Origin of the sequence: Vibrio sp. 10N.247.310.23 (genome assembly GCF_041467155.1) — a bacterium.
Taxonomy (GTDB): domain Bacteria; phylum Pseudomonadota; class Gammaproteobacteria; order Enterobacterales; family Vibrionaceae; genus Vibrio; species Vibrio crassostreae_C.
On sequence record NZ_JBFSTZ010000007.1, the window covers coordinates 115,343 to 211,544 of the forward strand.

Below are 96,202 nucleotides of genomic sequence, written 5' to 3' on the forward strand. Positions count from 1 at the left end.
TTATCTTTAAAAATTGGCAGCTGTTCATGTAAGGAAGATTGTGCATGACGTGCTAACCACTCGGTACACATCATCGGGCGATTGTGCGCTTGCACAACTTTCAGCGCTTCATGGAACAAATCCAACGGAAGATAAGCATGGAAAGTGATAATGTCCGATAGCTCCATCGCTCGGCGATCGGTTGGATGCTCAAAAATAGGCAAACTACGGTCGAGAATACTAGGGCAATGCCATGCACCCACCGTTAGGGGCTGAGTCGGGTTCACATCGCGCGCCCACTCAAACGCTTTTTCCATCAACTCGTGGCTAAACGTCTCCATTTCTTCATCGTAAGCTAGTTCACCATTGGTGGTAAAAATCATACGGTTGGTAGGCTCGTTGTACAGATCCCAAATCGCAATACGCGGGTCGTTTTTATAAGTCGAGATAATGTCACGGATGTAAGTTTCAACGTCACCCCACTGTGACTTATCCATAACAACATTACGACCTGGGCTGGCCGCAGCTTGGCTATTATGCAGGTCAGGGACGGGGGCTTTTTGTTGACCTAGATACGGATGGTCACCGGAGAATCCACAATCATCCATTGGGGTCATCATTACCTTAATCTGGTTTCGTTCACAAATATCTAAGAAATGATCAATGCGCTCATGCAGTCCTTGGCGGTCGACTTGCCACACAATGAAAGGCAAATTGGTACGCAGCGTGTTGTAGCCAACCTCTCTCGCCCAAGCCAACTCTTGTTCCATTATTTCTGGTGAAAATGAGTCTGCTTGCCACATTTCGTTCCAGTTTACAGCCGTCCTTGGTAAGTAATTAAATCCACGTAACCATCCATGTTGTTGTTGCCATTGCCACGCTTTGTCTTCAGACCATCTTTTCATCTTACTCACCTTGAAACTAAATTATTAACTAATAATATTAGCTAATATAATGAGCTGCATTTTTATCGCTACTATCTAAGATTAAAAACGAGTGAGCAATCACAACTATCAGACTGCTCGGACAACTTTTTGTGATCCCCATCTTTAACAGGTGATCGAAAGCTGATAATTAGCTAATATCTTTAGCTAACTAAGTTGAGTTGAAATTTACGATGGCTAAAAAAATCACTATGAGTGACATTGCTGCAGCGGCAGGTGTGTCTCAATCAACGGTATCACTGGTACTTAATGGTTCAACGTCTGTAAAAATTGCAGACACCACAAAAAGTAAAGTGCTCGATACCGCCGAATCACTTGGCTACAAAAATAAGAAAGTCGCTCATGCGCTGGGTCGACCTAATAAAATAGCACTGGTTGTCAACGGGTTATCGAGTTATGACCCTTTTATTGATGCTATAAACTCAGCGCGTGAAGAGGCTTGGGCGAACGACTTTATTTTAGTGATCTTCAATTACAGCCACGATGAAGTGCTAGCGAGCAAAATTGAAGTGGAAATCAACAGCGGAGATTATGCAGGCTTGGTGTACGCATCGAGCATGACTCGTGAACTTGAACAACAACGGGTCAATACGCCTCTGCCAACCGTGCTCCTAAACTGCACAAACGAAAGCAATAGCGATGCACCAAGCATTTTACCTGCCGATATGATCGGTGCTTACAAAGCGGTCTCTCACCTTATCCAACAAGGCTATTGTCGTATTGCTATGCTCACAGGCGAAAACTGGATGCTTGCGAGCCAACAACGCAGTGAAGGCTACCGTCAGGCACTAATTGATGCCGATATTGTCCCGAACAGCAATTACTTAGCAGAGGCCAACTGGTCATTAAAAGAAGCACATCAGCAGACATTAGCTTTGTTTAAGTTAGCTCAACCACCAGAAGCTATCTTTTGTGGCAGTGATTACATGGCGATGGGGTGCTATCAAGCACTGGCTGAACTAGGGCTTAAGATCCCTCAAGATGTCGCGATCGTTGGCTACGATAACCAACAAATCGCATCGGAAAGTTTTCCTGCGTTAACATCCGTTGAATTACCTTACTCAGATATGGGCAAGCTAGCGATTGAGTCCTTAATGGCGCAAATTGAGGCTCAGCCTTTGTTATCCAGTAGACGAAAAGTGGAAGGAGAACTGATTATTCGTACATCCTCAACACCATCGGATAAGGTGGGCACATAGCCCACCAATAGTTAGGGCCTAAAACTTAAACTGATAAACCGTCTGATGTTGATAAAGCTCTCCAGACTTCAGGAGCCCGCGGTTAGGTCCCCATTCTGGCTTATTAGGACCATCTGGAAAATATTGGGTTTCTAAGCAAAGACCATCGTACAACTCATAATTTTTACTCTTACCAGGCGTCCCTGCTAGAAAGTTACCCGAATAAAACTGAATAGCAGGCTTCGTCGTTTTTACCTTCATCACGACTTCTTTTGCAGGTGCAACCAGAACCGCTGCAACCGACTCTCCATCGGTCACTTCAGGCTGAAACACAAAAGCATGATCATAACCACCAGCCATTTTCTGGTCCGACTCAGTCAGAAAATCCCGCCCAATGAGCTTTGCGTTTGAAAAATCAAAACTCGTATCCTCAACCGCCTTTATTTCTCCCGTTGGTATTAAGCCTTGATCTGTTGGTAAATAATGGCCTGAACTCAACTGCAATACATGATCCAAGCTTTTCGAACCAGAAGCCTCACCAGCCAAATTAAAGTAAGCATGATTGGTTAAGTTAACGGGGCAAGTCTTATCAGTATTGGCTTCATAAGAAATAGATACTTGGTTGTCATCCGTTAGAGAATAGGTAACTTTGACACCAAGATTACCCGGATACCCTTGATCACCATCTTTGATATGAAGAGTAAACACTACCTTTTGTGCACTTTGTTCAACAATGCTCCAACGCTTTTTATCAAAGCCCTCTACTCCACCATGTAATGAGTTTTCACCATTATTAACCCCGAGTTGGTAGCGCTTCCCTTCAAGTTCGAATTGGCCTTTAGCGATACGGTTTGCAAAACGTCCAACAATCGCACCAAAATAAGAGCTCTGCTCCATATGCTCAGCCATATTGGGTGAGCGAAGTAACACCTCTCGAGCTACTTCATTCACTGGCATAGAACAACTCAGCCAAGTAGCTCCAATATCCATGAAGGATACACTCATTCCATTGCTGTTCTTGAGGTGGACCAGTTTAGCTAACTGACCATCAAACGATGGAGTGGATGCCATATCTTGCTCTAATTGCTCAAAGTTAGTAATCATTAGTGCCTCTTCGTCTCACAAAAATAGCGTTATATCACCACTACCCCACTTACAACTAATAATATTAGCTAATATTTTAATCTAAATTGCCTTTTACTTAATTCACATACCTTTTCAAGCGTCAGAAACAAAAACAGCGCCTCAATAGGCGCTGTTTCTCGTTTCTTATCTCGCTAGTCGATTAAGCGACAATTAAGCGATAAAAATCTGTGCCAGTGCGTAGCCTAAGCAACATGCGCCTACTACACCGATTAAACCCACCGACATGAATGAATGGTTGAAGTACCACTTACCAATCTTGGTGGTGCCAGAGACATCGAAGTTCACCGTTGCGATATCTGATGGGTAGTTCGGGATGAAGAAGTAGCCGTAAACCGCAGGCATCAAGCCGATAAGCAGTGCTGGGTCTAACCCTAAGCCAAGGCCAACCGGTAGCATCATACGTGCTGTTGCTGCTTGTGAGTTCACCACAACCGATACGATGAATAGCGCTAGTGCGAACGTCCATGGGTAGTTAGTCACCATTTCCACGATGCCAGACTTGAACTGAGGCATTGCGTATTGGAAGTAGGTATCCGACATCCAAGCGATACCGAAGATAGCAATCGCCGCCACCATACCCGATTTGAATACCACGCCGTTTGGCACATCACGTGGGTCAGTTTTGGTCGCCAGCAAGATGATACCGCCGAAGCAGAGCATCATCATTTGGATGATCACCGACATCTTGATTGGCTTGTCTCCGTCAACGATGGTTCTGATTTCAGGCACCATCGCCACGATAACAATCACGACAATTGAAAGTAGGAAAATCAATACCGCATTACGAGCCGAAGTTGGAAGCACTTCATCCAAAGACGTCGCCGTGGTGCTTTCGATACGCTTTTTCCACTCAGGATCTTTTAGGCGCGCTTGATATTCAGGATCGTCATTCAGTTCTTTGCCGCGTTTCAAGCTGTACAAAGAAAGCAAAAACGTACCAAATAAGGTTGCAGGTACCGTCACCATCAAAATGGAAAGCAGAGTAATAGAATGTTGAATATCAGAAAGCTGCGCGAGGTAGTACACCACAGCGGCTGAAATTGGAGATGCGGTAATAGCTAGTTGAGACGCGACAGACGCAGCTGCCATTGGACGCTCAGGACGAATACCGTTCTTCAGTGCAACATCGCCAATGATCGGCATGATGGAGTAAACCGCGTGGCCAGTACCCAATAAGAAAGTCATCGAGTAAGTCACGAACGGAGCTATCAGGGTAACGCGTTTCGGGTTCTTTCTAAGCACCCTTTCCGCCACTTGCAGCATGTATTTCAAACCACCTGCCGCTTCGAGAATCGAAGCACAAGTAACAACGGCGAGGATGATCAGCATCACGGTGACAGGTGGAGACGTTGGTGGCATCTTGAAGACAAACACCTCGATAACCAAACCAATACCAGAAACAACACCTAAGCCAATACCGCCATACCGAGATCCGATATAAAGGACGACTAATAAAAATAGAAACTCAAAATACAACATAAGCAACCCTGCTAAAAATGTGGACTAATGTTATTTTCTCCCTAAACTCAGCCATTTACTTATTGCTTGGTCACACTATGATTGCAGGCTCCCGGTAATTGTTTTTTATAAGATTATGGTCACGTAAACCGACCTGTAAGTTTATGAAATGTAATAAGAAGCCAGACGCACAAGCTAGATTTGTTATGTGGAATAATCATAATTGTTTCTGTTAGATCTGGATGGCCTATAAAACACAAGGCTCATAACTGAACGATATTATTTCAACCACAACCAATCACATTTAAAGTCATGCAGAAGCATATTGCCGAGCCGATTGGATATATTCTTACTGAACGTTGACTCGCCTATCACTAGACACTATGTCAAAATACCCGCCCTCACGATGACAACACATTAAGAACCACGGATATGAATTTTCAAGCTGCTATTTTTGATATGGATGGGCTGCTGCTCGACACCGAGCGACTTTGTATGCAGGTTTTTGAAGAAGCATGTCACGCGCAAGGTGTTCCGTTTTTGCAAGATGTCTACCTAGGCATCATTGGTTGTAACGCAAAAACCATCGAACAGATTTTTCGAAATGGTTACGGTGAAGGGTTAGATTACCCAGCGCTGAATAATGAATGGCGCACGCGCTACAGTGCAATTGTTAAAAACCAAGCAATCCCAGTAAAAGATGGCGTGATTGAGCTGCTTGAATGGCTAAAATCGAATGACATTCCAATCGCGGTGGCGACCTCCACTCAGCTTGATATCGCAAAGAAGAAGCTCGAGCTGGCTGGCCTAGATTCGTACTTCACCTCACTAAGCACAGGCTGCGAAGTGACTCACGGCAAGCCTCACCCAGAGATCTACTTACTCGCGGCAGAACGCTTAGGTGTTGCACCTGAAACCTGCCTAGCGTTTGAAGACTCAAACAACGGTATTCGTGCATCAATGGCAGCGAACATGATCAGCTTCCAAATTCCAGATTTGGTTGAGCCTTGCGAAGAAGTTAAAGCGCTTGGTCACACGATCAGCCCGTCACTGCATCATGTATTGGCACAGCTTCAACAAGCTGCAGCTTAAGCTCTGACTGCCGTTGATAATGCTTTTATCAACGTAGACAAGCCCCTCTATTAAGCCGACTCACAGAGTCGGTTTTTTTGTTGGTATTCCTTTTATAAAAGATAAAAACTCGCGCTTGAAACTGTTAAAGTCGATGTGAAATAAATGCTAGGTGATCAACAAGATTGCTAACGTCTACATAGGGAGAAAGAGACGCGTGAAGGAAAAGTTTGAAGACCAACTGCTTGATTTTGCACAACGAGAAATGACACAAGATGCAGCACACGACATTAGCCACATTAAGCGCGTAGTCAAAACCGCTAAGGCTTTGTGTGCTCAAGAACAGGCTAAGCTTGAAGTCGTTTTACCCGCCGCTTACCTTCATGATTGTTTCACCTTTCCTAAGAACCATCCAGACAGAGCCAAAAGCTCGCAAATGGCAGCAGATAAGGCGATCTCTTTCCTCAAATCTATCGACTACCCCGCGTCCTATCTTGATGAGATCCATCATGCCATTGTCACGCACAGCTACAGTGCCAACATCACACCTGAAACCTTAGAAGCTCAGATCGTCCAAGATGCCGATCGCCTTGATTCTCTCGGTGCAATTGGTATCGCTCGCTGTTTGTATGTGGCTCAGAGCTTTAACGCTGAACTGTATAACCACGAAGACCCGTTCGCGGAACATCGTGACTTAGATGACAAGCATTACAGCGTCGACCACTTCTACGTGAAGCTGTTTAAGCTCGCTGAAACCATGAATACAGAGTCCGCCAAGTTAGAAGCCAACAAGCGAACCGACTACATGCGTGGCTTTCTTGAGCAGTTGGGCGCGGAAGTTTAGCGGTTTAGAGTTAGCAGCTTAGAAAAAGAGACTCGCGATAAGGAAGAGACAAGGATATGGAAATAAACCGCTTTAAAGCCTCCGATGCCAATGAGATCGTCACTTGGTTCACATCACTCGAAGACTATGTACTGTGGGGCGGACGAACCTTTGGTTGGCCGTTAGAAGCCGCCTCCATCATCGAACGCTTCAAGAGCCTCAAGTTGAGCTATATACCTTCTCTGAGTCTAGTGCTCTCTCTGAACTGAATTCGAACGGCAATAACTCAGAACTGATCGGGTTTATGGAGTTTCAACGTATGTCAGACAGTGAACTTCGTTTTTGCCGAGTTGCTATTCACCCAAACCAACGAGGCAAAGGGTTAGGACAATCGATGCTTGAAACGGCCTTAAAGGCGGCGAAAGAAATACCGAATGTCACCACCATCACCTTGGCCGTATTCAAGCAAAACCACGGCGCAAAACGCTGCTACGACAAAGCGGGTTTTGAGGTGGTCGACAAAGAGCCAAGCGTTAAAGAATTTAATGGTAAAACCTGGCCTCTATATCAAATGGAATTAAAGCTTAGCTAGTTCGTTTTAATTACTAGATTTGACCCCATATCATTAAGCATTGGCTACATACTCAAGATACACAGATGTAATTTGGAACCTTCATGACCCAAGAAAAATTCGATACTATTTACCAACGTGCAGCTCACCGCAAAGGCGGAGCGGCCGAACTCGAAAAAATTGTTCGTGCGCCCCTTTCACAAGCCGAGCTATCACAAATCACAGACGATCGTTGGCTAGCCGCCTTTACTGAAAAAGTATTCCAGTGTGGTATTTCATGGAATGTAGTGAGGAAGAAATGGCCGCAATTTGAAGAAGTGTTCTTTGAATTCAATATCGAAAAAATGCTGATGCTGCCGAATGAAATGTGGGAACAAAAAGCGCAAGACCCGCGCATTATTCGCCACCTCACTAAGGTGATGACCATCCCTGCCAATGCCACCATGATCCACAATGCTAAGCGTGAGGCGGATTCCTTCTCACAAATGGTTGCCGACTGGCCATCAGAACGTATCACTGAACTTTGGGATTATCTGAAGAAACACGGCAAGCGATTAGGCGGTAACACTGGTGCCTACACTCTGCGCCAAATGGGTAAAGATACCTTCATCTTGTCATCAGATGTTGAAGCACACCTACGCAGCACCGATGTGGTTGATAGCGGTCGTAACACCAAGCGAGCACAACTGGCAGCGGGTAAAGCCTTCAACGAATGGCAGCAACAGTCAGGTCGTAGCCTGAGCGAAATCAGCCAGATCGTGGCGTACAGCTGCGGCGATAATCGCGTCTAGTTTTAGGGCGAATGACTTAAAGCTCAAGATTGCACACAGTTCCCTGCAAACTAAATGTTATAAGTCATTAACAAATAAGCGTGCATCGCACTTTCATCCGGTGGCATTGTATAGATAAATGTATACAATATAGAGTAACACTCATGAATTATTCTCGACCAACCCAACTCGACTAAACAAGGGCCCTTATCTCTATGACAGCTCTCAAAAATTCTGTCTCCAAAGGTGTAAAAACAAAAGTAACAGGCCAGACTCAAGACGATGTTGTTTACTGCCATATCTTCGACGCGATACTAGAACAAAGGCTGCCACCAGCCACCAAATTAAGCGAAGAAGCGTTAGCAGAAATCTTTAGCGTTAGCCGCACCATTATCCGCCGTGCCTTACTGCGTCTTTCTTTAGAACAAGTTGTGGTGATCCGTCCTAACCGAGGAGCCGTGATTGCTGCGCCAACGGTTGACGAAGCCAAACAAATCTTTAAAGCACGTGAAGTGATGGAAATTGCTATCACTGAGCTGGCGGTGAAAAACGCAACCAAAGCTCAAATAGAAGAATGCAGAAAATTAGTCGCGAAAGAGAACTGTGCTTTCGACCAAGGCGATTACGGCTCTGGCCTACGTTTGTCTGGTGAATTCCACATCAAACTGGCCGAAATGGCCGAAAACGCGCCACTGCTGGCTTTCCAACGCAGCTTGGTGTCGCAAACCTCATTGCTGATCGCTCAATACGAAACGGGCAATCACTCGAACTGCTCTCTAGACGAACACTCTGGCTTGCTGGATGCGATAGAGTCAGGCAACGAACAACAAGCTGTAGAATTGATGCAAGAACATCTAAGCCATATTCGTTCGAAGCTCAACCTAGACAGCAGCACGGCTTCTAGCGACCTGCATGTCGTGTTCTCTGATCTGCTTAAGAGCAAGTCATAGAAGATTCAACAAGCGATTAATAACCATCTGTTAACAACTTTTTGTTAACAGCTTTTCGTTAACAGCTTTTCGTTAACAGCTTTTTATTAACAATACAGAAGAGAAGTAAGCCTCTGCGTTTACTTCTCTTTTTTATGCCCTCTCCCCTAAAAATAAAGACGACGATCGGCTCACATCCATCTAAAACACTGCCTATTCTAGCCTCAACAACGATCTTAGCCACTATAGAATCACTTCCCACAGTGCCATAAATCTTGCCTTTATCTTGTATACATAGCTATCAATTCATTCACATCATAAAACTGTTCGCTTTTAATTCAACCCCTTATAAAACAAGCAACTAAAGTTAAAATAAAATTGTACACAATCCCTACAAAAGACTATTTGTTGCATTTTTGTAAATAAATAGTTGACCACAGGGTCAGGATGGATAATTATTGACCTAGAAGTCAAAAAGAATACACATGGAAATATGTCGATTTACAAGGAGGTCTCTTGATTACTTTTTTGCTCAATCAGGAAATAAGACGTGAAGATAATCTGTCGCCAAATATGACTGTGCTCAACTACCTTCGTACCAAGGTTAATAAAACGGGTACAAAAGAAGGTTGTGGGTCGGGTGACTGTGGTGCATGTACGGTAGTTCTGGGTGAAGTGGTTGATGGGCAGCTGCAATACCGCTCGGTGAACTCTTGCCTAACTTTCGTTTCAGCGCTGCATGGCAAGCAACTGATCACCGTAGAAGATCTACAAAACCGAGATCGCTCTTTGCACCCAGTGCAGAAAGCGGTGGTGGATTTTCACGGTTCACAGTGTGGTTACTGCACACCAGGCTTCATCATGTCGATGTTTGCGCTAGGCAAAAACAAACCCGATGCGAGCAAAGAAGACGTCATGGAATCACTGGCGGGTAACCTATGTCGTTGTACAGGCTACCGACCAATTGTTGATGCTGCGATGTCACTTTCAACAGACCAACCTTTGATCGACCAATTTGCTGAACTTGAACGCAACACCATCAAGAAGCTAGAAAGTATTCAAGACACCGAGGCCAACTTACGCCTTGGTCACCTCACCGCTTTTTCCCCGAAAAGCACTGATGAGCTGGCCAAGCTGTTTCAAGCACACCCGAACGCTAAGCTGGTTGCTGGCGGTACGGATTTAGCGTTGGAAGTCACACAATTCCATCGCGAGATTGAAACACTGATCAGCGTAAACCTTGTTGAAGACATGAAGGTATGCGAAGAGACCGACACCGATTTAATCATTGGTGCCAATCTGCCTATCAGTGACTCTTACGCACTACTGAAAAAGCACTATCCAGATTTTGGTGAGCTACTGCACCGCTTTGCTTCACTGCAAGTGCGTAACCAAGGCACCATTGGCGGTAATGTGGCGAATGCTTCACCTATCGGTGATACCCCTCCTCTGCTGATTGCTTTGGACGCGAAAATCAAACTTCGCTGCGGAGACGAGTCACGCACTATGCCGATAGAAGATTACTTCATCAGCTACAAAGTGACGGCGCAAAAAGAGAGTGAATTCATCGAACAGATCATCATTCCTAAGCCAACCAACGACAGCTTCCGAGCTTACAAAGTGTCGAAACGTTTAGACGACGACATCTCTGCGGTGTGTGGCGCGTTTGATATTCAAATTGAAGATGGCAAGGTTTCTTACGCTCGTATCGCTTTCGGCGGTATGGCAGCAACGCCTAAGCGTGCAACTCGTTGTGAAAATACGTTATTAGGCAAACCGTGGACAGACGCTAATATTAAGTTAGCGATGCAGGAACTGTATAACGACTTTGAGCCGCTATCCGATTTCCGTGCAAGCCAAGAATATCGTTCATTGTCGGCAGCAAATATGTTGCGTCGTTACTTCATTGAACAACAGAACAAAAACAACCAAATCGAAACAAGGGTAACGTCTTATGTCTAAATCAAATTCCTCTGGTCACAAGAGCAATGCGATGACCCACGAAGAGATGGTTACCATTGCAAAACAAGACCTTAAAACTGGCGTAGGTAAAAGCGTTAAACACGACAGTGCAGCCAAGCAAGTAACGGGCGAAGCGGTATACATTGACGACCGCCTTGAGTTCCCAAATCAACTGCACGTTTACGCACGCCTGAGCACTCAAGCACACGCCAACATCACCAAGATAGATTTATCACCGTGTTACGAATTTGAAGGCGTGGCGATTGCCATTCAAGCCAAAGACGTACCGGGTGAACTGGATATCGGTGCAATTCTTCCGGGTGACCCACTGCTTGCCGATGGCAAAGTAGAATACTACGGCCAACCTGTGATTGCCGTGGCAGCCAACGATTTAGAAACGGCACGCAAAGCCGCACATGCAGCCATTATTGAATACGAAGAGCTACCAGCCATTCTTGATGTAAAAGAAGCGCTAGAGAAAGAGCACTTCGTCACAGAAAGCCACACTCAACAACGTGGTGATTCAAAAGCGGCGCTGGCAAAAGCAAAACACGTGATCTCTGGTGACCTAGAGATCGGTGGACAAGAACACTTCTACCTAGAAACTCAAATCAGTAGCGTAATGCCAACCGAAGATGGCGGCATGATCGTGTACACCTCGACTCAAAACCCGACCGAAGTTCAAAAACTGGTTGCGGAAGTGATTGGCGTACCAATGCACAAAGTCGTGATTGATATGCGTCGTATGGGTGGTGGTTTCGGTGGTAAAGAGACTCAAGCGGCCTCTCCAGCGTGTATGGCTGCGGTTATTGCTCACCTCACCGGTCGTCCAACCAAAATGCGTTTGCTGCGCAATGAAGACATGCAGCAAACCGGTAAACGCCACCCGTTCTACAATCAATACACGGTCGGTTTTGACGACAATGGTGTGATTCAAGGTGCCGATATTACCGTTGCAGGTAACTGTGGTTACTCGCCAGACTTATCAAGCTCTATTGTCGACCGCGCAATGTTCCACTCAGACAACGCCTATTACCTAGGTGATGCAACTGTGGTTGGTCATCGATGCAAAACCAATACCGCATCGAACACCGCTTACCGTGGCTTTGGTGGCCCGCAAGGCATGATGACCATTGAACACATCATGGACGAGATTGCGCGTTACCTGAAAAAAGATCCTTTGGAAGTACGTAAGGCGAACTACTACGGTGAAGAAGGCCGTAACGTGACCCATTACTACCAAACCGTTGAAGACAACTTTTTACCTGAGATAACCGAACAGCTTGAACGCAGCAGTGACTATCACGCACGTCGTAAAGACATTGCAGAGTTCAACAAGCAAAGCCCTATCTTGAAGAAAGGCCTTGCTATCACGCCAGTGAAATTCGGAATCTCGTTTACTGCGACTTTCTTGAACCAAGCAGGTGCGCTCATCCATATCTACACCGATGGCAGTATTCATTTGAATCACGGTGGTACGGAAATGGGGCAAGGCTTGAACATCAAAGTGGCACAAATCGTTGCACAGGAGTTCCAAGTCGATGTCGAACGTATCCAGATCACCGCTACAAACACAGACAAAGTTCCGAACACATCACCAACCGCAGCCTCATCGGGCACCGACCTCAACGGTAAGGCCGCGCAAAACGCCGCAATGACCATTAAGCAGCGCCTGATTGACTTCGCTTCTTCGCACTTCAAAGTGTGGCCTGAAGAGGTGATATTTAAGAACGGCATGGTGCAGATCCGCGACGAGATCATGACCTTCAACTCGTTTGTTGAACTGGCTTGGTTTAACCAAATATCGCTATCGAGCACTGGTTTCTACCGCACTCCGAAGATCTATTACGATCACGAGAAAGCACGCGGTCGCCCGTTCTACTACTACGCGTATGGTGCCTCTTGCTCAGAGGTTATCGTCGATACGTTAACCGGTGAAAACAAGATCCTGCGCGTCGATATTTTGCATGACGTGGGCGCTTCACTGAACCCAGCAATTGATATCGGCCAAGTCGAAGGTGGCTTTGTGCAAGGTGTCGGTTGGTTAACCACGGAAGAGTTGGTTTGGAACCAGCAAGGCCGCTTGATGACCAATGGTCCTGCGAGTTACAAGATCCCAGCGATTGCTGATATGCCAATTGATTTCAGAACGCATCTTTTAGAAAACCGTAACAACCCAGAAGACACCGTCTTCAACTCGAAAGCCGTGGGTGAACCGCCTTTCATGTTGGGTATGTCGGTATGGAGCGCACTGAAAGACGCAATCAGCTATGTCGCCGTCGATGGCGCGATTCCTAAGCTCAACACACCTGCAACGCCAGAACGTATTCTGATGGCGATTCAGAAAGTCACTGAAACGGCTCCGACTTCGGTCGATGCTCAATCAGAAACGGCTTAGGGCTCATATCGATCGTTTAGCTTGGGAAGCATAAAAAAGGATTTAGGAGGACATATGTTTAAGGATAATTGGATTCACGAACTGGCAAAACTGGAAGAGAACTACGAACCATGTGTGATGGTGACGGTTCTTGAAGACAGAGGTTCCGTTCCACGCGATGCGGGTACCAAAATGCTTGTCACTCGTGACCGAATCATCGCTACGATTGGTGGTGGTCACCTTGAACATGTGGCCACTAAAATGGCGCGTGAGATGCTGATTGCCAGCGAGAAATCACTCAAAGTAGAACGCTTCAACCTAGGCGCTCGCTTAGGCCAATGTTGTGGTGGAATGGCAACGTTAAGCTTTGAACCGATTGGCACTCAGCAGAACCATCTTGTGCTGTTTGGCGCAGGTCATGTTGCCAAAGCGCTGCTGCACATTGTGGCGACCCTACCCTTCCGCGTGACCTGGATTGATGAACGCGAAGAAGTATTCCCTGAAGCGCTACCACACGGTGTGAAGAAGCTTGTCTCAGACGATCCGGTTGGCGAAGTGAAACACATGCCACCGAACAGCTATTACCTAGTGATGACGCACAACCACCAGCTCGATTTTGACCTAACCAAAGCCATTATCGACCGTGAAGACAGCCGTTACTTTGGCATGATTGGATCGCTCACTAAGCGCAAGAAGTTCGATTTCCGCTTAGAGCAACGCGGCTATAGCCAAGAACAAATTGAAACCATGCTTTGCCCGATTGGTATTAGTGCGGTGAATGGCAAACATCCTGCGGAAATCGCAGTATCGGTTGCCGGTGAACTGATCGCACACTATCAAGGCCAAGCACTTGAACAAAAGCGCCCAACCAAACAATATCGAAATCAGGATTTGACCGATCAACACAGTCAACCAAGCGACGTAGGCGAACCACCATTGGAAGAGAAGATCGCCTAATAAAAGTCGCAAAGCTTCAGTGGCCATAACGTCGCTGAAGTCATTAAAAGGAAGTAAACATGACAACGCAACGCAAAGCTTATCGCGCCAGCATTTTACACAGCGTCGCCGACCCAAAAGATGTCGGTATCGATGAGTCTTACGACTATTTTGAAGACGGTGTTTTAGTGGTTGAGAACGGCCATGTCGTCGACCTAGGGCATGCCGACGAGGTATTAGCTCGCCAACCTAAAACACTCGAAGTAAAAGAATACAAAGACAAGCTGATCACCTCTGGCTTTATTGATACGCACATCCACTACCCTCAAACAGGGATGATCGCGTCTTACGGTGAGCAGCTTCTTGATTGGTTAGAAAACTACACCTTCCCAGAAGAAAAACGCTTCAAAAACCCAGTTTATGCACACAAAGTGGCGAAGCTATTCCTAGACGAATTAGCAAGCAACGGCACCACCACGGCACTGGTGTTTGGTACCGTACACAAAGAGTCGGTTAACGTATTCTTTGAAGAAGCTGAGAAGCGTAACCTACGCATGATTGCAGGTAAGGTATTGATGGATCGCAACGCGCCTGATTACCTCACCGACACACCGGAATCTGGCTATGCAGACTCCAAGGAACTGATTGAAAAATGGCATAACCGCAGCCGTTTGCTTTACGCGGTGACACCTCGTTTTGCGCCAACCAGCACACCAGAGCAACTTGCTACTGTCGGTAAACTGCTAGAAGAATATCCAGACGTGTACATGCACACTCACCTTTCTGAAAACGAGAAAGAGATCGAGTGGGTGAAATCGCTGTTCCCAGAGCGCGACAGTTACCTAGATGTGTATGACCATTACGGACTACTTCACAAACGTTCGGTATTTGCTCATGGTATTCACCTTTCTGATTGTGAATGTAAACGCCTTGCCGATACTGAATCTGCCATCGCCTTTTGCCCAACTTCTAACCTTTTCTTAGGTTCGGGTTTGTTCCGATTACCAGAGATGGAAGAACACGGTATTCGTGTCGGCGTGGGTACTGATGTAGGCGCAGGCACCAGCTTCTCAATCCTGCAAACAATGAGTGAAGCGTACAAGATCATGCAGTTACAGCATAAGAAACTGCACCCAGCTAAGTCGCTGTTCTTGGCAACGCTAGGCGGTGCACGTTCGCTGCATTTAGAAGACAAGATTGGTAACTTGGAAGTCGGCAAAGAAGCGGATTTCGTAGTGTTGGATCTACACGCAACTCAGCTGATGCGCTTTAGAATGGAACAAACCACCAAGCTTGAAGAGAAGTTGTTTGTGCTAATGAGTTTGGGTGACGACAGAACCGTTAGCGAGACTTACATCTACGGCGAAAAGGCCTACGATGTGAACTTCAAAGATTACAAAAAGCTCGTTAGTTAGGCTTAAAACCGAGTAACAATCGCTAGACAGCGGCAGCCGTCGTTAATTAAAAATCCGTCCAGATTTATCTAGCCTTTAAAGACCAGTTGCTGATGCCACTGGTCTTTTTTGTGCTTCATTCAAAGAAATATAAATTAACCGCTCACAGACAACGATCTTCGGTGACGCCAAGTCATTATATTGATAGGTTAATGTTTATACATTTCGACTTCATACTTCACTTTAGCGTCTCTCCAAAACATTCGTTTATCAGCTAAATGGAAGCACTACATCTAGAAAGGAATTCTATGTTCGAACAGGTCGTCAGCATTCTGTTTCCCGTTTTTGCTTTAGCCAGTGCTGGCTTTGCGGTAGGTCGTTGGCTCAAGCCCGATTTCAAACCGATCAATCGCATCAACATGGATGTATGTATTCCTGCTTTGGTGTTTGCATCGCTGACCACCATGCCTCTCGACACCGAACAACTACCACTCATCACCGCTTCTTTGGTTGCGGTGTTGGTGCCAGCACTATTGATGATTCCAATCTGTAAAATCTTTAAGCTCAACTTCAAAGCTTGGGCTCCGCCACACATGTTTCGCAACAGTGGCAACCTCGCGATCCCTCTGTTCACGTATACCTTTGGCGAGAGCGCATTAGCCCCTGCAGTACTGCTGTTTGTGGTATCGGCGTGTGTCCATATTAGTGTGGGGTTAGCGTTACTAAGTGAAGGCAATCCGATCAAGCAGATCCTCAAGATGCCGATATTCTTAGCCGCAGCATTAGCGATGACGCTCAACCTGTCTGGCATTGCAGTATGGAATCCAATCTACGAAGCAACATCGCTACTCGGCCAAGCAGCCGTGCCCATCATGCTGTTGTCGTTGGGTTCGCAAATGGTGAACTTGAAGCTAAGCGGACTCAAAGTTGGCTTGCTGTGTACGGCTCAATCGCTGTTTACTGGTGCCATCGCCTTTGCCATCATCTACTTCTTTATTCCGCTGCCTACGTTGCACCTACAGATGATGGTGCTGTTCACCATGCTGCCACCCGCCGTGATGAACTACCTGTTCGCAGAAAGGTTCAATGTCGAGCCGCCTAAAGTCGCATCTATGGTGTTGTTCGGTAACTTCCTAAGTGTGGTCACCTTGCCTATCTTGTTGTCATTCGCGCTGTCTATGTCATCTTAAAGAACCGCGAACCTTCAGGTTTACGACCTTTAAAACTTAGCCAATCAATAAAAAGGGAGCGCAACTTAGCAAAGTTGACGCTCCCTTTTCAGACTATATTTTCTATTTATCTCAAGCTGTGCCTCTCTCCGCAAGCACCTCTTTAAATGCGAACATGCCATTTAACGCAGCTGGGAACCCCGCATACACCGACATCTGCAGTATCACTTCTTTAATCTCTTCCTCGCTACATCCAACATTGAGTGCCGCATTCAAATGCACCTTAAGCTGAGAGGCACAATTGCCGAGTGCAGTAAGGGCAGCGACGGTCGCGATCTCTCGTGATTTCAAATCCAAACCGGGGCGTGAATAGATATCACCAAAAGGATACTCGATAGTATATTTTGCAAGATCAGGGCAGATGTCTTGCAGGCTCTCGATAACCTGTTGCCCTGCTTCTCCGTCGATATGATTAAGTCTTTCTAAGCCAATGTCGAAACGTGATTGATTCATGAGTTTGTTCCTGTATTTATAGTTCACAGGAACACCTTACAAGTTAGAGTCGACTCTAAGTCAACGGACTTTTCCATCTCGATACAAACTAATTTTTTGCTCTAGCGCAGCCAGATGCTTTTGCTGCTCTTCGATATGGGACCTCAAATTCTGTTGATGTTGTTCGAGCAACACTTGGCGCTGCGAAGTCGATTCCGGCCCTAACTCCCTTAGCTTTGCGTATTCTAGAATCTCATCCAGTGGCATTGCGGTGTCTTTTAAGCGCTTCACGAACTCAATCCAGGTAACGTCCTTCGATGTATAGACTCGATGACCGCTACTGTTCCGCTGAACATTTTTCAACAAGCCGATTTTTTCATAGTAGCGAAGCGTGTGAGCCGACAAACCCACCAACTGAGAAAACTCACTCACATTCATTACTTCACCTTTTCTATCTGGGTATAGGAACTCAAACTATGCGCACTTATCTAATTTGAGCTCTGCGGTGACTTTCGTCAAACGTAACGCAATCGCAAAACACACTAAGTAAGGACTCACATACCAAAAGATACTTTCTAGTGGCTGCTTCACCTGCGCTTCTCTGGTTTTTATGTATTGGTTTTTCTGCATCTCATACTGACTCAGCATACCATCCACCCACACGGCATCACTTTCCACCAGCGATACGCTAGGCGCAGGAACCGTAAAATCCGATGCGTTGGGTAACAAGGTGAAATCGACATCTTTGAACGTGATAGCTGTATCCAAATACCACAAACACGCTTCGTGGTGCTGAGCGTGATTATCTAAAGATGGTTGACCGGTGCAGGTATCACTTCGCAGCTTATCCAAAGAAAACTGCTGAACCGATTCTAAAATCGCCACCGCTCTGGTTTGTTCGGTTTCAACCCAATCACCCGCTACTTTCGCACGAATCTCAGACACTGCACCCAGCATCCCGATACCCGCCAAGAACGGCCATAAATAATCCATAAGCTTCCACTTTCGTCGGCTCAAGTTGAACCCACACCAAATCGGAAGATGAAAAAGGAGCGTTAGCCCAAGCGATAGCAAAACGAAATTCAAGGAGCTAGAGAGCATGAGTTCGCTATCAAAGAAGTTCTTCATAATGAGAGACTTGCCTGTGTAACAAAGAGAAATTTGATACTAGGTTCGATATTTGAAAAGAGTGTAAGAGGAAAGTAAAAACAGCACCAACAATTGGCGTTGGCGCTGTTTATTTAAGCAACTAACGGCTTTTCCATCGGGATGCAGTCGAGGCTAATACCTCTAGGCGAGTGATAAGTGGAAAGTTCATCACCGATAAAACCACACGAACGATAAAATTCCGCAGCATTCAGGGTCGATTCTAGCTTCATTAACGGCAAGTTGTGTTGAATCGCGAGTTCCTCTAAGAACTGCAACATCTGCTTCGCTGCGCCTTTTCCGGAAAAATCTGGGTCCACAAAAATAGCATCAATCATACCGGTTTCGATGTTGATTTTACCGCTGCCAATCACTCGGTCATCGACTTGTGAAACGTGAAAAGTTTGGACTACATCGCTTATGAATCCATCAGACATTCCACCCTGCGTCCATATTGACAGCTGTTCTTCTGAGTAATAAGCCGAGCACTTGTCGACAATGGCACGGCTTCGAATATCGAAAATATCCTGAGCATCAGACTCAACCGCTTTTCTAATTGTGATCATAAGCCTACCTCTGGTGACTAAAAGATACTACTTGCTAGTAAATCGAATAACTACTCGGTGACTAACGTTGGAGATTGCTTCCCCTTAGCTGACATAAGATAAAAACCAACGGCACCAACAACTGAAATTAATATCACACTAAACCAAGTGAAAGTGTACCCATAATCATCGATAAAGTAGCCAATCACGATAAAACTAGGCATAACGAAAACCGTTCGCAAGGTAATGAGCACGCCTTGAATGCGTCCACGATGACTCGAAGGGGAGTTGTTTGCTAGATATATGCCCTCTTTTGTCAAAAGAAGAACCTCGCCCGCAGATAGAAATAGCCAAGCAAAAAAATGAACAGGAATGTTGGGAAACAACATGACGAGCATATAACCAAAGGCAAACATAAAGCCTGCATAAGCAAGGCTTACGGTTTCAGCCTTACCTGACGTGAACTTCATTAAGATTGGCGTAATCAGCACCACTACAACACAAGCGTAAGTCATGAGTTGCCCGAAAATAATTGGGCCTTGCTCTCCAAACACATGGCTCAAATACAATGGACTCGCCATAGTCATTTGATTTAGCGAATACCACAGCAATCCACATAGAAAAGTGAACAACAAAAGCCGTGGCCTTGATTTTAAAACTGACCAAACCGAACCAGAAACGGGCTGTTCCAGTTCACTCTCGCTGGTCGATTCCGTTCCAGGTTGCAACTTCACAAATGCAGCCACAATAAAAACACAAAAAAGAGCCGCAAAACCGTTGCCGAAAAATATCCAGTCAGTGTGATTCCAGAACAAGTACCCAGCCATAACAGGACCAAGAGCTGAACCAAAGTTATAGGCTAGATAACTCAGTGACATGACTGCATCACGATTCTGAGGGGTAGAAAGGTCCGCAACTAAAGCATTACTCGCGGGCAACGCTAAACCGCCAAAGAAATAGGCACAAAACAAAAACACAGGTACAACTACCGGAGCATCGGCAAAGAAACCACAAATAATCAATAATACAGCACACATAAACTCGCCAAACACCATGACCCGCTTATGTCCCAACCTATCCGCTAATCTCCCACCTAAAAAGCTCCCTAAAAGGTAAGAGCCCGTCACACCCATGGCAAGGGAACCTGCGACTGTTGCGGAATAACCCAACTTATCGGTTAACAGTAAGACTAAAAATGGAACGATAAAGTTACCCATTCCCAGAATCATTCTAGCCAGTGCTAAATAATAGATATTATTCGGTAAATATCTATAAATAGAAATGGCTGAGAAAAGCTTATGAATCATGAAGTTCCTAAAGTATGTAAGTGCTTGATTATGAATTTCTATTCGATAGTACTGAAATCGAGATTTCTAGGAACAGCAACACTAACAACCTGACTTCCCGCGATTAAGTCATGCAAGCAGCGTCTGTTTTTACGGAAAACAAACAGGTAATTAAGAATCGATATATATTGACCAATAACAGGAATATAAACAAAGATGTTCATAGGTAAAATTCGTTTGATCATTATGTTGAATAGCCCTAGTTGCTTGCCATCCATATCAACAATCGCAATTTCCATTACATTTTTACCGATCGTTTGTCCCTTCTTTTGCAGTAAGTAGCCATTACACAAGAGGAATATCACCCAGCCATAAACAAACATCATGATTTGTTCATGTAACTCTATGACTCCATTAGAAACGGCTCGATCGAACAAATCGGTATATAGGACCACTGGAATCATAGCAGCTGCATAAATGAGGCCGTCGATAACAAACGCCCAAAACCGAGACCATCGAGACGCGAGTACAATTGCAGGGGTATTTTCTATTACTTCAGACATGTCCTTTCCTAAGGTGGTATTGATTATTGGCGTAGAGCAATCGATTTTTGATAGCGCCAAGTTGATGTACTAATAGACAAATCTTGAAATTAGTCCGAAAGAAAACACTTTGCTTTCAATGGATAAGTCACTATTTATAAAATCATGCGAAACATAACACAAACCAATACCTCCACTAATACCCTATGCAATATGTGTGAGCGTAGTTGCGTAAATTTAAGCGATTAAACCGTGGTAAGATAGTTTGAAGGAAATTTAAGAGGGTCAATCTTCAGAGGTAATGTTTTTTGACTTAACACACTGTATTAATAAAACTTTTGTTAATTGGACAATTAGAGGTGAGGGGCACTGTTGCTATTTCAGATCCAGCACATGCTCGATAAAAGTCGACTTCTTTCCACGGTACTTTTCTTGAGACCAACCTTCACAAGACATTTTGAGGGTGTTGTATTGCTGAACTAATACCGGATTCGCACGTAGCTTGTCGCGAAACCTTAGAAAGCATTCGAACTCAGAACCATTGGCCACCACTTGCAAGGCCACATCATCCCCTGATGTAGGCTCCAACATACACAGTTCCGGCGTTCTTAAGGTATCGAGTTTCTCATTGAAGCCGAGTGTTGTGAGTCTCTCTATAGCATCCTCAAGTTCGACAAGCTCAACACCTACGAAGATATCCAAATCGCCCTTAGACACGGCTGATGGAATAGAAGATGCGCCTACGTGCTCAACTCTCGCGTTAGGGATTAGCTTTTTGATGTCACGTTCGTATCGGATAAACAGCTCGTTGCAAGCTGCTTGGTATTGTTCCGCGGGGTAAAATTTCATATATCCTTACTCCGAATCACAAACTATTGAACACACCAATTGCTAACAGAAACAACACGATGCTAATAGCTCCGATATAAGAGATTCTGGTTCGCTCTTTTTCAGTTGGAATCAGTGGGGGAAAGCGCCCTAGTGTGAATACTTTACAGACTATCCAGCCAGCTCCATAACCAATGAACTCAATCAATATCGACTGAAACATATACCTAAAGAATGAGCTCAATGCCCTAAAATACGCGACTATCAAGTCTTCCATTTTTTGTCCTAACCAAAGTCAATTTGGGCTAAAAATGCCACGTGTAGATATTCATATCAAGAACCTTATACAGGACTACATACGGAATTGGCCACTTGGTACTTGGTTAGATATCCAGAATTGTACAATGAGGAAAGAGATAAATAGCGCCAATAAATAAAACTGACGCTTAACGTTCAGTTAGAAGTTTGGGGAAATTTCGATAGCACATTGAGGGTTTCAATTTCATTTTGTCTAAGTAACAAACTACCGACGACCAAAATTTACTTTCAAGACATTATGATGTTCAGTCTGCTCAACCAGATTTTGACGTTTCCAAACCGGGTTTTGCTTCCAGTACAAACCTGTTTTTTGAATTAATATGCCGCCACCACAATGTGAAGATAAGCTCCCTGTCATTTGTATACCACCAATCTGTGAACTGTCAGGAGTAAGTTCGATTCTTGTCCCCGCGATCGTCATATTGACTTCTACAGCAGTTATTGGAAAGGTCAAGTCATCGAACACATTATAACCATACTTCTTAATTGCTTGTTCTTTACTTTTAAGCTCTATAAAACGCAAGTATAGATAGTCTCCATTAGGGTAACTAACCTCTAGCTCTTTCCCTTGAGGAGGACTTCTTAAATCAATTGGTGAGCCGATGTTTTCCCAAGAATTATCTTCAATTATAATTCGCTCTTCTGGCTCTAAACTCAGCATATTTACATTCAGCCGCAAATAACCATGTTCGTCTCGTACTAATGAAACTAGGTCTACATTATCGATAGTAATTATCTTTGGCGTTTCATAATAAAAGTTGCCACCTACAACTGCTAACAAGTCCTTACGTAGCCAGTCCAGACTTCCCTTAACCAAATCTGCATTTACCTTATCTCTTTTTAAAGCATGGAGCTGATCCACCGTATAAGCTCCACCATCTGCTTTCTTATGATGTTGTGCACACAAAGCGATCATACCTTCAGGCTCATTATGAGCTCTCACGCTTACTGGAGGATCAAAGTGATGGTATTCAAGGTAAGGGTTTCCACACCCTTTTACTGGACAGCCAAAACCAACTTCTGTGCGAAGCACCTTTTTTATCGCCTTAGGGATAGGCTTTCGTCCCGACATATATCGTAACTCCAACTTTGAATAGTATTTAAGGTAAATCGAACATATAGTTCTGCCCGCATTTAAGCGAATATCACTAATAGCATTTCATTCCGATCACTTTAATCCACATATGCACCTAGAGTCACCAACTGAATGATAAATCTGCATTACCTTTGTCCAAAAACAAAAAGCCCCGGTTATAGGAACCGGGGAAACAGGGTGGGATGAGTTTGGTGCGTGCCCGAAACCAAACTCTCCCCAAGCCTCACCTAAGACTCATGCTCTTAGGTAAAGGATTCACATCATTATTGAAGCGTAGCGCCTTGCTCTACCCATGTGCCGATGAGTGCGCGTTCTTCGTCGGTCATTTGAGTCATGTTGCCGAGCGGCATCACCTTGGTTGTTACCGTTTGAGCAACAATCCTTGGTACGTTGGCTTTAATCTCTTCTGGGGTATCAAACATCACACCGGCTGGCGCAGCAGCAAAAGCAGCGTGGCTCGGGGTTGATGAGTGACACACAGAACAGCGCTCTTGAATGACTTTGTTGATGGTTTCAAAGCTTACGCCTGCGCTAGCAGTTTGCATTGCGTGGTCTGCTGGTACAGCTTGAGAACTAACCGTAGTTGAAGCTGTGCCGTTCGAAACAACCTCTTCTGTCGCCGATTCAGTCGCGCTTACTTGCACTTCTTGAACCACTGGTGCTTGTACAACCGGAGTCATCTGTTTTTTCGCATAAGGTGAGGTAACAAACGCGAGCGTGATCATACCCAATGCCGCTACAGGTACTGTCCAGGCAAACTTCTGGCTACCATGACGGGTGTTGAAGTAGTGGCGCACCAAGATGCTGAAGATCGCTAGCCCAGCAAGAATCAGCCAGTTGTATTCCGAGCCATAAGTACTTGGGAAGTGGTTACTTATCATGATGAACAGCACTGGCAGTGTCATGTAGTTGTTGTGACGAGAACGCAGTAAGCCTTTCGCTGGCAGTGCCGGATCCGGTTCGCGCTTCTCTTCAATCGCTTTCACCAAGTTACGCTGCGCAGGCATGATAACGCGGAATACGTTACCCACCATGATGGTACCAATGATCGCACCAACATGGATGTAAGCGCCACGACCACTGAACACTTGAGTTAGGCCGTACGTCGCAGCGACGAGCAGCACAAACAGCACAACGCCAAGCAACACGGGGGTTTTACCTAATGGTGAGTCACACAGTAAGTCGTAGATAAACCAGCCGGCAACGAATGAACCAATACCAATCGCGATTGCGGTTGTTGAATCAAGGCCAGAGCCCGGTGCAATCAGGTAAATCTCAGCGTTGAGGTAGTAAACCACACCCAGTAGACACACACCGGTGATCCACGTGAAGTAGGCTTCCCATTTGAACCAGTGCAGGTGCTCTGGCATCTCGGGTGGCGCAAGTTTGTATTTTTCTAGGTGATAAATACCACCACCGTGAATTGCCCATAAGTCGCCTGAAAGGCCCGTTTTTGGGTTTACTCGGTTAAGGTTGTTCTCTAACCAAACAAAGTAAAATGATGCGCCTATCCACGCAACACCAACAATCATGTGAGCCCAGCGTATTGCTAGATTCAACCACTCTGTAATATGCGGATCCATAATAAACTCCTGTATCACAACGCTTTAGCTAAGCGTTGCTCTTCCTTATTGTCGTCCGTTGGCAAGTCGTCCAAATGCAATGCCACTCGGTCGCTGTCGAAATAAACTTCGTCACAGTTATGCCCTTCGCCGCCTCTATCGACGATCAAGAACTGGTCTTGATCGGTGAGGGCGAGAACTGGGTGATGCCACACCCCTTTGTGATAGTTCACTCCTTGACGACCGTTGCTCAAGAAAGCTCGGCTATTGGCTAATGTAGGATCGTCGCCTTTTGGCGCAACAACAATTAAATAGGGTTGACCAAGTAATGGAATGAATGCCTGAGAGCCAAGTGGATGACGCTCTAACATTTTGATGGTCAGTGGGTAGCTCAACGGTGTGGCTTGGAAGATGCTGATGATGGCTTCTCCGTCTTGGTCTTGCACATCCGTTGTCGCTAGCTTGTGGTAGCGACGTGTTGATCCACTGTTGATCATGAAGAAATCACTATTATCGGACTCGATAACATCGCCAAACTCTGCAAAAGCCTGCTTGGTTAACGGTTCGATGGATAAACGACGTATTCCATTACTCATACTCATTTCCTTACCTATTTCGCTTTCGTACCAAACAGACGCAAACGGCTGATACCACCATCTGGGAATATGTTTGCACGTACGTGGGTAATCGCACCAAGGTCGTTTACCTCAGAAATGAATTCGTGAATCTCGTGCGCTTGCAGCTTTTGTGCAGGCAACAGTTCACGCCAGAATAGGCTTTGTGTTTCGACTTGGTCGTCGGTACCGCCTTTCACGTAAGCCGCTTGAATCGAGCAGCTGTCAGGGTAGTTACCTTTGAAATGAGCCGTATCAACAACGATGCGTTCGATGTTACCTGGGTGACCTAGTGCCACGATAACCCAGTCGTTACCCGGTGTACGACGACGTGCTGTTTCCCAGCCATCACCCATGTTTTCACCGCGGCCAGGGCCTAAAATGTTGGCTTTGTTGCCGTAGTGCTCATCGCTACATGCTAGCGCTCGGCCACCGTGTTCAACCGATGCTAGGTCAACTTGTTGCTGAGAATCAATTGCTTCCCAATCCACACTTGGTCGGCCATAAACACGTAGGCGCGCGACACCGCCGTCTGGATAGATGTTCAAACGTAGGTGCGTAAATACTTGGTCGCTTTCAATCGCTTCAAGATGATGATGATCACCTTGTAGTGCCATTGAAGGCAAAATTTCTTGCCACTCTGTTGAGTCAGTTGGCTCACCTTGTGGTGAATAACACGCGTCAATTGATGCCGAAGGTGGGAAGTTACCAGTGAAGAATGAGGTATCAATATCAACGCCAGCAATAGTGCCAGCTAGGCCAAGGCGAACGACACAGTAGTCATAACCTTCACCGCGTTTGCGTCTGCTTTCCCAACCGTCCATCCACTTGCCGTTATCGTCGTATAAGTCGTCTTTCCACTCTGGCGCTGCGTGGCTGAGAAGACGGCTTTTATCCGCGAAAAAATCGTCTGTTGCGAAGATAGCTTCTGCGCCGAGTTTTTCGTCTGCAAGGTTTATGTATTGTTCAAATGTTTGGGTCATGTCCGTGTAATCCTATCCAATTAATCAAGTAATAATAAAATGAGAACTCAGTGGCTTATTCGCTTATAAAGCGGGCTCTTAGCGCACTAAGACTGGGCTGAGATAGCTGTTAACTCCGTTAACTTACATATCCCAGAGACGAAACATCGCGATCTTGTTGATCTCTTGAATCGCCGTAGCAAACTCAGTTTCACTATCATTTCCTAATCGCATCTCGAACGACTCAAGAATTTGGTAACGATTGGCTCCCTTCACCGCCATGATAAAAGGGAAATTGAAGCGACTTTTGTAGCTGTCGTTGTAAGAAGTGAATTTTTCAAATTCTTCGGCGTTGCACTGGTCGATGCCCGCCCCCGCTTGTTCTTTGGTCGACGACTCGGTGAGTTCGCCGTTTACTGCTGCTCGACCGGCTAAATCCGGGTGAGCGTTGATCAAAGCCAACTGTTTGCCTTGGTCTGCACTTAACAAGGTCGATGCCATTTTCAGATGAAGATTCTCGATATGGTCATCTTCGGCATTCAAACCTTGGTCATACACCACTTCTGCAACCCACGGGCTGTGCTCGTAAACATCAGCAAAGTGCGCGACAAAGGTATCGCGGTCCATGGTTGTTGGTTGGCATGATCGAAATTCAGTCACGTTAAGCCTCCTTGCTTCACTGCTACTTTTGATGTTGATGATTAGCGTTATTTGGTTGATATGGATGATGTTGGTGCCAGTGGTTGGCGATATCGATTCGACGACATAACCACACGCTGTCGTGCTGTTTTACGTAATCTAAGAAACGTCTTAATGCAGCAATACGACCGGGGCGACCAATCAGACGACAATGCAACCCAACCGACATCATTTTCGGTGCGGTTTCGCCTTCCATATAAAGGGTGTCAAACGTGTCTTTCAGATATTGGAAGAACTGTTCACCAGAGTTAAAGCCTTGCGCCGTTGAAAAACGCATGTCGTTCACATCAAGTGTGTAAGGGATCACCAATTGCGGATGACCAGTCTCGGTGTGCCAATAAGGCAGGTCATCATCATAGGCATCTGAGTCGTAAAGAAAGCCGCCTTCTTCTGCGACTAAGCGACGCGTATTTGGACCAGTTCGACCGGTGTACCAACCTTGTGGGCGTTGACCCGTCACTTGTTGGATGATCTCAATCGCTTTGGTCATGTGGTCGCGCTCTTCAGATTCATCAATGTATTGATAGTCTATCCAGCGGTAGCCGTGGCTACAGATTTCGTGACCCGCTTCGACCATGGCTTTGGCTACTTCTGGGTGACGCTCAATCGCCATTGCGACAGCAAATACGGTCAGTGGGATTTCATATTCATCGAACAAGCGAAGAACACGCCACACACCCGCACGGCTACCATATTCATAGATGGATTCCATGCTCATGTGACGTTCGCCTTTAATCGGCTGTGCTGACGGGATCTCTGAAAGAAAAGCTTCAGACTCGTCGTCTCCATGTAACAAACAACGCTCACCGCCCTCTTCATAGTTCAATACAAAAGAAACCGCGACGCGCGCATTACCTGGCCATTGAGGGTTTGGAGGGTTAGCTCCGTAACCGATCAAATTTCTTGAATAATCCTTATTCATCCAAGTACTCCTAACATAAGTGGTTGGCTTAGCCGCTCTTTAAGTGAGTCGCCAAATGATTCAACCAAATGGATTCTCGATAAACAGAGCAACCTTACCCCTGTACATTTATTGTATACAATTATTTATCTCAATGTAAAGATTTTGTTATTCAAGTTAAATTTACGCACTATTGCCATTTAAAAACAACAGCTTAATAAAGTCAAAGCTCACCAAAAAACGATAATCAAGATCTATAAAGTCAGAAAAAACGACACAATAGTTAACATTTTTCCAACAATTCGCTTTACTAATTGTGTACAGTTCGTACATAGTTAGTGATAACAAAGTGACCAGTTGCATTCTTTGCAAGGTCGAAACAGACAGATAAACCACGGAACAGAGGAGCGCCAAAAGCGCTATTAAAGGACTATGGGAAGATTAACAACACACGTATTAGACACGACTCACGGCTTACCGGGTGCAGAGATCAAGGTAGAGCTTTATAAGGTCAATGAAGACTCAACAGAAAAGCTGGCGACGGTAATCACTAACTCCGATGGCCGAACCGATGCGCCGATTCTGGCAGGGAATGATTTCCGACCGGGGAAATATCAATTGGTGTTTTACGTAGCCGATTACTACAAAAGCAAAGGTGTGGAATTGGATGGTGTGCCTTTCCTAGACGATGTGGTTATTCGTTTCGGCTTAGATGATCCAGAAGCGCATTATCACGTTCCTCTTCTCGTCTCGCCTTACAGTTTCTCAACCTATCGGGGCAGTTAGTCCCGTGTCCTAGAACTTCGAACTAGGCCCAACCATCGAATAATAAACAAATTCACGTGTACATCCCAAAAGGTGTGCACTCACTAAACACGTTCATATAAAAATACTAACAACGTTATTAGTTAGAAGTTGATGACTAATCAACTGATAGCTAAAGAAATAGCGGCTAGGAAAAAACCTTAAAACTTAATATTGAAATCTCGCTGTATTCAATAAATGGATCACAACATAAAAGGACTTGCTGACATGAGTGAGAGTAAAACAGAAATACTCAACCAAGATGCGAATAACGGAATTTTAGAGAAACTCTTTAAAATTAAGGCACACGGAAGCAGTGTGAAAAATGAGTTGGTCGGCGGTGTCACCACCTTCGCAACCATGGCTTACATCATCTTCGTTAACCCACAAATCATGGCCGCATCGGGTATGGATGCAGGAGCGGTATTCGTCGCAACCTGTATTGGTGCAGCTATCGGTTGTTTGTTAATGGGGTTATTTGCGAACTGGCCTGTCGGACTTGCGCCGGGCATGGGCTTGAATGCCTTCTTCTCGTTCACGGTAGTAAGCGAAATGGGCTACAGCTGGGAAGTGGCACTGGGTGCGGTGTTTATCTCAGGTATCTTGTTTGTCGGGATGAGTTTCTACAAAGTCCGCCAATGGATCATTGAAAGTATCCCTGTGAGTTTACGTTACTCCATGACTGCGGGCGTTGGTTTGTTCTTAGGTCTAATTGGTCTTAAAACAGCAGGTATCGTCGTCGAAAACCCAGCAACACTGGTATCACTAGGTGACTTCACTAAACCTGAAGCGCTACTGGCCGCTATCGCTTTCCTTATCATCGCTGTTCTGAGTGAGCGTAAAGTATTTGGTGCGGTGTTAATCGGTATTTTGAGTGTAACGCTCGTCGGTATGATGCTTGGCTTAGTGCATTACAACGGCTTCTTCGCGGCGCCACCAAGCTTAGCGCCTACGTTCCTAAAAATGGACATTATGGGCGCTCTCGATGTTTCAATGATCAGCGTTATCTTGGCTTTCCTTTTTGTAAACATGTTCGATACCGCGGGTACTTTGATGGGCGTGGCCGAGCGTGCAAACCTAACTAACCCTGAAACAGGAAAAATTGAAGGCCTAAGCAAAGCGCTGAAAGCCGACAGTATCTCAAGTGTGGCAGGTGCGTGTGTGGGTTGTCCGCCAGTAACCAGTTACGTAGAAAGTGCAGCGGGCGTTGCAGCAGGCGCACGAACAGGCCTATCTGCGATTGTGGTTGGGGTGTTGTTCTTAGCGGCGATTTTCCTATCTCCACTTGCAGGCATGATCCCAGCTTACGCAACCTCTGGCGCGTTAATTTACGTAGCGTTCGTGATGATGAGCAGCATGCAGCACGTTGATTGGAAAGACTTCACCAACGGTGCTCCCGCAGCCATTACAGCGTTAATGATGCCTCTGACCTTCTCTATCGCGAATGGTATCGCACTGGGTTTCATTACCTACACAGTGCTGAAACTGGCGACAGGTAAAACAAAAGACGTCTCGATTTCGATGTACTTCTTAGCGGCTATTTTTGTCGCGAAGCTCGTGTTCATCGGTTAATCACCCAACGTAACTATCGCTTGGCTTGTTCGCAGGCCGAGCTATCAAGACACATGCTAAAACAACATTTTTAAGAAAAAGCTAATTGTGCTAATCAGCGGAACACACAAATATCCGCTCGGTTAGTGCACCTTTTTTATGACCCTACGCAGTTTGTAGAAGTCATTATTTGACCGCCAATCGCCTGTAAACGGAAACACAGGCAGAGGAATATCAAATGAAACTTCTGTACACCCTAAATGAAAGACCGCCTCACGGCTTAACCTTCCTACTCGCATTACAGCACATGCTCGCCTCGATTGGTGGCATCGTCGCTGTTCCCCTTATTGTCGGCGCGTCAATTGGCTTGCCTAACACCGAGATCGTTTCGCTGATCAATGCTGCGCTGCTGGCGTCAGGTATTGTAACCGTCGCTCAATGTCTCGGTTTTGGCCCTGTTGGCATTCGACTACCCGTGGTGATGGGTTCGAGCTTTGCCTTTTTGGGCGTCGCCATTTCAATCGGCAACGAAGGCGGTGTCGCCGCGATAATGGGCTCAGCGCTTATCGGCTCGTTCGTGGTGATTGGTGCCAGCTTCTATATGGACAAGGTTCGGAAGCTGTTCCCAACCGTAGTAAGTGGTGTAGTGGTTACCTTAATCGGCTTAACCATTTTACCGGTTGCCATGAACTGGGTCGGAGACTCCCCTGCCAACACAGAACAATTCGCCACGCTGCCAAAGCTATTTCTAGCACTGATCTCTTTGGGGATTGTGGTTGGCGTATCGGTTTACTGTAAAGGCGCGGTTGCCGCTTCGGCCATCGTGATTGGTTTAGCGGGCGGTTACATTGTGGCGCTATCACTCGGCATGGTCGACCTTGAGCAAATCAGCTCTGCCGCTTGGGTTGGCGGACCTGAGCCCTTCAAATATGGCTTTACCTTTTCTGCGAGTGCCATCATCAGTATGAGCTTGGTGTACATAGTGGTTATCGCCGAAGCTACGGGTGATTTCATGGCATTAGGCAACAACTGCCAAACCCAAGTCAGCGGTAAAGACTTAAAACGTGGTCTTCTAGGCGATGGCCTTGGCAGTACCTTATCTTCAATTTTAACGGCAATGCCACTGGCATCATTCAGTCAAAACGTCGGCATTGTGGGTATCACAGGTGTAGCAAGTCGTTATGTAGTGGCTGCAACCGGTGGTTTGCTAATTTTAGGCGGTTTATTCCCGAAATTAGCCGCTATTGCCGTCACGATTCCGAAACCTGTTCTAGGTGGTGTGGGTTTTGTGATGTTCGGTATGATTGCCTACGCGGGTATCCGCATGTTGATCAAGGCCGCAGACACCAAGCGAAATGCCTTGGTAATCTGTGTAGGTTTGGCGTCTGGCTTAGCCGTCACTTTCGAACCAAGATTACTGCAACACTTGCCGCATGACCTTGCGAACTTTCTTCACTCAGGCATCACTACCGGTACTATCATGACGGTGCTATTGAACCTTGTTTTACCAAAGTCTTCACGAGCAGAAGAGCAAGAGGCACTAGCCGAAAGCCAAGCGCAAGTTGAGCTAGAAATGAAAGAGCAAGCTGAAGAAGAGTTACAGTCAAACGACCAATTAGAGATTCAGCAAGCAAGTACAGAAGCAGACGTTCAAGCAGCATCAGAAAACCCTGAGCCCAAAGCGAACTAACTGGTTCACTGACTGACGTAAAACCGATTTTCACAGAATCAGGGCTGATTAGAGCATTGAACGTTTTAACGCCCTGATTCGAATTTATCTTTCAACAGCAAATACCAATAAAGACCCTCTTCCCTGAAAAGGCTGAGATGGCTAAGGACTACTATGAATGGAAACCATCTGGATTAAGAATCCTCTCGCAATCTACACTGGCTCACTGGCTGATGCAGAAGGCGGTATTGTCATTAAAGGTAATACAATCATTGAGCTGGTTGGCAAACACAAAGAACCGACCTTACCCGTAGATTACAGCGTCGACGCCTCTCGTCATGTTGTGACTCCTGGGCTTATCAATGCGCACCACCACTTCTATCAAACCCTAACGCGTGCCTACCCCGGAGCACTGAATAAAGAACTCTTCCATTGGCTACAAAGCCTCTATCCAGTTTGGGCCAACCTCGATTCGGAGATGATGAGCCTTGCCACAGAGTTAGCTCTGGTTGAGTTGATGATGTCGGGCTGTACCACAGCGTCAGACCATCATTACTTGCTGCCAAACGGGCTAGAGCACGCCATCGATTTACAAGTCGAGGCCGCAGAGAAACTAGGTGTAAGAGCGATATTCACGCGCGGTTCCATGAGCCTTGGGGAAGATGAAGGTGGGCTACCTCCACGACACACCATTCAAGCCGAACAAACCATCATTGATGACAGCCAACGCTTGATTCGCGATTACCACCAGCGCGATGAAGGGGCGATGATTCAAATCGCACTCGCGCCTTGTTCGCCGTTCTCGGTCACCACCGATCTGATGAAAGAGACCGCCAAGATCAGTGAGCGTGAGAACGTGATGATGCACACTCACCTATGCGAAACGCTCGATGAAGAGGACTTCTGTATCGAGAAGTTCGGTCTACGCCCTGTCGATTACCTAGAAGATGTGGGCTGGCTGAATGAACGCACTTGGCTTGCACACGGCATTCACTTCAATCCAGAAGAGATCAAGCGCTTGGGTAAAGCAGGCATTGGCATCAGCCACTGCCCTACTTCCAACATGATGCTGGCTTCTGGTATTTGTAAGAACAACGACCTTGAAGCCGCTGGCGTAAAAGTCGGGCTAGGTGTAGATGGTTCCGCCTCAAACGATGGCTCAAATATGATTGCTGAAGTGCGCATGGCGATGTACTTACAGCGCCTGCAGTATGGCTCTGCCAACGTTTCACACTTCGACGCACTGCGCTGGGCAACGTCAGGCTCAGCACGCGCAATGGGTAGAACGGATATCGGTACACTAGAAGTCGGAAAACAAGCCGACATCGCGATGTTCAAACTTGATGACATTCGTTTCTCTGGCAGCCACGATCCACTTGCAGCACTACTACTCTGCGGCGCTCAACAAGCAGATAAAGTGATGGTTGCAGGTAAGTGGCGAGTGAACGATGGCGCTGTGATTGGCGTAGACATGGAACAACTAATGCACCGCCACCATGCAGCTGCAATGAAGCTAGGTAAACTGGCGATGAATAATTAAATACTCTCTAACTAGAAAAGCGAAAAAAGGCCGACGTGATGTCGGCCTTGTTCATTCAGTTCGATTTTTAGAAACCGATTTACATCTTAATCCATCAAGCTCTTCGACTTAATCGCCTTCTTAGAAAGCTCTTTGGCAAAGGCTTTGATATCTGTTTCAAACTCATCGACGCTTTGGCGGATTTCATCCAGTTGAACGGTTTGCATTACACGGTTTTCCATTACGATTTGGCCGTTCACAATCGTCGTGTCGATGTTGCTTGGGTTCGCTTGGTAAACCAAGGTCGCGTAAGGGTCGTAATTTGGCATCATGTTCGCTGATGTTGTCTCTACAATCACGATGTCTGCCTTCTTACCCGCTTCAAGAGAACCGATTTGATCTTCCATGTGTAGGGCTTTCGCGCCACCTAATGTCGCCATCTCGATAACTTGCTCAGGAATCATGATAGTGCGGTCAGAATGCTTTAAACGTTGCATGTTCGCTGCGTAACTTAGGGTACGCATGATATCAACTTGGTTTGAGCTCATGGGGCCATCGGTTCCCAAACCAATACGCATATCAGCACGGTACATATCCCATGCTGGTGCGATGCCAGTTGCACCTTTAGCGTTCGCCATTGGGTTGTATGAGATCCCTGCGTCAGCTTGCTTTAGAAGCTTTTGATCGTTCTCCGAAAGATGGATACCGTGAGCAATGACTACGCGCTCGTCCAGCACACCAATTTCATCCATGTATTCGACTGGCGATGTTGCCTTAGTTTCATCTTTGATGCGTTTCTCTTCATTTGGGAATTCAGCAACGTGAATCAGCACCGGCACATCGTATTGAGCAGACAGCTTGTTGATTTCTTGCAGCTTATCTTTGCTCACGGTGTACACCGCATGTGGCGCATAAGCAGGCGTGATTAGCTCATCGTTTTTGTATTGTTCGATAAAGCCTTTGGCGTATTCAATGCCGCCGTAAGGTTCTTTGGCATCGACCACTGGGAACTTAATCACGGTTTCGCCGAGCACAGCGCGTAAGCCGACTTCTTTGGTCGCCTTGGCCATTTCATCCATGTGGTAATACATATCGGCATAAGTGGTTACACCGCTTTGTGCTAGTTCGATAGAGCCAAGCTTGGTTGCGTTGTAAATCAGTTCACGGCTTAGCTTTTCGGCTTCTAGAGGGAAGAAGTAAGCGAACAGACGATTCGAAATACCCTCTTCCCCTAAGCCACGAAACGCGATCATCGGTAAATGGTTGTGCGCGTTCACCATACCCGGCATGACGATTCCATCTTGAGCATCAATCACTTTTTCTGCGCGATATTGAGTCATTAAATCCTCGGTACCGACTGCGATGATCTGGTCGTTTTTCACTACAACAACACCATCTTCAATCACATCCATTTCTGAATTGATGGTGAGAACCTGTCCGTTGGTGATGATCAGATCAGCGTTGTATGTTTGCGTCGCGACCGTTGAACCGCAACCTGCAAGCAGAACTGCGCTGATGGTGCATGCCAAGCTTTTAAGCGTCATTGCTAAACCTTAATGTTGTGCGTGTAATATTGTTAGCGGCTTCATCTATAAGTTTCCAGCTTTTCGCTTTTCAGAAGAGTAAGTGCCGCCAATTTTCGCGATACTATAACCTGTCATTTAAATAAAATGGCATACCTAATCGAACCGAATTCAAGATAAATGAGTTATTGCACAACAGGTCACAAAAGAGGTTCTGTGCTTATAGTCACTCACACACCTAGATAAACGTTCAAACAACATTAGCTTTTCACACCACAGCCTTTAATCACTAACTGTGTGATGAACTGAGCGGCATCGGCATAGTCTTTATCATCGAGTTGGTCCTTCTGCATCACGCTGCAAATCTGCCAGCCAAAATCGGCGTAGGTTTGAGTTGCCGCCCAGATGGTAAACATCAGGTGATGAGCGGGAACATCGTCCATTAGGCCCTGCGCCGACCATGTCGAGAACTTATCAAGAATCATCTGGGATTGCTTATACAGCTCGTCACCAATCTCTTTCGGCAATACTTTAGCGCCAGACATCACTTCATTGGCAAATACCTTAGAGGCATGTGGATGATCGCGAGAAATGATCAGCTTGGTTTGAATATATTGAGACAAGGCTTCAACAGGATCGCTGAGCTCTTCAATCGGACGAGACGCTTCTAGTAAAGGCTGAGTGACGGTTTCAAGCACAGCGTTGTAGAGCTTATCTTTTGAGCTGAAATAGTAGAAGACGTTGGGTTTGGGAATGTCGGCCGCTTTTGCGATATCAGCCATTTTTGTTGCGGCATAACCATGAGTGGCGAATTGTTCACACGCGACTTCGATGATTAAATCTTGATTCTTTTGTCTGATCCTAGACATATTGCATCCTTTACAGCTCGTTACTAAAATCATAGTAATCAACGTGCTTCATTAGTCCAGAAGATAATCTCAGAACTCAAGGTCACCGCATTGATAACAATAAAATGGCCGCTCTATTTGTTAAGAAGCGACCATTCCATACCGTGTTTTTGAACTGTTCAAGTTAAAGAATCAATATCGCGCGGAAGTCATTCACATTGGTCAGCGTTGGCCCCGTGGTTAGAAGCACATCGACTTGCTTGAAAAAATCGTAGCTGTTGTTCGCATCGAGATAGTCTTGCGCTTTAAGCGACAGGCTCGAACCTAGTTGCCATGTTTGAGGCGCGATCCATGCTCCCGCATTGTCTTCAACACCATCAATCCCGTCGGTATCAGCAGCCAATGCAAATATGTTGTCTTGGCCTTTAAGCTCGTTATACAAGCTCAACAAGAACTCACAGTTACGCCCACCGCGACCATTCCCTTTAACGGTTACCGTGGTTTCCCCGCCGGAAAGTATCACGCAAGGCGTCTCAAATGGGTGCTTGTTATTAGCCACTTGTTTGACTAGCGCAGCATGCACCTTCGCGACATCTCGCGCTTCTCCCTCTATGCAATCACTCAACACATAAGCGGGAATACCCAAGCCTTCAGCTTCTGCAGCAGCGGATTCCAATGCCGACATTGGTGTCGCGATAATATGGTGCTCCGCGTTCTTCCAACATACGTCATCTGGTTTAACCGTCTCTGACTCTGGATTATTTAGCCATTCAAATGCCGAGCGTGGTGTTTCTATTTGATAACGTTCTAAAATGGCCATCGCATCAAAACGCGTGGTGGTGTCTGGTACGGTTGGGCCAGAGGCAATCACACTAATGTCATCACCCGGTACATCAGAAATCGCCAGTGACACTACCCTTGCAGGATACGCCGCTTTGGCGAGTCGACCGCCTTTTATCGAAGATAGATGTTTACGAACACAATTCATCTCATCAATGGCGGCGCCTGATTTGAGCAGCGCCTTATTGATTTGTTGCTTCTCTGCCAAGCTGATGTCGCCACCGGGCAGACTTAACAAAGCGGAACCGCCCCCCGACAGTAGGCAAATAACCGTGTCGTCGGCACTCAAGCCACTCACCAATTGCAGCATACGTTGGCTCACTTCTAAGCCCATCGCATCTGGCACGGGGTGCGCCGCTTCAATCACTTCGATATGTTCGCAAGGGGCGGTGTGTTCATAACGAGTCACCACTAAGCCTTCAAGATCACGCAGTGCGAGATCTTGCTGTTTCTTTGCCTGCCAAACCGCTTCAAGCTCTGCGGCCATCGACGCGGCTGCTTTTCCTGCTCCTATCACCACAGTACGCCCGGCTTGATTAGCAGAGCGATAAAAAATGTCTTGAGGAAGAAAAGGTTCGATGTGATTTTTAGGTAGCGCCTGATTAACAGCACTTGAGAAAAGGGTTTGTAGAAACTGCTTAGCATCAATGTCCATCAGCCACTCCTTAGTTGACGGAGAAAAAAAGAACCCCAATACAAGGCCAAAGGGTGCCTGCTAAGATCAAGTTGGAAAGGAACAACTTCAACCTCTGCCTCGTATCAGGAACGCGTATAAAAGGAGACGAAACTACGCGATTTATAAACAAACTGTTGGGCTACGAATCGATAGCAGCCCTAATTAATTAACGGATAATCGGTTGATTGAATAACCACTAAACGGACAAACCGTTAACTAGATTAACGAATCGAGTGGTCAGAGCGTTTCTCTATCGCTTGGATAAGCGCAGAGTGGTCCCAACCTTCACCGCCCATTTCGGCACACTCGCCAAACAACTCCTGAGCATTAGCCGTATTCGGCAGTGCAACACCTAACTCTTGTGCGCCCGTTAGTGCTAAGTTCAGATCTTTTTGGTGAAGCGAGATTCTAAAGCCAGGGTCGAATGTGCCTTCAACCATACGCTCACCGTGCACTTCCAATATCTTAGAGTTAGCAAAGCCACCTAATAGCGCTTGACGAACTCGTGCTGGATCAGCACCGGCTTTTGAAGCAAATACCAAGGCTTCAGACACGGCTTCGATATTCAGAGCAACAATGATCTGGTTAGCCACTTTACACGTTTGGCCTGCTCCGTTATCACCCACCAGCGTAATATTCTTACCCATGATTTCGAACAAAGGTCGTGCTTTATCAAAGGCGTCTTGCTCACCGCCCACCATGATAGTCAGCGCCGCATTAATCGCGCCCACTTCACCACCTGATACCGGTGCATCAAGGTATGAAGCACCACCTTCGTTGATTCGAGCTGCAATCGCTTTGGTTGCGATTGGTGAGATTGAACTCATATCGATAACCAGTTTTCCAGCAGCGCCACCGGCGGTAAGGCCTTGCTCGACGCCATTGTCACCAAACAGGACGTCTTCTACTTGAGGGGTATTCGGCACCATTAAGATAATGATATCTGCTGCTTCAGCCGCTTCCGCGGGTGAATGACAGACCGTTGCACCCGCTGCCACAAGATTGGCAGGTGCTGCATTAAAGTGATCCGACAGAATCAAATCGTGACCTGCTTTTTGAAGGTTACTCGCCATAGGTTTACCCATGATGCCAGTTCCGATAAATGCAATTTTAGACATGTTGTTCTCCTTAACGTTTGAGGGTTACCAGACGCAATTAACGGTACTGGTGCAGCCAACCAAGGCCTTCTGTCGTCGTTGTTTTTGGTTTGTATTCGCAGCCAACCCAGCCTTGATAGCCAAGCTCATCAAGATAGTTGAGCACGAACGGGTAATTGATTTCGCCGGTACCCGGTTCGTGTCGGCCTGGATTATCCGCCAGTTGCACGTGTGCGATGTGGCCAATGTTCTGTTGCATGGTCGGCGTAAGATCGCCTTCCATAATTTGCATGTGATAAATATCGTATTGGATAGAAAGGTTATCGTTCCCTACCTCTTTAATGATCGCTTTGGCTTGCTCAGTGGTGTTTAAGAAGAAGCCCGGAATATCGCGGGTATTGATCGCTTCTATCACTAAGCTGATGCCCTCTGCTGCTAGCGCGTTCGCCGCATAATGCAGGTTAATCACAAACGCCGATTGCGCGTCTTGTTGAGTGACACCTTGCGGAACAATCCCGGCCAAGCAATTCACTTGTGTACAACCGAGTGCTTTAGCGTAAGCGATGGCTTTAGGTACACCCGCTTGAAACTCTTCAACTCGTGTTGGGTCTACCGCGATACCACGATCACCAGCATCCCAATCACCCGCTGGCAAGTTAAATAGCACTTGCTCTAGGTTATTAGCGTCGAGTTTTTCTTTGATTGCCTGAGCATCAAAGGCGTAAGGGAAAAGATATTCGACACCTTGAAAGCCCGCTTCTGCGGCAGCTTCAAAGCGGTCCATAAAATCAACTTCCGTGAATAACATTGACAAGTTTGCTGCAAATTTTGCCATGACTCTGTCCTTATTCTTTATTTGGTGAAACTATGACTGTTTAGTGAAGCAACGGTTATTTGGTGGAGCTACGGTTGCTTAGTAAGCCTCGCTCTATTGGAGACTTTCCGTAGAGCTAAACCTCAGCTCTACGGATACACATTACTTAATGATTACTTGTACGCCAGCGCCGTTGGAGCGTCGCCGCGGCTTTCGGCAAGTGGCTCAAATTCGTTGATGGCGTTGATCTCTACGCCCATCGCAATATTGGTCACTCGCTCAAGAATCAGCTCAACAACAACCGGTACTTTATGCTTATTCATCAACTCTTTGGCTTGTTCAAACGCAGCGGCAATTTGCTCAGGTTCACGAACTCGAATCGCCTTACAACCTAAACCTTCAACTACTGCAACATGGTCAACACCGTAGCCTTCAAGCTCTGGTGCATTCTGGTTATCGAACGCCAGTTGTACACAATAGTCGATATCAAATTGGCGCTGTGCTTGGCGAATCAAACCTAGATACGAGTTGTTCACCAACACATGGATGTATGGCAGATTGAATTGCGCGCCGACGGCCAGTTCTTCAATCATGAATTGGAAATCATAGTCACCAGAGATAGCGACAATATCGCGATCTGGATCGGCCGCTCGTACGCCTAATGCAGCGGGTGTAGTCCAACCTAGTGGACCTGCTTGACCACAGTTGATCCAGTTACGAGGCTTATAAACATGCAGGAACTGAGCGGCAGCGATTTGCGACAAACCAATGGTGCTCACATAGCAAGTGTCACGGCCAAATGCCTTGTTCATCTCTTCATAAACACGCATCGGTTTCATTGGTGCTTCATCGAAATTGGTTTTACGCAGCATGGTCGACTTGCGTTCCTGACACTCACTTGCCCAAGCATTTCGATTCGGCAGTTTGCCAGCGTCACGCCACTCTTGCGCCACTTCAACCATTAACTCCAGCGCTGCCTTGGCATCAGAGACAATGCCTAAATCTGGGCAGAACACGCGGCCGATTTGGGTTGGTTCAATATCAACGTGAACAAACTTTCGGCCTTCAGTGTAAACATCGACAGAGCCGGTATGACGGTTTGCCCATCGGTTACCGACACCAAACACAAAGTCAGAGTTGAGCATGGTTTCGTTGCCGTAACGGTGAGACGTTTGTAGCCCTACCATGCCTGCCATTAATTCATGATCATCTGGGATCGAGCCCCAACCCATCAAGGTTGGAATCACAGGAACTCCAGTGATCTCGGCAAACTGTTGCAACAATTCAGACGCGCCAGCGTTAATCACGCCACCACCAGATACAATCAGCGGTTTTTCAGATTGAGACATCATGGTTAATGCTTTCTCAACCTGCGCGCGTGTCGCTTGTGGCTTATAAGGTTCTAGCGGTTCATAGGTATCGATATCAAATTCAATCTCAGCCAGCTGAACATCAATCGGTAGATCAATCAGGATTGGACCCGGGCGACCCGAACGCATTAAATGAAAGGCTTTTTGGAATGCGCGTGGCACTTGTGCAGGTTCCAGCACCGTAGTCGCCCACTTAGTCACTGGTTTAGCGATAGATTCAATATCGACCGCTTGAAAATCTTCTTTGTGAAGACGAGCACGTGGCGCTTGGCCGGTGATGCATAGAATTGGAATCGAATCTGCAGTCGCAGAATAAAGACCCGTGATCATGTCCGTTCCCGCAGGACCAGAAGTACCAATACACACACCTATATTGCCTTGATTAGTACGCGTGTACCCTTCAGCCATATGGGATGCACCCTCTACGTGACGAGCTAAGACGTGGTCGATTCCTCCGAGTTTTTTCATAGCCGCATACATAGGGTTTATTGCTGCGCCGGGAACACCAAATACGATATCTACACCTTCACGTTTAAGCACTTCTACCGCTGCTTCAATCGCTTTCATAATTGCCATTCGAACCTCCAGTTCAGATTGTATACAATTAACCTAACTTTTGTATACTATGACCATCCTCGCTATTTATCAACCCCAGAATGAAACAATCTTGTTACATCAACCCATCACATTAAGTACGCACTCACCCTGAAAAGCTTACAATTCATTGCTTTACATAAAATATCTTTACGTGAAAATAAATTACAAAAAGATCAAATGATAAATAAATGTTAAATACCGTTTGCTTGTTTACAATTTCTACCATATAAATATCCTTAAAAAGAGAATTTTGTATACAAAATGACATCGTATTGTGTAAAGGAGACAAGCAATTATGAATGACGTGAAAGAGAGAAAAGATGTGCTGTGTATGCAGGTACTTGGGAAGATGGACAACTCCGAGTACAAAGAGATCTTGTCTAAAGATGCATTAAAGTTCTTAGAAGCTCTCGTCAATAAGTTTGGAGATCGCCGTCATACCCTGCTAAGTGACCGCGACGTAAAACAAGCTCAATATGACGAGGGTGAGTTACCCAATTTCAGAAAGGACACCATTTCCATTCGCCAGAATAAAGAATGGAAAGTGGCAACACCGCCGCCAGAGCTGCTTGATCGCCGCGTAGAGATCACCGGGCCTATCGAACGAAAAATGGTGATCAACGCGCTAAACTCAGGCGCGAAAGTCTTCATGTGCTGCTTTGAAGATGCGTCTTCTCCTACTTGGGCCAATATGGTCGAAGGGCAAATCAACCTAAGAGACGCCAACCTTGGCACCATTAGCTACTTCGATGAGAAGAAGCAGAAGAGTTACCAATTAAACGACGATCCTGCACTGCTGATCGCACGCCCACGAGGGATCCACCTTCCTGAGCAATCCATCCAATTCAACAATCAGCCTATCGGCGGTTGCTTGATGGACTTCGCCTTGTACTTTTTCCATAACTATCAATCACGAGCACAACAAGGTTTAGGGGTTTACTACTACATTCCCAAGCTAGAAAGCATGGAAGAAGCACAGTGGTGGGACGATATTTTCAGCTTCACCGAAAACTATTTCCACGTACCCAAAGGCACCATTCGTGCGACGGTTTTGATTGAGACGCTTCCAGCCGTATTCCAAATGGAAGAGATCTTGTACGCAATGCGTGATCATATCGTGGCAATGAACTGTGGCCGTTGGGATTACATCTTCAGCTACATCAAAACGCTGAAAAACCATAAAGACCGCATCCTGCCTGACCGCCACGGGATCGGCATGGATCAAGAGTTTCTAAATGCCTATAGCCAACTGTTGGTGCGTACTTGTCATGCTCGCGGCGCACTGGCGATGGGTGGTATGTCGGCCTTTATTCCAGCGAAAGATCCGCAAGAAATGGCGCGTGTAACCGCCAAGGTTATCGAAGATAAGCAAAGAGAATCTCAGAACGGACACGACGGCACATGGGTCGCGCACCCTGCACTGGTTGATTTGGCAATGTCGATCTTTGATAAGCACTTAGATGGCAAAGTAAACCAAATGGATTTTCAAAGCCCGGAGCATGTGATCAATGCAGACTCGTTGCTAAAACCTTGTGAAGGCAGCCGCGACGAAGCCGGCGTGCGCAAGAATATCCGTATTGCGCTGTATTACATCGAAGCTTGGATTCAAGGCTACGGCTGTGTACCTATCTACGGCCTTATGGAAGATGCCGCCACCGCAGAGATCTCAAGAGCCAATATTTGGCAATGGATCCACCACGGCGTCACGCTTGATGACGGCCAAACCTTTACCAAACAATTGTTCCACTCTTGGCTTTACCAGGAGTTAGACACGATAAAACATGAAGTCGGTGACTCGCGCTATGCAGCAGGTCGATTTGAAGAGACAGCTGATCTTTTCTATCAACTTTCTACAGCCGAAGAGTTCGCTGCCTTCCTAACTTTACCCAGCTATGGGCTATTACAAGAGTCCAGTTAGGACTCTTGTACCGAGCTGAATCAGTCAATGATATTCACAAACAAGAGTAATGATTGGCTGGCTGAGCTTGGTACGTATGCCCCTTGAAAAACTAGGAGATAACATGGGAAGTTTGACTCTACAACAAGCGTTAACCATCATCGATGGAACCTTAAAAGCAGGAAACAAAATCCACACAGAACCTTTGACGGTCGCCGTCTTAGACAGCGGTGGCAAGCTGATTTCTCTGCAACGTCAAGACGGCTCTAGCATGATGCGACCAGACATCGCGATCGCTAAAGCGTGGGGGGCACTCGCACTGGGTTGTTCCTCTAGAAAACTCGCCCAAGATGCTGACAACCGACCAGCATTCATCTCCGCCGTAAACGTGCTCGCACACGGAAACATGGTGCCAGTTCCAGGGGGGCTACTGATTCGAGATAAGGATAAAACGGTACTTGGTGCGATTGGGGTCAGCGGTGACATCTCAGACATCGACGAAAGTTGCGCCATCAACGGCATTGGTTGTGCAGAACTGTTCAGTGACGAGATGCTGCAAGCTTAACTCGCCAATTCGCTGTACTTGAAGTTCTTAAACAAGCACAAAAAAACCGAAGCGATTAAGCTTCGGTTTTTTATTGAATCTAAAGGAAGATCAGAAAAACTACTCGTACGCGCTCAACCATGTTTTCAGAAGTTGGTTGGTGTTCTTCTTCTGACTCACAGACAATGATTTAACCAGTTTTTTCTGCATTTCGACATGTTCAGTCATCATTTGGTCAATCAGAATAAGACCATCTTTAGTTAACTGGACACTCACGCTGCGTCTGTCTTCTTTGCTGTGTTCACGACTGATCAGCCCTTTGGCTTCTAGCTTATCAAGGCGATTGGTCATCGCGCCAGATGTCAGCATCATGGATCCAATCAGTTCAGATGGCGTCAGTCGGTAAGGCTTCCCAGAACGTCGCAACGTCGCCAGCACATCAAACTCCCCCAGCTTCATGTCGTATTTCTTATGAAGCTCGGCAACTTGTGTCTCCATATACTTGGCAATACGCATAATCCGACCCATCATTGCCATAGGCTCAGTTTCTAGTTCGGGCTTTTCCTTTGCCCATTGCTCTACTACGCGGTCGATAGCATCCATTTGCAATCTCGCTCCGTTGTTAGTCTGATTACTTCAAACTAGTTTAACATAAAGATACTTTACAACCACTAGTTCTCAGTATACAGTTCACACAATAGTTATCTTAACGTAAAGATATTTCAGATGAACATATTATTAGCAATGATCCCCGCGTTCTTTTGGGGAACAACCTATGCAGTGACGCAATTTACGCTACAGGAGTGGCCACCATTATTATTAGGTGCTTTGCGTGCGTTACCTGCTGGTTTGTTATTGCTAGCAGTAAAGCCGACACTGCCTAAAAACGGCGAGTGGCAGATCATTTTCACATTGGGTCTTATCAATATTGCGACCTTCTTTGGCCTGATCTTCGTGATGGCACTAACGCTGCCTTCAGCGATTTCTGGCGTGGGTATGATCTCTGTGCCTGTGTTCGCGATGATCTTCCATTGGGTAGTGAAAAAGCAGCGCCCGCATTTGATTCAAGCCCTGTCTGGTATTGGCTTGATCACCTTAGCGTGGATATTGTTTAACCCAAGCCAAATCGCTTTGAATCCAATCGGTTTAGGTGCCATGTTCGCCGCAATCATGTGTATTGTCATCGGCAGCAGTATTACCAAATCACTGGGTAATCGCATGCACTGGTGGAAGGTATTAACGTGGCAGCTGATTCTAGGCGGTGCGCTTTTGTCTGTCGCGTCTGGCGTTCATGCGTTCATCGACCCGCAACCTTATGTTAATGCTGTCACTCATTTCGAATCTCGCAATGCAATGGGTCTATTGTGGGTAATTGGGCTAAATACTGCGCTTGGTTACGGCATGTATGTATGGTTACTACAACGTATGTCGGTGGTTGATTTCACCTTCGGTGGCATCGCTAACCCAGTGGCTGGCATCGTTACGGGGATGGTGTTGATGGGTGAATCCTTTACTCCAGTACAGTATTCACTGATGACAGGCATGATCGTGATGTCACTGCTACCGCAACTTATTCTGGCAGTAAGACAGTCCAAACAAGTTAAGCCTGTTACGCAGTAGACGCAGCCTCTTAAACGTATTGTTCAAAAACGCGCCTCATTAAGGGCGCGTTTTTTGTTGCTACGCTAACAGCAATAACCCAACAGCCATACTCGTTGAGTTGACCATTCCTTAAGTTAAATTAAACCTCACAAAGAACAATGACTTTACTTTAACTATCTAAAGCGAATTTATTTTCTATAAAATAATCATACTAGAGATTTAATTTCCACAAAAAACTCAAATTAGAGATAAAAAGACAAAAACTTTCTCCGACGACCTACTTATACTGTGCCACGTCGTTAAGGCGCCACAAGCTTATGATTTAAAATAATTATTAATGAGTAGTCACCATGAATTCGAAGTCTCTAACTATCTTGCTTTTTGTCTCTGTTTGCTTAATTTGGGGAACCACTTGGTTCGCTATGGAAGTAGCATTGCATTCTATCCCACCTATTTTTGCTACTGCGTTACGCTTTTTACTTGCAGCACCTCTGCTTGCGGTATTAGCGAAAGTCTTCAACCAACCACTGCTGTTCCCTAAAGGTAAGCGCCAATGGCTGCTTATTGTTGCGCTGATGTATTTCGCGATTCCGTTTACGTTGATGATCTATGGCGAGCAATACATCTCTTCAGGTTTAGCGTCGATCATCTTCGCCAACATGCCTGTGGTTGTGATGCTGATGTCTGGCTTATTCTTAGGTCTACGACTGGCGAAGCACCAGATATTCGGTTTGATTACTGCTGTTGTGAGCCTATGTTTAATCCTTGGCAACGAAATGCAGATGGGTGGCGATGACTACCTAATTGGCACGGTTTGCTTAGGCCTTGCTGTTGCGATTCACGCAGTTATGTATGTGCTGGTTCAAAAGCACTGCAAAGGTATTGAAGTACTGACCTACAACGCCGTACCGAGCCTGATTGCTGCTTTATTCTTATTCGCTGTTTCAGCTGTAGGTGAAAACGTGAATGTTGAATCCTTCACTGAGGATTCAATCTCAGCCGTGGTTTACCTAGGCTTTGTCGCGAGTGTTGGCGGCATTGTTGCTTACTTTAAATTAGGTCAGGTTTCGACACCTTTCCAAGCGTCTATCTGCTTCCTAATCTTCCCAGTGGTTGCGCTGCTGATCTCTTGCTACATCAATGGTGAGGTTCTATCTGAACAGTCACTTGTAATGATGATTCCTCTACTTTGCGGCATCTTACTGACCAAAGCACCAAAGGGAATCTTCAAGCTGCGTACCGAATTAAAAACCGTAAGAAACTGATCCGCGTGAAACCTATTTTGCGGATTAGATATACATATCCCACATAAACAAAAAGCTCCAATATCACTATTGGAGCTTTTTGCTTATTTCATAATATCGAGACCAACATTAGCGCCAGCTAAACATTCGCACTTCATTGCCTTCTTCAGGTGTCTTAGGAATGTTTAAAGACAACGCCAAAGAAACCACGGCCATCACTGCACCAATATAGAAAACCGTTGCAGGAGAAGACAACCAAATCACACCAAACACCACTGGAATAACGACCGCTGCAATATGATTGATGGTAAAAGAGACACCAGCGGTTGATGCCATGTCAGCCGGATCTGCAATTTTCTGAAAGTAAGTTTTGATCGCTAGTGCCAATGCAAAGAACAAATGATCGACCACGTAAAGTGCTGCCGCCCACTCTGCGCTTTGCACCAAACCATAACCGACAAACACACCAATCAAGCCAACATACTCGAAAATCAGCGCCTTACGCTCACCCACCACACCAATAAATCGACCAATACGTTTTGCGAACAAGAAGTTAAATAGGTAGTTGATTAAGAACAATAGCGTTATGTCAGCTGCCGAGTAACCGAATTTCTCTACCATCAGAAAGCCTGCAAACACGGTGAAGATTTGTCTTCTCGCACCGCTCATAAACGTTAGCGCGTAGTAGAGCCAGTAACGCTTCCGCAGTACCAACTTCTTATTCTGTGGCGTCTTGGTTTGAAACTCAGGGAAGCCAAAGGTCATCACCAAAACTAAAACAAAACCAATTCCGCCAGTGATGCCATACACCCAAGCAAAGTCGAGTTTGAGTTGCTCTAACATCACCCAAATAGAGCCATAAGTGATTAAAGATGCCAACGCGCCAACGGAGATCATTTTACCCAGCATCTCGGGCGCTTCTTCTTTACTCAACCACTGCAGTGACAGAGACTGCTTCAGCGTTTCAAAATAGTGAAAGCCCGTCGACATTAAAATGGTAGTCAGCAACAATCCAGTGAGTGAGGGGAACAGACCCGTAATCGCGGTGCCTACAGTGAGCATCGCCAGCGATATCAACATGAAGCGTTGCTCACGAATGAATGCCAACACAAACACTACGGTAAACGCTAAGAAACCCGGGATCTCACGCACACTTTGCAGCAAGCCAATATCCGCACCATCAAAGTTCGCCTTCTCAATCACGAAGTTATTAAGCAGAGCCATCCAGCTCGAAAACGCGATCGGTACAACAATCGAAATCAGTAATAAAAAGTTTTGCGGCGTTTTCCAGCTCGCGGTTCTATCGAACATTGACGGACTCCTGTTCGTCTAATTGAGTGAGCACTCGTAAGGTCAACTGCTCAGTATAAGGGTTAATCTTCCAATGCTCTGGGCTCCAGCCTTTTACGAAACGTTGGAAATCGGCCCACGCCACGTAAAACATTGGTCGCCATGCTGCTTCTACCTCATCAAATGAAAGGTGTGGCTGATAGTACGCCAATGCCTCTTTCAAGTAGTGGAAGTAAGCATCTAGTACTTCTGATTCAAGCTCTGCGCAATCTTGTGGCCTAATCGCGCTGCTCATGAACAAGGCGACGTCTTTCATCGCACAGCCGTAACCCACATATTGGAAATCGACCGCAGCTGCTCGCTCGCTTTCAGAATCAAAACAAAAATTGGCGAGCTTGGCATCGCCATGGACTAAGGTTTGATATGGACACTCTTTGAGTAAACGGTCGATGTGCTTGGCTTGATTCTTCAATGGTAAATCAGCCAAGGCATTGAGCTCATCAGGACGTGTATCTAGATGCCAATAAGTACCGACTTGCCACAATGATGACAACTGCTCTTGATTGATATTGATATGCTTTGCGTGAAAGTTAGCGAGCCATTTAAGACAAGCATCGCGTTGTTTTTGCTCTTCTAGTGTGTAACCAGACGCCAGTTCAGGCTGAGCCTTTTTGGTTGCCAGATCGTCAGAAACAGCAAGCACATCAAACTGAGAAACCAACGGAAAGCCGATGTCGGCTAAGTCTTGCATCACTATCAGCCACTCATTCTCTTCTAGTTCACATTGCAGCCCAACAGGTACAGGGCAGCGCTCGTCCCATTGTTGGGTGAATGACTGATACCAAGCTGTTTCCACTTGGTAAGAGTGTACCTTTCGTTGGTGAGAGAGTTTGGTATTCCAACCCTTTGGGTGTTCAGCTTTATCTGGCAACGCGACATGTTTAACAATCACACTCTTGAGTTCCGCACTGCTTTCTTGAGAAAAGACTAAGCGAACTAACTCGCCATATCCACCCCATAGGCGTTGAATCACTTGGACATCAAACCCTTCATGACAACCCAGCGAGGTCGCTATTTTTTGATAAAGCTCATTTTGATAAAACTCTTGTTGATAAAGCTCTGGCTGATTTTGACTTGAACCCGCTTCAGGTTGAGCTCGATTATTCGACGATATTGATTGAGACATATTACTCGTTGTTATGCTTTATCGGATAGAAGGTGTGACCACTGTGGCTGCCTATTCATGTAGTGAACCACATAGCTACAAACCGGCACAATTTTGAAGCCCGCTTGTTCAATTTCAGGCAATACCGACGCCATCATCACCTTCCCAAAGCCCTTGCCTTGCAGTTCATCAGGAATGCGTGTCGACGTGATATGTAGTACATCTCCGTCCTTTTGATACTTAACGACCGCGAACTGGTTGGGTTCTAACTCTACCGTGATCTGGTTCACTTCTTGATCCCATTTTACTGCCTGCATTCTCAACTCCTGCAAATAATGGATACGACAAACAATTAAAGTTTGAAGTATGAATTCCTTGTAATAGACTAACGCAAGTGCATATAAATAAAACTAAGTACTTACAATCAAAGAAAATATTATTATAGCGTGTGGTTATAAATAAAATTCAAACCAATTAAAAGCACTCTGTAAATTGCGTTAGTACACCTACTAAATCTAGCACGTAATAACCCCTTGTTAGCAAGTTATCAATATCTAACAGACGCATGTTGGCGCATGGAGAACATATAATGAACGCACCCCTGAAGAAGCCTTTGGAGCATAATCAGGCACTTCAAGACCCTCGTAATCGCACCGTTTCCACTATCAATAGCACTGATGCACTGGCCATGATTGAGCACGGCAGTGAGCTGACATTAAATGTCTCGACTCCCGTTGGCACGAAGTTTCTCGCCACCACCAAGTTTATCGGTACGCACAGTGATAACTGTATTGTGGTTGAGGTTCCCGAGGTATCCAATGAAGATCTGAACTTTTTCTTTCAAGAAGGTTTTTGGATGACCGCTCGTGCGTATTCTCTACGAGGTGAAGGCGCGCTTATCCACTTTAGAAGCCAAATTCACCATAAGATTGGTGAACCCTTCCCTATTCTTGTACTTTCAACACCAAGCACGATGCAAGTGACTCAGCTGCGTAAAGAAACACGCTATGAAGTGAATCTGGCTTCAAGAATCATCTTCAACGACCAGCGAGCAAACTGTGAGATAAGAGACTTATCGAAAAGTGGTTGTCGTTTCGTTACCTCACCAACCTCTCGTGCGATTCAGATTGCCGATCGCGTGTCTATTGAGATAACCCCTGAGAACTACAACGGACCACTGATTCCGCCATTGCGAGGCATCGTCTGCAATCTACAGAAATCGACACACTACGCTCGATACGGTGTCGAATTTGATGATATTGGCCGAGCTAACGCCAAACACTTGTTGGCAAAACTGAAGTTCGATGGCACCAAGCTTTGCTTACGAAATGGGTAACGCCTTTTAACACGCGACTTTCACCGAATACAGCAAGCTGACCAAATACAAATAGCTCACTGGTAAACCAAATCGTAACCAACAAAAAAGCCATCGACTCTAGAATCGATGGCTTTTGCGTTTGAGCTGTTTATCTGTTTGTTTATCTATCTATTTAGCTTAGCTATTAAACTGTGTATCTAGATATTCAAACTATTTGCGCAGTGCGTTCAGTTTAGCTTGGGCGATACCAAATATAGTATCAATTGGATAACTACCCTCATCACTCGCCTCACCTGCGGCTTTGCCTGTGAACAGTTCAATCGCTTCTGTTACATGGTCAATCGCCCAGATATTAAACTCGCCCTTTTCAACCGCTTTCACAATATCGCTACGCAGCATCAGGTTGTGAACATTTGAACGCGGGATGATCACCCCTTGTTCGTTTGAACGCCCTTTGATTTCACACACATCAAAGAAACCTTCAATTTTCTCGTTCACACCACCAATAGGCTGAGACTCACCAAACTGGTTCATCGAGCCTGTAATCGCGATGTCTTGACGGTTTGGCTGCTTAGAGAACGCTGATACAACCGCACAGAACTCGGCCATACTCGCACTGTCACCATCGACGCCACCATACGATTGCTCGAAGGTGATGTTAGTGGTGAGCGGGACTTTGGCTGTCTTACCAAATACGGAAGAAAGGTAAGCCGACAAGATCATCACGCCTTTTGAGTGAATACTGCCACCTAGGTCTACGTTTCTTTCGATATCAATCACTTCACCATCACCGTAAGCGGTGGTTGCCGTGATTCGGTTCGGCGCACCAAACATATGATCCGTCGTGCTGAGTACAGACAGCGCATTCACTTGCCCAACCGCTTGACCATCAACATGGATTAGCGTTGTGCCGTTAGTGAAGGTTTCCATCACGCTGTCTTGCAGTCGTCCGACACGCATCTGTTGGTTAGATAACGCTTGGTCAACGTGCGTTGCACGAATCAGGTTCGATTTTGAGCCTCTCGCCACGTAGTTTGATTCACGAAGCAGATTAGCAATGTGAGCAGAGTGCAGAGACAATTTACCTTGGTCACCCGCCTGACGAGAGCTGTGCTCAATGATGCGAGCGATCGCTTTACGGTCACAATGCAGCATGTTGTTGTCGTGCACGATGCTCGAAATAAAGCGCGCGTAATGCATTTCAGAATCGGGAGTACGCTTCATCTCATCTTCAAAATCGGCCGTTACACGGAACAGTTCACCAAACTCTGCATCGTAGTGTTGCAGCAGTTGGTAAGTTCGGTAATCGCCAAACAGGATGATCTTAACATCCAATGGAATCGGTTCTGGATCAAGCGATACCGCCCCCGTTAAGGTCACCTCTTTTTCTAATGAAGTGAAGCTCAATTGACGTGAACGCAGTGCTCGTTTCAAGCCTTCCCAAACGTACGGCTGCTCAAGTACCTTCACCGCATCCATCAGTAATACGCCACCGTTGGCTCTGTGTAAGCTACCTGCGCGAATCAATGAGAAGTCAGTAAAGACAGTACCCTTGAACGTCGCCGTTTCTACATAGCCAAACAGAGAGTGATAATTTGGATTCTCTTCCACCACGATCGGCAGAGTCTCCTCCTTTTGGCTCACAATCACATTAACCTTGTAGCGACGCGGCATTTTCTTATCCAAAGAGGCCGTTGCAACTTCTGCTTGCTCCGTGCTCTCTTCTAAGAAGATGTCAGCGTTGTCGACAATGTCTTTACGCAGTGCCGTTAGGTACTTTTTGATGTCTGGATATTGGCTGTAATCCTTCTTCAATTGCTTGATGAAGTGCGTGATCACATCTCGCGCCGTATCATCATTAAGCTTTTGAATTTTCTCAGTGTACGTCTCTTCAAGTTCCGTCAGTTCACGAGAGATGGTTCGTAGGCCGACTTCCAATCCATCAATGGTTTTATCGAATTGATCTTGCTCTTCCGGCGAAAGCAGATCAAAGCTCTCTTCGGTATGAAGATCATCGCCATTCATTGCCACAAACTGGTAATCACCCTGAGTGGTGATCGTCAGGTTAATGCCCTTGTCTTTCGCTTCTTGGCTAATGCTTTCTAACGCGGCTTGTTGCTTAGCTGCTAATTGGTTTTTAAGCCTGTCAGCACGGCTAAAGTACATCTCGTTATCAAACGCTAGAGGCATACCTTTCAGCAGTTTACGCATCAATTTTTCAATATCTTGCTTTAAGCTGCTGCCAACGCCACGCGGCAATTTCAGTACCTTAGGTGTACGAATATCTTCAAAGTTCGCGATATAACACCAATCAAAAAGCTCCTGCACTTCTTGAGGGTGACGGTTCAGATAGCGCAAGATCATGGTGCGTTTACCCAGACCATTTCGCCCTATCGCATAAATGTTGTAACCCTTTTCCTTGATTGACATCGCGAACTCAACGGCTTTTTGTGCCCGTTCCTGCCCGACGATTTCGTCAATTGGAGCCAGTTCTTTGGTCGACTTACATGGTAGCTTGTCTAAATCCGCCACCTGATACAGCTGTTCTGTATTGAGTCTTTGCATCGCCATCGCCGCCTCCTTAGTCCTTCATTACTTGGGTGTAGATAAAATCAGTGTAGATGTAATTTCCTACAAATTTAGTGACTTACGCTACACAGCTGTTCAACTGAACAAATAACACACAATTTAAGCCATTTTTAGGAATAGCTCGTTATTTAATTCACCAACTTAACATGTGAATGATTTTAATTTGCAATTGATAATAAATATCATTAACATTTTCGGATATTATAAATTGAGGATGTGGATATGGAAATTGAACGATGCTGGATGCACTACCTAAAAGCTGAACAGTTAATGGAACAAGGTCACTGGCCTGAAGCACAGCGCCTGTATGGTGATGTTCTAACCTCACTTCCTCATCACATCCAAGATGCAGCATACCAAAGCGATATTAAACCTTGCCAATTTGCCTGCCTGCTTGCCGGGTTGAGAGACGCAAGTGTCGCTCAATCAGAGATACTCAACCGATTAGGTCAGCACCAACAAGCCTTCGATACCTTGAATCAATCTTACGCTCTGATGCAATTTATCTCTCTGGAGAACACTGAGCTGATTCAACGTACCTTTGGGTTATTGGAAAAGCAGAGCGAAGATTTGCTCAATCACCTGATCGCTTTTTGCAGCGCTCAGCGCAGTTCGCATTGGATGCTCGAACTAGAACAAATTCAACGTGCTCATCACCATTTTGGGCAACTTAAAACAACGTCAGAAGTTCAATCTTCACCTAATGTCTTAAATTGATAAGGATATATCATGTCGGACCGGGCCATTCTTAAAGTCAATAACCTCTCCGTTAGCTTCACAACCAATGATGGAATCATTGATGCGGTAAAAAAGGTTAACTTTACCCTTAAATCCAGCGAAACCTTGGCCATTGTTGGTGAATCAGGTTCAGGTAAATCAGTCTCTTCTAACGCACTCATGCGTTTGCTCCCTGATAACGCCATCATTGATGCTCAATCTGAAATAGAATTTGAGGGGCAATCAATACTTGGCAAGACTGAACGAGAAATGCAGTCGATTCGTGGCGATAGAATCGGCATGATCTTTCAGGAACCGATGACCTCTCTCAACCCATACCTTCGCGTGGGCACACAAGTGGAAGAAGCCATTATGTGTCACCGCAATGTATCGAAATCAAAAGCAAAACAGCGTGTGCTAGAGCTCTTCAATCTTGTGCATTTACCAATGCCAGAACAAGCTTACAACAAGTATCCGCATGAGTTTTCAGGCGGTCAGTTGCAGCGCATCATGATTGCGATGGCTTTGATCAACGAGCCCGATATTTTGATTGCCGACGAACCCACCACCGCATTGGATGTGACCGTACAAGCGGAAGTGCTTTCTCTTATCAAAGAAATCCAAAACAAAATGGGCATGGCAATTTTGTTCATCACCCATGACTTAGGTGTGGTGAAACACTTTGCAGACCGCGTGCTAGTGATGTGTAAAGGTGAGCTCGTAGAAGAAGGGATGACTCAATCTTTGTTCGATAGTCCTAAACATGATTACACAAGAATGCTCATTAACTCGATTCCGAAAGGCGCTAAGGTTCCTGTTGAGGCGACAGCCCCAGAACTATTGTGTGCTGACGACATCCGAGTTCAGTTCTTGGTGAAATCACACTTTATCAAGAGTAAAAGCCAGTACTTCGAAGCCGTAAAAGGCATTTCGTTGAATCTTAAGCAAGGCGAAACGCTAGGCATTGTTGGTGAATCTGGTTCAGGTAAATCAACCCTTGGACGTGCATTAATCGGCTTGCTGCCGAGTACCGGACGTATTGTTTACAAAGGCCAAGACGTTAGCTTATTAAATGATAAAGAGCGTCACAAGCTCAAGAAAGATGTCCAAATGGTGTTCCAAGATCCTTATGGTTCTTTATCACCACGCATGACAGTTGGGGAAATCATCACCGAAGGCTTAACGGTGCATCAACCTCATCTATCCAAGCAAGAACGTTTAGAAAGAGCGCGCAAAGCATTGATTGAAGTTCGCTTAGAGCCGAATTCAATAAACCGTTATCCACATGAGTTCTCTGGCGGGCAAAGACAACGTATCGCGATTGCTCGCGCACTGATTCTAGAGCCCTCTTTCATTTTGCTGGATGAACCGACTTCAGCACTCGATCGCTCAGTACAACTGACCGTGATTGACCTGCTGAAAGACATTCAAGCCAAGCACAATATCGGCTTCCTGTTCATCAGCCACGATCTCTCGGTAGTGAAAGCACTGTCGGATCGCGTACTGGTGATGCAGAAGGGCGAAGTAATGGAAGAAGGGTCTGCAGAAGAGATTTTCAATGCGCCGAAAAACAACTACACCAAGAAATTAATCGCTGCGTCATTCGACTTAGAAGATAAATCGAAAAAAAATGCCGCATAAAGGGAACTAATCAACATTAACAGCGTCTTATAATTACATTCTGAATAATCTCCTAATGGATTGAAATCTAGAATGGATATAGCAAAACTGGTTTGGCCGCCAAAAGAGAAATGTCGCATGGATGCGACATTTTTCGTTTCTGGCGTATATGAAAAATCAACTCAGTGATTCGCGCCAGTGATTATGAAGGTTTGCTAAAATTAACGGACTTTAAACAGAGTTCGCTGGTAGTCGTCGTAGTCGAAGAGCGGCTTAGTTCAACTCGTTTTTGGACAAAAGTGTTTTAGTAACATTGTTAACCTAGCAATCAATAAGTTAGCTAAAAAGCCACAAAGATGACTAAGTTCATCAATTGAATTCCTCTACTCTGGAGCACCTATCATTGTGTTGTTAAGTTGACGTTCTATTTTTCTGCACCTACGACGTCTTTTTACTTAACTCATCATCTACCGGGTTATAGAGTTCACCGGCCAACACTTTCTCACGTTCAGTCTTTTTTTATTCTTTGCTTTTATGAAAGCGCTCGAAGTCATAATATTAATGATTTTACTTTTTGGTCAAAAACGAGCTATTGACATTTTTTGCAATAGCTCGCTTGATTTTAAGCGGGGTATTTAAGGCTTTCCCCTCGACTCGCTATAATGTCCTTATACCAATGGAAAGAAGCTTTTTTCTTTCTGTCTAGGTTGTTTTGATGGTCTACATAAATGAAGCCATATTGCTTTTTATAGCCATTCAGCCAACTGAGTAAGTCAATTGCAGACCATGCATAATAACCTTGAATGTTCACACCTTCATCAATGGCTTTTTTTACAGCCACTAAATGGTCATTAATGAAGTTAATTCGAGGAATGTCGCATATCTCTCCCTCAATGATTGGGTCTTCATCACCGAGGCCATTTTCAGTGATGTACATAGTGACATCACCATAATAGTCTTTGAGTAGTCTCAAACCATCAACAAAGCCTTCCGGTGAAATCTCCCAACCCCACTTGGTGTAACGCTTATCTTTCATTGATACGCTGCGGTATTCACCATCAAAGCTTGGGTTGCCAGGAGCACCTGTGGCATTTTCTCGTGAATGCTCAACGTGTTCTGCTTGGCCTAGAATTCTTTCTACTCGTACGGGTTGATAGTAGTTCAAACCAATAAAATCGTTGAGTGGAGCAGCTTGGGTTAATGCGAGTCTTTCTTCCTCAAGTATTTCAGGCATCCAGCCACGCTCTTCAAGAATCTTCAAAACATAGTCAGGGTAGTGACCTTTCAAGATAGGGTCATAGTACCAGTTGATGCCGAATTGATTTGCGTGACGCTCTGCCCATTTGTTGTCGATGCTATCGTCCACTGAAAAAGCAGGAGAGAATACGTGGCTTAAGCCGATATCACCATATTGATTTAGCTCTTTGTATGCGAGTACTGCTTTCGCATGTGCTGAAAATACATTATGAGTGGCTTGAAAGTAGAGCTTAGGCTCATCCTTAATACCTGGTGGATGGGCGCCAGCAAGGTAACCATGACCACAGAAAACAACGGTTTCATTGAAGGTTATGAAGTGTTTAACACGGTCCCCAAATGCTTCAAAACAAACTTTGGCATAGTTAACAAACGCATCAATGGTTGCTTTATTCGTCCAGCCGCCTTGTTTCTCTAGCTCCAATGGTAAATCCCAATGGTATAAAGTCACAAATGGTACAATGCCGTAATGTAAGCATTCATCAATAATGTTGTTGTAGAAATCGATGCCTTTTTGATTCACCTCACCAGTACCGTTAGGAATAATTCGAGGCCAAGCGATAGAAAAACGGTATGACTCTAGCCCCATTTCTGCCATGAGTCTAATGTCTTCTTTATAACGGTGGTAGTGATCTACAGCTAATTCACCCGTTGTATTTTCAAAGGTTTTGCCTGAGATTTTAACGAATTCATCCCAGTTACTCGGGCCCTTACCGTCTTTATCGATTGCGCCTTCTATTTGATAAGCGGCAGTGGCTGCGCCAAACAGAAAACTGTTGGAGAATTTCATAGTCTTTTCCTAGTTTAATTGAATGCTTGGAGCGTAGGCTCCAAGCATTCAGACTGGTTATGCAGTGTGTTTAGAGATAAGAGCGTTGTACCAATGGAAGCTTGCCTTTTTAGAACGTTTCATCTCTTTTAGGTCAAACTCTTCACGGTCAACATGAATAAAACCATAACGTTTAGCACAACCTTGGTGAGTACTGACTAGGTCAATTGCAGACCAAGGACTGTAACCGAAGACCTCAACACCATCAGTGATAGCAAGCTGAACTTGGTCAATATGTTGCTGTAGATATTCGATGCGGTAGCTATCATCAATTGAACCGTCAGCTTCGACGGTATCAAAAGCACCTAGACCGTTCTCAGTCACAATAAGAGGTAGAGCATAACGCTCGTAAATTTCACGCATTGTGGTACGGAAACCAACAGGGTCAATCTCCCAACCAAACTCGTTTTTCACTAGGTTCGGGTTCTCAGTACCACGGTAAGCACCGACTTCACCAATCGTGATTTGTTGGTCGCCAGTTGAGTTGATGTCGCTCTCATCACCAGTACTTTCAGCAACGGTTTGCGAGTTGTAGTAGTTAAAGGCGATAAAGTCAGGCTTAGCTTGAGCCATAATGTCCATATCGCCGTCTGCAATCTCTGGTGTTGCATCACGTTCTTTTAAGAATCGCATCGCTGTTGGGTTGTAGCGACCATAAACTGCCATATCTAGGTATAGCCAGTTACGAATTGCCGAGAACGTGTTCGCTGCAAGAACATCTTCTGGTTTTGAAGATGCAGGGTAAATCGTTGAAATATTTGGCGCAGGACCAATTTTAGCTTGAGGAAGCATATCGTGACAAAGTACCATTGCTTTGGCTTGTGCTAGCAACATGTGGTGGTTTTGTTGGTATAGATCTTTCACCGGGTTCTCACCGCTAACACTCTTGGTACCAATGGCATCACCGTGCAAGATCATCATATTTTGTTCATTAATTGTTAGCCAGTACTTAACACGGTCACCGTACAGCTCGAATAGTGTTTTAGAGTACAGTGCAAACGCATCAACAGTGTCACGATTTGACCACCCGCCTTTTTGTTGTAAAGCGTATGGTAAATCAAAGTGATAAATCGTTAGGATAGGCTCAATATTGTGCTTGATCAGTTCGTCGATTAAGTTGCTGTAAAACTCCACGCCTTTCTGGTTAATTTCACCGTCACCATTAGGGAAGATACGCGTCCAAGCCACAGAGAAGCGGTATGCTTTCAAGCCTAGCTCTGCAAATAGTGCTACGTCTTCTTTGTAGTGGTGGTAGTGGTCACTGGTAACTTTAAAATCTGTTGTACCCTCGACAATTGGAGCCATATCGATAACTGATGGTCCTTTACCGTCTTCGTTCCAAGCGCCTTCAACTTGGTAAGCTGAGGTTGACGCGCCCCAAAAGAAATCGGTAGGGAAAGGAGTTAGATTCTTAGGTTTCATGTTTATCTCTTTATTTTGATCTGTTGTTATTTTATTGAATTTTACGGTGTAGGTTGATTAGCTCTTCAATCAACTCACGAGCAAGCATTGCAGTCATAATGTGGTCTTGAGCGTGAACCATGATTAGGTTCACTGGCACTTTTCCTTCACCTTCATCCATTCCAATGAGCTCAGTTTGAACCTTGTGAGCACGCTTTGATGCCTCAGTAGATTGTGTTAGTAATGAGTCAACTTCTGCCCATTCACCTTTCTTTGCATTCTGTAGCGCTTGCATTGCTAGGCTTTTTGACTCGCCAGCATTGATGATCAATTCCATTACGGTTGATTCTAGTTCCATGTGGATATCCTCAATATTTTTGATGAATAGAGTGGTAGTACCCACTCTATTGAGTTAGATGAATGTTACGCGAAGCTTTGTTCACTAGATTTGTTATCTTGAGTAGAATTTGTGTCTTGAGGCTGCTCTTCTGCAAGCAACTGTTTTTCGTAAATTTTGAAGAATGGGTAGTAAACAACCAGATTTACACCAATTAGAATGAACACCAATACAGCATTGTTTAGCTGCCATCCAGCTCCCCAAGCTGCACCTATTGGTGCTGGTGCCGTCCAAGGAACCAGTGAAACCATTTTGCCAATCCAGTCCATACTCGTCGCGAAGTAAGCGATGATAGCGTTGATCATTGGAGCGCCGACAAATGGAATGAACATAATAGGGTTCATAACGATTGGTGAACCAAAGATTACAGGTTCATTGATGTTGAACATTGCAGGAACTACACCAAGACGACCGATTGTTTTAAGGTGAGCAGATTTACTTCTCAGGTAAAGTAGAACTAATGAGAATGTTGCACCAGAGCCGCCTAATACAATAAAGAACGACCAGAATGGTTCAATAAACACTTGAGGCAGTTCCATTCCTGCAGCAAGAGCTTCTTGGTTTACACCTAGGTTGTAAAGCCAGAAGGGTGCCATGATGCCAGAAACGATTGCTGAACCATGAATACCAGCAAACCATAGAGTATGTGCAACAAGTACAGCAAGTAAAATCGCCGGCAATGTGTCAGATGCTGATACCAATGGCTGGAATAGAGCCATAATTGCACCTGGAATTAGCATATCGAAATTGTTTTGAATTAGAAGGTTTAGTGGATAAATCGTAACTATCACGATCATTGTTGGGATCAGCAGGTTAAATGACTGACGAATTTTATCAGGCACCTGCTCCGGCATTTTAATGCCAATATTATGAACTTTTAAGAAACGAGTCAGTTCAGTAACAAAGATCGCAACAATGATTGCAGTAAAGATACCAGTGCCACCAAGGTACGTTGCAGACAGAGCACCATCTTTCATCGGTGCTGCTATCAAAAGAAATGACATCAATGAAAGCATTGCCGTTGGTAGGGCATCTAACTTGTAGCTATTTGCTAGGTTATACGCGATACAAGCAGAGATATAACATGACATAATCCCCATACTCATATTAAAAGGGGTCATGATTTCATCAAAATAGGTGGATGACATTGAAATCCACCATTGACCTAAGGCAAACGCGGTATCTTCCGAAAAAGGAGGAAAAGCAAACACAAGCAAGAAAGAACCCACGATCATGAAGGGCATTGCGCCAATGAAGCCGTCACGAATTGCACACACGTGCTTTTGAGTTGCCAGTCGGCCTGCTATCGGTGTTAAGGTGTTTTCTAGAAAATCGAATAATGCTTTCATCGTGATATCCCTCTTATTGATTTAGCATTGTGATTGCATCGTTAAGGATTTTTTCGCCTTTCATCATGCCGTAATCCATTTGATTCATTACAGAAATTGGTTTGTTAGCAGCATCAGCAATCTCTTTGAAATCATTGAGTTTGTATTTAATTTGTGGACCTAGTAAAACGCAATCGAAGTTTGGAAGGTTCGACTCGAATTCATCTAATCCCACAGCTTCAATATGCGCTTCAATCCCTTTCGCTGCCGCAGATTGCTTCATTTTGTTTACGACCATGCTAGTAGACATACCAGCAGCACAGCACAATAAAATGTTGATCATGATTTAGTTCCTTTTCTTATTAATTTATCACTTAATCTAGTAAGCGTTGTAGAGTACGAGAAAAATGTAACCGGTTACAGAAACCGGTTACAGAAACCGGTTTCACTTGTGTGAGAAATGTCATAAAATATCGTTACTCAATGCTACAATTGATGACGGGCATCACATTAGGTAAGAAATCGGGTTCGAATTTAGGGGTTACTATGTTCTAGTAGACAGTAAGATAACTTTATTTTTTGATAATTGGTCCATATAAACAATAACTTATAATAATATCCAAACGTAACGTGGGTAAGTGATGAAAGGAATAGAATGAGTACCATTGTTGATGTCAGCAAACTTGCTGGAGTCTCCAAAGCAACAGTCTCGCGTGTGATCAACGGCACAGGTCAGGTTAAACAATCGACAAAAGATAGTGTCTTCGCCGCGATGGAACAGTTGGGTTACCGTCCAAACCGGACCGCTCAAGCTTTAGCGACAAATAAAACTGATACAGTGGCATTGGTACTGTCTAACTATGACAGTACTAGGTGGGGGGTACTATTACAGCAAATCTCAATTCAACTTCAATCAGAAGGCAAAACACTAACAGTAATCGATGGTAAGAATGACCCTCAACATGAATATGAAGTAATTAGACAACTAGAAGGGCAATTTGATGCCATTTTGCTTTATAGCCGAACCCTATCTGATGAGCATATACAAACGTTAGAATCACAACTGTCCGTGCCTTTTGTTGTGTTAAACCGTGCCTCTATGGCAGGGAATTACCATTCAGTATCCATTGATCAATCTAGTCTTATCGTGACCGCAATGGAACATTTGATTTCATGCGGTCATAAGAGCATCGCATGCATAACTGGTCCAATAGACAACCCAACAGGAAAAGCTCGTATCGAAGGTTATAAGCGAGCTTTAGAATCATCTAGATTGCCTTATAATCCATCTTTAGTGTTATCCGGTGATTACCATATAAGAAGTGGATATGATCTGTGTACCAACCTCTTGAAGTTAAATGTGAAGTTTACGGCGATTCTCGCATTTAACGATAATATGGCTTTAGGAGCGATTAAAGCTTTGTCAGAAGAAGGGGTTCACGTTCCAAGTCAAGTATCTGTTATTGGTATAGATAATGATCCTTTTGGTGAGTTTTCAACCCCAGAATTAACGACCATAGACTTACCGATTGAACTCATGGCACAGAATGCTGTTAAGTTAGCGTTAAAGCTACGTGATGAAGCTGTTCCATATGAACCGAAAATCTTAAATGGAAATTTAATAAGTCGAAATTCAGTGACCCCATTCCATGCGAATAAGTCTTGGTTAAGTTTCTAAAACCCTGAGGTGTGTGATTCATACAAAGCTCTCCTCGGAAAACAGCCCCAAAACGAACCATTAAAGATGGCTGACTCGTCAGTCCTTTTTCCATTGTTGTAGCAAACTTTGGGGCAAAAGTGTTTTAGCTTACCTGCCCCGTATTGAACAATATGAACGCGCAAATATAAGCGGTGAGATCGATAGCTTTACTCAGCGGTATTCCTGCACCATGGTTCGCATTGACATCAGTACGAATCATCACAGGCGCACCACCTTGATGCTTGTCTTGAAATTAACGATACAAAGATTTGGTCGACTCTCTCACAATTAAATCAATCTGAGGCAACCTTGCTTCATGTCGCTCGCCAGATAACAAGTTCAAGATCGACTGAGCACACACTTCACCAATCTCTTCAATTGGCTGCCTTAATGTTGTTAACGCGGGTGTGAAATACTTCGACGTTGGTAAGTCATCAAACCCAATCAATGACACATCTTCTGGCACTTTATAACCGTGATCGTGTAGCGCCTTAATCGCCCCGTAAGCGGTTTGGTCGTTAGCAGTAAACAAGGCGGAGAAGTGAACCCTAGATTCTAACTCTTGGATTCGTTTTTCTAATGCTTCGATATTAGTATCAGCAGCAAAAGAAGAGAGTGAAGCAAGCGATGCCGCCACTGCGACCGTTATTGGCAAAAGCTTAAATTTTTGCATTGTATTTCCCTATTATTTTTTTGAGTTTTCATCGAACAGGGAAATATTAAGCAATGAAAGCGTTGAAAAGTTGGTTGCTGTTCACACTGATAAATCAGCCTAAATGCCATGAAACTTTTAGAAAATCCATGACGAAAACTACTGATTTTAGATCAACAGGTTATAGTGAAAAATGCGTAAAATATCAGCTTGAAATCGCTTTCATTTCATCAGTAATGGTGGCGGCTATCACGTAAAAGGGTGCCGAAAAGCAAAGAGAACGAGGTGTGAATTTGATTGGTTTTCATATATATGAAAAACCTCAAAATCTAAGGTAGATTTTGAGGCTTCTTGGTCTGAGTAAAATACCCAGTTATCTAGAATCAAGCATTCGTTAAAGTGAATCTAGAGACGCAACCCCCATATTGAACAGAGTAAATGCGTAGATATCGGCGGTGAGATCGATCGCTTTGCTGAGCGGCATTCCGGCGCCATGGCCCGCATTAACATCAATACGAATCATCACGGGCGCACTACCTTCATGCTTATCTTGCAGCTCTGAGATGAACTTATAAGAGTGAGCAGGCACTACGCGGTCATCGTGATCAGCGGTCGTCACCAATGTTGCTGGATAATCCGTGCCACGCACCACATTATGAACCGGAGAATAGCCAAGCAGATATTCGAACATCTCTCTGTTCTGCGCGGAGGTACCATAGTCGTACGCCCAACCTTCGCCAGACGTGAATGTGTGGTAACGCAACATGTCCAACACCCCAACAGCAGGCAGAGCCACTTGGAACAGCTCAGGCTTTTGTGTCATACAAGCTCCTACCAGCAAGCCTCCGTTAGAACCGCCGCGAATCGCCAACTTATCGCTACTGGTGTAGTTTTCTTCAATTAAGAACTCGGCAGCAGCAATGAAGTCGTCAAAGACATTCTGCTTTTTCTGCTGAGTTCCCGCTTTGTGCCACGCCTTACCATACTCACCACCGCCACGCAGGTTCGGCACCGCATATACGCCACCCAGTTCTAGCCAACTGCCCACCGTACCTGAGAAAGAAGGCGTCAGACTGACATTAAAGCCGCCATAAGCGTACAACATGGTTGGGTTACTACCGTCTAGTTTTAATCCCTTTTTGTAAGAGATAAGCATCGGAACCTGTGTACCATCTTTTGAGGTATAGAAGACCTGTTTAGACTCAAATTTATCCGATTCAAACGGAGACTCAGAGCGCTGATAGATTTCTGAACTGCCAGTTTCGACATCGAATGAGAAAATGGTTGGCGGCGTGACATAGTTGGTAAAGGTGTAATAAAGCTGGGTTTGCTCTTTCTTACCACCTAAGCCACTGGCCGTTCCCAACCCAGGTAAATGGATTTCACGAACTAGGTTGCCTTGGTAATCCAGCTGCTCAATTTTCGACACCACATCCACCATGTAGTGGGCAAACAAGTATCCGCCGCCAGTACTGATATCTAATGGTTGTGGTTTTTCGGAAATGATATCAAGCCACTGTTGACTGCGAGTATCAAAGCTCACCACCTTGCCGTTTGGCGCATCGAGATTGGTATACAGAATAAAGACTTCATCTCGATTATCTATGAGGTAAGTGTCGCTATCAACATGATCAATCAGCGTGTTCAGTGATTGTTCCTGTGAGTTTAAATCGATATAGAACAGGCGATTTCCCGACGTCGACTCTTGCCCAAGAATGATCAAATAGCGGTCGTCTTCGGTGGCGTAACCCGAAACATAGCGATGTCGCTCAGTACTATTTTCACCAAAAATCACTTTGTCGCTGGCTTGCTCGGTACCCAATTCATGAAAATACAGCTTATGTTGATCAGTACGAGCTGAAAGCTGACTACCGTCTGGTTTATCGTAACTAGAGTAATAAAAGCCACGATTACCCAACCAAGAAATACCGGTAAATTTAGCGTCTGTGATTTCGGCTTCAAGCTGCTTTTTAGTCTCGGTATCAATCACAAAGATCTTGCGCCAGTCGCTACCACCCTCTGAAATACTGTATGCCACTAAGCTGTAATCTTTCGAGAACGAAACTGAGCCCAATGATGTGGTGCCGTCTTCCGAGAAGGTATTCGGATCTAGGAAGACTTCAACCTGTTGCCCCTCTTTCTGACGATAGAGAATACTGTGGTTCTGCAGACCATCATTCTTATAGAAATAGGTATAATCACCTCGCACAAACGGCTGCGAGCTCTTTTTGTAGTCTTGTGCTTTTGCCAGTCGCTCTCTCAGTTCCGCGCGATACGGGATTTTAGCGAGGTAATCAAACGTGATTGCGTTTTGACTCGCCACCCACTTCGCGGTCTCGTCACTTCTGTCGTCTTCTAGCCAACGATATGGGTCTTCGATTATCTGACCAAAGTAGTCATCGCTGACGATCTGTTTATTGGTGATTGGATATGGATACTCTTTTAAATAGCTCATCGTGATCCTTATTAAAAATAGTGAGAAATCGTCAAGTAGCGCGTTCTGATATGTTCAATCAATAACTTAATCTTGTTTGGTGGCTGGCGAGTAAAAGGGTACACCGCATAAATACCGAGTTTCTTGCCGACTAAATCAGGGAAGATATCCACCAGCTGGCCGTTACGAATGTCGTGATAAACCAGACAGCGCGGTACATACGCGACCCCATGACCGCCCAACGCCGCCTTTCTTAATGCCGTCGCATTATCGGTAGAAAAAGAGCCCGAGACGCGCACTATGTATTTATCGTTATCGGTAAAGCCATCTTTGCTATGCAGAAATTGCCACTCACTGGCACCCGTTGTTTGATAAGCGTATTGCAGACAATTGTGCTCAACCAAATCCTTGGGCTGCATCGGCTTACCATTCTTGGCGATATAAGACGGAGAAGCACATACCACCCATTGAGAGTCCAAGATATGGCGGGCAATTAAGCTGGAGTCTTCCAAGTAGCCGGTTCTAATCACTAAGTCGAGGCCATCATCAACCAGATCCACAAAGCGATTGTTAAGAGACATATCGACCGTTAAACCTGGGTGCATATTACAAAACTCGGCAACAGCGTCTGCGAGAATCAAATCTCCGGAGATAGTAGGCACTGACATTTTGATATGACCACTGACATTTTCACCAAAGCCTGAAACTGCGTCCATAGCCTCTTGAGCCGCCTGCTTCACATTTTTGGCTCCGTGTAACATTGCCTTACCCGCCTCGGTAAGCGTCAATTTACGCGTGGTTCGATATAATAGCTGCACGCCAATCTCTTCTTCCAAACGCGCAATTCTCTTACTAACTACCGAATTTGTAAGGTTATTTTGCTCTGCCACCTTACTAAAACTGCCCAGCTCTACTACCTGTGAAAACAGGATCAAATCGTCTGCTCGCATTTGATTATGCCAATTTTGGAATTAATTATTTTCATTATTTCCCTATATCAATAAAAAATAAAGGGGTAAATTCACGCCAAATTAACAAAACAATTACAAAAACAGCTTTTGCAATCACATCGGTTACAAATAAAGCGACTCTAATTACAACAATTGAATCCTCGAGATTCAGATTACACCTACAAAACTAATGACGTGTTATTCACTTCAAACATGAACGTTTGAAAACAAGTACGAGGAAGTACCCATGAGTGAAACTCTACTAGCATTATTGGCCTTTTCGCCAATAGTTGTTGCAGCGATTCTGCTGGTTGGCCTTAACTGGCCTGCAAAAAAAGCGATGCCAGTGGCATTTGCATTAACCGTTGCTATCGCCCTATTCGCATGGGATATGTCTAGCACTCGCGTGTTAGCTTCTGTATTCCAAGGCTTCGGCATTACCGTGTCGGTTCTCTGGATTGTGTTTGGCGCCATCTTCTTATTAAACACTTTGAAACACACCGGAGCTATCACCACCATCCGCAACGGCTTTACTGACATATCAGCAGACCGTCGTGTGCAAGCGATCATCATCGCTTGGTGTTTTGGTTCATTCATTGAGGGCGCATCTGGCTTCGGCACACCGGCTGCCATCGCTGCACCACTATTGGTTGCTATCGGATTCCCAGCGCTGGCTGCGGTATTGATGGGCATGATGATCCAATCTACACCGGTATCGTTCGGCGCGGTTGGTACACCTATCATCGTTGGTGTGAACAAAGGTTTGGATACGCACAACATTGGTGAAAGCCTGATTGCCAATGGTTCAACATGGGATGCTTACCTACAACAGATCACATCAAGTGTTGCAATCATCCACGCCTGCGTTGGTGTGATGATTCCTGTATTGATGGCGATGATGCTGACTCGCTTCTTCGGTAAGAACAAAAGCTGGACTGAAGGTCTTGATATCCTGCCATTCGCACTGTTCGCAGGTGCCGCTTTCACCATTCCTTACGCACTAACGGGTGTTTTCCTCGGTGCTGAGTTCCCATCACTGATTGGTGGTTTGGTTGGCCTTGCGATTGTTGTAACAGCAGCAAAACGCGGCTTCCTAGTACCTAAATCAAAATGGGACTTTGAAAGCGAAGACAAGTGGCCAGCAGAATGGCTAGGTTCTTTGAAGATCGATCTTGATGACACTCATTCAAACAGTAAGCAAGGTCATAAGAAAATGAGTATGGCGATGGCATGGGCACCTTACGTGCTGCTCGCTGTCACTCTCGTTGCTAGCCGTGTGAGCCCTGAGTTCAAAGGCCTACTTAAGAGCGTTAGCCTTTCTTTCAGCAACATCCTTGGCGAGACAGGCGTAAGCACAGCGATTCAGCCTCTGTATCTACCTGGCGGTATCTTGGTCTTCGTCGCACTGGTTGCTGTTCTAATGCAATCACGCAGCGCAACACCACTGGCTAAAGCTTTTGGTGAGTCGAGCAAGACTCTAATAGGCGCTGGCTTTGTGTTGGTGTTCACCATCCCAATGGTTCGTATCTTCATTAACTCAGGTGTGAACGGCGCTGATTTAGCAAGTATGCCAGTAACCACTGCCAACTTTGCAGCTGACCTAGTCGGCGGCGCATTCCCAGCGTTAAGTGCCACGGTTGGTGCGTTAGGTGCCTTCATTGCAGGTTCAAACACCGTTTCAAACATGATGTTCAGCCAGTTCCAGTTCGAGGTAGCACAAACTCTGTCGGTCTCTAGTGCCGTGGTTGTTGCTCTGCAAGCCGTTGGTGCTGCAGCAGGTAACATGATTGCGATTCACAACGTGGTAGCCGCATCGGCGACCGTAGGCTTATTAGGACGCGAAGGCGCAACACTACGTAAGACAATCATCCCAACGTTCTACTACTTGGTGATGACCGGAATCATCGGCCTAGTGGTTATCTACGGCTTCAAAATGACAGACGCACTTATGTAAACCATAAGTCGTTACAAAAGCACTTGGCGTTAATACTCAATTCCCCGACTGTAACACCGTCTAATAAGACAGTTGATGAGTTTCGGAATGGATACTAAAACACATCAACACCCCGGGTATTAACGCCATTTCCCCGAATTAAAGCAGCCCAAGCCAAGCTCTCATAGAAGGGCAACATCCCAAGAATTTAGGACTGAAATTATGATCATATCCGCATCGACTGATTACCGCGCCGCAGCAAAAGCGAAATTACCACCGTTTCTTTTCCACTACATTGACGGCGGTTCTTACGGAGAACATACCCTACGCCGCAACACGGCCGATCTTGCAGAGATCGCGCTCAAGCAACGTGTCCTCAATGACATGTCGGACCTAAATTTGGAAACCGAATTGTTCGGCGAAAAGCTGGCGATGCCGATTGCATTAGCTCCGGTTGGACTAACAGGCATGTACGCACGACGTGGTGAAGTACAAGCAGCAAAAGCCGCCGACAACAAAGGCATCCCTTTTACGATGTCGACAGTATCGGTATGTCCGATTGAAGAAGTCGCACCTAAGATTGAACGCCCAATGTGGTTCCAACTTTACGTGCTAAAAGACCGTGGCTTCATGAAGAACGTATTGGAACGTGCCAAAGCGGCAGGCGTGACGACACTGGTCTTCACCGTTGATATGCCAGTACCCGGCGCTCGTTACCGTGACATGCACTCAGGAATGAGTGGTCCAAATGCAGCAATTCGTCGTGTATTTCAATCTATGCGTCATCCTAGTTGGGCGGTGGATGTTGGTCTGTTGGGTAAACCACACGATCTTGGCAATATCTCTACTTACCGAGGTTCTCCAACCAAACTGGAAGACTACATCGGTTGGTTGGGTGATAACTTCGACCCATCAATTTCATGGAAAGACCTAGAGTGGATCCGTGACTTCTGGGATGGCCCAATGGTCATCAAAGGCATTCTTGATGAAGAAGATGCAAAAGACGCCGTAAGATTTGGTGCAGACGGTATCGTAGTTTCAAACCACGGCGGCCGTCAGCTGGATGGTGTTCTATCGAGTGCTAAAGCACTGCCTGCAATTGCAGACGCAGTAAAAGGCGACACTAAGATTCTGGTCGACTCAGGCATTCGTACTGGCTTAGATGTAGTTCGCATGATGGCGATGGGCGCAGACTGCACCTTGCTTGGTCGCTCTTTCGTCTACGCGTTAGCAGCGCAAGGACAAGCAGGCGTTGAGAACCTACTTGACCTATATGACAAAGAAATGCGCGTTGCGATGACATTAACAGGCGCGAAGACAATCAAAGACTTAACTCGCGAATCTCTGGTAGGGCTAGATTAAGCGGCCACGATTCTGATTTAGGTTCAGGTTCAGACTAATGCTTTGGTCTACTTAGACTGAAGTTCAATCGGTGTCACAGCAATTCCACTGCCGTTGTGACACCGTTTAAGCACTGGAAAATAAAATAAAAAAACAAATCAGTGCCAAATAAGAAGCACAAGGAAGCAAAGATGGAGACAAACACATCCCATGAGCGAGTAATAGACGCACAGGCTTATCAGCAGCTTGAAGCGATACTGGCTCAAAAAATAGAAACGGAACGCATTGTCACGCAAGAGGCAAAGCGATTGGCTTACGGCACCGATGCGAGTTTCTATCGCTTGGTGCCGAAAATGGTTCTAAGGCTCAAAAACTTAGACGAAGTGATATTCACCATTCAAAGCTGTCGCGAGCTCGGTATTCATTTTACCTTTCGCGCCGCGGGCACTAGCCTTTCAGGGCAAGCCGTTTCAGACTCGGTACTCATCACACTGACCGACGACTGGCGTGGCCATGAAATTGTCGACAACGGCAATCAGATCATCCTTCAACCGGGTGTGATTGGTGCTGATGCCAACAAATACCTTGCCCCTTTCCAACGTAAAATCGGCCCAGATCCAGCCTCTATCAATACCTGTAAAATAGGGGGTATTGCGGCGAACAATGCCAGTGGCATGTGTTGTGGTACTGCGCAAAACTCGTATCGCACCGTTGAGAGCATGAAAATCGTATTGAGTGATGGCTCCCTGCTTGATACGGCTGACAACGCAAGTGTTGAGGCATTCAAGGAATCACATAAAGACCTGTTTGAAGGCATTGTCGAATTACATCAACAGACAGCGTCAAACCAAGAACTTGCAGACAGAATCCGCCACAAGTACCGCCTCAAAAACACCACTGGCTACGCTCTGAATGCCTTGGTCGATTACCACGATCCAATTGAGATCATCAAACACCTGATGATTGGCTCAGAAGGCACACTAGGCTTCATAGCCGAGATCACTTACAACACGGTGATTGAACACCCGAACAAAGCTTCAGCGCTATTGGTGTTTGCCGACATCGAGCAAGCAAGTAAAGCCGTAACTACATTATCCAAAACTCCGGTTGCAGCCGTTGAGTTGATGGACGGCAGGGCGCTACGTTCTGTCGCGGATAAACCGGGTATGCCTGCGTTTATGCCAAACCTAGATTTAGAAGCGGCGGCTATTTTGGTGGAATCACACGCCAGCTCCCAGCAGGACTTAGATTTACAATGTAAATCAATTTTGGATGCATTGACTGAATACACAATTGTTGAATCAGTCCCTTTCACGTCCGATCCGAAGACAGTCGCGACTCTGTGGGGCATCCGAAAAGGCATGTTCCCAGCAGTTGGAGCCGTTCGTGAAGTTGGCACAACCGTTATCATCGAAGACGTGGCTTTCCCTGTCGAAAACCTCGCTAACGGTATTCGAGAGCTACAAGAGCTGTTCGACAAATACGACTACAACGAAGCGATCATTTTTGGTCACGCCCTCGAAGGCAACCTGCACTTTGTATTTACTCAAGGCTTCGACAGTCAAACAGAAATCGATCGCTACGGCGGTTTCATGGACGATGTTGCCGAGCTGGTTGCGGTGAAATACCAAGGTTCTCTAAAAGCGGAACACGGCACGGGCCGAAACATGGCACCTTATGTGGAATTGGAATGGGGCAAAGATGGCTATGCCTTGATGCAACAGATCAAAGCGCTGTTTGACCCAGAAAGGCTGCTTAACCCCGGCGTTATCATCAACGACAATCCAAACTCCCACATCACAGACCTGAAGCCGATGCCTGCTGCCGATGATCTAGTCGACCGCTGTATTGAGTGTGGCTTCTGTGAACCTGTTTGCCCTTCTCGCACACTGACCTTGTCACCTCGCCAACGTATTGTGTTGTACCGAGAACTGCAACGCCGCCGAGAAGCAGGTGAAGAGATAGAAGCCAGTGAACTAGAGAAAACCTTCGAATACCAAGGCATTGATACCTGCGCGGCAACAGGCCTGTGTGCTGAGCGCTGTCCGGTAGGCATTAATACGGGTGACTTAGTGAAGAAGCTTCGTGTTGCCAAGTATGAGAAGTTCACACCAATCGCTAAGTGGACAGCGGATCATTTCTCGACCACCACGAAGCTGACCAAAGCAGGCCTCAAAACCAATCAAGTAGCGAGTAAGGTCTTGGGGGCAAACACGGTCGGTAAGCTTACCAATGGCCTGCGCTCAGTGACCAAAGGCGCAACGCCTGTTTGGATGCCAGAGATGCCGCAGTCCAACAGTCACTCGCTTGCCTCATCACCCGTGACGGCAGAATCTTCAAGCAATCATAAGAAGGTGGTTTACCTCCCTTCCTGTGCAAGTCGAACCATGGGGCAACAAAGCGATGCGGGCGACCAACGTCCTCTTACTGAAGTGACCATGTCTTTGCTCAACAAGGCAGGATTCGAGGTAATTCTACCGAAGAAGCTAGATGACCAATGCTGTGGTATGCCTTACGACAGCAAAGGAATGACCGACTTAGCACAGTCGAAGGCTCAGCAGTTGGAAGAAGTGCTATGGCAAGCCAGTCGTCAGGGTGAATACCCAATATTGATGGATACCAGCCCATGTGCTAAACGCAGTATTGAACAGTTCACCAAGCCATTAGAGGTGTTAGAGCCAACAGGGTTTGTGAATCAATATTTGCTTGAACATCTGACGCTTGAGCCGCTACAAGAAACCGTGATGCTGCATGTCACGTGTAGCTCTCGTCGAATGGGCTTAGAAGGCGCGATGTTAAACCTTGCTAAAGCGTGTACCGAAGAGGTGATTGTTCCAGAGCATATTCAATGTTGTGGTTGGGCAGGTGACAAAGGCTTCACTACACCAGAGCTGAATGAGGCGGCGGTACACCCACTCAAGGAACAAGTGCCGAGCAACTGCACTCGTGGCTTTAGTAACAGCCGAACCTGTGAGATCGGTTTATCACACCACAGTGGCATTCCGTATCAATCAATCTTGTACTTGGTGGACGAAGTGGCGCAGTAGATCCACTCATACTGCGAGCAACGTGCTCTAGCTTAAAACGAAAAATGGCAGCCCAATCAGGCTGCCATTTGTTTATTCGATTTAAAACGTATTACCGAGCTAGATATTGCTGAGCTAGCGGCTACTGAGCTAAGCGCACCAACTCTTCTGGCGAGTAGTGTTCTGCTTCTGCGCCTTTGGCGATTAAGTCGATCACTTGGAACTCGTTCATGTCACCAAACTCTTTGGTTAAGTAATCACGGAACGCTTTCTCGTTCGGCCATTTGCCTCGCACGATATAGCCATCTTCCTTATCGAAATCTTCCGTCTCAAAGAAAGAAAAGTCGGTCATACCAATATTGTGGCAATACAAAACGAGATACATGTTGAATCCTTTACACTTAACTAGGGCCTGTTTAACTTTCGAGCCGATCAAAAAGCGTCTCTAAAAAGCAGGGCTAAGGTTACAACATAAATGCTAAATCGAATACCCAATCGGATCGTCAATTTAGAAACCTCAGCGACCGGATCTTTACGTTAGTCATCAAACATCAAGTTAATGGCTGCACCCAACAAGATCAGCCCAACAATTGGCCCCATGACTGCTAATGGCGCGCGCTCAATGTATGGAAGGTTCTCTGCGATCATCAAACCCCATTCAGGTGTTGGTGGCTTTGCCCCTAATCCGATGAAGCTCAGCGAGGTCAGACTTAGAGTGATAACCGGTAGCCTCAACATCGCGTGTCTTAACAACGGTGGCAACACATACGGAAGCAAGTAGAAACGGAAGATTCTAAGCTTACTGGTGCCCCATAGTGGCGCGAGGTGTGTATAAGGTTGAGCCTTCGCTTCTACGATCAAGCTTGAGCAGTGTGCAGCTAGCGGCGCCCACGACACCAATACAATCGCGATTAATGCGCTGTTCGGATTCATCCCCGTTAAGCCTGCAACAAGCAAGCCTGCAATGATGTATGGGATACCCTTAGTGATCTCGATAAGGCCTTGGCTAAAGCGGGTGTTGAAACCCATGATGATGCCCGTCACCAAGCTCAAGAACGTTGCCAATATGCCGGCTTGGAAGGTCGCAATCATACCAGAACCAATTCTCGCCAGTAGGTCTCGACCAATGCCATCTGCGCCCAAAGGTGCTTGCCAACTCGGTGATGCCAAGCGTGCGAATTGGCTAGTGTATGGGTCTCGGAATGCAGCCCATACAACGATAGCAATTAGGAAAGAGAAGATCGCAAAAGCAGTGACACGCTTTGCGCGGTTCTGGGTAAAACGAAACGAAGAGTGGCTACTGATGAGCTTGCCGCTTTTCAGGCTGTGGCCAAGAATCAATTGCTGAACAAACAAGCTCATGCTGCTCACGGCAATTGAAAATAGCAGCAACACCAATAAGCCGCCTTGCAGCGTTGGTAAGTCTTGCGCCTTGGCTGCACCAAGAATCATGCGCCCGATACCAGGGATCGAGAAGATAAGCTCAACCGCGACTGCGCCACCAGTTAAGCCAATCACGATCATCGCGATTTGCGGGATCAGACTGCTCAGCGCTCTTTTCAGCGCAAAGCGAATAATTTGATTGGAATGAACGTTGGCACTGAGCCAAGTGATCACCCAAGGTTCATTGAGAACGCGTTGTAAACAGTCTCTGAGTAGACGACTAAACAAGCCACTTGCAGGCAGTGCGAGCGCTAAACTCGGTAGCCAGATATCTTGCCAACCTTGCCAACCATACGGTGGTAGCCAACCTAACCAGATAGAGAACACCAATATTAATACCGAGGCCACTACGTACTCTGGCAACGATATTAATACCGTACTTAAACTGCTGTAGCTCTGCCCCAGCTTGCCCTTCTTCCAACTGCGTAAGGTGGCAAGCAGGCCTGCACCACACAGTACGAAAGTCATCACCAGTGCGCTAGACATCAAAAACAGAGATGTAGACGCTGTTTTTTGAATACCTAGTGCAACCGAAGAACCATCAATCCATGATTCACCTAGATCACCTGAAAAAGCACTTCCTACCCAGTCGAGCAGGCGCTCAATAGCTGAACGGTCAAGCTGAAGATCAGCGCGTACCGCCGCTAAAGCTTCAGGCGTAAGCAGGTGTTGTTGCCCCGCCCTAGCCCGCAGAATAGATTGGCTTGGATCGATGCCTGCAATGTCAGGCATCAAACCAACAAGAATCACCACCACAATCAGTGAGGCGATTCTTGATAGCCAAGGCGTCAAGATAAATAGAGTTCGACGCAGAGTCTCAGCAGATAACATTTATTTAGTTAGCCTGTGTTGCCGGGTTAACTTGTGTCGCTTTTTTGACCTGTGTAGTTTGGTCAACCAAGCGACGTTCACTTGGGTCACGAACGACATTGCTTACACGCTCACTTTCACCTTGAATCACACGTTCGTGAAGCAGCGGGATAGCCGCGAAATCGTTAAGGATTTTTTGTTCAGCTTCGATGATCGCTTGGTGACGCAGCGCACCTAGCGGTTGTAGGTCAGCGTGATTCAGTGCTTTATCTACCTCTTGAGAACAGAACTGGCCAAGGTTGAATGAACCCTTACAACCAAAGTCGCTCATCATGTAAGCCACTGGGTCACCCGAATCTAGAACCGTTGCACGAGAAAGGATAAACGCGTCGAACTTACCAGATAGCGCATCGTTCTCGATCTGAGCATATTCACGAATATCCAGCTCAACCTTGAAACCAGCCGCTTCAAGTTGTTGCTTCAGTAGCGCTGCCACTTCTGGAAGCTCTGCACGGTCGGTAAAGGTACCAATAACAATGCTTTCGCCGTTCGCTTTTAGCGTTTTGTCAACTGCCTGACCTTCAGGTCGAATTGGTTCAGCCCAAGCAAGTGCAGGACCTAATAGGCCTTGCGCGATATCCGCGTGGTTTTCATAAACAGTATTCACGATCTGCTCACGGTCTACTGCAGCTGCCGCTACCTTACGCAGTTCAATATCGCTAAATACGCCTGACTTGTTGTTCAGGTAAAGCGTATTAGTACGAGGCATTGCCACTTCGTAAAGTAGGTTCGGATCAATGGTCGCGATTTGTGAAACGGGTACCGCTTCAACGACGTCAGCCGTGCCGGTTCTCAGTGCTGCAGCACGAGCAAAACCATTAGGAACGTATTCTGCAATTACAGATTCTACTTGCGCTTTTTCGCCCCAGTAGCCGTCAAAACGTTTCAGTTTCGCGCTGGTTGTGCCGTTGATTTCAGTCAGCTCAAACGGGCCAGTACCTGCGCCAATTGGACTAACACGACCATCTTCTTGATAAGCACTTGCTGCTAGGATCGCTAATTGAGGGCTTGATAAACGGCTTGGTAGAAGAGGGTCATCAAAGCTGGTTTTAATCTCTACACGGTAGTTGTCCATCGCTTTCACTTCTAGCTCTACTCCATCTAGGATGCGCGGCTTAGGTGCTGCTTCAAGCGCTTTTTGTAGAGAGTTCACTACAGAGTTTGCCGTTAATGTCGAACCGTCATGGAATTTAACGCCTTGGCGAATCGTGAACTGCCAAGTCAGAGGATCAAGATGTTTCCAATCCGTTGCTAGCATAGGTTCTGCTTCTGAGGTTGGGCTCAGGTTAACCAGAGTTTCTGCTGTGCTCCAACGAGATAACTTAAAAGCGTCATCAGAAAGTGGCGATAAACCCGTTCTTGGTGGTTGCATCATCGCAACTCGAATTTCAGATTTTACTGCGGCATCGCTAGACCCTGGTTGAGAGTCAAAACAGCCCGTCAAAGGCAGAGCCAACGCAAGCGTGCAAGCCAGTTTGATTAAATTAAAACGCATAATTATTTTTTCTCTGTAGCTGTATTTTTTTAATAAATAAGGTTGTGTTTAACAAGTAGATTTCGAAAGAGGCTGAGACTCGATCAGCATCTGAGTCGCAGGATGAGCAGGTTTACTCATCACTTGATCGGTCGGTCCGTGCTCCACCATTTCACCATGGTCGAGTACCAGTATTTCTTCACAAAGGGCTTTTGCGGCACCTAAATCGTGAGTAACCAAAATAAGGCGCATATCGCGCTTCTTTTTTAATGAATTAACCAAGTCCAACAACCTTTGGCGATTCACTGGGTCAAGGCTGGCAGTAGGTTCATCGGCCACCAGCACTGCGGGTCTAACGACAAGAGCCCGAGCAATAGCCACACGTTGAGCTTGACCTGTAGAAAGCTGATTAGGTTTCAGTAAGAGCAAACTGGCAGGCAATCCAACGTCTGAAAGCGCCTCTTCAATGATGGCTTCATGATTACCCGAAACATCTAAGTTACTTAGAGGTTCGGCTAAGATCTGTCGAACGGTATAGTAAGGGTTGAGGCTAGTGTGGGGCTCTTGAGGCACCAATTGAATCAAGCGACACACCGTTGCTTGCGCTTTGCTATCGCGAATTGGGAGCGAATAACCGAACAAGTTTATTTGACCAACGGTTGGCGCTTTAAGGCCAAATAGCAGTTCAATTAACGTTGATTTACCGGCACCAGAACGCCCAACAATTGCTAGGCTTTTGTCTTCAACATTAAGGTCTATGTTCTGTAGCGCTTTGAACGCTTTACCACCCAACCAACTTGGCACGGAGTAGTAGTGAACACTCACATTGTCGAACGTAATCTCTGTCGATGCTTGTGTTTCTGAATCAGTCACTGGCATTAATGACGAGGCTTCTGAGTTTAGTGGTAAGGTCGAGCTCATTCGATTAAGTCTCTCAATGAACAGCAGAAAGCGTGAGAGCTCGATTCAAGTGCATGTTTCGGAGCACCGTAAGCCACCACACCGCCATCATCGATGACCAACAACTTGTCACACGCCAACGCGCTATGCAGGTCATGGGTGATGAGTAAACCACCAATTTGACGCTGTTTAACATTGTGTCGAATCAGCTTAAGTATCTCTTGCTCTGTCACGGGATCTAACGCACTGGTTGGTTCATCGGCGATGATAATATCGGCGTTACTCAGCAAGCCAATCGCAATACAAACACGTTGGCGTTGCCCGCCCGAAATTTGGCTCGGGTATAACGGCAAGATAGTTTCAGGATTAGGGAAACCAAGTTGTACTAGCAATTCGGTGAGTTTGATTTTGTCTTGTGATTTGGGCTTAGTGCGAGTCCCCGTCAATGCCAAACTAAGTTGACCTTCGATTGAAACCAGAGGATTTAATGCTTGAAGGGCATCTTGGAAGATAACCGCAGGTCGTTGTGCTGCGGTTCTTTGCAGCATAGGCAAACCACATACCGCTTCACCAGACAGAGAAATATGACCTTCAACCTCGACCGTTTCTGGCAGAAAACCCGCAATCGCACGTGAAAGCATCGACTTACCAATGCCTGACGGTCCCATGATCGCCAACAGTTCACCTCGATAAACATCGAAGTGGATATCTTGGAAAAGGGTTCTCGAAGAGGTTTTGATCGTTAGGTGGTCAACAGACAAAAGTGGGGTGTTCACGCAGATAATCACATATAGATGTTATAACATAACAACTCTATCATTTAGCCGACATGATGAAAAGAGAACATTGAACTGCATCGCACTTTATTTGCTGTTTGATTGACCAATTTTCATTAGGGCGTGTTGACCCTTCGAGGTGATTTTTACCGATACAAAAAAGCACTCACTAAATTTATCGTGTAAAAATAGTAAAGCGCTTTCATAAAATATTACAGGTGGTGATTAGGTTACTTAGTTAATGGCACCATGAGCGGTATCTTCGACTGGGTAACACTTCTGCTTAACTTGTGCGATGAACGGATACAGGAACGCAATACGCCCAAGATAGAACAGAGTAAACGCCAACCACAAACCATGATTACCCCAAATATCGACGGTGAATGCCTGTACCGCTAAAAATACCAACAAAGTCGCGATGCTTGAGTCTCTAACCGGACGTGTGGTTCCCGTTCCGGTAAAAATGCCATAAACCGTTAAGCCAAAGCCAGCCACTAGCGGGAACACAATTAACCACGGAGCCATCTCTTGGTACAGCGTGACCAGCGCTGGAATATCGGTAAACAAGAAAACAATCATATCTTTAAAAATCAAAGTTAAAAGCGTCAGCGCGGCAATGAAACCTGACGTCCATTGGAAGTTAAGCCTTAAAACACGATCAAGCATTGAAGGGTTCTTCTGTCCTACCGCCTTACCTGCAAACACACTCGATGCGTTGGCAATACCATCAAACATATAGCTGACAATGAAGGTCACCTGCATCAAGATCGCGTTAGCCGCTAGAACATCGGTACCCAGTTTAGAGCCAGTACGCGCCATCATGTTGAAGAACACCAAGATACAAATGGTGCGAAGCAATAGATCGGTATTCGAAGAGATGATTGTCGATAGGTCTTTCTTGGTCATCTTCGAGCCTTGCAAGAACTCAGAGATCGAAATATTGCTGGTCTTCATCACCAAGGTCACACCAATCGCAAAGGTGGTAACTTGTGCAATCAAACTTGCGTAAGCCACACCTGCGACACCCAAATCGAAATAAAGTACAAACACCGCATCCAAGACAATGTTCAACACATTACCAAACACTTGTGTATAAAGAACGTCTTTGGCTTTCGCCTGTCCCATTAACCAACCAATAATGGTGTAGTTAAGCAACACGAAAGGCGCGCCATAAATCAAAATACTGAAGTAGATATGCGCGTGCTCGGCTACATTGGCTTCAGGCTCTATCACCCACATTGCGCCTTGCCAGATGAGTGGTTGTATCAAGATAAAGATCAAACCCACTAAACCAGACAGCACAAACGGACGCATCAAGCTACCCGCCAAATCAGTGCGGTTTCCCTTACCCAGTGCCATCGCACTTTGGCCCGTGGTACTGACACGGAAAAAACCAAACAACCAATACATGGTGTTCATAATGATGGTGCCGATCGCTACGCCACCAATCAATTCAGCAATACCAAGTTGGCCAATAACAGCGGTATCCACAGCACCTAACAGAGGTTGTGTCACCGTTGAGATGATGAAAGGGAAAGCGATTTTCAGATAATCTTTGTGGGTAATGGTCATATTCTATCGAGTGATATTAAGAACTATTTGCAATTAGAACGAAATGCTATCGTTTAATCCGTACGTTGTCATCATTTACTTAGAGTAGATTATCAACAAAGCATCTTTATCTTAGGCCAACTGCATAAAATCGTTAGCTGCTATTGGTTGTGCTAATTTGTCTCAACAAAAGATCAAAGTCTGGTTCAACAAAACAGCACAACCATCGATTAGTAAAAGCTCACGGGAAGGTAGAAATCGAGTTCGAACACTTCATCGGTGTTGAGAAAATGATTCTGATGATAATGCACATACGCGGGAGTCGAGCGCTGTTTGAAACCAGATGTGGGTAGCCACTTTTCTAACACCATACTGATCTGTGGTAGCAGTTCTCCATAGCGGCCATTTAGTCGAAACACAGCGTGTAAGCCGCCCGGAATCACCATCTGATTAACTACGCTACGATACTTAATCGGCTCATCAATCGCGATACACGCCACATAGCGGCACTGATCCATCTCAACCCAAGCAGGGTTTGAGTGATGCAAACCAAATTGGCTCGAGAAATCACGCTGTTCCGAATTCGCCCACGCTTTCAATATCAACCACGCATTGCGAATGGATCGATTATATCCCGTATGTCGAACATAGGCCGCCATCCGTTCAGGCACTTCAATAATCTTAGGTTCAGGTAACACTCGCTGCGCAACATTCAAATAGCCCGCCGCCACTTCGGGATCTTTTAAATAGGGTTTTTCTGCTACTTGTAAATCGTGTTTACGCCACTCGCCCGGAGACATATTAAAGGTCGCTTTAAATGCTCGACTAAACGAAGACACCGAGCTAAAGCCACATTTATGGGCGATCTCAACCACAGACGAACTGGTATCAAACATCAATTGGTTGGCTGCATACTCCATTCGAGTTCGTCGGATGTATTGATGCAACGATTCCCCGACCACACTTTTGAAGGTGCGATGAAAGTGCTGTTCTGAATAGGCCGCTATCTCAGATAACTCTTTGGCAGACAAAGGCTGACTGATGTCTTGGTGAATATGGAACAGGACATCATTGATTCGCGATATGTGTTGACGTGACATCGTTTAAATAGCATAAATGGACATGTTTAAGAGCATAAACGGACACGCTAGTTTTTACAATTGCCGTGTAATATCAAGCGATAGAATAAAAACGATAAACGACGAGACACAACACATGGAAATCGCACAGTCATTACAACAGATTCAATCTTCATACATTCGAGAGATCCTCGCAGCCGCAAGTGATCCAAATGTCATCTCATTGGCCGGCGGTTTACCGGACGAGAAAACATTCCCAATCGATTTAATGAAGCCAACGCTAGAAAACCTAGCGAACATGCCTGAAGTTTTCCAATACGGCTCTACTGCCGGTTACGGCCCGTTGCTTGACCACCTAACACAAAGCTACCAATTGCCAGAGTCACACACGGCCATGATCTGTACAGGTTCTCAGCAAGGTTTGGATTTGATTGCGCGTGCGTATGTTGACCCGGGTGATGTGGTTGTGATGGAAGCGCCAAGCTACCTAGGTGCGATGCAGGTGTTTGGCCTAGTTCAAGCAAACATCGCTACCGTGTCTCAAACTGAATTTGGCCCGAACCTAGATGAACTGGAAACATGCTTTGCCGAGCAAGCGCCAAAAATGTTCTATGCCGTGCCTGATTTCCACAACCCAACCGGTGTGTGCTGGGCAACAGAAACTCGTCAAAAAGTGGCTGAGTTGTGTATCAAATACAACGTAGCCTTCATTGAAGATGCACCATACCGTGAGCTACGTTTCACTGGTACGGAACTGCCATTGGTTTCTTCGTTCTGCCCTGATAACTCTATCGTTCTTCGTTCATTCTCTAAGATTGCATCGCCAGGCCTACGTATTGGCGCGGTAACAGGCAAACGCAGCTACCTTGAGCCACTGATCAAAGTGAAGCAAGGCGCTGACTTGCACTCAAGTGTACCCATGCAAGCGCTGCTTGTTGGCCTTCTAAAACATGAAGACTTTGGCGTGCATATGGAAAACATTCGCACACTGTACAAGTCTCGTTATGAAGTGTTGTTTTCAGAGCTAGAAAAACAACTGCCTGCAGATTGCGTGTTAAAAGCCGTCGATGGCGGGATGTTCATTTGGGTAGAAATCCCAGAGTGCGATACCTTCGAATTAGCTAAGACTTTGCTATCGAATGGTGTGGCGGTTGTACCAAGCCCAGTATTTTATCCAAAGGCCGATGAAGCAAAAGCCGCACTGCGCTTAAACTTCACTAACGCCAACCCAGAAGAATTAACAGAAGCGGTGAAACGCTTAGCGGAAGTACTTAACCAAGCGTAATCGCTGATTAAGTCAGACAGATTCAATACCAAGGCCCTGATGTATTTTTACAGCAGGGCCTTTTTGGTTTGGGAATACGTGTTGTAATTCGAACCAGATAAAACGGTTTCATTGCATTTCTTAGTCCAAAAGCCACACTAATAACAATGCTAAATAGCCCTACTTTTGGTTGGTTTTTGTCCTTCCTTGGCTTGGTTATACTGCGGCGGATTTTAATAAGCCAATATGGGCAAACCTGAGTAAATCAAACTCAGTATGTATCATAAAAGGCAACCGCTCTGGATTTACGTTCCAGCTCGCAGAAAGGAAAAACCATGTCTCAATATGTTGTATGTGCTCTGTATAAATTCGTAGCACTTGATGATTACCAAGAAATTCGCCAGCCACTCACTGACGTGTTAGAAGCCAACCAAATCCGCGGTACTTTGCTACTTGCGAGTGAAGGTATCAACGGCACCGTTGCAGGTAAGCGCGAATCTATCGACGCTCTTCTTCAATGGTTCAAACAAGATTCTCGTTTGGCTGATGTTGTTTACAAAGAGTCGTTCAACGAAGAACAACCATTCAACCGCACCAAGGTTAAGCTTAAGAAAGAGATCGTAACCATGGGCATTGAGGGCATCGACCCACGCCATGTTGTTGGCACTTACGTGAAACCAAACGAGTGGAACGCATTGATCTCTGATCCTGATGTGATTCTGGTTGATACTCGTAACGACTACGAAGTGGACATCGGCACCTTCAAAAATGCCGTAAACCCAAACACAGAAACCTTCCGTGAGTTCCCTCAGTACGTTGAAGACAACCTTGATCCTAAGAAACACAAGAAAGTCGCGATGTTCTGTACTGGCGGTATTCGTTGCGAAAAATCAACAGCCTACATGAAAGAGCAAGGCTTTGATGAGGTTTACCACCTTGAAGGCGGCATTCTTAAGTACCTAGAGGAAGTACCAGAAGAAGAGAGCATGTGGGAAGGCGACTGCTACGTATTTGATGGTCGTGTTGCAGTAAACCACCAGCTAGAAAAGAGCGGTTACGATGTGTGTAACGCGTGTCGCCTGCCAATCACTGACGAAGACAAAGCCTCTAAACACTTCGAGAAAGGCGTAAGCTGCCCTAAGTGTATTGATAAGCACAGCGACGAGCAGAAAGCCCGTTTCCGTGAACGTGAAAAGCAAGTTCAACTGTCGAATGCTCGTGGCGAAACCCACGTAGGCGGCGAAGCTGCTCACCTTATCGAGCAACGCAAAAAAGAGAAGCTTGCACACAAAGAGCAGCAACGCTCTGGTAAGAAAGCAAAGTAAACTTTCTGCTTTAAACTCTTATAGTTCTAAACATATAACTATAAATAGTTAGCTATATACATACAAAATGGCGCAAGTTCGAGGATAATCCTACGAGTTTACGCCCTTTTTTGATCGCTTTACGGCTTTGTGTTTTGAACCACATTTCTTTCGAAAAATTACTTCTATACTGTTAATAATTCGACTAGAGAGGAAGTGCCAATGCTCAATGAAAACCATGCCTTTATCTTAGATTTCCCAGATCTTAAATTAGACATTGTTCAGCTCAACCACGACGACGAAAAATTCAAAGCAGACATGCAGAAATACCACCAACTCGACTACGACATCCGTCAGCTAGAAATCTCTGGCAGCCCTATCGATGACGACAGCATGCACAACCTCAAAGTAGAACGCATGGAGCTCAAAGACTCGCTACACAAACAGCTCACGCGCCATCACGCGCTTAAGATCGTATAGAAAAATCAATCCAAGACTTTATTCTTAGCCATGCATCACGCATGGCTTTTTGGTTTCATCACTTCGCAAATCTAAGCTAATTCGGCTTCTTCAATTATGTTACTGTTTGCTTATTCAAAGGCGTTTGATAAGGAAGCGGTAAAAGTGGCAATGAAAGAAGAGAACATACAACTCCAACTCGCTTCAAATTCTGAATTCGATGAACTGTTTGCGTGTGTTAAACAAGGTATCTTCATACACGTAGATGACGTTTTCGGCTGGGATGACAACTTCCAACGCCTACGACTTTTAAACGAATACCATCCATCTTGGTTTCATTGGGTATATCGCGAAAATGAGAGAGTAGGACTCGTCTGCTTTAAGCCTTATGACAACGCATACCATATTCATCTGCTGATCATTTTCCCTCAATACCAAGGCCGTTCGCTTGGCAAGCAAGTCATGACTCTCATACATAAAAAAGCTATGGCAGAGCAACTTAGTCAAGTCACTCTATCGAGTTTTAAAAGTAATGCTCGTGCTATTAACTTTTATCAATCGCTTGGCTATCACGTTGTTGATGAAGGAGATGATGATTTTGTGGGGATGGAGCTCAATCTATACCACAAACACCATCTCTAATTAAACGCCCTAACCACTCGCCCATTACTGCTCAGTACATAATGACCAATATAGGCAGGGATAAATACCGATTGCCCTTTGGTGAGTGTCAGGTGTTCACCTTTCTGACTCATTAACGTTAAATCATCATCTATCGCCATTAAAATTTCAGCACCGCTTGTGATGACTTCTTCTTGCTTTGGGCGATGAAAAATATTGAAATCAAAGTCACTAACTGGGATATCATAGCGATCACATTGACCTAACTTTGAAGGTGCTAACAACAAGCGTTCGAACGGGATTGGTGTAAACTCTGTGCAGGCAACCAACTCAGCGACATCAATGTGTTTTGGCGTTAAGCCAGCTCGCAGCACATTGTCTGAATTGGCCATAATCTCGAGCCCAGTCCCCTTGATGTATGCGTGCGGAGTGTTTGCATTCAAATACATCGCTTCACCCGGCCGTAGTGTGATCAAGTTAAGCAGCAGAACGCAAAACAAACCGATATCATTCGGGTACTGGTGGCTAAGCTCAGTAACCAAAGCAAACTCAGATTGACCTTGGTGAGCGGCTGCGTAAGCCAGAAGTTGCTCTAATGCTCGGTGTTTACGTTGGTCGTCCAGAGTTAATAAATCACGGAAAAACGCCTCTAAACCTAGAGAATCAAGGTGGTTGCCAAACTCTTCAACTAAACCAGCCAGCTCGCTCGCATTCAACTTTCTGAACAACCCTAATATTTCATCGAATTCTCGAAAGCCATTCATTGCTTGATATTCAGTGATCGCGTAAACCAATTCAGGTTTGTGGTTAGAGTCTTTGTAATTACGATGCCCTGCGGTCAGAGGAATGCTTGCCTGTTCCTCTCTCGCAAAGCCAATTTCAGCTTGGCGCTTGTTTGGGTGAACCTGCACAGACAACGCTTTTTCTGCAGCCAAGATCTTAAACAAGAACGGCAGCTCACCAAACTCCTGCGCAATATCGCTTGATAGATAGGCCGGTTTATTGTTGTTAATCAGCTCAGAGAGGGGCACCAAGTGCTGGTCCAACTTGACCATTGAGCAACCTTTTGGATGCGCTCCCATCCAAACTTCCGCTTGCGGCTCTTGTGACTCATTCTTAAAGCCAAACAGCTCACGTATCGAAGAAATGCTCCCCCATGCATAATTTTGGATGGTGTTTTCCATTGGGAAAAATGAGTGTTCTGAGAAGTGGCTGAGTGACATGGCGTTTTCCATAGTGAGGCCTTTGAACATAATTCAGAGAGCTGATTTCTAATAACGTAAATAATTAGAAAGACTACAGAGAGCAGCTAGGACCCACATGAGATGAGGTCTTAGACGCAATAGGAAAAATTCTTAGAAACAGGTGAGACCGATGAAAAGCGTGAAAATAGTCACATTTGAATATCACGAGTAGAAAGCGCTGAGAATAAGATAGCGGCTTGTATCGCACTGATTACAGCAGCGATACAAGCATCTGAATACAAACACTAGTGACTATCTTGTTATCGTTCCTTAAAAACCAGAGCGAGCTTCTGCACTTTTCTGAGGTGATTGAGCTTGTAGGAAAGGCAGTAACAGCAAGCCAATAACGGCCGCACAAGTAGAGATGGTAATGAAGAACCCACTCCAGCCGTAAGCTTCTAGAACGAGCGCTAATGGGTAACCAGAAAGTGCTGCTCCCATATAAGCAAACAAGCCAACAAAACCTGTCGCCGCCCCGGCAGAGTCTTTATGTGAACATTCCGCCGCCGCCATGCCAATAAGCATTTGAGGGCCAAAAACAAAAAAGCCAACGCAGAATAGCCCAGCCGCTTGAAACACAAAGTTGGTTAAAGGCATAAGCCATAAAGCCGAAACCGAAAGGAAGATGCCAATCGCAAACAAGATGTTCATTGGACCGCGGTTGCCACCAAACAACCTATCCGATCCCCACCCAGCAACAAGTGAACCAACAAAACCTCCTATCTCGAACAGAGACAAGGCAGCGTTGGCGTTGATCAAACTGTAATCGTGTTCTTCGGTGAGGTATAAATTGCCCCAGTCGTTAACTGCCGTTCTTACGATGTAAACCAACACATAACTAAAGGCGAGCAACCAAATGTACTTATTGCTGAACACATAGGTTTTCAGGATCTCTCGATAGCTTAACCCTTGCCCATGGCTCTCTTGCGCTAATTCCAGGTGATCACTGCGCCACTTCCCTACCGTCGGAAGTCCCATGGTGGTGGGCTTGTCACGTAAGCGCCAGCAGACAATAAGACCGATAAAAACACCAATCACACCCGGCCAGATAAACCCAGCTCGCCAACTGAACTGCAGCGTTAGATAACCCACAAGAATAGGGATAAGCGCTCCACCCACGTTGTGCGCTGTATTCCAGATTGCCCAGCGAAAGCCTCTTTCGGAGCGAGAATACCAAGTCGTCAATAACTTGGAACACGATGGCCAGCCCCAACCTTGGAACCATGCATTCAGTACCCATAGCGAGATAAAAGCCGCTAACGAACTCGAAAAGCCAAACGCGATGTTTATCAGACCAGTCGCGATTAGGCCAAGCCCCATGAAGTAACGAGGGTTCGACCGATCCGATATCGTGCCTGAGATAAATTTCGATAAGCCATAAGAAAGATAAAAGAGCGTGCCAATTAAGCCGATATCGCCTTTGTCCAAACCTAGATCGGTGATCATTGCAGGCGCGGCGTAATTAAAGGTTTTACGAGTGAAGTAAAAACCCGCATAGCCGACATACATTCCTATCATGATGTGAAGGCGCCAATAGCGATAACTCTGATTGACCTCATCATCAGTTAGAGCATCACTCTCTGACGTTGTTGAGCGCAGAAATCCAAACATATTCGTTCTCACACTTTAGGTAATGTAACGCTGATATTGGTACCCGAAGACGAGCCATTAGCGTTGATTGTCATCTTGCCGCCGAGCGCCTGAACACGCTCTTGCATACCACGAACACCCATTCCTTTGAGAAGATCTTGCGCTGTAAAACCAATGCCATTATCTGTGATCTGAAGGTAAGCCTGGTCACCTAAAATCAGTTCAATTCTGATCTCGCTCGCGTTGGCGTATTTAGAGGCATTATTTAGAGACTCTTGGCACAGCCTGAAGATAGTGACCTTAAGCGTGTCACTCAAACACGAGTAATCTCCTTGCCAATTTAACTGGATATCAACGCCGTGATCCGAAAACTCCATCTCTCGAATAAGCTGTTCCACGGAATCTTTTAAGTCCAGATCGTCCAACATCTTAGGTCTTAGTTTTGTAAGCAGACGTTTGGTGGTGTCATAAACATTCAAAGATAATGATTCAATGGTACCCGCACAGCGAACGCTCATCTCAGCCGCGTCGACACGTTTAATAATGCTTGCCTGAGTACGAATTGCCGTGATGTTTTGGCCGATTTCATCATGCAGTTCACGCGCAATATCACGACGAACCGACTCTTCAGCGGTAACTAACTGACGTGAAAGATTTTGATTTCTGGAAAGCTCACTGCGTAATTTGGAGTTGAGATCTTTCTGCTTTTGAACCGCTAAACCAAGCAGTATACCTGTGATGGTTTGAGCAGATAGAGACAAGAGTAAGTCGGTAATTTCGAGTTTGGATGTTCCGCTGTGGGCTGCAATCAACGCGACACTATTTAACATTGTTGCAAGCAGAGCACCTTGCCATCCATAACGAACGGCGAGCAAGATAATAGGGATCGCCATACAGAACGGGGCAAAGCGCCTTAGCTCATCAGGCAAACTGGTTTGTATCAAAATACTGGCGACCAACAACACGCTATATAAAGCAATATGACGGATTTTGAACTCAACGACATTATTGATTAAGTAAGAGCTCAATGGTGCCCACTTGTTTTGGAATAGATAGTTCCAGACCAGATAACACATCGGCACCAGCATCAGTCCGCCAGTAATACTCACCAACCACACCATGTAAACAGCAGAAACATGAGAACCCACCACGGCAACGTTAATAAATGCTGTGACCATGATTAAGCTCGCCATCACTAACAAGTGACGATTCTGGTCACCAGAATAATAACGCTTGGCAATTAGCGTGGCAGGAATACTCAATCCACTGGCGATGAGTATCGTCAGCCATTGGGGTTCATCAAGCAGCAGAGCTAAAGCGATCGCAAGTCCCCACTCTGCAATATAGATGGCAGGCCAATAGTGGGTACGAGTGTGCAGCGTCATTCCCAGTCGAAGTGAAAACGGGAAAAGCAGAATGGCTAACTCAGGGTCATTAATGAAATAGAAGGCAATAACCCATAAACAGAACCATGCACAGCCAGCCATAAAAACCCCACACAGGGAGGTGGCTAGGTAAGAACGCATTAGTACTGGTCTTGTGTAAACAGTTTCGCTAACTCGACATTATTCTTAACATTGAGTTTGTCCATCGCATTGGCACGGTGTACATGCACCGTTTTATGGCTAACCCCTAGCTCTACGGCAATAGATTTTACATCGAGCCCTGTCGCCAATAACTGACACACTTCGCTTTCTCTGCGGGTGAGCTGATTTAAAGAGGCTTTATTCTTCATGGGCGTCGCAAGCTTTATGGCGATATCGGGCGTGAGATAACAGCCACCATTTGCGCTCGTGTGTACGGCTTGAATTAACTCATCAGGGCTACAGCGCTTGCTGAGATAACCTTTGGCTCCTAACTCTAATGACTTCTCAACCATCGCCGGAGAGTCATGAACGCTCAACATGATGCTGGCAATGCCAGATGGAATCTCTTCCAATAAGCTCAGGCCACTTTCATCTTGCATTGAGATATCCAAGATCACGACATCAGGGTGACAGCTTGGCAATCCTAGGCGCGCTTCTGCCGCAGAGTTGAATTCACCCACGACCGTAATATCAGCTTCAAGACTGAGTAATTGAGCAAAGCCAGATCGAACAATGACGTGGTCATCAACAAGCGCAACATTAATCATGATATTAACCAAAATTAAGAGTAAGAAAGAAAAATAGCCCCAACAGGAGCTATCTAAAATTAAGTTTATTGATAGAGATGATACTGAATCGAACTAACGATTGGTATGATCTCACGTGCTTTAAACCAATAAAGCACATGAGACTCGCTACGCGCTTTGAGACGCTAAGTGCATTTTCTTAGCGTGGCGAATCTTCTTCTCTTCCGCAACCGCAACGAATAGCAGCAACACGATACAAATGGCAGCTGACGTATCAAGCGCTGCGAACGTGCCTTTCCAACCCGTTAAGCCAAAAATAGGTGTGCCGTCTGCAATCATACCTAGGCCAAGTTTGGCAAAGCTGTCACCAATTAAGTAAGCAAATGTACCTTTCACGCCATCCGCAACGCTGATTGCTTTCTTAGGCACGAAACCTACTGCAGCAACACCAATCAGCAACTGAGGACCAAATACTAGGAAACCAAGCACAAACAGTGATGCTAGGTACATGAACTCACTGGTTGCATGCTGGTAGAACTCTAGCGAAACGATAATCAGGCCAAGCGATACACAAGCAACCAAAGCACGGCGTCCGTTCGCAAGGTCTGACAGATAACCCCACATTAACGTACCGACCAGTGCACCAACCTCAAACAGAGTGAAGCCTGAAATCGCGGTTTCTTTTGATAGACCTAGCTCTTGATACGCATAAACGGTAGACCATTGATCGATACCGATACGAACAATGTATAAGAAGATATTCGCGAAGCAGAGCAACCAGATCACTTTGTTTTTCAGGATGTATTCAACAAAGATCTCTTTCTTAGTCATTTGATTTTCTTCAGCAGCCGTATCTTCTTCGCTGACTTCTTCATCAAACAACTCTTCAACCGTACCTAGACCATAGGCTTCTGGAGAGTCATTACCAAAGCGCATACCAATAAAGCCAACCACAATCGCAATGATTGATGGGAACACGAACATACCGATCACGTTGCCATCAAAAAGGTAGTTAGCACCGAACAGAGCAACACCAGCGGCACCTGCGCCACCCACGTTGTGCGACATATTCCAAAGGCCTAAATAAGAACCACGCTTGTTACGAGGCGTCCATTTAGTGATGGTCGAGTAGCTTGAAGGACCGCCGGTACTTTGGAAGAAACCACTCAACGCATAGAAGGCAACCATCAAGAATAAGCTAGCACTGCCACCGCCCATACTGAAGCTGAAGCCCAACATAGCGATACCAGAAAGGACAAGCATGAATGGCAGGAACTGCTTGGTGTTTTTACCATCGGCATAATAGGAAACGACGGTTTTACCGATACCGTAAGTGATAGAGAAACCCAGACCGATAAGACCTAGATCCGTCATCGATAATCCATAAGTAGAAATCATGTCGTTTTGCGCGACATTGAAGTTCTTACGGATCAAATACATGGTTAGATAACCAATGAACACGACGAGGTAAGATTGTAGGAATGGTTTAAACCACATTTTTCTTCTAGTTTCGACCGGAAGATCCAGCGTCGGTTTTCGAACCTGATCTAGGAACTTTAACATTGTGAACTCTCTTATTTTTTGTGAGGTCTGCACGGCATAATTGCGGCCATACATTGTTTGTTAGTTGACCGTGAAATAATAAGGAGTCTAAAAATCGACCGCATGAGAGAGGGTCTTAGAATAACTAGGAAAAATTCTTAGTTCAGAATTGGGAGTCAAGAAAGCGTGAACAGCATCACTTTGTTTACGGTCTGTTATGGATTGATATTACGATAACAAAAGTCACTCATTTCAGGGCTGACGAACCTTGTAAATAAACAGAAACGAGTGGATTACTTCACTAAAAAAACACCAGTATCGGTTCATCACCATAAAACTCCATGGTCATGGTGTGTCCGATACTGGTTCAGCATTCATTCTGATTAAAATAGATTCAATAGGCTTGTTACGTTTCGCGTGAATCGTACTACAGTCGCTTGCCGCTACCGTCTTCCCACATTACTTCACATTCATCTTTGATGGCAGCTTTTAATAATTCAACCAGTGGGAACGCTCGACTACCGATATTAACAGGCGCTTCAACCACCTCTTCTTCATTGTCGTCATCAGTATTTTCATGCTCTACGGACTTGCTCTGCTCTGCTGCAATAGCAGCACGTAGATTATCCAGAGCTTGAGGAACCTCTGAAGCATCCATAGCACCTGGGATGGAGCCGCTATGCCCAAACATCTTGATGAACTGGAGGCCGACTTCACCAAACATCGTGACACTAGCATGAACTTTACAACTAAAGGTAATTAACATAATGAGCCTTTCTTAATTTTGGTCGTTTACAAACTATGTGGAGTAACTCTCTGGAAAGCAAGTAGATAAACATCAAACAACGGTTACAAGTTTGATGCTTAAATCTAATCTTCTAGAGATGACCAGCACCATCGGTGATATACATCACTATTTGGAATTGATTGAACAGCCTTTCATATGAAACCTTGATAGTAGTCACACTAAATAGACATCTAAGCCTCTGCATAGCTTGTTATTTAATCTACTATTAACACCATTATCAAAAACTTTGGCACAGATCACATGAAAAGGCTCGTCGGCAGGCACCTAGAAGAAATGGCGGACATACGATCCACCCGCAAGCAAAAAATTGTTCACTCCTTTTCACTGACTGCCGCTGCGTTATTCATTTTCTACACTTGGGCTTACTTCCAAGGCCAACATTACACGCTGTCGGTTTTCGAACTGTGTTTTGCACTTATCGCTATCTCCAACGCATTTTACGTAAGAAAAGTCATCAATCCTGAGTATTCAGAATTGATCCTGAGCGGTGTTTTACTGGTTCAAGGGGTCATCCTATTTTTGTACAGTCACGCCATTCCTGACCGAATTCTTTGGCTCTACCCTATTCTGGCGGCGGTGATTTTTATCAATGACTTCAGAATTGGAATCATCTTTAGCACCTCATTTTGTTTGTTTATCAGCACCTTGATTACGGCAATGCCCAATAACTTTTCTCTGCCATTTAACAGCACACATCGGTTTATTCTTAGCCTGTTTACTATGAGCTTGGTGTGTCACACATCCGCTTATTACTACACAAAAGCCGTCAGTTATATCCAACGCCTTTATAAAGAAGGCATTGAAGATCTCGCCTACAGAGACCAACTTACCGGATTGGCCAACCGTTGGAGCTTTGAGCGCTGGGCTGTAGAAAAGCTTGCGACAGTGGATAGTGAGCGATCACTTACGGCATTGGTCTTTTTGGATATAGATGACTTTAAAGGCATTAACGACAGCTACGGGCACGATGTGGGAGACAGTGTCTTACAGCATTTTGCCAATCGCTTGAGCAACAACATTCGAACCAGAGACAGAAAAAGCCATGAATACGATTATTCCATCGCGCGCTTTGCTGGAGACGAGTTTGTTCTGATGCTCTACGATGTGCCAACTCGTAAAGATCTAGACGGCATTCTAGATAGGATCTGCGGGCTGTTCGAAAGCGGCTGCCAAACAAACGAGAGAATCAAGGAATTGACGTTAAGTGTTGGGGTTGCTTTGTATCCGCAAGATGCCCAAGAATTACATGAGCTGACGAGATGTGCTGATAAAGCGATGTATGTTGCCAAGCATTCAGGAAAAAACCGATATGCTTATTATCACGACAACCCAGTATCGACCCTGATAGAAGAACTACCAACGAGCCTTGTTAGCTCAGCACCGGATTCATCTGAACTTGAAGATTGCTTTGAAGCGAAGATCGAAGGGAACAATGTTACGCTATTAAAAACGCGCCAACGCTAGCCATTCCTATAACGGAGCGGCGCTGCTAACCTGCAAGGTACATAAGCCAAAGACTCACTAACCCGATCATAATAATCCATATGACTTGACGTGTTCGGTTTGGGTTATTCCCTTTAGGTCGCCTCACCACGGTTTTAAAAGCGGCTTGCTTAGCTGACTGAATAAACGGCGCTTCTATCTCACGTTTTTTCACGCGGCGTTTAACTGCGCTGTTTGCAACCTCTGTAAAGCGCTGGCTTTGCTCCGTTGTAAAGTCGTTATCAAAACCTATCCGACCATGCCTTTCGCCATGTTTTTGCTGAACTGCCATAGCGGCCTCCTTGGCGATATACTCTCTATTGAGTATAGACATAATTTCATATTGTTACCTGTTCAAGATTTTCGAATAAGTCACTCAACGCTGTGCCATCTTCTTTTTAAATCAAATTACATAAACTACAGCTATTCAAGTTTATGAGGGTTTCAAAATGACGAATGTAAGAGCAGTAGATCATGTGATTACAGCACATGCCACCTCAGATGGTGATGGCGTCAAAATCCAACGACTCGCAGGTTTTAATAACGCACGTTTCTCTCCATTTTTAATGATTGATGAACTGAAGTCGGATGAAAGCAAAGACTATGTTGGCGGCTTTCCTCCACATCCTCACCGTGGGATAGAAACGCTCACTTACATGCTCCAAGGTCACTTCCAACACAAAGACCATATGGGGAATGTTGGAGAGCTACGCAGCGGTGGCGCTCAATGGATGGCCGCAGGCCGTGGTGTCATTCACAGCGAAATGCCAATGATGGAAGAAGGTGCGCTGCATGGTTTTCAGATTTGGATAAACCAACCTGCGACACACAAAATGCAGCCAGCTCAGTATCACGATTTCCAAAGTGAAAGCATCGCGGAGCATCAAAGTGAACAAAGTGGTTTGTTAAGAGTGATTGCCGGAGGGTTTGAACTGCACAACCAAACTGACAAGGATTCAGAGGCTTTACGAGCGCAGGGTCCATTACAGAAAACAGGTGTGCCATTAAGCGTTGCGGATTGGCGCTCTCATTCTGGGCAAAAAGTCACGTTAGGGACTAATGTTAATCACAATGCCATGACTTATGTGTACCGAGGCAGTATTAAGATCGGCGACAAAGTCATCAACCAAAGTCAACTTGCCCTGCTCACCAAAGCTGAATTGTTGTCTTTAGAAAGCCTAGAAGATTCAGGTGTACTGATTTTTTCTGGTCAGCCGATTAATGAACCTGTCGTGCACTATGGTCCGTTTGTCATGAACTCGATGGAAGAGATTGAACAGACAATTCAAGACTACAACAACGGTGTGTTTGAGACTTACTGATGTCTTGGCTTTGAGCTTTGAGCTTTGAGCTTTGAAGATTGAAGATTGAAGATTGAAGAGATTTTGCAACGAACAACGATTTGGTCATCCATTTGATGACTACAAAAACAAGTGACACTATCCACTGCCGGTTACTATCACTTATTTAACCACGCTCCTAGAGCGTGGTTTTTTTCTATTAAATCAGAGACAAACGATGCCCTGATTGAACAAATTTAGATCTGATTACAAATACTCACATAGGTAAGCTGTCGCTTCTTTTACCTGTAGGTCGAATGAAGAGTCACCCGCAACGTCAAAAGACTCACCAGATTGGTATGTCGTCCAATCATCATCGCCAACACGCTTTACAATCAAAGCACCTTTAACAACGGTCATCTTTTCTGGAGCCGCAGTACCAAAAGTGTACTCACCAGCCGCCATTACACCAACACTCACATCAGCACCAGACTGGTTAAACGCTAACGACTTAACGCCACCTTCAAAGTATGTGTTTTCTTTAATCATTGTACTTCCTTGTTATCTTCAAATTGCAATTATTGAGCTCACCGAGTAAGCCTATGCGTAAATTTAGGTGATAATTGTTTTAACCAATTCGAGACTTTCCTACAAGAAATAAATACGCATAGCTTAAGCATTTCTGGAGTTCGCTTTCATTGATAGCGTAAATACTGAGGAGCAAGGCTAAAAACCACTAACGCAACCACATTTATTAGAACATTCGATCCTGCTTCTAACTCTTAGAACAATTTTTGCAAACTAAGGTTTTAATTAATAGAATCTAAAACAATATCAGTCGAAAAATGAAGAGATAATGGCAAAAAAGCCGACTAAAAGCAGAGATCTATTTGCCAACTCGTTACTCTACGGCTTCCTATTAGCTGGCTTTATGGTTGCCCTCACCGCCGGCTATTTTGCTTACCAAGCCCACCAGCAATCTGTCAGCCCAAGCAACGTCTATGGCACATGGATAGAGATTGCGGCGCCACCTTACAACACCGACATCCTGACACTTTCAGAAAACGGTGTGATGATGAATCATCGTCTTATCACTACCTCATTCGATTTTGACGGGAAGATCGTCACGATCAACACTGGCTCTGGAACCACCGTTTACACCATCAGTGGTACTTACGATTCGCCTCGCTTAAAGCGATTAGAGCCAAGCGTACCATCTCAGCAATTTATTAAAGAAGGCTACGAGGATACTGCGACTGGTGATACCCATAGTGTCATGCAACAACGACGCGCTTCCTTAGCTGAGCAATTCAAAAGATAACCCTCTTATCCATACTGCCATAAGCATTCGTCTTCAAGTTTACCCGTCGATCGCCCCCGCTCGCTCAACATACTTCACTTTGTGATTCAGCTTCAATCCACAGTATTTTCTTATAGTTTGTCGCACCTTTTCATAACTTCATGTCGTGAATTTTCACTTGTTAGATTTTCCTACTGAAGGATGTTTTATTTTATAAAACATGGACTCAGCCTCTCATTCATTAAGCAACAGAATTGTAACAAGATACAATTTTTTAGTTGTCCATCGAAAACGGATTTATTTTCAGTTATGAAATTAAAACTCCCTCGAATACTGACTGGGAAGCTCCTTCAAAACTGATTGGAGCCGTTTATGGGGCCATTGGGTTCTCGTAATCTTCAAGGAATGAGAGAAATAGTATGATTCGTATAAATACCTGTGCTGCAAGCATTGCTCTAGCGCTATCTGGTACAGCATTAGCTGCTCCAACAGCACCTAGCATCGACATGTACGGTTCCAACAACCTGCAATTTTCTAAAATTGAACTCGCGATGGAAACCACCTCTGGCTACAACCAGATGGTGAAATATCACGACCAAGCGAAGGTCGACGTTAAGTTCAACCAATGGAGCGGAACGTCAGGAAACACGTACAACATCTACTTTGATGGCGTTAAAGTGGCCACCGGCCCAATCACTGGCAGCCAAACCACAGCTTCATTCGAATATGGCCAAGGCGGCTTATTTGAGATGGAAATCGAAGCGTGTGATGAAACAGGTTGTAGCAAGAGCGCACCTGCTCAAATCACGATCGCTGATACCGATGGCTCACACTTAGCGCCACTTGCGATGAATGTGGATCCGAAC

Annotated in this window: 84 protein-coding genes and 1 pseudogene (1 of these 85 only partly in view); 34 read left to right on the plus strand and 51 right to left on the minus strand. The window is 45.5% G+C overall.

The window, feature by feature from the left end:
- Positions 1–884: the 5' portion of a cellulase family glycosylhydrolase gene (locus AB6D93_RS07565; protein ID WP_017064984.1), read on the minus strand. 187 nt of this gene lie to the left of the window's left edge; only the first 884 of its 1,071 coding nucleotides appear in the window; its start codon is at positions 882–884; the stop codon falls past the left edge of the window.
- 212 nt (positions 885–1,096) lie between these two features.
- On the opposite strand from AB6D93_RS07565, the gene AB6D93_RS07570 reads away from it, so the two are divergent.
- Complete coding sequence (locus AB6D93_RS07570) at positions 1,097–2,122, plus strand: LacI family DNA-binding transcriptional regulator (protein WP_017064985.1); 1,026 nt, start codon at positions 1,097–1,099, stop codon at positions 2,120–2,122.
- A gap of 18 nt (positions 2,123–2,140) precedes the next feature.
- Here the strand turns inward: AB6D93_RS07570 and galM are convergent, their stop codons facing one another.
- Both galM and AB6D93_RS07580 read right to left on the minus strand, forming a co-directional pair.
- Positions 2,141–3,205 carry a galactose-1-epimerase gene (galM, locus tag AB6D93_RS07575; RefSeq protein ID WP_017064986.1) on the minus strand — a complete coding sequence of 355 codons (1,065 nt, stop codon included), beginning with the start codon at positions 3,203–3,205 and terminating at the stop codon, positions 2,141–2,143.
- Between the two features lie 192 nt (positions 3,206–3,397).
- The gene (locus tag AB6D93_RS07580; protein WP_010432780.1) at positions 3,398–4,726 is read right to left on the minus strand and encodes an anaerobic C4-dicarboxylate transporter; all 1,329 of its coding nucleotides are present in this window, start codon (positions 4,724–4,726) and stop codon (positions 3,398–3,400) included.
- Positions 4,727–5,137: 411 nt separating this feature from the next.
- Between AB6D93_RS07580 and AB6D93_RS07585 the strand changes: the two genes are divergently transcribed.
- The 10 genes and pseudogenes from AB6D93_RS07585 to AB6D93_RS07630 all read left to right on the plus strand — a co-directional run bounded on the left by AB6D93_RS07585 (position 5,138) and on the right by AB6D93_RS07630 (position 16,728).
- On the plus strand, positions 5,138–5,797 hold the full coding sequence (locus AB6D93_RS07585) for an HAD family phosphatase (protein WP_010432777.1): 660 nt from the start codon (positions 5,138–5,140) through the stop codon (positions 5,795–5,797).
- Between the two features lie 196 nt (positions 5,798–5,993).
- Entirely contained in the window at positions 5,994–6,620 is a 627-nt protein-coding gene (locus AB6D93_RS07590) for an HD domain-containing protein (protein WP_102332244.1), read from the plus strand.
- 56 nt (positions 6,621–6,676) lie between these two features.
- Positions 6,677–7,191 (plus strand): annotated as a pseudogene (locus AB6D93_RS07595) (GNAT family N-acetyltransferase).
- A gap of 83 nt (positions 7,192–7,274) precedes the next feature.
- The gene (locus AB6D93_RS07600) at positions 7,275–7,961 is read left to right on the plus strand and encodes a DNA-3-methyladenine glycosylase I (protein ID WP_017067459.1); all 687 of its coding nucleotides are present in this window, start codon (positions 7,275–7,277) and stop codon (positions 7,959–7,961) included.
- A 194-nt stretch (positions 7,962–8,155) separates the two neighbouring features.
- A complete protein-coding gene (locus AB6D93_RS07605; protein ID WP_017071662.1) occupies positions 8,156–8,890 on the plus strand; it encodes a GntR family transcriptional regulator in 735 nt (244 codons plus the stop codon).
- Positions 8,891–9,385: 495 nt separating this feature from the next.
- On the plus strand, positions 9,386–10,831 hold the full coding sequence (gene xdhA, locus AB6D93_RS07610; RefSeq protein ID WP_102332245.1) for a xanthine dehydrogenase small subunit: 1,446 nt from the start codon (positions 9,386–9,388) through the stop codon (positions 10,829–10,831).
- Entirely contained in the window at positions 10,824–13,229 is a 2,406-nt protein-coding gene (xdhB, locus tag AB6D93_RS07615) for a xanthine dehydrogenase molybdopterin binding subunit (protein WP_102332246.1), read from the plus strand. Before xdhA ends, xdhB begins: the two co-directional genes overlap by 8 nt.
- A gap of 54 nt (positions 13,230–13,283) precedes the next feature.
- Entirely contained in the window at positions 13,284–14,165 is an 882-nt protein-coding gene (xdhC, locus tag AB6D93_RS07620) for a xanthine dehydrogenase accessory protein XdhC (RefSeq protein WP_017061606.1), read from the plus strand.
- 59 nt (positions 14,166–14,224) lie between these two features.
- Positions 14,225–15,559, plus strand: a complete 1,335-nt coding sequence (gene guaD / locus AB6D93_RS07625) for a guanine deaminase (RefSeq protein ID WP_017061605.1) — start codon at positions 14,225–14,227, stop codon at positions 15,557–15,559.
- Between the two features lie 287 nt (positions 15,560–15,846).
- Positions 15,847–16,728, plus strand: coding sequence for an AEC family transporter (locus AB6D93_RS07630; protein WP_004732869.1), 882 nt, complete (start codon positions 15,847–15,849; stop codon positions 16,726–16,728).
- Positions 16,729–16,839: 111 nt separating this feature from the next.
- Here AB6D93_RS07630 and AB6D93_RS07635 read toward each other — a convergent pair whose 3' ends face one another.
- From AB6D93_RS07635 to puuE, 14 genes are all read right to left on the minus strand, one after another.
- Positions 16,840–17,220 carry a carboxymuconolactone decarboxylase family protein gene (locus AB6D93_RS07635; protein ID WP_102332247.1) on the minus strand — a complete coding sequence of 127 codons (381 nt, stop codon included), beginning with the start codon at positions 17,218–17,220 and terminating at the stop codon, positions 16,840–16,842.
- Between the two features lie 60 nt (positions 17,221–17,280).
- Positions 17,281–17,637 (minus strand): MerR family transcriptional regulator, encoded by a 357-nt coding sequence (locus AB6D93_RS07640; RefSeq protein ID WP_017076955.1) that lies wholly within the window; start codon positions 17,635–17,637, stop codon positions 17,281–17,283.
- A gap of 36 nt (positions 17,638–17,673) precedes the next feature.
- Positions 17,674–18,192 (minus strand): hypothetical protein, encoded by a 519-nt coding sequence (locus tag AB6D93_RS07645; RefSeq protein ID WP_102332248.1) that lies wholly within the window; start codon positions 18,190–18,192, stop codon positions 17,674–17,676.
- Between the two features lie 248 nt (positions 18,193–18,440).
- Complete coding sequence (locus AB6D93_RS07650) at positions 18,441–18,911, minus strand: GNAT family N-acetyltransferase (RefSeq protein WP_102332249.1); 471 nt, start codon at positions 18,909–18,911, stop codon at positions 18,441–18,443.
- A 50-nt stretch (positions 18,912–18,961) separates the two neighbouring features.
- Positions 18,962–20,197: an MFS transporter gene (locus AB6D93_RS07655; protein WP_102332250.1), complete on the minus strand. Its 1,236-nt coding sequence runs from the start codon at positions 20,195–20,197 to the stop codon at positions 18,962–18,964.
- A 38-nt stretch (positions 20,198–20,235) separates the two neighbouring features.
- Positions 20,236–20,739 (minus strand): RDD family protein, encoded by a 504-nt coding sequence (locus AB6D93_RS07660; RefSeq protein WP_102332251.1) that lies wholly within the window; start codon positions 20,737–20,739, stop codon positions 20,236–20,238.
- Between the two features lie 354 nt (positions 20,740–21,093).
- A complete protein-coding gene (locus tag AB6D93_RS07665) occupies positions 21,094–21,567 on the minus strand; it encodes a GrpB family protein (RefSeq protein WP_102332252.1) in 474 nt (157 codons plus the stop codon).
- Positions 21,568–21,583: 16 nt separating this feature from the next.
- Positions 21,584–21,823 (minus strand): hypothetical protein, encoded by a 240-nt coding sequence (locus AB6D93_RS07670; protein WP_017069070.1) that lies wholly within the window; start codon positions 21,821–21,823, stop codon positions 21,584–21,586.
- 246 nt (positions 21,824–22,069) lie between these two features.
- Positions 22,070–22,936 carry a hypothetical protein gene (locus AB6D93_RS07675; RefSeq protein WP_017069069.1) on the minus strand — a complete coding sequence of 289 codons (867 nt, stop codon included), beginning with the start codon at positions 22,934–22,936 and terminating at the stop codon, positions 22,070–22,072.
- A 287-nt stretch (positions 22,937–23,223) separates the two neighbouring features.
- Positions 23,224–24,543 carry a urate hydroxylase PuuD gene (locus AB6D93_RS07680; RefSeq protein ID WP_065681061.1) on the minus strand — a complete coding sequence of 440 codons (1,320 nt, stop codon included), beginning with the start codon at positions 24,541–24,543 and terminating at the stop codon, positions 23,224–23,226.
- A 14-nt stretch (positions 24,544–24,557) separates the two neighbouring features.
- Positions 24,558–25,118 carry an ureidoglycolate lyase gene (locus AB6D93_RS07685; RefSeq protein ID WP_004732859.1) on the minus strand — a complete coding sequence of 187 codons (561 nt, stop codon included), beginning with the start codon at positions 25,116–25,118 and terminating at the stop codon, positions 24,558–24,560.
- 14 nt (positions 25,119–25,132) lie between these two features.
- Complete coding sequence (gene alc / locus AB6D93_RS07690; protein WP_102332253.1) at positions 25,133–26,119, minus strand: allantoicase; 987 nt, start codon at positions 26,117–26,119, stop codon at positions 25,133–25,135.
- Positions 26,120–26,242: 123 nt separating this feature from the next.
- Complete coding sequence (gene uraD / locus AB6D93_RS07695; protein WP_102332254.1) at positions 26,243–26,758, minus strand: 2-oxo-4-hydroxy-4-carboxy-5-ureidoimidazoline decarboxylase; 516 nt, start codon at positions 26,756–26,758, stop codon at positions 26,243–26,245.
- 22 nt (positions 26,759–26,780) lie between these two features.
- Positions 26,781–27,719, minus strand: coding sequence for an allantoinase PuuE (gene puuE / locus AB6D93_RS07700; RefSeq protein ID WP_102332255.1), 939 nt, complete (start codon positions 27,717–27,719; stop codon positions 26,781–26,783).
- A 411-nt stretch (positions 27,720–28,130) separates the two neighbouring features.
- Between puuE and uraH the strand changes: the two genes are divergently transcribed.
- From uraH to AB6D93_RS07720, 4 genes are all read left to right on the plus strand, one after another.
- On the plus strand, positions 28,131–28,484 hold the full coding sequence (gene uraH / locus AB6D93_RS07705; RefSeq protein ID WP_004732855.1) for a hydroxyisourate hydrolase: 354 nt from the start codon (positions 28,131–28,133) through the stop codon (positions 28,482–28,484).
- Positions 28,485–28,730: 246 nt separating this feature from the next.
- Positions 28,731–30,074, plus strand: coding sequence for an NCS2 family permease (locus tag AB6D93_RS07710; protein WP_017061593.1), 1,344 nt, complete (start codon positions 28,731–28,733; stop codon positions 30,072–30,074).
- Positions 30,075–30,291: 217 nt separating this feature from the next.
- A complete protein-coding gene (locus tag AB6D93_RS07715; protein WP_102332256.1) occupies positions 30,292–31,743 on the plus strand; it encodes a nucleobase:cation symporter-2 family protein in 1,452 nt (483 codons plus the stop codon).
- A gap of 157 nt (positions 31,744–31,900) precedes the next feature.
- A complete protein-coding gene (locus AB6D93_RS07720) occupies positions 31,901–33,262 on the plus strand; it encodes an 8-oxoguanine deaminase (RefSeq protein WP_102332257.1) in 1,362 nt (453 codons plus the stop codon).
- Between the two features lie 86 nt (positions 33,263–33,348).
- Here the strand turns inward: AB6D93_RS07720 and AB6D93_RS07725 are convergent, their stop codons facing one another.
- The 6 genes from AB6D93_RS07725 to gcl form a co-directional block, all read right to left on the minus strand.
- Positions 33,349–34,785 (minus strand): amidohydrolase, encoded by a 1,437-nt coding sequence (locus AB6D93_RS07725; RefSeq protein ID WP_102332258.1) that lies wholly within the window; start codon positions 34,783–34,785, stop codon positions 33,349–33,351.
- A gap of 239 nt (positions 34,786–35,024) precedes the next feature.
- Positions 35,025–35,633, minus strand: coding sequence for a TetR/AcrR family transcriptional regulator (locus tag AB6D93_RS07730; protein ID WP_102332259.1), 609 nt, complete (start codon positions 35,631–35,633; stop codon positions 35,025–35,027).
- A gap of 163 nt (positions 35,634–35,796) precedes the next feature.
- Positions 35,797–37,107, minus strand: coding sequence for a glycerate kinase (locus tag AB6D93_RS07735; RefSeq protein ID WP_102332260.1), 1,311 nt, complete (start codon positions 37,105–37,107; stop codon positions 35,797–35,799).
- A gap of 242 nt (positions 37,108–37,349) precedes the next feature.
- A complete protein-coding gene (locus tag AB6D93_RS07740) occupies positions 37,350–38,246 on the minus strand; it encodes a 2-hydroxy-3-oxopropionate reductase (protein WP_102332261.1) in 897 nt (298 codons plus the stop codon).
- 37 nt (positions 38,247–38,283) lie between these two features.
- Complete coding sequence (hyi, locus tag AB6D93_RS07745) at positions 38,284–39,060, minus strand: hydroxypyruvate isomerase (RefSeq protein WP_102332262.1); 777 nt, start codon at positions 39,058–39,060, stop codon at positions 38,284–38,286.
- A 152-nt stretch (positions 39,061–39,212) separates the two neighbouring features.
- On the minus strand, positions 39,213–40,985 hold the full coding sequence (gene gcl, locus AB6D93_RS07750; protein ID WP_016797766.1) for a glyoxylate carboligase: 1,773 nt from the start codon (positions 40,983–40,985) through the stop codon (positions 39,213–39,215).
- Positions 40,986–41,298: 313 nt separating this feature from the next.
- Here gcl and aceB point away from each other — a divergent pair, with 313 nt between their 5' ends.
- On the plus strand, positions 41,299–42,924 hold the full coding sequence (gene aceB / locus AB6D93_RS07755; RefSeq protein ID WP_102332263.1) for a malate synthase A: 1,626 nt from the start codon (positions 41,299–41,301) through the stop codon (positions 42,922–42,924).
- A gap of 103 nt (positions 42,925–43,027) precedes the next feature.
- Positions 43,028–43,468, plus strand: a complete 441-nt coding sequence (locus tag AB6D93_RS07760) for a heme-binding protein (RefSeq protein ID WP_008220964.1) — start codon at positions 43,028–43,030, stop codon at positions 43,466–43,468.
- Positions 43,469–43,567: 99 nt separating this feature from the next.
- On the opposite strand, the gene AB6D93_RS07765 is transcribed toward AB6D93_RS07760, so the two are convergent.
- Positions 43,568–44,050, minus strand: a complete 483-nt coding sequence (locus AB6D93_RS07765) for a MarR family winged helix-turn-helix transcriptional regulator (protein WP_102332264.1) — start codon at positions 44,048–44,050, stop codon at positions 43,568–43,570.
- A gap of 123 nt (positions 44,051–44,173) precedes the next feature.
- Here AB6D93_RS07765 and AB6D93_RS07770 point away from each other — a divergent pair, with 123 nt between their 5' ends.
- Positions 44,174–45,067: a DMT family transporter gene (locus AB6D93_RS07770; RefSeq protein ID WP_102332265.1), complete on the plus strand. Its 894-nt coding sequence runs from the start codon at positions 44,174–44,176 to the stop codon at positions 45,065–45,067.
- A gap of 332 nt (positions 45,068–45,399) precedes the next feature.
- A complete protein-coding gene (locus AB6D93_RS07775) occupies positions 45,400–46,314 on the plus strand; it encodes a DMT family transporter (RefSeq protein ID WP_102332266.1) in 915 nt (304 codons plus the stop codon).
- A 108-nt stretch (positions 46,315–46,422) separates the two neighbouring features.
- On the opposite strand, the gene AB6D93_RS07780 is transcribed toward AB6D93_RS07775, so the two are convergent.
- The 3 genes from AB6D93_RS07780 to AB6D93_RS07790 are packed head-to-tail and all read right to left on the minus strand — an operon-like array spanning position 46,423 to position 49,065.
- Positions 46,423–47,604 carry an MFS transporter gene (locus AB6D93_RS07780; RefSeq protein ID WP_102332267.1) on the minus strand — a complete coding sequence of 394 codons (1,182 nt, stop codon included), beginning with the start codon at positions 47,602–47,604 and terminating at the stop codon, positions 46,423–46,425.
- Positions 47,594–48,769 carry a phosphotransferase gene (locus AB6D93_RS07785; RefSeq protein ID WP_102332268.1) on the minus strand — a complete coding sequence of 392 codons (1,176 nt, stop codon included), beginning with the start codon at positions 48,767–48,769 and terminating at the stop codon, positions 47,594–47,596. Before AB6D93_RS07785 ends, AB6D93_RS07780 begins: the two co-directional genes overlap by 11 nt.
- 11 nt (positions 48,770–48,780) lie before the next feature.
- Positions 48,781–49,065, minus strand: a complete 285-nt coding sequence (locus tag AB6D93_RS07790; protein ID WP_102332269.1) for a GNAT family N-acetyltransferase — start codon at positions 49,063–49,065, stop codon at positions 48,781–48,783.
- Positions 49,066–49,337: 272 nt separating this feature from the next.
- On the opposite strand from AB6D93_RS07790, the gene AB6D93_RS07795 reads away from it, so the two are divergent.
- Positions 49,338–50,084 (plus strand): flagellar brake protein, encoded by a 747-nt coding sequence (locus AB6D93_RS07795; protein WP_017065025.1) that lies wholly within the window; start codon positions 49,338–49,340, stop codon positions 50,082–50,084.
- 192 nt (positions 50,085–50,276) lie between these two features.
- Here AB6D93_RS07795 and AB6D93_RS07800 read toward each other — a convergent pair whose 3' ends face one another.
- Positions 50,277–52,637 (minus strand): Lon protease family protein, encoded by a 2,361-nt coding sequence (locus tag AB6D93_RS07800; protein ID WP_017061577.1) that lies wholly within the window; start codon positions 52,635–52,637, stop codon positions 50,277–50,279.
- A 240-nt stretch (positions 52,638–52,877) separates the two neighbouring features.
- Here AB6D93_RS07800 and AB6D93_RS07805 point away from each other — a divergent pair, with 240 nt between their 5' ends.
- Both AB6D93_RS07805 and AB6D93_RS07810 read left to right on the plus strand, forming a co-directional pair.
- On the plus strand, positions 52,878–53,372 hold the full coding sequence (locus AB6D93_RS07805; RefSeq protein WP_029235272.1) for a hypothetical protein: 495 nt from the start codon (positions 52,878–52,880) through the stop codon (positions 53,370–53,372).
- Between the two features lie 12 nt (positions 53,373–53,384).
- The gene (locus tag AB6D93_RS07810; RefSeq protein WP_102332270.1) at positions 53,385–55,013 is read left to right on the plus strand and encodes an ABC transporter ATP-binding protein; all 1,629 of its coding nucleotides are present in this window, start codon (positions 53,385–53,387) and stop codon (positions 55,011–55,013) included.
- Positions 55,014–55,614: 601 nt separating this feature from the next.
- On the opposite strand, the gene AB6D93_RS07815 is transcribed toward AB6D93_RS07810, so the two are convergent.
- The 5 genes from AB6D93_RS07815 to AB6D93_RS07835 form a co-directional block, all read right to left on the minus strand.
- Positions 55,615–57,036: a glycoside hydrolase family 1 protein gene (locus AB6D93_RS07815; RefSeq protein WP_102332271.1), complete on the minus strand. Its 1,422-nt coding sequence runs from the start codon at positions 57,034–57,036 to the stop codon at positions 55,615–55,617.
- Positions 57,037–57,093: 57 nt separating this feature from the next.
- Entirely contained in the window at positions 57,094–58,497 is a 1,404-nt protein-coding gene (locus AB6D93_RS07820; RefSeq protein ID WP_102332272.1) for a glycoside hydrolase family 1 protein, read from the minus strand.
- A 31-nt stretch (positions 58,498–58,528) separates the two neighbouring features.
- On the minus strand, positions 58,529–58,834 hold the full coding sequence (locus AB6D93_RS07825) for a PTS lactose/cellobiose transporter subunit IIA (RefSeq protein WP_102332273.1): 306 nt from the start codon (positions 58,832–58,834) through the stop codon (positions 58,529–58,531).
- 65 nt (positions 58,835–58,899) lie between these two features.
- A complete protein-coding gene (locus AB6D93_RS07830) occupies positions 58,900–60,222 on the minus strand; it encodes a PTS sugar transporter subunit IIC (RefSeq protein ID WP_102332274.1) in 1,323 nt (440 codons plus the stop codon).
- A gap of 13 nt (positions 60,223–60,235) precedes the next feature.
- The gene (locus AB6D93_RS07835) at positions 60,236–60,544 is read right to left on the minus strand and encodes a PTS sugar transporter subunit IIB (RefSeq protein WP_102332275.1); all 309 of its coding nucleotides are present in this window, start codon (positions 60,542–60,544) and stop codon (positions 60,236–60,238) included.
- A gap of 312 nt (positions 60,545–60,856) precedes the next feature.
- Between AB6D93_RS07835 and AB6D93_RS07840 the strand changes: the two genes are divergently transcribed.
- Entirely contained in the window at positions 60,857–61,879 is a 1,023-nt protein-coding gene (locus AB6D93_RS07840) for a LacI family DNA-binding transcriptional regulator (RefSeq protein WP_102332276.1), read from the plus strand.
- A gap of 274 nt (positions 61,880–62,153) precedes the next feature.
- Here AB6D93_RS07840 and AB6D93_RS07845 read toward each other — a convergent pair whose 3' ends face one another.
- The 3 genes from AB6D93_RS07845 to AB6D93_RS07855 form a co-directional block, all read right to left on the minus strand.
- Positions 62,154–62,573 (minus strand): substrate-binding domain-containing protein, encoded by a 420-nt coding sequence (locus AB6D93_RS07845; RefSeq protein WP_102332277.1) that lies wholly within the window; start codon positions 62,571–62,573, stop codon positions 62,154–62,156.
- 373 nt (positions 62,574–62,946) lie between these two features.
- Positions 62,947–65,007, minus strand: coding sequence for a prolyl oligopeptidase family protein (locus tag AB6D93_RS07850; RefSeq protein WP_102332279.1), 2,061 nt, complete (start codon positions 65,005–65,007; stop codon positions 62,947–62,949).
- An 11-nt stretch (positions 65,008–65,018) separates the two neighbouring features.
- Positions 65,019–65,936 (minus strand): LysR family transcriptional regulator, encoded by a 918-nt coding sequence (locus tag AB6D93_RS07855; protein ID WP_017081288.1) that lies wholly within the window; start codon positions 65,934–65,936, stop codon positions 65,019–65,021.
- 247 nt (positions 65,937–66,183) lie between these two features.
- Here AB6D93_RS07855 and AB6D93_RS07860 point away from each other — a divergent pair, with 247 nt between their 5' ends.
- The 3 genes from AB6D93_RS07860 (at position 66,184) to AB6D93_RS07870 (ending at position 72,257) form a co-directional block, all read left to right on the plus strand.
- Positions 66,184–67,890: an L-lactate permease gene (locus AB6D93_RS07860; RefSeq protein ID WP_102332280.1), complete on the plus strand. Its 1,707-nt coding sequence runs from the start codon at positions 66,184–66,186 to the stop codon at positions 67,888–67,890.
- Positions 67,891–68,091: 201 nt separating this feature from the next.
- Positions 68,092–69,231: an FMN-dependent L-lactate dehydrogenase LldD gene (gene lldD / locus AB6D93_RS07865; RefSeq protein ID WP_010432610.1), complete on the plus strand. Its 1,140-nt coding sequence runs from the start codon at positions 68,092–68,094 to the stop codon at positions 69,229–69,231.
- A gap of 170 nt (positions 69,232–69,401) precedes the next feature.
- Positions 69,402–72,257 (plus strand): FAD-binding and (Fe-S)-binding domain-containing protein, encoded by a 2,856-nt coding sequence (locus AB6D93_RS07870; RefSeq protein ID WP_102332281.1) that lies wholly within the window; start codon positions 69,402–69,404, stop codon positions 72,255–72,257.
- A gap of 121 nt (positions 72,258–72,378) precedes the next feature.
- On the opposite strand, the gene AB6D93_RS07875 is transcribed toward AB6D93_RS07870, so the two are convergent.
- From AB6D93_RS07875 to AB6D93_RS07905, 7 genes are all read right to left on the minus strand, one after another.
- Entirely contained in the window at positions 72,379–72,621 is a 243-nt protein-coding gene (locus AB6D93_RS07875; protein WP_017061558.1) for a hypothetical protein, read from the minus strand.
- A 152-nt stretch (positions 72,622–72,773) separates the two neighbouring features.
- Positions 72,774–74,510 carry an ABC transporter permease subunit gene (locus AB6D93_RS07880; protein ID WP_102332282.1) on the minus strand — a complete coding sequence of 579 codons (1,737 nt, stop codon included), beginning with the start codon at positions 74,508–74,510 and terminating at the stop codon, positions 72,774–72,776.
- A gap of 4 nt (positions 74,511–74,514) precedes the next feature.
- Entirely contained in the window at positions 74,515–76,044 is a 1,530-nt protein-coding gene (locus AB6D93_RS07885) for an ABC transporter substrate-binding protein (RefSeq protein WP_102332283.1), read from the minus strand.
- 48 nt (positions 76,045–76,092) lie between these two features.
- Positions 76,093–76,944, minus strand: a complete 852-nt coding sequence (locus AB6D93_RS07890) for an ABC transporter ATP-binding protein (protein WP_102332284.1) — start codon at positions 76,942–76,944, stop codon at positions 76,093–76,095.
- Positions 76,941–77,699: an ATP-binding cassette domain-containing protein gene (locus AB6D93_RS07895; protein ID WP_017077025.1), complete on the minus strand. Its 759-nt coding sequence runs from the start codon at positions 77,697–77,699 to the stop codon at positions 76,941–76,943. The genes AB6D93_RS07890 and AB6D93_RS07895 overlap by 4 nt, the downstream gene beginning before the upstream one ends.
- 234 nt (positions 77,700–77,933) lie before the next feature.
- Positions 77,934–79,271, minus strand: a complete 1,338-nt coding sequence (locus AB6D93_RS07900) for an MATE family efflux transporter (RefSeq protein WP_017077026.1) — start codon at positions 79,269–79,271, stop codon at positions 77,934–77,936.
- Positions 79,272–79,480: 209 nt separating this feature from the next.
- Positions 79,481–80,350, minus strand: coding sequence for a GyrI-like domain-containing protein (locus AB6D93_RS07905; RefSeq protein ID WP_017077027.1), 870 nt, complete (start codon positions 80,348–80,350; stop codon positions 79,481–79,483).
- 115 nt (positions 80,351–80,465) lie between these two features.
- Between AB6D93_RS07905 and AB6D93_RS07910 the strand changes: the two genes are divergently transcribed.
- The 4 genes from AB6D93_RS07910 (at position 80,466) to AB6D93_RS07925 (ending at position 83,998) form a co-directional block, all read left to right on the plus strand.
- Positions 80,466–81,614: a PLP-dependent aminotransferase family protein gene (locus AB6D93_RS07910; protein ID WP_017077028.1), complete on the plus strand. Its 1,149-nt coding sequence runs from the start codon at positions 80,466–80,468 to the stop codon at positions 81,612–81,614.
- A 314-nt stretch (positions 81,615–81,928) separates the two neighbouring features.
- Positions 81,929–82,918 carry a rhodanese-related sulfurtransferase gene (locus AB6D93_RS07915; RefSeq protein WP_017067892.1) on the plus strand — a complete coding sequence of 330 codons (990 nt, stop codon included), beginning with the start codon at positions 81,929–81,931 and terminating at the stop codon, positions 82,916–82,918.
- 201 nt (positions 82,919–83,119) lie between these two features.
- Entirely contained in the window at positions 83,120–83,377 is a 258-nt protein-coding gene (locus tag AB6D93_RS07920; RefSeq protein ID WP_009846137.1) for a YdcH family protein, read from the plus strand.
- A gap of 96 nt (positions 83,378–83,473) precedes the next feature.
- Positions 83,474–83,998 (plus strand): N-acetyltransferase, encoded by a 525-nt coding sequence (locus AB6D93_RS07925; protein WP_102332285.1) that lies wholly within the window; start codon positions 83,474–83,476, stop codon positions 83,996–83,998.
- On the opposite strand, the gene manA is transcribed toward AB6D93_RS07925, so the two are convergent.
- The 6 genes from manA to AB6D93_RS07955 all read right to left on the minus strand — a co-directional run bounded on the left by manA (position 83,995) and on the right by AB6D93_RS07955 (position 91,232).
- Positions 83,995–85,200 carry a mannose-6-phosphate isomerase, class I gene (gene manA, locus AB6D93_RS07930; RefSeq protein ID WP_102332286.1) on the minus strand — a complete coding sequence of 402 codons (1,206 nt, stop codon included), beginning with the start codon at positions 85,198–85,200 and terminating at the stop codon, positions 83,995–83,997. The genes AB6D93_RS07925 and manA overlap by 4 nt on opposite strands.
- A 291-nt stretch (positions 85,201–85,491) precedes the next feature.
- Entirely contained in the window at positions 85,492–86,832 is a 1,341-nt protein-coding gene (locus AB6D93_RS07935; protein ID WP_065583566.1) for an MFS transporter, read from the minus strand.
- An 8-nt stretch (positions 86,833–86,840) separates the two neighbouring features.
- Positions 86,841–88,337, minus strand: coding sequence for a signal transduction histidine-protein kinase/phosphatase UhpB (gene uhpB, locus AB6D93_RS07940; RefSeq protein ID WP_102332287.1), 1,497 nt, complete (start codon positions 88,335–88,337; stop codon positions 86,841–86,843).
- Positions 88,337–88,945 carry a transcriptional regulator UhpA gene (uhpA, locus tag AB6D93_RS07945; RefSeq protein ID WP_017061545.1) on the minus strand — a complete coding sequence of 203 codons (609 nt, stop codon included), beginning with the start codon at positions 88,943–88,945 and terminating at the stop codon, positions 88,337–88,339. Before uhpA ends, uhpB begins: the two co-directional genes overlap by 1 nt.
- A gap of 147 nt (positions 88,946–89,092) precedes the next feature.
- Complete coding sequence (uhpT, locus tag AB6D93_RS07950; RefSeq protein ID WP_102332288.1) at positions 89,093–90,487, minus strand: hexose-6-phosphate:phosphate antiporter; 1,395 nt, start codon at positions 90,485–90,487, stop codon at positions 89,093–89,095.
- Positions 90,488–90,893: 406 nt separating this feature from the next.
- The gene (locus AB6D93_RS07955; protein WP_102332289.1) at positions 90,894–91,232 is read right to left on the minus strand and encodes a DUF1840 domain-containing protein; all 339 of its coding nucleotides are present in this window, start codon (positions 91,230–91,232) and stop codon (positions 90,894–90,896) included.
- Between the two features lie 315 nt (positions 91,233–91,547).
- Between AB6D93_RS07955 and AB6D93_RS07960 the strand changes: the two genes are divergently transcribed.
- Positions 91,548–92,738: a GGDEF domain-containing protein gene (locus tag AB6D93_RS07960; protein WP_017065061.1), complete on the plus strand. Its 1,191-nt coding sequence runs from the start codon at positions 91,548–91,550 to the stop codon at positions 92,736–92,738.
- A 25-nt stretch (positions 92,739–92,763) separates the two neighbouring features.
- Here the strand turns inward: AB6D93_RS07960 and AB6D93_RS07965 are convergent, their stop codons facing one another.
- Positions 92,764–93,048 carry a hypothetical protein gene (locus AB6D93_RS07965; protein WP_017061541.1) on the minus strand — a complete coding sequence of 95 codons (285 nt, stop codon included), beginning with the start codon at positions 93,046–93,048 and terminating at the stop codon, positions 92,764–92,766.
- 157 nt (positions 93,049–93,205) lie between these two features.
- Between AB6D93_RS07965 and AB6D93_RS07970 the strand changes: the two genes are divergently transcribed.
- On the plus strand, positions 93,206–94,078 hold the full coding sequence (locus AB6D93_RS07970; RefSeq protein ID WP_017069674.1) for a pirin family protein: 873 nt from the start codon (positions 93,206–93,208) through the stop codon (positions 94,076–94,078).
- A gap of 225 nt (positions 94,079–94,303) precedes the next feature.
- On the opposite strand, the gene AB6D93_RS07975 is transcribed toward AB6D93_RS07970, so the two are convergent.
- A complete protein-coding gene (locus AB6D93_RS07975; RefSeq protein WP_017057600.1) occupies positions 94,304–94,585 on the minus strand; it encodes a pyrimidine/purine nucleoside phosphorylase in 282 nt (93 codons plus the stop codon).
- A gap of 307 nt (positions 94,586–94,892) precedes the next feature.
- Here AB6D93_RS07975 and AB6D93_RS07980 point away from each other — a divergent pair, with 307 nt between their 5' ends.
- Together AB6D93_RS07980 and AB6D93_RS07985 are read left to right on the plus strand one after the other, a co-directional pair.
- A complete protein-coding gene (locus tag AB6D93_RS07980) occupies positions 94,893–95,357 on the plus strand; it encodes a DUF2850 domain-containing protein (protein ID WP_017065063.1) in 465 nt (154 codons plus the stop codon).
- A gap of 398 nt (positions 95,358–95,755) precedes the next feature.
- A partial coding sequence (locus AB6D93_RS07985) for a chitinase N-terminal domain-containing protein (RefSeq protein ID WP_372159162.1) occupies positions 95,756–96,202 on the plus strand: 447 nt, incomplete at its 3' end.

Bases quoted from the DNA above. Each gene is read 5' to 3' on its own strand.
- AB6D93_RS07570 (WP_017064985.1), top strand. From the start codon at position 1,097: ATGGCTAAAAAAATCACTATGAGTGACATTGCTGCAGCGGCAGGTGTG.
- galM (WP_017064986.1), bottom strand. From the start codon at position 3,205: ATGATTACTAACTTTGAGCAATTAGAGCAAGATATGGCATCCACTCCA.
- AB6D93_RS07580 (WP_010432780.1), bottom strand. From the start codon at position 4,726: ATGTTGTATTTTGAGTTTCTATTTTTATTAGTCGTCCTTTATATCGGA.
- AB6D93_RS07585 (WP_010432777.1), top strand. From the start codon at position 5,138: ATGAATTTTCAAGCTGCTATTTTTGATATGGATGGGCTGCTGCTCGAC.
- AB6D93_RS07600 (WP_017067459.1), top strand. From the start codon at position 7,275: ATGACCCAAGAAAAATTCGATACTATTTACCAACGTGCAGCTCACCGC.
- AB6D93_RS07605 (WP_017071662.1), top strand. From the start codon at position 8,156: ATGACAGCTCTCAAAAATTCTGTCTCCAAAGGTGTAAAAACAAAAGTA.
- xdhB (WP_102332246.1), top strand. From the start codon at position 10,824: ATGTCTAAATCAAATTCCTCTGGTCACAAGAGCAATGCGATGACCCAC.
- xdhC (WP_017061606.1), top strand. From the start codon at position 13,284: ATGTTTAAGGATAATTGGATTCACGAACTGGCAAAACTGGAAGAGAAC.
- guaD (WP_017061605.1), top strand. From the start codon at position 14,225: ATGACAACGCAACGCAAAGCTTATCGCGCCAGCATTTTACACAGCGTC.
- AB6D93_RS07630 (WP_004732869.1), top strand. From the start codon at position 15,847: ATGTTCGAACAGGTCGTCAGCATTCTGTTTCCCGTTTTTGCTTTAGCC.
- AB6D93_RS07635 (WP_102332247.1), bottom strand. From the start codon at position 17,220: ATGAATCAATCACGTTTCGACATTGGCTTAGAAAGACTTAATCATATC.
- AB6D93_RS07640 (WP_017076955.1), bottom strand. From the start codon at position 17,637: ATGAATGTGAGTGAGTTTTCTCAGTTGGTGGGTTTGTCGGCTCACACG.
- AB6D93_RS07645 (WP_102332248.1), bottom strand. From the start codon at position 18,192: ATGGATTATTTATGGCCGTTCTTGGCGGGTATCGGGATGCTGGGTGCA.
- AB6D93_RS07650 (WP_102332249.1), bottom strand. From the start codon at position 18,911: ATGATCACAATTAGAAAAGCGGTTGAGTCTGATGCTCAGGATATTTTC.
- AB6D93_RS07655 (WP_102332250.1), bottom strand. From the start codon at position 20,197: ATGATTCATAAGCTTTTCTCAGCCATTTCTATTTATAGATATTTACCG.
- AB6D93_RS07660 (WP_102332251.1), bottom strand. From the start codon at position 20,739: ATGTCTGAAGTAATAGAAAATACCCCTGCAATTGTACTCGCGTCTCGA.
- AB6D93_RS07665 (WP_102332252.1), bottom strand. From the start codon at position 21,567: ATGAAATTTTACCCCGCGGAACAATACCAAGCAGCTTGCAACGAGCTG.
- AB6D93_RS07670 (WP_017069070.1), bottom strand. From the start codon at position 21,823: ATGGAAGACTTGATAGTCGCGTATTTTAGGGCATTGAGCTCATTCTTT.
- AB6D93_RS07675 (WP_017069069.1), bottom strand. From the start codon at position 22,936: ATGTCGGGACGAAAGCCTATCCCTAAGGCGATAAAAAAGGTGCTTCGC.
- AB6D93_RS07680 (WP_065681061.1), bottom strand. From the start codon at position 24,543: ATGGATCCGCATATTACAGAGTGGTTGAATCTAGCAATACGCTGGGCT.
- AB6D93_RS07685 (WP_004732859.1), bottom strand. From the start codon at position 25,118: ATGAGTAATGGAATACGTCGTTTATCCATCGAACCGTTAACCAAGCAG.
- alc (WP_102332253.1), bottom strand. From the start codon at position 26,119: ATGACCCAAACATTTGAACAATACATAAACCTTGCAGACGAAAAACTC.
- puuE (WP_102332255.1), bottom strand. From the start codon at position 27,719: ATGAATAAGGATTATTCAAGAAATTTGATCGGTTACGGAGCTAACCCT.
- uraH (WP_004732855.1), top strand. From the start codon at position 28,131: ATGGGAAGATTAACAACACACGTATTAGACACGACTCACGGCTTACCG.
- AB6D93_RS07710 (WP_017061593.1), top strand. From the start codon at position 28,731: ATGAGTGAGAGTAAAACAGAAATACTCAACCAAGATGCGAATAACGGA.
- AB6D93_RS07715 (WP_102332256.1), top strand. From the start codon at position 30,292: ATGAAACTTCTGTACACCCTAAATGAAAGACCGCCTCACGGCTTAACC.
- AB6D93_RS07720 (WP_102332257.1), top strand. From the start codon at position 31,901: ATGGAAACCATCTGGATTAAGAATCCTCTCGCAATCTACACTGGCTCA.
- AB6D93_RS07725 (WP_102332258.1), bottom strand. From the start codon at position 34,785: ATGACGCTTAAAAGCTTGGCATGCACCATCAGCGCAGTTCTGCTTGCA.
- AB6D93_RS07730 (WP_102332259.1), bottom strand. From the start codon at position 35,633: ATGTCTAGGATCAGACAAAAGAATCAAGATTTAATCATCGAAGTCGCG.
- AB6D93_RS07735 (WP_102332260.1), bottom strand. From the start codon at position 37,107: ATGGACATTGATGCTAAGCAGTTTCTACAAACCCTTTTCTCAAGTGCT.
- AB6D93_RS07740 (WP_102332261.1), bottom strand. From the start codon at position 38,246: ATGTCTAAAATTGCATTTATCGGAACTGGCATCATGGGTAAACCTATG.
- hyi (WP_102332262.1), bottom strand. From the start codon at position 39,060: ATGGCAAAATTTGCAGCAAACTTGTCAATGTTATTCACGGAAGTTGAT.
- gcl (WP_016797766.1), bottom strand. From the start codon at position 40,985: ATGGCAATTATGAAAGCGATTGAAGCAGCGGTAGAAGTGCTTAAACGT.
- AB6D93_RS07760 (WP_008220964.1), top strand. From the start codon at position 43,028: ATGGGAAGTTTGACTCTACAACAAGCGTTAACCATCATCGATGGAACC.
- AB6D93_RS07765 (WP_102332264.1), bottom strand. From the start codon at position 44,050: ATGGATGCTATCGACCGCGTAGTAGAGCAATGGGCAAAGGAAAAGCCC.
- AB6D93_RS07770 (WP_102332265.1), top strand. From the start codon at position 44,174: ATGAACATATTATTAGCAATGATCCCCGCGTTCTTTTGGGGAACAACC.
- AB6D93_RS07775 (WP_102332266.1), top strand. From the start codon at position 45,400: ATGAATTCGAAGTCTCTAACTATCTTGCTTTTTGTCTCTGTTTGCTTA.
- AB6D93_RS07780 (WP_102332267.1), bottom strand. From the start codon at position 47,604: ATGTTCGATAGAACCGCGAGCTGGAAAACGCCGCAAAACTTTTTATTA.
- AB6D93_RS07785 (WP_102332268.1), bottom strand. From the start codon at position 48,769: ATGTCTCAATCAATATCGTCGAATAATCGAGCTCAACCTGAAGCGGGT.
- AB6D93_RS07790 (WP_102332269.1), bottom strand. From the start codon at position 49,065: ATGCAGGCAGTAAAATGGGATCAAGAAGTGAACCAGATCACGGTAGAG.
- AB6D93_RS07795 (WP_017065025.1), top strand. From the start codon at position 49,338: ATGAACGCACCCCTGAAGAAGCCTTTGGAGCATAATCAGGCACTTCAA.
- AB6D93_RS07800 (WP_017061577.1), bottom strand. From the start codon at position 52,637: ATGGCGATGCAAAGACTCAATACAGAACAGCTGTATCAGGTGGCGGAT.
- AB6D93_RS07805 (WP_029235272.1), top strand. From the start codon at position 52,878: ATGGAAATTGAACGATGCTGGATGCACTACCTAAAAGCTGAACAGTTA.
- AB6D93_RS07810 (WP_102332270.1), top strand. From the start codon at position 53,385: ATGTCGGACCGGGCCATTCTTAAAGTCAATAACCTCTCCGTTAGCTTC.
- AB6D93_RS07815 (WP_102332271.1), bottom strand. From the start codon at position 57,036: ATGAAATTCTCCAACAGTTTTCTGTTTGGCGCAGCCACTGCCGCTTAT.
- AB6D93_RS07820 (WP_102332272.1), bottom strand. From the start codon at position 58,497: ATGAAACCTAAGAATCTAACTCCTTTCCCTACCGATTTCTTTTGGGGC.
- AB6D93_RS07825 (WP_102332273.1), bottom strand. From the start codon at position 58,834: ATGGAACTAGAATCAACCGTAATGGAATTGATCATCAATGCTGGCGAG.
- AB6D93_RS07830 (WP_102332274.1), bottom strand. From the start codon at position 60,222: ATGAAAGCATTATTCGATTTTCTAGAAAACACCTTAACACCGATAGCA.
- AB6D93_RS07835 (WP_102332275.1), bottom strand. From the start codon at position 60,544: ATGATCAACATTTTATTGTGCTGTGCTGCTGGTATGTCTACTAGCATG.
- AB6D93_RS07840 (WP_102332276.1), top strand. From the start codon at position 60,857: ATGAGTACCATTGTTGATGTCAGCAAACTTGCTGGAGTCTCCAAAGCA.
- AB6D93_RS07845 (WP_102332277.1), bottom strand. From the start codon at position 62,573: ATGCAAAAATTTAAGCTTTTGCCAATAACGGTCGCAGTGGCGGCATCG.
- AB6D93_RS07850 (WP_102332279.1), bottom strand. From the start codon at position 65,007: ATGAGCTATTTAAAAGAGTATCCATATCCAATCACCAATAAACAGATC.
- AB6D93_RS07855 (WP_017081288.1), bottom strand. From the start codon at position 65,936: ATGCGAGCAGACGATTTGATCCTGTTTTCACAGGTAGTAGAGCTGGGC.
- AB6D93_RS07860 (WP_102332280.1), top strand. From the start codon at position 66,184: ATGAGTGAAACTCTACTAGCATTATTGGCCTTTTCGCCAATAGTTGTT.
- lldD (WP_010432610.1), top strand. From the start codon at position 68,092: ATGATCATATCCGCATCGACTGATTACCGCGCCGCAGCAAAAGCGAAA.
- AB6D93_RS07870 (WP_102332281.1), top strand. From the start codon at position 69,402: ATGGAGACAAACACATCCCATGAGCGAGTAATAGACGCACAGGCTTAT.
- AB6D93_RS07875 (WP_017061558.1), bottom strand. From the start codon at position 72,621: ATGTATCTCGTTTTGTATTGCCACAATATTGGTATGACCGACTTTTCT.
- AB6D93_RS07880 (WP_102332282.1), bottom strand. From the start codon at position 74,510: ATGTTATCTGCTGAGACTCTGCGTCGAACTCTATTTATCTTGACGCCT.
- AB6D93_RS07885 (WP_102332283.1), bottom strand. From the start codon at position 76,044: ATGCGTTTTAATTTAATCAAACTGGCTTGCACGCTTGCGTTGGCTCTG.
- AB6D93_RS07890 (WP_102332284.1), bottom strand. From the start codon at position 76,944: ATGAGCTCGACCTTACCACTAAACTCAGAAGCCTCGTCATTAATGCCA.
- AB6D93_RS07900 (WP_017077026.1), bottom strand. From the start codon at position 79,271: ATGACCATTACCCACAAAGATTATCTGAAAATCGCTTTCCCTTTCATC.
- AB6D93_RS07905 (WP_017077027.1), bottom strand. From the start codon at position 80,350: ATGTCACGTCAACACATATCGCGAATCAATGATGTCCTGTTCCATATT.
- AB6D93_RS07910 (WP_017077028.1), top strand. From the start codon at position 80,466: ATGGAAATCGCACAGTCATTACAACAGATTCAATCTTCATACATTCGA.
- AB6D93_RS07915 (WP_017067892.1), top strand. From the start codon at position 81,929: ATGTCTCAATATGTTGTATGTGCTCTGTATAAATTCGTAGCACTTGAT.
- AB6D93_RS07920 (WP_009846137.1), top strand. From the start codon at position 83,120: ATGCTCAATGAAAACCATGCCTTTATCTTAGATTTCCCAGATCTTAAA.
- AB6D93_RS07925 (WP_102332285.1), top strand. From the start codon at position 83,474: ATGTTACTGTTTGCTTATTCAAAGGCGTTTGATAAGGAAGCGGTAAAA.
- manA (WP_102332286.1), bottom strand. From the start codon at position 85,200: ATGTCACTCAGCCACTTCTCAGAACACTCATTTTTCCCAATGGAAAAC.
- AB6D93_RS07935 (WP_065583566.1), bottom strand. From the start codon at position 86,832: ATGTTTGGATTTCTGCGCTCAACAACGTCAGAGAGTGATGCTCTAACT.
- uhpB (WP_102332287.1), bottom strand. From the start codon at position 88,337: ATGCGTTCTTACCTAGCCACCTCCCTGTGTGGGGTTTTTATGGCTGGC.
- uhpA (WP_017061545.1), bottom strand. From the start codon at position 88,945: ATGATTAATGTTGCGCTTGTTGATGACCACGTCATTGTTCGATCTGGC.
- uhpT (WP_102332288.1), bottom strand. From the start codon at position 90,487: ATGTTAAAGTTCCTAGATCAGGTTCGAAAACCGACGCTGGATCTTCCG.
- AB6D93_RS07955 (WP_102332289.1), bottom strand. From the start codon at position 91,232: ATGTTAATTACCTTTAGTTGTAAAGTTCATGCTAGTGTCACGATGTTT.
- AB6D93_RS07960 (WP_017065061.1), top strand. From the start codon at position 91,548: ATGGCGGACATACGATCCACCCGCAAGCAAAAAATTGTTCACTCCTTT.
- AB6D93_RS07965 (WP_017061541.1), bottom strand. From the start codon at position 93,048: ATGGCAGTTCAGCAAAAACATGGCGAAAGGCATGGTCGGATAGGTTTT.
- AB6D93_RS07970 (WP_017069674.1), top strand. From the start codon at position 93,206: ATGACGAATGTAAGAGCAGTAGATCATGTGATTACAGCACATGCCACC.
- AB6D93_RS07975 (WP_017057600.1), bottom strand. From the start codon at position 94,585: ATGATTAAAGAAAACACATACTTTGAAGGTGGCGTTAAGTCGTTAGCG.
- AB6D93_RS07980 (WP_017065063.1), top strand. From the start codon at position 94,893: ATGGCAAAAAAGCCGACTAAAAGCAGAGATCTATTTGCCAACTCGTTA.